This is a genomic window from Pseudomonas sp. AB6 (assembly GCF_034314105.1).
Classification (GTDB): Bacteria; Pseudomonadota; Gammaproteobacteria; order Pseudomonadales; family Pseudomonadaceae; genus Aquipseudomonas.
Map to the genome: position 1 here is coordinate 3018823 of NZ_JAVIWJ010000001.1, position 115343 is coordinate 3134165.

The 115343-nt window shown below is 55.3% G+C and carries 106 protein-coding genes, 1 tRNA gene, 3 pseudogenes and 1 riboswitch (2 of these 111 only partly in view); of the genes and pseudogenes, 56 read left to right on the plus strand and 54 right to left on the minus strand.

Features of this window, described 5'->3' with window-relative positions; all coding sequences use genetic code 11:
* The 3 genes from RGW60_RS14235 to cmoB form a co-directional block, all read left to right on the plus strand.
* Positions 1-266, plus strand: partial view of a protease inhibitor I42 family protein gene (locus RGW60_RS14235; protein ID WP_322205203.1) — the 3' portion only. 124 nt of this gene lie to the left of the window's left edge; the window shows 266 of its 390 coding nt (coding positions 125-390); the start codon falls outside the window, past its left edge; the stop codon is at positions 264-266.
* A 215-nt stretch (positions 267-481) separates the two neighbouring features.
* Positions 482-1225, plus strand: a complete 744-nt coding sequence (gene cmoA / locus RGW60_RS14240; RefSeq protein WP_322205204.1) for a carboxy-S-adenosyl-L-methionine synthase CmoA — start codon at positions 482-484, stop codon at positions 1223-1225.
* Positions 1222-2193 carry a tRNA 5-methoxyuridine(34)/uridine 5-oxyacetic acid(34) synthase CmoB gene (gene cmoB, locus RGW60_RS14245; protein WP_322205205.1) on the plus strand — a complete coding sequence of 324 codons (972 nt, stop codon included), beginning with the start codon at positions 1222-1224 and terminating at the stop codon, positions 2191-2193. The genes cmoA and cmoB overlap by 4 nt, the downstream gene beginning before the upstream one ends.
* Positions 2194-2296: 103 nt before the next feature.
* Here cmoB and pdxJ read toward each other — a convergent pair whose 3' ends face one another.
* From pdxJ to rpoE, 11 genes are all read right to left on the minus strand, one after another.
* On the minus strand, positions 2297-3043 hold the full coding sequence (gene pdxJ / locus RGW60_RS14250) for a pyridoxine 5'-phosphate synthase (protein ID WP_322205206.1): 747 nt from the start codon (positions 3041-3043) through the stop codon (positions 2297-2299).
* A gap of 50 nt (positions 3044-3093) precedes the next feature.
* Positions 3094-3777, minus strand: a complete 684-nt coding sequence (recO, locus tag RGW60_RS14255; protein WP_322205207.1) for a DNA repair protein RecO — start codon at positions 3775-3777, stop codon at positions 3094-3096.
* Between the two features lie 106 nt (positions 3778-3883).
* A complete protein-coding gene (gene era, locus RGW60_RS14260) occupies positions 3884-4786 on the minus strand; it encodes a GTPase Era (protein ID WP_322165866.1) in 903 nt (300 codons plus the stop codon).
* Entirely contained in the window at positions 4779-5468 is a 690-nt protein-coding gene (gene rnc / locus RGW60_RS14265) for a ribonuclease III (protein ID WP_322205208.1), read from the minus strand. Before rnc ends, era begins: the two co-directional genes overlap by 8 nt.
* Positions 5465-5842, minus strand: coding sequence for a DUF4845 domain-containing protein (locus tag RGW60_RS14270; RefSeq protein ID WP_322205209.1), 378 nt, complete (start codon positions 5840-5842; stop codon positions 5465-5467). Before RGW60_RS14270 ends, rnc begins: the two co-directional genes overlap by 4 nt.
* A 114-nt stretch (positions 5843-5956) precedes the next feature.
* Positions 5957-6811: a signal peptidase I gene (lepB, locus tag RGW60_RS14275; RefSeq protein WP_322205210.1), complete on the minus strand. Its 855-nt coding sequence runs from the start codon at positions 6809-6811 to the stop codon at positions 5957-5959.
* A gap of 5 nt (positions 6812-6816) precedes the next feature.
* Positions 6817-8616, minus strand: coding sequence for a translation elongation factor 4 (gene lepA, locus RGW60_RS14280; RefSeq protein WP_322205211.1), 1800 nt, complete (start codon positions 8614-8616; stop codon positions 6817-6819).
* Positions 8617-8806: 190 nt separating this feature from the next.
* Positions 8807-10183, minus strand: coding sequence for a DegQ family serine endoprotease (locus tag RGW60_RS14285; RefSeq protein WP_322206920.1), 1377 nt, complete (start codon positions 10181-10183; stop codon positions 8807-8809).
* A gap of 356 nt (positions 10184-10539) precedes the next feature.
* On the minus strand, positions 10540-11508 hold the full coding sequence (locus RGW60_RS14290; RefSeq protein ID WP_322205212.1) for a MucB/RseB C-terminal domain-containing protein: 969 nt from the start codon (positions 11506-11508) through the stop codon (positions 10540-10542).
* 8 nt (positions 11509-11516) lie between these two features.
* Positions 11517-12110 (minus strand): RseA family anti-sigma factor, encoded by a 594-nt coding sequence (locus tag RGW60_RS14295; RefSeq protein ID WP_322205213.1) that lies wholly within the window; start codon positions 12108-12110, stop codon positions 11517-11519.
* Between the two features lie 31 nt (positions 12111-12141).
* A complete protein-coding gene (rpoE, locus tag RGW60_RS14300) occupies positions 12142-12723 on the minus strand; it encodes an RNA polymerase sigma factor RpoE (RefSeq protein ID WP_020288878.1) in 582 nt (193 codons plus the stop codon).
* 500 nt (positions 12724-13223) lie between these two features.
* Between rpoE and nadB the strand changes: the two genes are divergently transcribed.
* A complete protein-coding gene (gene nadB, locus RGW60_RS14305) occupies positions 13224-14840 on the plus strand; it encodes an L-aspartate oxidase (protein ID WP_322205214.1) in 1617 nt (538 codons plus the stop codon).
* Here nadB and RGW60_RS14310 read toward each other — a convergent pair.
* Together RGW60_RS14310 and RGW60_RS14315 are read right to left on the minus strand one after the other, a co-directional pair.
* Positions 14809-15276 (minus strand): protein YgfX, encoded by a 468-nt coding sequence (locus RGW60_RS14310; RefSeq protein ID WP_322205215.1) that lies wholly within the window; start codon positions 15274-15276, stop codon positions 14809-14811. The genes nadB and RGW60_RS14310 overlap by 32 nt on opposite strands.
* Positions 15260-15514, minus strand: a complete 255-nt coding sequence (locus RGW60_RS14315; RefSeq protein ID WP_297845813.1) for a succinate dehydrogenase assembly factor 2 — start codon at positions 15512-15514, stop codon at positions 15260-15262. The genes RGW60_RS14310 and RGW60_RS14315 overlap by 17 nt, the downstream gene beginning before the upstream one ends.
* Positions 15515-15675: 161 nt before the next feature.
* Here RGW60_RS14315 and RGW60_RS14320 point away from each other — a divergent pair, with 161 nt between their 5' ends.
* Both RGW60_RS14320 and RGW60_RS14325 read left to right on the plus strand, forming a co-directional pair.
* On the plus strand, positions 15676-16617 hold the full coding sequence (locus tag RGW60_RS14320) for a folate-binding protein YgfZ (RefSeq protein WP_322205216.1): 942 nt from the start codon (positions 15676-15678) through the stop codon (positions 16615-16617).
* A gap of 103 nt (positions 16618-16720) precedes the next feature.
* Entirely contained in the window at positions 16721-17542 is an 822-nt protein-coding gene (locus RGW60_RS14325) for an HDOD domain-containing protein (protein ID WP_322205217.1), read from the plus strand.
* On the opposite strand, the gene RGW60_RS14330 is transcribed toward RGW60_RS14325, so the two are convergent.
* Positions 17539-18945, minus strand: coding sequence for a sensor histidine kinase (locus tag RGW60_RS14330; protein WP_322205218.1), 1407 nt, complete (start codon positions 18943-18945; stop codon positions 17539-17541). The two genes, RGW60_RS14325 and RGW60_RS14330, sit on opposite strands and share 4 nt — an antisense overlap.
* Positions 18938-19609 (minus strand): response regulator, encoded by a 672-nt coding sequence (locus RGW60_RS14335; RefSeq protein WP_322205219.1) that lies wholly within the window; start codon positions 19607-19609, stop codon positions 18938-18940. The genes RGW60_RS14330 and RGW60_RS14335 overlap by 8 nt, the downstream gene beginning before the upstream one ends.
* Before the next feature lie 228 nt (positions 19610-19837).
* Here RGW60_RS14335 and RGW60_RS14340 point away from each other — a divergent pair, with 228 nt between their 5' ends.
* Positions 19838-20818 (plus strand): tripartite tricarboxylate transporter substrate binding protein, encoded by a 981-nt coding sequence (locus RGW60_RS14340; RefSeq protein WP_322206921.1) that lies wholly within the window; start codon positions 19838-19840, stop codon positions 20816-20818.
* A 69-nt stretch (positions 20819-20887) separates the two neighbouring features.
* Here the strand turns inward: RGW60_RS14340 and ung are convergent, their stop codons facing one another.
* The gene (gene ung, locus RGW60_RS14345) at positions 20888-21577 is read right to left on the minus strand and encodes a uracil-DNA glycosylase (protein ID WP_322205220.1); all 690 of its coding nucleotides are present in this window, start codon (positions 21575-21577) and stop codon (positions 20888-20890) included.
* Between the two features lie 174 nt (positions 21578-21751).
* On the opposite strand from ung, the gene RGW60_RS14350 reads away from it, so the two are divergent.
* Positions 21752-22864 (plus strand): enoyl-CoA hydratase/isomerase family protein, encoded by a 1113-nt coding sequence (locus RGW60_RS14350; RefSeq protein WP_322205221.1) that lies wholly within the window; start codon positions 21752-21754, stop codon positions 22862-22864.
* A 132-nt stretch (positions 22865-22996) separates the two neighbouring features.
* Here RGW60_RS14350 and RGW60_RS14355 read toward each other — a convergent pair whose 3' ends face one another.
* The gene (locus tag RGW60_RS14355) at positions 22997-23278 is read right to left on the minus strand and encodes a hypothetical protein (protein WP_322205222.1); all 282 of its coding nucleotides are present in this window, start codon (positions 23276-23278) and stop codon (positions 22997-22999) included.
* A gap of 11 nt (positions 23279-23289) precedes the next feature.
* Positions 23290-23706: a hypothetical protein gene (locus RGW60_RS14360; protein WP_322205223.1), complete on the minus strand. Its 417-nt coding sequence runs from the start codon at positions 23704-23706 to the stop codon at positions 23290-23292.
* 298 nt (positions 23707-24004) lie between these two features.
* A riboswitch (guanidine-I (ykkC/yxkD leader) is annotated at positions 24005-24106 on the plus strand.
* Between the two features lie 61 nt (positions 24107-24167).
* Here RGW60_RS14360 and RGW60_RS14365 point away from each other — a divergent pair.
* The 13 genes from RGW60_RS14365 (at position 24168) to RGW60_RS14425 (ending at position 40046) form a co-directional block, all read left to right on the plus strand.
* Positions 24168-25247 (plus strand): putative urea ABC transporter substrate-binding protein, encoded by a 1080-nt coding sequence (locus RGW60_RS14365; RefSeq protein ID WP_407074061.1) that lies wholly within the window; start codon positions 24168-24170, stop codon positions 25245-25247.
* Positions 25248-25273: 26 nt separating this feature from the next.
* Positions 25274-26089: an ABC transporter permease gene (locus RGW60_RS14370; protein ID WP_322205224.1), complete on the plus strand. Its 816-nt coding sequence runs from the start codon at positions 25274-25276 to the stop codon at positions 26087-26089.
* Positions 26086-26850 (plus strand): ABC transporter ATP-binding protein, encoded by a 765-nt coding sequence (locus RGW60_RS14375; protein ID WP_322205225.1) that lies wholly within the window; start codon positions 26086-26088, stop codon positions 26848-26850. Before RGW60_RS14370 ends, RGW60_RS14375 begins: the two co-directional genes overlap by 4 nt.
* Before the next feature lie 13 nt (positions 26851-26863).
* Positions 26864-27589, plus strand: a complete 726-nt coding sequence (locus tag RGW60_RS14380; protein ID WP_322205226.1) for an urea amidolyase associated protein UAAP1 — start codon at positions 26864-26866, stop codon at positions 27587-27589.
* Between the two features lie 11 nt (positions 27590-27600).
* Positions 27601-28227, plus strand: coding sequence for an urea amidolyase associated protein UAAP2 (locus RGW60_RS14385; RefSeq protein WP_322205227.1), 627 nt, complete (start codon positions 27601-27603; stop codon positions 28225-28227).
* 206 nt (positions 28228-28433) lie between these two features.
* Positions 28434-32075 carry an urea carboxylase gene (gene uca / locus RGW60_RS14390; RefSeq protein ID WP_322205228.1) on the plus strand — a complete coding sequence of 1214 codons (3642 nt, stop codon included), beginning with the start codon at positions 28434-28436 and terminating at the stop codon, positions 32073-32075.
* Between the two features lie 27 nt (positions 32076-32102).
* Complete coding sequence (gene atzF / locus RGW60_RS14395) at positions 32103-33926, plus strand: allophanate hydrolase (protein ID WP_322205229.1); 1824 nt, start codon at positions 32103-32105, stop codon at positions 33924-33926.
* Positions 33927-34038: 112 nt separating this feature from the next.
* Entirely contained in the window at positions 34039-37407 is a 3369-nt protein-coding gene (locus RGW60_RS14400) for a dermonecrotic toxin domain-containing protein (protein ID WP_322205230.1), read from the plus strand.
* Between the two features lie 75 nt (positions 37408-37482).
* Positions 37483-37665, plus strand: coding sequence for a hypothetical protein (locus RGW60_RS14405; protein ID WP_322205231.1), 183 nt, complete (start codon positions 37483-37485; stop codon positions 37663-37665).
* On the plus strand, positions 37655-37885 hold the full coding sequence (locus RGW60_RS14410) for a cysteine-rich CWC family protein (RefSeq protein ID WP_322205232.1): 231 nt from the start codon (positions 37655-37657) through the stop codon (positions 37883-37885). Before RGW60_RS14405 ends, RGW60_RS14410 begins: the two co-directional genes overlap by 11 nt.
* 6 nt (positions 37886-37891) lie before the next feature.
* On the plus strand, positions 37892-38584 hold the full coding sequence (locus RGW60_RS14415; protein WP_322205233.1) for a pseudouridine synthase: 693 nt from the start codon (positions 37892-37894) through the stop codon (positions 38582-38584).
* Positions 38585-38895: 311 nt separating this feature from the next.
* The gene (locus tag RGW60_RS14420; protein ID WP_322205234.1) at positions 38896-39780 is read left to right on the plus strand and encodes an alpha/beta hydrolase; all 885 of its coding nucleotides are present in this window, start codon (positions 38896-38898) and stop codon (positions 39778-39780) included.
* Positions 39781-39972: 192 nt separating this feature from the next.
* Positions 39973-40046: transfer RNA gene (locus RGW60_RS14425), tRNA-Gly, on the plus strand.
* Positions 40047-40167: 121 nt separating this feature from the next.
* Here the strand turns inward: RGW60_RS14425 and RGW60_RS14430 are convergent.
* Together RGW60_RS14430 and RGW60_RS14435 are read right to left on the minus strand one after the other, a co-directional pair.
* Complete coding sequence (locus RGW60_RS14430; RefSeq protein WP_322205235.1) at positions 40168-40494, minus strand: DUF2025 family protein; 327 nt, start codon at positions 40492-40494, stop codon at positions 40168-40170.
* Positions 40495-40657: 163 nt separating this feature from the next.
* A pseudogene (locus RGW60_RS14435) lies at positions 40658-40906 on the minus strand (iron-containing alcohol dehydrogenase); the annotation flags it as partial.
* 177 nt (positions 40907-41083) lie between these two features.
* Between RGW60_RS14435 and RGW60_RS14440 the strand changes: the two are divergent.
* Both RGW60_RS14440 and RGW60_RS14445 read left to right on the plus strand, forming a co-directional pair.
* Positions 41084-42130: a DUF4917 family protein gene (locus RGW60_RS14440; protein ID WP_322205237.1), complete on the plus strand. Its 1047-nt coding sequence runs from the start codon at positions 41084-41086 to the stop codon at positions 42128-42130.
* 125 nt (positions 42131-42255) lie between these two features.
* Positions 42256-43146, plus strand: a complete 891-nt coding sequence (locus RGW60_RS14445) for a DMT family transporter (protein ID WP_322205238.1) — start codon at positions 42256-42258, stop codon at positions 43144-43146.
* On the opposite strand, the gene RGW60_RS14450 is transcribed toward RGW60_RS14445, so the two are convergent.
* The 4 genes from RGW60_RS14450 to RGW60_RS14465 form a co-directional block, all read right to left on the minus strand.
* The gene (locus tag RGW60_RS14450) at positions 43147-44364 is read right to left on the minus strand and encodes an SAM-dependent methyltransferase (RefSeq protein WP_322205239.1); all 1218 of its coding nucleotides are present in this window, start codon (positions 44362-44364) and stop codon (positions 43147-43149) included.
* Between the two features lie 193 nt (positions 44365-44557).
* Entirely contained in the window at positions 44558-45172 is a 615-nt protein-coding gene (locus RGW60_RS14455) for a TPM domain-containing protein (protein ID WP_322205240.1), read from the minus strand.
* Positions 45173-45220: 48 nt separating this feature from the next.
* Complete coding sequence (locus RGW60_RS14460) at positions 45221-45961, minus strand: TPM domain-containing protein (protein ID WP_322205242.1); 741 nt, start codon at positions 45959-45961, stop codon at positions 45221-45223.
* Positions 45961-46569: a LemA family protein gene (locus RGW60_RS14465; RefSeq protein WP_322205243.1), complete on the minus strand. Its 609-nt coding sequence runs from the start codon at positions 46567-46569 to the stop codon at positions 45961-45963. Before RGW60_RS14465 ends, RGW60_RS14460 begins: the two co-directional genes overlap by 1 nt.
* 267 nt (positions 46570-46836) lie before the next feature.
* Between RGW60_RS14465 and bglX the strand changes: the two genes are divergently transcribed.
* From bglX to RGW60_RS14495, 6 genes are all read left to right on the plus strand, one after another.
* Complete coding sequence (gene bglX / locus RGW60_RS14470; protein WP_322205244.1) at positions 46837-49122, plus strand: beta-glucosidase BglX; 2286 nt, start codon at positions 46837-46839, stop codon at positions 49120-49122.
* Positions 49123-49172: 50 nt separating this feature from the next.
* On the plus strand, positions 49173-50975 hold the full coding sequence (locus tag RGW60_RS14475) for an ATP-binding protein (protein WP_407074062.1): 1803 nt from the start codon (positions 49173-49175) through the stop codon (positions 50973-50975).
* A gap of 5 nt (positions 50976-50980) precedes the next feature.
* The gene (locus tag RGW60_RS14480) at positions 50981-52318 is read left to right on the plus strand and encodes a sigma-54 dependent transcriptional regulator (RefSeq protein WP_322205246.1); all 1338 of its coding nucleotides are present in this window, start codon (positions 50981-50983) and stop codon (positions 52316-52318) included.
* 179 nt (positions 52319-52497) lie between these two features.
* The gene (locus tag RGW60_RS14485; protein WP_322205247.1) at positions 52498-53817 is read left to right on the plus strand and encodes an MFS transporter; all 1320 of its coding nucleotides are present in this window, start codon (positions 52498-52500) and stop codon (positions 53815-53817) included.
* A 703-nt stretch (positions 53818-54520) separates the two neighbouring features.
* Entirely contained in the window at positions 54521-54880 is a 360-nt protein-coding gene (locus RGW60_RS14490) for a hypothetical protein (RefSeq protein WP_322205248.1), read from the plus strand.
* 135 nt (positions 54881-55015) lie between these two features.
* Positions 55016-55639: a flavin reductase family protein gene (locus tag RGW60_RS14495; protein WP_322205249.1), complete on the plus strand. Its 624-nt coding sequence runs from the start codon at positions 55016-55018 to the stop codon at positions 55637-55639.
* Positions 55640-55645: 6 nt separating this feature from the next.
* Here the strand turns inward: RGW60_RS14495 and RGW60_RS14500 are convergent, their stop codons facing one another.
* From RGW60_RS14500 to RGW60_RS14530, 7 genes are all read right to left on the minus strand, one after another.
* A complete protein-coding gene (locus RGW60_RS14500; RefSeq protein WP_322205250.1) occupies positions 55646-55876 on the minus strand; it encodes a hypothetical protein in 231 nt (76 codons plus the stop codon).
* Positions 55877-56195: 319 nt separating this feature from the next.
* On the minus strand, positions 56196-57251 hold the full coding sequence (locus RGW60_RS14505) for an ABC transporter ATP-binding protein (RefSeq protein WP_322205251.1): 1056 nt from the start codon (positions 57249-57251) through the stop codon (positions 56196-56198).
* Positions 57252-57271: 20 nt separating this feature from the next.
* Positions 57272-58129, minus strand: coding sequence for an ABC transporter permease (locus RGW60_RS14510; RefSeq protein WP_322205252.1), 858 nt, complete (start codon positions 58127-58129; stop codon positions 57272-57274).
* The gene (locus RGW60_RS14515) at positions 58126-58932 is read right to left on the minus strand and encodes an ABC transporter permease (RefSeq protein ID WP_407074064.1); all 807 of its coding nucleotides are present in this window, start codon (positions 58930-58932) and stop codon (positions 58126-58128) included. Before RGW60_RS14515 ends, RGW60_RS14510 begins: the two co-directional genes overlap by 4 nt.
* A gap of 182 nt (positions 58933-59114) precedes the next feature.
* Positions 59115-60218: an ABC transporter substrate-binding protein gene (locus tag RGW60_RS14520; protein ID WP_322205254.1), complete on the minus strand. Its 1104-nt coding sequence runs from the start codon at positions 60216-60218 to the stop codon at positions 59115-59117.
* A 220-nt stretch (positions 60219-60438) separates the two neighbouring features.
* Positions 60439-61881 carry an aldehyde dehydrogenase family protein gene (locus RGW60_RS14525; RefSeq protein WP_322205255.1) on the minus strand — a complete coding sequence of 481 codons (1443 nt, stop codon included), beginning with the start codon at positions 61879-61881 and terminating at the stop codon, positions 60439-60441.
* Complete coding sequence (locus RGW60_RS14530; RefSeq protein WP_322205256.1) at positions 61875-63515, minus strand: 5-guanidino-2-oxopentanoate decarboxylase; 1641 nt, start codon at positions 63513-63515, stop codon at positions 61875-61877. Before RGW60_RS14530 ends, RGW60_RS14525 begins: the two co-directional genes overlap by 7 nt.
* Positions 63516-63676: 161 nt before the next feature.
* Here RGW60_RS14530 and RGW60_RS14535 point away from each other — a divergent pair, with 161 nt between their 5' ends.
* A complete protein-coding gene (locus RGW60_RS14535) occupies positions 63677-64564 on the plus strand; it encodes a LysR substrate-binding domain-containing protein (protein ID WP_322205257.1) in 888 nt (295 codons plus the stop codon).
* A gap of 39 nt (positions 64565-64603) precedes the next feature.
* Here the strand turns inward: RGW60_RS14535 and RGW60_RS14540 are convergent, their stop codons facing one another.
* Positions 64604-65218 carry an NAD(P)-dependent oxidoreductase gene (locus RGW60_RS14540; RefSeq protein ID WP_322205258.1) on the minus strand — a complete coding sequence of 205 codons (615 nt, stop codon included), beginning with the start codon at positions 65216-65218 and terminating at the stop codon, positions 64604-64606.
* Positions 65219-65331: 113 nt separating this feature from the next.
* Between RGW60_RS14540 and RGW60_RS14545 the strand changes: the two genes are divergently transcribed.
* The 3 genes from RGW60_RS14545 (at position 65332) to RGW60_RS14555 (ending at position 68195) form a co-directional block, all read left to right on the plus strand.
* Positions 65332-66231 (plus strand): LysR family transcriptional regulator, encoded by a 900-nt coding sequence (locus RGW60_RS14545; RefSeq protein ID WP_322205259.1) that lies wholly within the window; start codon positions 65332-65334, stop codon positions 66229-66231.
* 174 nt (positions 66232-66405) lie between these two features.
* Complete coding sequence (locus tag RGW60_RS14550; protein WP_322205260.1) at positions 66406-66558, plus strand: hypothetical protein; 153 nt, start codon at positions 66406-66408, stop codon at positions 66556-66558.
* A 122-nt stretch (positions 66559-66680) separates the two neighbouring features.
* On the plus strand, positions 66681-68195 hold the full coding sequence (locus RGW60_RS14555) for an MDR family MFS transporter (protein ID WP_322205261.1): 1515 nt from the start codon (positions 66681-66683) through the stop codon (positions 68193-68195).
* A 54-nt stretch (positions 68196-68249) separates the two neighbouring features.
* Here RGW60_RS14555 and RGW60_RS14560 read toward each other — a convergent pair whose 3' ends face one another.
* Positions 68250-69095 carry a cache domain-containing protein gene (locus tag RGW60_RS14560; protein WP_322205262.1) on the minus strand — a complete coding sequence of 282 codons (846 nt, stop codon included), beginning with the start codon at positions 69093-69095 and terminating at the stop codon, positions 68250-68252.
* A 219-nt stretch (positions 69096-69314) separates the two neighbouring features.
* Between RGW60_RS14560 and RGW60_RS14565 the strand changes: the two genes are divergently transcribed.
* From RGW60_RS14565 to RGW60_RS14575, 3 genes are all read left to right on the plus strand, one after another.
* Complete coding sequence (locus tag RGW60_RS14565; protein WP_322205263.1) at positions 69315-69755, plus strand: hypothetical protein; 441 nt, start codon at positions 69315-69317, stop codon at positions 69753-69755.
* A 58-nt stretch (positions 69756-69813) separates the two neighbouring features.
* Positions 69814-70635, plus strand: coding sequence for a hypothetical protein (locus RGW60_RS14570; protein ID WP_322205264.1), 822 nt, complete (start codon positions 69814-69816; stop codon positions 70633-70635).
* A gap of 359 nt (positions 70636-70994) precedes the next feature.
* On the plus strand, positions 70995-71519 hold the full coding sequence (locus tag RGW60_RS14575; RefSeq protein ID WP_322205265.1) for a hypothetical protein: 525 nt from the start codon (positions 70995-70997) through the stop codon (positions 71517-71519).
* Here the strand turns inward: RGW60_RS14575 and RGW60_RS14580 are convergent.
* Together RGW60_RS14580 and RGW60_RS14585 are read right to left on the minus strand one after the other, a co-directional pair.
* Positions 71455-72585 carry a DUF3396 domain-containing protein gene (locus tag RGW60_RS14580; RefSeq protein ID WP_322205266.1) on the minus strand — a complete coding sequence of 377 codons (1131 nt, stop codon included), beginning with the start codon at positions 72583-72585 and terminating at the stop codon, positions 71455-71457. The two genes, RGW60_RS14575 and RGW60_RS14580, sit on opposite strands and share 65 nt — an antisense overlap.
* A 387-nt stretch (positions 72586-72972) precedes the next feature.
* Complete coding sequence (locus RGW60_RS14585) at positions 72973-73605, minus strand: TetR family transcriptional regulator (RefSeq protein ID WP_322205267.1); 633 nt, start codon at positions 73603-73605, stop codon at positions 72973-72975.
* Positions 73606-73844: 239 nt separating this feature from the next.
* On the opposite strand from RGW60_RS14585, the gene RGW60_RS14590 reads away from it, so the two are divergent.
* Genes RGW60_RS14590 through adeC form a run of 3 tightly spaced genes read left to right on the plus strand, consistent with a single transcriptional unit; the run spans position 73845 to position 79605 of the window.
* On the plus strand, positions 73845-75005 hold the full coding sequence (locus RGW60_RS14590) for an efflux RND transporter periplasmic adaptor subunit (protein ID WP_322205268.1): 1161 nt from the start codon (positions 73845-73847) through the stop codon (positions 75003-75005).
* Positions 75006-75007: 2 nt separating this feature from the next.
* Positions 75008-78145, plus strand: coding sequence for an efflux RND transporter permease subunit (locus RGW60_RS14595; protein WP_322205269.1), 3138 nt, complete (start codon positions 75008-75010; stop codon positions 78143-78145).
* Positions 78142-79605, plus strand: a complete 1464-nt coding sequence (gene adeC, locus RGW60_RS14600; RefSeq protein ID WP_322205270.1) for an AdeC/AdeK/OprM family multidrug efflux complex outer membrane factor — start codon at positions 78142-78144, stop codon at positions 79603-79605. Before RGW60_RS14595 ends, adeC begins: the two co-directional genes overlap by 4 nt.
* 176 nt (positions 79606-79781) lie before the next feature.
* Here adeC and pcaD read toward each other — a convergent pair whose 3' ends face one another.
* From pcaD to pcaR, 6 genes are all read right to left on the minus strand, one after another.
* Complete coding sequence (pcaD, locus tag RGW60_RS14605; RefSeq protein ID WP_322205271.1) at positions 79782-80570, minus strand: 3-oxoadipate enol-lactonase; 789 nt, start codon at positions 80568-80570, stop codon at positions 79782-79784.
* 75 nt (positions 80571-80645) lie between these two features.
* The gene (locus RGW60_RS14610) at positions 80646-81959 is read right to left on the minus strand and encodes an MFS family transporter (protein ID WP_322205273.1); all 1314 of its coding nucleotides are present in this window, start codon (positions 81957-81959) and stop codon (positions 80646-80648) included.
* A gap of 138 nt (positions 81960-82097) precedes the next feature.
* Positions 82098-83300, minus strand: a complete 1203-nt coding sequence (pcaF, locus tag RGW60_RS14615; protein WP_322205274.1) for a 3-oxoadipyl-CoA thiolase — start codon at positions 83298-83300, stop codon at positions 82098-82100.
* On the minus strand, positions 83300-84079 hold the full coding sequence (locus RGW60_RS14620) for a CoA-transferase subunit beta (RefSeq protein WP_322205275.1): 780 nt from the start codon (positions 84077-84079) through the stop codon (positions 83300-83302). The genes pcaF and RGW60_RS14620 overlap by 1 nt, the downstream gene beginning before the upstream one ends.
* Positions 84076-84936, minus strand: coding sequence for a CoA transferase subunit A (locus tag RGW60_RS14625; protein WP_322205276.1), 861 nt, complete (start codon positions 84934-84936; stop codon positions 84076-84078). The genes RGW60_RS14620 and RGW60_RS14625 overlap by 4 nt, the downstream gene beginning before the upstream one ends.
* Positions 84937-85101: 165 nt before the next feature.
* A complete protein-coding gene (gene pcaR, locus RGW60_RS14630) occupies positions 85102-85944 on the minus strand; it encodes a pca regulon transcriptional regulator PcaR (RefSeq protein WP_322205277.1) in 843 nt (280 codons plus the stop codon).
* Between the two features lie 825 nt (positions 85945-86769).
* Here pcaR and RGW60_RS14635 point away from each other — a divergent pair.
* The 5 genes from RGW60_RS14635 (at position 86770) to RGW60_RS14655 (ending at position 91797) form a co-directional block, all read left to right on the plus strand.
* Entirely contained in the window at positions 86770-86967 is a 198-nt protein-coding gene (locus tag RGW60_RS14635; RefSeq protein ID WP_322205278.1) for a hypothetical protein, read from the plus strand.
* 237 nt (positions 86968-87204) lie between these two features.
* Entirely contained in the window at positions 87205-88677 is a 1473-nt protein-coding gene (locus RGW60_RS14640) for an inorganic phosphate transporter (RefSeq protein ID WP_322205279.1), read from the plus strand.
* A 252-nt stretch (positions 88678-88929) separates the two neighbouring features.
* A complete protein-coding gene (locus RGW60_RS14645) occupies positions 88930-90042 on the plus strand; it encodes a glycosyltransferase family 1 protein (RefSeq protein ID WP_322206923.1) in 1113 nt (370 codons plus the stop codon).
* Positions 90035-90805 (plus strand): polysaccharide deacetylase family protein, encoded by a 771-nt coding sequence (locus tag RGW60_RS14650; protein WP_322205280.1) that lies wholly within the window; start codon positions 90035-90037, stop codon positions 90803-90805. The genes RGW60_RS14645 and RGW60_RS14650 overlap by 8 nt, the downstream gene beginning before the upstream one ends.
* Positions 90802-91797 carry a lysylphosphatidylglycerol synthase transmembrane domain-containing protein gene (locus tag RGW60_RS14655; protein ID WP_322205281.1) on the plus strand — a complete coding sequence of 332 codons (996 nt, stop codon included), beginning with the start codon at positions 90802-90804 and terminating at the stop codon, positions 91795-91797. The genes RGW60_RS14650 and RGW60_RS14655 overlap by 4 nt, the downstream gene beginning before the upstream one ends.
* A gap of 3 nt (positions 91798-91800) precedes the next feature.
* Here the strand turns inward: RGW60_RS14655 and RGW60_RS14660 are convergent, their stop codons facing one another.
* Both RGW60_RS14660 and purU read right to left on the minus strand, forming a co-directional pair.
* Entirely contained in the window at positions 91801-91980 is a 180-nt protein-coding gene (locus tag RGW60_RS14660; protein ID WP_322205282.1) for a hypothetical protein, read from the minus strand.
* 84 nt (positions 91981-92064) lie between these two features.
* A complete protein-coding gene (gene purU, locus RGW60_RS14665) occupies positions 92065-92916 on the minus strand; it encodes a formyltetrahydrofolate deformylase (protein WP_322205283.1) in 852 nt (283 codons plus the stop codon).
* A gap of 360 nt (positions 92917-93276) precedes the next feature.
* Here purU and mvaT point away from each other — a divergent pair, with 360 nt between their 5' ends.
* Entirely contained in the window at positions 93277-93657 is a 381-nt protein-coding gene (gene mvaT, locus RGW60_RS14670; protein WP_322205285.1) for a histone-like nucleoid-structuring protein MvaT, read from the plus strand.
* 107 nt (positions 93658-93764) lie between these two features.
* On the opposite strand, the gene sbcB is transcribed toward mvaT, so the two are convergent.
* The gene (gene sbcB, locus RGW60_RS14675) at positions 93765-95195 is read right to left on the minus strand and encodes an exodeoxyribonuclease I (protein ID WP_322205286.1); all 1431 of its coding nucleotides are present in this window, start codon (positions 95193-95195) and stop codon (positions 93765-93767) included.
* Between the two features lie 199 nt (positions 95196-95394).
* Here sbcB and RGW60_RS14680 point away from each other — a divergent pair, with 199 nt between their 5' ends.
* From RGW60_RS14680 to RGW60_RS14705, 6 genes are read left to right on the plus strand one after another with little or no spacing between them, the layout of a single operon-like run.
* Complete coding sequence (locus tag RGW60_RS14680) at positions 95395-96120, plus strand: RDD family protein (protein WP_322205287.1); 726 nt, start codon at positions 95395-95397, stop codon at positions 96118-96120.
* On the plus strand, positions 96117-97097 hold the full coding sequence (locus RGW60_RS14685) for a stage II sporulation protein M (RefSeq protein WP_322205288.1): 981 nt from the start codon (positions 96117-96119) through the stop codon (positions 97095-97097). Before RGW60_RS14680 ends, RGW60_RS14685 begins: the two co-directional genes overlap by 4 nt.
* Positions 97084-98676: a DUF4129 domain-containing protein gene (locus tag RGW60_RS14690; protein WP_322205289.1), complete on the plus strand. Its 1593-nt coding sequence runs from the start codon at positions 97084-97086 to the stop codon at positions 98674-98676. Before RGW60_RS14685 ends, RGW60_RS14690 begins: the two co-directional genes overlap by 14 nt.
* Positions 98673-99881 (plus strand): DUF4350 domain-containing protein, encoded by a 1209-nt coding sequence (locus RGW60_RS14695; protein WP_322205290.1) that lies wholly within the window; start codon positions 98673-98675, stop codon positions 99879-99881. Before RGW60_RS14690 ends, RGW60_RS14695 begins: the two co-directional genes overlap by 4 nt.
* A complete protein-coding gene (locus tag RGW60_RS14700) occupies positions 99878-100903 on the plus strand; it encodes a MoxR family ATPase (protein ID WP_322205291.1) in 1026 nt (341 codons plus the stop codon). Before RGW60_RS14695 ends, RGW60_RS14700 begins: the two co-directional genes overlap by 4 nt.
* Positions 100900-102378, plus strand: coding sequence for a DUF58 domain-containing protein (locus tag RGW60_RS14705; RefSeq protein ID WP_322205292.1), 1479 nt, complete (start codon positions 100900-100902; stop codon positions 102376-102378). Before RGW60_RS14700 ends, RGW60_RS14705 begins: the two co-directional genes overlap by 4 nt.
* Here the strand turns inward: RGW60_RS14705 and RGW60_RS14710 are convergent.
* Together RGW60_RS14710 and RGW60_RS14715 are read right to left on the minus strand one after the other, a co-directional pair.
* Positions 102273-102632 carry a PilZ domain-containing protein gene (locus RGW60_RS14710; protein ID WP_322205293.1) on the minus strand — a complete coding sequence of 120 codons (360 nt, stop codon included), beginning with the start codon at positions 102630-102632 and terminating at the stop codon, positions 102273-102275. The two genes, RGW60_RS14705 and RGW60_RS14710, sit on opposite strands and share 106 nt — an antisense overlap.
* Before the next feature lie 304 nt (positions 102633-102936).
* Complete coding sequence (locus RGW60_RS14715; RefSeq protein ID WP_322205294.1) at positions 102937-103311, minus strand: tetratricopeptide repeat protein; 375 nt, start codon at positions 103309-103311, stop codon at positions 102937-102939.
* A gap of 157 nt (positions 103312-103468) precedes the next feature.
* Between RGW60_RS14715 and pyk the strand changes: the two genes are divergently transcribed.
* Positions 103469-104920: a pyruvate kinase gene (pyk, locus tag RGW60_RS14720; RefSeq protein WP_322205295.1), complete on the plus strand. Its 1452-nt coding sequence runs from the start codon at positions 103469-103471 to the stop codon at positions 104918-104920.
* A gap of 154 nt (positions 104921-105074) precedes the next feature.
* On the opposite strand, the gene RGW60_RS14725 is transcribed toward pyk, so the two are convergent.
* Together RGW60_RS14725 and RGW60_RS14730 are read right to left on the minus strand one after the other, a co-directional pair.
* Positions 105075-106013, minus strand: coding sequence for an iron-sulfur-binding ferredoxin reductase (locus RGW60_RS14725; RefSeq protein ID WP_322205296.1), 939 nt, complete (start codon positions 106011-106013; stop codon positions 105075-105077).
* Positions 106006-107112, minus strand: a complete 1107-nt coding sequence (locus tag RGW60_RS14730) for a GGDEF domain-containing protein (protein WP_322206924.1) — start codon at positions 107110-107112, stop codon at positions 106006-106008. Before RGW60_RS14730 ends, RGW60_RS14725 begins: the two co-directional genes overlap by 8 nt.
* A gap of 474 nt (positions 107113-107586) precedes the next feature.
* On the opposite strand from RGW60_RS14730, the gene RGW60_RS14735 reads away from it, so the two are divergent.
* A complete protein-coding gene (locus tag RGW60_RS14735; protein ID WP_322205297.1) occupies positions 107587-109107 on the plus strand; it encodes a fumarate hydratase in 1521 nt (506 codons plus the stop codon).
* Between the two features lie 71 nt (positions 109108-109178).
* Here the strand turns inward: RGW60_RS14735 and RGW60_RS14740 are convergent.
* The 5 genes and pseudogenes from RGW60_RS14740 to RGW60_RS14760 all read right to left on the minus strand — a co-directional run.
* A pseudogene (locus RGW60_RS14740) lies at positions 109179-109412 on the minus strand (ribbon-helix-helix domain-containing protein); the annotation flags it as partial.
* A gap of 2 nt (positions 109413-109414) precedes the next feature.
* A pseudogene (locus RGW60_RS14745) lies at positions 109415-109840 on the minus strand (DJ-1/PfpI family protein); the annotation flags it as partial.
* Between the two features lie 11 nt (positions 109841-109851).
* A complete protein-coding gene (locus tag RGW60_RS14750; protein ID WP_322205298.1) occupies positions 109852-111009 on the minus strand; it encodes a phosphatidylserine/phosphatidylglycerophosphate/cardiolipin synthase family protein in 1158 nt (385 codons plus the stop codon).
* Between the two features lie 109 nt (positions 111010-111118).
* Entirely contained in the window at positions 111119-111448 is a 330-nt protein-coding gene (locus tag RGW60_RS14755; protein ID WP_322205299.1) for an amidase, read from the minus strand.
* Complete coding sequence (locus RGW60_RS14760; RefSeq protein ID WP_322205300.1) at positions 111445-112539, minus strand: serine hydrolase; 1095 nt, start codon at positions 112537-112539, stop codon at positions 111445-111447. The genes RGW60_RS14755 and RGW60_RS14760 overlap by 4 nt, the downstream gene beginning before the upstream one ends.
* A gap of 357 nt (positions 112540-112896) precedes the next feature.
* Here RGW60_RS14760 and olsB point away from each other — a divergent pair, with 357 nt between their 5' ends.
* Both olsB and RGW60_RS14770 read left to right on the plus strand, forming a co-directional pair.
* Positions 112897-113652 (plus strand): L-ornithine N(alpha)-acyltransferase, encoded by a 756-nt coding sequence (olsB, locus tag RGW60_RS14765; RefSeq protein ID WP_322205301.1) that lies wholly within the window; start codon positions 112897-112899, stop codon positions 113650-113652.
* A complete protein-coding gene (locus RGW60_RS14770) occupies positions 113652-114446 on the plus strand; it encodes a lysophospholipid acyltransferase family protein (RefSeq protein ID WP_322205302.1) in 795 nt (264 codons plus the stop codon). Before olsB ends, RGW60_RS14770 begins: the two co-directional genes overlap by 1 nt.
* Here RGW60_RS14770 and RGW60_RS14775 read toward each other — a convergent pair.
* Positions 114410-115003: an ACP phosphodiesterase gene (locus RGW60_RS14775; RefSeq protein ID WP_322205303.1), complete on the minus strand. Its 594-nt coding sequence runs from the start codon at positions 115001-115003 to the stop codon at positions 114410-114412. The genes RGW60_RS14770 and RGW60_RS14775 overlap by 37 nt on opposite strands.
* A 161-nt stretch (positions 115004-115164) precedes the next feature.
* On the opposite strand from RGW60_RS14775, the gene RGW60_RS14780 reads away from it, so the two are divergent.
* A protein-coding gene (locus RGW60_RS14780; protein WP_322205304.1) for a helix-turn-helix transcriptional regulator crosses the window boundary here: on the plus strand, positions 115165-115343 show its 5' portion. It continues 124 nt past the right edge of the window; the window shows 179 of its 303 coding nt (coding positions 1-179); its start codon is at positions 115165-115167; its stop codon lies off the right edge, out of view.

Here is a 115343-nt window from a genome sequence, read left to right on the forward strand (position 1 = left end):
CCTTACTCCTAACCCTGCCTAGCACACCCGAAACCGGCTATCGCTGGGCGGTGCAAAACCCCGCACCCGGTGTATTGCGTAGCTTGGGTCCAGAGGTTTACAGCAACCCGGAAAATGCCGGAGTGGTGGGTACTGCGGGCCAGTCGGCATGGCGTTATCAAGCAGCCAATGCCGGAGCCGGGCGCTTGATGATGGTTTATCAACAGCCTTGGGCACCTGAAGTCGCACCCGTAAAGACATTTGAGTGCGCTATTACAGTTAATTAACTTCCAATAAGCCTGATTTCTTTGAAAGTTGCCGAGGCCTGCGACTCGGTTGAGTACCGGTTGCGCTCTTAAACCACTGAAGTCATGCAGAGCATGGCAGCCTTCGGCAGCTTGCTCCTAAAAGCCACAAGTTTGCTTGGCGACAGTGCGACGTCGCATCCTGTGACTAACTTCGCTAAAATGCCGGCCTTTTTAACCTCCTCGCTGGAATCGCCGTGAGTAAAGAACCCGACCGCATTTTCGCCCAGCCACTGGCCCAGGTGCAGGACTTCGCCTTTAACGAAGACGTGGTGCGTGTTTTTCCTGACATGATCAAGCGTTCGGTGCCCGGTTATCCCACGATTGTCGAAAATCTCGGTGTGCTCGCAGCGCAGTTCGCCCAGCCAAACAGCGTGTTGTACGACTTGGGCAGCTCCCTTGGCGCGGTTACTCAGTCGTTGCGCCGCCATGTACGCAGCGAAGGTTGTCGGGTGATCGCTGTGGACAATTCGGCGGCCATGATCAACCGATGCCGTGAATACCTCAAAGCACAGGATTCGATGTTTCAAGAGCTGTTGCCGGTTGAGGTCATCGAAGGCGATATTCTTGCTTTGGAATTTCAACCAGCTTCGGTGGTGGCATTGAATTTTACGTTGCAATTCGTCGCCCCCGCGCAACGCCAAGCCTTGCTCAGCCGGGTCCGCCAATCACTGGTTCCAGGCGGCGCGCTGATCCTTTCGGAAAAACTGCGGTTTAACGATGATCAAGAACACGCTCTACTCACCGATCTGCACATCGCGTTCAAACGCGCCAACGGCTACAGCGAACTGGAAATTGCGCAGAAGCGCAGCGCCATCGAAAACGTGATGAAGCCCGACAGTCTTGAAGAGCACCGGGATCGCCTGCTGGCGGCCGGGTTTTCCAAAGTGGTGCCGTGGTTCCAATGCCTTAACTTTGCCTCTTTGATTGCCCTGCCATGATTGATCTCGCTCCACTAGTCCGCCGTTTGGCAGGCACTCCCTTGGCTGAGTGGGCAAATGGCCTGCAAACGCAACTCGATACCAAGATGACTAAAAGTCATGGCGATCTTGAGCGCTGGCAAGGCGCGCTGGATGCCTTGCCGTCGCTGAAGCCGACACGCGTCGACCTGACTGAAAGTTTCACGCTTGCTCTTGATAAGACTGACGACTGCGATGCTGACACCCGCGCACAACTGCGCACCGCGCTAATGGGCTTGTCACCGTGGCGCAAAGGGCCGTTCGATGTATTCGGCGTGCACATCGACACCGAATGGCGCTCCGACTGGAAGTGGTCGAGGGTGTCGCCGCACCTGGACTTGAAAGGCAAGCGGGTTTTGGACGTTGGGTGCGGTAACGGCTATTACCAGTGGCGCATGCTGGGTGCCGGGGCTGACAGCGTGATCGGGATTGATCCAAATTGGCTGTTTTTCTGCCAGTTCCAGGCCATGCAGCGTTTTTTACCCGACCTGCCTGCCTGGCACCTGCCGTTTACCCTAGAAGACCTGCCGGCCAACCTGGAAGGCTTCGACACTGTATTTTCCATGGGCGTGCTCTACCACCGGCGATCGCCGATTGATCATCTGCTGGCGCTGAAAGACTGTTTGGTCAAAGGCGGCGAGTTGGTAATGGAGACCTTGGTGGTGGAAGGCGACGTTCAGAAAGTACTGGTGCCTGAAGACCGCTACGCACAAATGCGCAATGTCTGGTTTTTGCCATCGGTGCCCGCGCTGGAATTATGGTTGCGGCGCGCAGGGTTTGTTGACGTGCATTGTGTCGATGTCAGTACAACCACTGTCGAGGAGCAGCGCGGGACTGAGTGGATGCGTTTTCAGTCGTTAAGCGACTATCTGGACCCGGGTGACCACAGCCGCACGGTAGAAGGCTTGCCTGCGCCGATGCGGGCCGTAATTGTGGCGCGTAAGCCGTAAGGCCTGGGTTCGGAATAAACCTTCGCCAATGAATTCGCTCCCGGACAGAAAGTGGCGTGGGAGCGAATTTTTTTCGCGAATAAGACCCATGTGGTCTAGCTGATCAGCCCTTGGCAGCCGCTGCCACTATCAGCGCTTTCATCTGCGCCACCGCCGATTTGAAACCCACAAATAATGCGTGAGCCACCAGCGCATGGCCGATGTTCAGCTCGTTGATGCCTCTGATCGCCGCAACTGCTTCAACGTTGTGGTAATGCAAACCGTGACCGGCATTGACGATCAGGCCTTGAGCCAGCCCGAACGCTACGCTATCTGCTATGCGCTGCAGTTCGTCTACAACGTCGCTAGGGGTCTGCGCATCAGCGTAACGGCCTGTATGCAATTCAATAGTCGGTGCGCCAATGCGTTTGGACGCCGCTATCTGCCGCTCGTCAGGGTCAATGAATAAAGACACTTCGCAACCGACTTTCGTCAGGCGATCGACAGCAGACTTGATTCGCGCTTCTTGCCCCGCGACATCTAAACCGCCTTCCGTGGTCAGCTCCTGGCGCGTCTCTGGAACTAGACAAATATTTGCCGGGCGAAGGCGCTCGGCAAACGCGAGCATCTCTTCGGTGATGCCCATCTCGAAGTTCATGCGTGTTTGCAGCACATCTTTGAGCAACAGCACGTCGCGCTCCTGGATGTGACGGCGATCTTCGCGCAAATGTACAGTTATGCCATCAGCTCCTGCCTCTTCGGCATCCAGCGCGGCCTTTACCGGATCGGGGTAACGCGTGCCACGGGCCTGTCGCAGGGTGGCTACGTGGTCGATGTTCACGCCAAGAAGAATGCGAGTGCTTTGGGTCACGGATCTCTCCTGTCAGGTTGATCAAAAAAACAAGGCAGCATAAAGCCTGCTCACGGCTTACGAAACAATTCACGGCTAACCAGTGGCCGCCCACCCAAATGTACAGCGAGTGCCTGGCGCATCAGGCGTTTGGCTGCGGCCAGCGCGCCCGGTGCGTTCCAGTCCGCCTCAGCCATCGCCAACAACTCTACTCCCTGAAACACGCCGGGCTGCAACAACCAAACGCGCTCCAGCCCGGCATCCACTTGTAAGCGGTACATGCCATCTGCTGCCACAGGCTCACCGTTGATGTCAGCGTGTAGATCAAAGCCGTAACCGAGATCATCGAGCAAGCGCCATTCGAAAGAGCGCAACAAGGGTTCCAGCGGCCGACCTTCAGCCAATGCCAATAAAGTAGCGCCATAGTGGTTGAAAACAGCCGGATGTGGGACTTCAGGGGGTAATAGCCGAATTAGCAGTTCGTTCAGGTAAAGGCCACTGAAAAGTGCCTCGCCAATAAGCCAGGTCGAAAGGCCAGAGCTCTCCATGCGCCCGACATTCTTGAGCTCACCACGACCACGGAACTCGACTTCGAGCGGTACGAACGGCCGGGCCAAGGTGCCCGCCTTACCGCGTGCACTGCGCAAGACGGCGCGCAACAAGCCTTGAGGCGTGAGGAAGTCAACCAATGCGCTGCTTTCGCGGTACGCCCGGCTGTGCAGCACATAAGCAAGTTGGCCGGTTGGCGTGCTCATCGTTCAGGCAGGCTCGCAGATCGCAGCAATGGGAAGCGTAACGGATAACCGGTTGAGCCAAGCCCGGTGCCGGATCGACAAGGCGACCCCGCACCCGCCGTTCGGCTTAAAGGTCGGCGTAACCCAACGAACGCAAGGCGCGTTCGTCGTCGGACCAGCCGCCTTTGACCTTGACCCACAGATTGAGCATGACTTTGGAGTCGAACAGCAGCTCCATGTCACGGCGGGCGTCGGTACCGATACGCTTGATCCGCTCGCCCTTATCACCAATGATGATTTTTTTCTGCCCATCACGCTCTACCAGAATCAAAGCGTGGATATGCAAGGTTTTGCCTTGCTGCTTGAATTGCTCGATTTCCACCGTGATTTGATACGGCAGTTCGGCACCCAGCTGACGCATGATCTTTTCACGGACCAGTTCAGCCGCCAGGAAACGGCTGCTGCGGTCGGTAATTTGATCTTCCGGGAAAAAGTGATCGTTTTCCGGCAAGTGAGAAGCGATCAACCCTTCCAGTGCTTCAAGGTTGTGGCCCTGTTGCGCGGAAATCGGCACGATCTGCGCGTTAGGCAATTGGCCTTGTAGCCATTCCAGATGCGGCATCAACGCAGCTTTGTCTTCGAGACGATCCGTTTTGTTAATCGCCAGGATGACCGGACCTTGTACGTACTGAATGCGTTCCAGGACCATCTGGTCTTCGTCGGTCCAACGGGTACGGTCGACCACGAAAATCACCACGTCGACGTCTTTCAAGGCGGCCGAAGCGGTTTTGTTCATGTAGCGGTTTAGCGCTTTCTCGCCATTTTTGTGCATGCCGGGTGTATCGACGTAGACCGCTTGAATCGGGCCTTCGGTCTTGATGCCGAGCATGTTGTGACGGGTGGTCTGCGGCTTGCGTGAAGTAATCGCCAGCTTTTGGCCGAGAATGTGGTTCAGCAGCGTGGACTTGCCCACGTTGGGGCGGCCAACAATGGCAACATAGCCACAGCGAGTTGCGGTTGAATCAGTCATGGCCGTTCTCCACACCAAGGGCAATGAGTGCTGCGGCCGCGGCTACCTGCTCGGCAATGCGACGACTAACACCCTGACCCCGGCTTTTTTCATTCAATAAGTTGATCTCACACTCGACAAAAAACAGTCGGCAGTGCGGTTCGCCCTGAATATCCACCACTTCGTAACGTGGGAGGTCACAGGCGCGCGATTGCAAAAACTCTTGTAGGCGGGTTTTTGGATCTTTGTTGGTATCAACCAGGGTCAGGCTGTCGAACTCGGTGGTTAGCCAGGCCAGTACACGCTCACGCGCCATGTCCATGCCCGCGTCCAGATAGATTGCACCGATCAACGCTTCTAAGGCGTCGGCCAAAATTGATTCGCGACGGAACCCCCCGCTTTTCAATTCGCCGGAACCCAAGCGCAGATACTCGCCCAAGTCGAAACCACGGGCCAGCAATGCCAGGGTTTCACCCTTTACCAAGCGCGCCCGAAGCCGCGATAACTGGCCCTCTCGCGCCAGAGGGAAGCGGTCGAACAAAGCTTCCCCGGCGACAAAGTTCAAAATAGCGTCACCGAGGAACTCCAGACGCTCGTTGTTACGGCCGGCAAAACTCCGGTGTGTCAGGGCAAGGATCATCAGTTCCTGATCCTTGAAGGTGTAGCCGAGCTGACGCTCCAAGCGACTCAAGGATACGCTCACGGTTTTGCCACACTGAATTCGTGATCGAACTTTATCACCAGATCAATATTCTCGATCAGGGGTTCGCGATTCTCATATTTTAAATGGGCGAGGAACTGATTGTTCTGCACCGTCACACTTAACGCCTTGTTCAAATCCAAATCCCGAATGCTGTTGACCTCCATGCCCTTTCTGACATGGCTGTAAAAATCGCTGATCGTCGTAATTTCCAGCGTTTTGTCGGTATCGACCGAGCTAATAATATTCTTCAATGACATATAGTCGAGGTAATGCGGAATCACCTTGAACGCCGTGCTCGCCACAAAAGCGACCAGCGCCAATGTCAGCAACCAACCAAAGAACGACAAACCCTTTTGCGAAACGGCGGATGTCATATTCGACCTCAAGCGTAGCTGCTCTAATTGCAAGCAAGGTTGTTATGCCGCTGCCGGCGTTTCAGGCCAGCCCAAATGACATACGGCGCTGTTGTGAAACAGCGCCGTATTTACTTACTTGATCAAGCCGACCCGAGAGATATTCGGGAAATGACTAAGTTTCGGCTCAGGCCAGCTCATCCAGACAGCAAAGGCTTTACCCACAATATTCTTGTCGGGAACCATGCCCAACTCATCCTTGGGAATATTGGGATCGTCCCAAAAACGGCTGTCATTGGAGTTGTCACGGTTGTCACCCATCATGAAATAGTGCGCCGCAGGCACGGTCCACTCATGATCAGGTGGCGCACGGTAACGACTCATTTCCTGGCGAATCTGATGCTCGACTTCACCCAGTTTCTCTTGATAAAGCTCTGCGCTACCTAACGTGCCCGGTTCAGAGCCGATCAACTGTTTAGCGACCAACTCACCATTGATGAACAGGCGCTTGTCGTTGGTATAGCGAATTCGATCACCAGGCAAACCCACTACCCGCTTGATGTAATTAACGCTCGGGTCGCTAGGGTAACGAAACACCATGACATCGCCGCGCTGCGGGTTACCTATCTGGATCACTTTCTGATCCAGTACAGGCAAGCGAATGCCGTAGGAAAACTTATTCACCAGGATGAAATCACCCACGTCCAGTGTTGGCTTCATCGACCCCGAAGGAATCTGAAAAGGCTCTACCAGAAAGGAGCGCAAAATCAGCACGATGAATAGAACTGGAAAGAATGATTTGCCGTATTCAACCAACAACGGTTCTTTGTTTAGCCGCTCTACGATGGCGAGATCCGGCTGGCTGACGCTGCCCTGATAAGTCGTTATCGCGATACGCCGACGTGGCGCCAAAATGGCCAGATCGAGCAAAGCGAGCAAACCGCATACGAAAACGGCGATGACCAACAACAGCGGGAAATTTAGTGACATAGGACCTAACTATCCAACCTGAGCACTGCAAGGAAGGCTTCCTGTGGAATTTCCACATTACCGACCTGCTTCATGCGTTTTTTACCGGCCTTCTGCTTCTCGAGCAGTTTACGCTTACGGCTGACGTCGCCACCGTAACATTTGGCCAGTACGTTCTTTCTGAGCGCCTTGACCGTTGTACGCGCCACAACCTGCCCGCCAATGGCGGCCTGGATTGCAACATCGAACATCTGCCGCGGAATCAGTTCTTTCATCTTTTCGGTTAGCGCGCGACCTTTGAAGTTCGCGTTATCGCGGTGCACGATCAATGCCAACGCGTCGACTTTCTCACCATTAATCAACACATCAAGCTTGACCAGGTTTGCAGATTGGTAACGGTTGAAATGGTAGTCCAAAGACGCATAACCGCGGCTTACAGACTTGAGACGGTCGAAGAAGTCCAGAACCACTTCGTTCATTGGCAGGTCGTAGGTCACTTGTACTTGAGTGCCCAGGAATAACATGTCGTGTTGCACGCCACGTTTTTCGATGCACAGCGTAATGACGTTGCCTAGGTGCTCTTGGGGCACAAGAATGTTGGCACGCACAATGGGTTCGCGCATGTCTTCAATTGTGGACTGATCCGGAAGCTTTGACGGGTTATCGACAAGAATCGTTTCCCCCGTTTTCAACAGCAATTCGAAAATTACTGTTGGCGCGGTCGTGATCAGGTCCAAATCGTATTCGCGTTCAAGACGCTCCTGGATGATCTCCATGTGGAGCATGCCAAGGAAGCCGCAACGAAATCCGAAACCAAGCGCGTCGGAGGCTTCCGGCGCGTACTGCAGGGAAGAGTCGTTCAGCGTGAGCTTTTGCAGCGCTTCGCGGAAGTCTTCGAAATCGTCAGAGCTGACCGGAAACAGACCCGCATACACCTGCGGTTGGACACGCTTGAAGCCGGGCAACACATCAACATCAGGCGTGGTGCTCAGGGTCAGCGTGTCACCAACGGGAGCCCCGTGAATGTCTTTGATGCCGGCGATGATGAAACCTACTTCGCCAGCTTTCAGATCAACGGTCTGTGTATGCTTGGGCGAAAACACGCCCACGCTGTCCACCAAGTGCATTTTTCCGGTGGACTTGACCAGAATCTTGTCACCCTTGCGTACACGTCCGTTGCGCACGCGCACCAGCGACACAACGCCAAGGTAGTTGTCGAACCATGAATCGATGATCAACGCTTGCAGCGGCGCATCGATATCGCCGGTCGGAGCAGGGATGGTGTGAACCAGACGCTCCAGTACTTCATCGACGCCGAGACCGGTTTTGGCCGAGCAGGCAACTGCGTCAGTGGCATCAATGCCGATAATTTTCTCGATTTCTTCCTTGACGCGATCAGGGTCAGCCTGCGGTAAATCGATCTTGTTCAACACCGGCATGACCTCAAGGCCCTGCTCGATGGCGGTGTAGCAGTTGGCGACAGACTGGGCTTCAACCCCTTGACCCGCATCGACAACCAGCAGCGCGCCTTCGCAGGCAGCCAGCGAACGGCTGACTTCATAGGTGAAGTCAACGTGGCCTGGGGTATCGATGAAGTTCAACTGATAGGTTTTGCCGTCCAGCGCCTTGTAGTAAAGGGTAACGCTGTGAGCCTTGATGGTGATGCCGCGCTCGCGCTCCAAATCCATGGAATCGAGGACCTGAGCTTCCATTTCGCGCTCGGACAAGCCGCCACACATTTGAATGAAGCGGTCTGCCAGCGTCGACTTGCCATGGTCAATGTGGGCGATGATGGAGAAATTGCGGATATGACTCAAATCACTCACGGGTCAACACTCAAAAAGGTTGCAGGCAGACTGCCCGCCGAAAAATAGCCGGGAATTGTACCTGATGGAAGGCTGGGGCGTCACGTTCGTAAGGCAAGCAACGATCGGTATCAGCCCTGACAATCGCATTCCCTGAATGACGGAAACAAAAAAGGGCGGTGATTACCGCCCTTTACTAAGCATGTGTCAGTTATTCAGCCAGTTTGAATGTAATAAAGCTCGCACGGCCCTGGCGCAAGACACGCATGGACACAGAACGATTCTTCGGCAGGTCTTTAGCAACCTCAGTGAAATTTTTGGCTGACGTGATCGCCTGATTGTTCAAGTGGGTAATCACATCGCCCGGCTGCAGACCAATTAAAGACGCAGGACCTTCCTGCACTTCTTTGATCACCACACCGCCCTTCAGATCGAAATTCTTTTTCTGTTCAGCGGTCAATTCAACCACCGAAACACCGAGACGATTACTGCTGCGCTCGACACCGTCCCCAGGAACTCCCATTTCCTGGCCTTCGTCCGGAAGTGCACCAATGGTAACACTCAGGGTTTGACGCTTGCCGTCGCGAATCACTTCAAGATCGGCTTTACTGCCATCCTTCATGTTGCCGACCAGATGTGGAAGGTCGGCGGACATGACAATGGGCTGACCATTGGCACTGAGAATCACGTCACCAACCTGAACACCACCTTTGGCCGCAGGACCGTTGTCCAGCACCTGCGCCACCAGTGCACCGGCAGGCTTGTCCAGACCGAAGGACTCAGCGAGGTCTTTGTTGACTTCCTGAATCACCACGCCTAACCAGCCGCGATTGACCTTACCACCCGATTTCAGTTGATTGGCAACGTCCATGGCGACATCGATTGGAATTGCGAAGGATAGGCCCATGAATCCACCGGAGCGGGTGAAAATCTGCGAGTTGATTCCGACCACTTCGCCGGCCATGTTGAACAGCGGGCCACCGGAGTTACCCGGATTGATGGCGACGTCGGTCTGAATGAATGGCACATAGGTGTCATTAGGCAGACTGCGGCCCTTGGCGCTAACAATGCCTTTGGTTACAGAGTGATCGAAGCCGAACGGCGAACCTATCGCCAACACCCACTCACCGACTTTAAGTTTGTCTGAATCACCAATTTTGACGATGGGCAGATCCTTGCCATCAATTTTCAGCACCGCAACGTCGGTGCGTGGGTCGGTACCGACTAATTTTGCTTTGAGCTCGCTGCGATCAGACAAACGCACGATAATTTCGTCCGCGCCTTCAATTACGTGGTTATTGGTCAGCACGTATCCGTCGGATGAGATGATGAAGCCAGAGCCCAGAGATTGAGCCTCGCGCTGACGATCACCTTTAGGGGTGCGTTGACCTTTGGGAATACTGCGTTCGAAGAACTCTCGAAGTTGTGGCGGGAGGCCATCCAGGTCGGGCATTTGACCACTTGCAACGGACCGTTCAGGCATTTTTTGCCGCGTACTGATGTTTACGACAGCAGGCGAAGCTTGCTCGACCAAACCGGTAAAGTCAGGTAAAGCCTCTGCCTGGGCAATGGCCACTTGACTGAACATCAATACAGCGGCAACGAGTGACAAATAGGACTTTAAGCGAGGTATCAACATACGTCTCCCGTTCACAACGAGCATGGTTAAGCTGTCGGACCGACCGGCCCGAAAAAGCTGGTGCACATCGCATGCGACTGCGAATGCATTCTGTCAGCCAATTTTCTTGACCCAGAAACGACTAAGGCCAGAGCTGGTGAGCTATGACCTATAGAAACAATCGATTTTTTTTGCAACTTTGAACTTTCACAAAACATTTCAGCATCTCAACTACGAAACACGCTCGAACTCGTTTTGCCAATCATACTGTCGAGGATGAGAAAATCTCGTTGACCACGTTGACGCTTTCCGTCGTTGCCCAATACCTATTTGGCAACCTGTTTGGGCTGCGAATCTGTACTGCGCATTGAAAGCGCAATGCGCTCAGCAGTCCCTATAGGAATCTCTCCCACAACCGTTACCATGGAATCGCCCGAGACGGTGGCTACCCGACGCGAAACCGCAACGGTGGGACCTAACTGAGTGCGAATGTCAGCAACATCCGCAGTGTTTACCGGCTCAATAAATACTGAGAACCGAGCCAGTCCATCGTCATACATCAAACTGGTGAGCGTTGCTTTGGACGCAGCATCCTGCCGTACAGAACTGCTACTCAACTGAAATCCATCAGGAACCCAGTCCGACCGCCAAGTTGACGGAATTTTGGGTACACCTTCTCGAATGTTAACTACTTGAACAGGTTTGCAATCGGCAGTCGTTTCCAGCATCTGATCGGTTGGGATGTCGCGGGTATCCAGTTCGGTGAACTGAAATCGCTCGAGCAGTTGCCCTTTGTCATTGAGTAATAATGACTTCAGGGGCAATGCTGTTTCGCTATCGATGTGTAATTCAATTCCGTAGCGATGTTGATCACGCGGCATTAGTGCAACGATAATTGCATTGCGACCGGCCACACGAGACTTCCCGACTATGTTCATTTCATAGAAGGCAGATAGTTTTTTGGGATCAAACGCACGTGCCGGAGAGCTCGGCTGATTGGTCATACCGGTCACAAAAGCGCCACTTACGCACTGGGTAAGCCCATCAACGCGCAGCACCTCTTGTGCAGAACCATCAAGTTGAAGCATGCGCTCACGAACATTGCCACCAGCTACACGGTGCCAGATTCGATGGGTAGAGAAACTGCCATTACGCTCATAGACAAAAGTGCCTTGAAAGCTCTGCTGTTGCTCGGCCTGCGCAAGACGTCTAAGAATGTCTTGCGCGTCCTCGGCATGCGCTGGAAGAACCAGCCACCCACTGAGCATAAAGGGCAATAGAGGGATGGCGCGCATGGTCCTCCTTAACGGTTTTCCAGGCTAGCTGCACGGGCATAGGGCAATGCGCTTTCAGTACCTTTCAAAGCAGCTTGCTGAGCGTGCTGGCGCAGATAACCTGGCAGACGCTGATCATGCCAGCCTGCCTGGCCTTGCAACACGCCAGTAGCCATTGGGCCCGGGGCTAGATCAGAGCTTTCTTTGTAACCAGCCAGAACTGCAGGACCTTTCACTTGCAGGACTGCCAGATTTGCGGGCTGAGGAGCTTGCTGGGCAAGCTTCAACCCTGCGATGTCGTCCTGATTGTACAAACGCACACCGGCCAGCACTGCAACCGTTACTGAAGCAGCGACCGCCAAGCGACCTAAGCTACGCCAAGGCTTGCGCGGCGCCTTGAGCGGGCTCAATTCATCGGCAATCGCGGCAGAAACAGCAGCAGATATATCCAGATGAGGCAATAGCAAATCTTTGTGCATTGCGGCACGAGCAACTTGGTAACGCGACCAGGTGGCACGTGTATCAGCATCGTCAAAGGCATTCAGCACCCGACGTATTTCCAGCTCATCCGCTTCGTTGTCCATCACTGCGGACAGCGATTCCTGCAGGGCTTCACGACTCATGGCGGTTCCTCTCTTGGCTATCGCCGCTGTCTCAGGACTCCTGCAACAACGGCTGCAGGGCTTTATCGATGGCTTCCCGAGCGCGGAAAATCCGAGATCGCACGGTACCCACCGGACACTGCATGACACTGGCAATGTCCTCGTAACTCAGACCGTCGAATTCGCGTAAAGTTAGAGCCGTACGTAAATCTTCCGGAAGTAACTGGATAGTTCGATGGACAGTGCCCTCGATCTCATCCCTCAACAATGCACGCTCTGGTGACTCGATATCCTTGAGGCCATGATCACCGTCATAGAACTCCGCGTCTTCAGACCTTACATCGCTATCTGGTGGTCGCCGACCTCTCGACACCAAATAGTTTTTCGCCGTATTAATGGCGATGCGGTACAGCCAAGTATAAAAGGCGCTGTCGCCGCGAAAATTACCAAGTGCGCGATAGGCTTTAATAAACGCTTCTTGCGCAACGTCCTGGGCTTCATGGGTGTCGTGCACAAATCGCACGATCAACCCGAGAATTTTGTGCTGGTATTTCAGCACGAGCAGATCAAACGCTCGTTTATCGCCGCGCTGTACGCGCTCGACAAGCTGCTGATCCTCTTCCTGGGTTAGCATGAACACTCCTCGGTAGACCTGAAAGAGTGCTGCATCGGCCGCTGAGCTGGCCTGCAATCATAGACTCGGGCTTTTCGCAAAAGTTCTCCCCCTTCAAGCAAGTTTCCTACGGACAGTCATTAGCCCGCACGAAAAACGCAGCTCGGACATGGCCGGGCTGCGCAAATAATCTTGTCGCCGTTCACTATCGGCGCGGTCAATTAGACCCGCACACAAACGACGCGTCCCTTTATAGGCAACCTGCTATTGAGCTCGGGCGGTACGTAAAGTTCCCGGCATTTCGCTATCAGGTGTAAGACATCGCCACTATCCGAGCAGGAAACATACTTCACGACTGAAACAGTCATGGCTCCATCTACCCAGAGGGAAAACGGTATGCAGATCTGTTCAGACTAGAGCACACTCCTGCCCCGCTGTGGTTTCACAATGCCATAAAAGCTCGGCTATTGTGCCGACCCACCCCTTTATATACTAGTGGCCGCTGTGAGCGGAGTTCTGACATGAGCCAACATTTTCAACACGACGTCTTGATCGTTGGTAGCGGCGCCGCAGGCCTGAGCCTTGCGCTGACCCTACCCAATCATTTGCGCATTGCCATTCTGAGTAAAGGCGATCTGGCCAATGGCTCGACATTCTGGGCGCAAGGCGGCGTCGCCGCAGTGCTGGACAACACGGATACCGTACAGTCCCATGTCGAGGACACCCTCAATGCTGGCGGTGGTTTATGCCATGAAGACGCCGTGCGCTTCACCGTCGAACACAGCCGAGAAGCCATTCAGTGGCTCATTGACCAAGGCGTGCCGTTCACCCGTGATGATCAATCGACAACGGAAGACGGCGGATTTGAATTCCATTTGACGCGTGAGGGCGGCCACAGCCATCGCCGCATCATTCATGCCGCCGACGCTACCGGCGCCGCGATCTTCAAGACGCTGCTGTCTCAAGCGAGACTACGGCCTAATATCGAACTGCTTGAGCAGCGCGTTGCAGTGGATTTAATCACCGAACGCCGCTTAGGCCTAGAAGGTCAGCGCTGCCTTGGCGCCTATGTGCTCAACCGCGCCAGTGGCGAAGTCGATACCTACGGTGCTCGTTTTACTATTCTCGCATCGGGCGGCGCAGCGAAAGTTTACCTGTACACCAGCAATCCCGATGGCGCTTGTGGTGATGGGATAGCCATGGCTTGGCGCTCCGGTTGCCGGGTTGCGAATCTGGAATTCAATCAGTTTCACCCTACCTGCCTGTATCACCCGCAAGCCAAAAGCTTCCTGGTAACCGAAGCGCTCCGAGGCGAAGGCGCATTGCTCAAATTGCCCAATGGCGAACGCTTCATGCAGCGCTTCGATCCCCGGGCCGAATTGGCGCCACGTGATATCGTCGCCCGTGCCATCGACCATGAAATGAAGCGCCTGGGCATCGACTGCGTCTATCTGGACATCAGCCACAAGCCCGAGGCATTCATCAAGACCCACTTCCCAACTGTTTATGAACGCTGCCTCGAATTCTCCATCGACATAACTAAACAGCCAATACCGGTAGTGCCCGCAGCGCACTACACCTGCGGTGGAGTGATGGTCAACGAGCAAGGTCGCACCGACGTTCCAGGCCTATATGCCATTGGCGAAACCAGCTTTACCGGCCTTCACGGCGCCAACCGAATGGCAAGCAATTCGTTGCTGGAGTGCTTCGTCTACGCCCGATCTGCTGCCGCGGACATCCTCGAACAATTACCGAACGCCGCCATGCCCGAAGAACTACCGACCTGGGACGCCAGCCAAGTAACCGATTCCGATGAAGACGTGATCATCGCCCACAACTGGGACGAATTGCGTCGATTCATGTGGGACTACGTAGGCATTGTGCGCACTAACAAGCGCCTGCAGCGTGCACAGCACCGAGTGCGTCTGCTGCTCGACGAGATTGATGAGTTTTACAGCAACTATAAAGTCAGCCGTGACTTGATAGAGCTAAGGAATCTGGCTCAAGTCGCCGAATTGATGATCAGTTCGGCCATGGAGCGAAAGGAATCTCGGGGATTGCACTACACCCTGGATTACCCAGACATGCTGCCTGTGGCACTCGATACTATTCTGGTGCCGCCCACCTACGTCGGCTGAATTTTAAACGCACGCGCAAACGCCGGTGTACCTCCGGCGTCAGTGCGTCGCGCGCAATACAAAGGCCCCGCACCCTGCGCCCGATTAATCGCGGCTCGTTGACAAGGCGAAAGCGCAGCACTACCAGTAGTGGCAATGCCAGACTGTCACGACGTAATTGCACCGCCTGCCAGCCGTTGGCATCGCTCCATAGCTGCCATCCGTCAGCGTCGCGGCGCAAACCGGTGAACGCTGCCGGGGAGCTCAGCAAAATAAACTGCGGCAGCGCCCAGGCCCCATGAGCCAAACACGCGAAAGCGCCGAGTGCACGGCCCCACCAAAACACGTCTAGAAAAAACAACGAAATCAGCGCCAGCACCTGCGCTATTAAATATGCCGCCAGCAATAGCCGCGACGGCCGCCAACGACATTCGAAGCGCTCACTTCGGCTGGACACGATCCAGAATCATTCTGACCATACGCTGCAGCTCTGGGTCTTCTGACTCTGCGCGCTGCATGAACCAACCAAACATGTCTTGGTCTTCGGAGGTTAGTAATCGACGATACAAATCGCGATCTTCCGCGTTTAGCGTGGCGTATACCTCTTTTACAAACGGTACCAACAGTACATCCAGCTCCAGCATGCCACGGCGGCTGTGCCAGTAGAGCCGGTTGAGTTCAACGTCATCGACCATGGAGCGCTCCTCAAATTAGGCGGCAAGTATACAGGCGCAGGTCAGCGAGACGCACTGCGCTTTGGTCGCAGGGGTTTTCAACAGATCAGTGATCACGCCTGTACCCATTCGGCGAACTCAGCACTATTATGGTGCCCATACTTTTTACCCTGCGATGACCCATGGCCGACTCAACTTTCTTCTGCATGCTGTCCCACGAGGGCATACTCGCCGTCCGCGGCCCTGACGCCAGTAAGTTTCTCCAGGGCCAGTTGACCTGCAACCTCAATTACCTGAACGACACGACGGCAACCCTCGGCGCACGCTGCACTCAAAAAGGCCGAATGCAATCGAGCTTCCGCATCCTGCCTGAAGGTGATGGCTACCTTTTGGCGATGGCATCCGAATTGATCGAACCGCAGTTAGCTGATTTAAAAAAATACGCGGTTTTCTCTAAATCCAAATTGACCGACGAAACCGCTGGATGGGTTCGTTTCGGCCTCAATGAAGGCGATGGCGCGTTAGTTTCGCTGGGGTTGGACTTGCCCCACGCTTCGGATTCGGTGGTGCGCACCGGTGCATTGATCGCTATTCGAGTATCGCCCGCTCGGGCCGAGCTCTGGGTCGCCGCAGACCAGGCAGAAGACGTGCAACGTCGCCTGGCCGCACAACTGGCTCAAGGCTCACTAAACGATTGGATGCTGGGGCAGATTCTTGCTGGCATTGGCCAAGTAACTGGCAATACCCGCGAAACGTTCATCCCGCAAATGTTGAACCTGCAAGCCATAGGTGGCGTCAGTTTCAAAAAAGGCTGCTACACCGGACAGGAAATAGTGGCGCGCATGCAATATCTGGGCAAGCTCAAGCGACGGCTCTACCGCCTTACTCTTGCGGGCACTGACCTCCCTGAGCCAGGTACAGCGTTATATTCGCCGGTCCACGCCAGTGCCGTGGGTGAAGTTGTCATAGCCGCGCGGGCGCCCGACTGCATTGAATTATTGGCTGTAGTGCAGGCCGATGTTGCACAGGATGGCAGCATTCATATTGGTGCTCCAGACGGTTTGGTACTTCAATTGAAATACCTTCCGTACACGCTAGACTCCAAACTGGAAACTCAGCGTTAAATGATTGGCACTTCTTTACCATTTCCAGGTCGAACGACGTCAACCCCGAGCCGCTCGTCGAGTGCTCGGTAGCAGGAACCACGCTACGCCTAAGAGATGTGACATGAACACGATGTCGGACACAGTGCAAAGGGACCTGATTCGGGCGATAAACAGCGACGAGCTATTTCTACCTACTCTGCCGAAAGTAGCGCTTAAAATTCGTACGGCCGCCGAAAATCAAGACATCAGCGTCAGTCAATTGAGTAAAGTAATCGCCGGAGATACGGCACTTTCCGCGCGATTGATAAAAGTGGTCAATAGTCCGTTGATGCGCGGCAGTATCGAAGTGAGTGACCTGCACACCGCCATTACCCGGCTGGGCATCAATTACAGCTGCAACCTTGCAATCGGTCTAGTCGTGGAGCAGATGTTCCAGGCAAAATCGGATGTTGTAGCGCGAAAAATGCACGACATATGGGTAAAAAGTCTTCAGGTAGCCGGTATCAGCTACACGTTGTGCCGCAATCATTCCAAGCTCAAGCCGGACAAAGCCACGCTGGCTGGGATGATGCACCTGATTGGCGTATTGCCAATCCTGACGTACGCCGAAGACCATTTCGAGCTGCTTTCGGATGCAGTCAGCCTCAACCATGTGATTGACCGCATTCACCCAATCATCGGTCAAAAATTGCTCACCGCATGGGAGTTTCCAGAAATGCTGGCCAAAGTGCCGGGTGAGTTCCAGAACTTTGAACGCCAAGTGGATCAGGCCGATTATGTCGATCTGGTGCAAGTTGCGACGGTGCACAGTTATCACGGTACCCACCATCCCTTCGCTACGTTGGAACTGGGCAATCTGCCTGCCTTCATCCGCCTCGGTCTAGACCTTAAAGATGGCGCTCTCGTCGCCGAAATGAATGAATCAATGAACATGCTTGTTTAGCGTGTCTGATTTTCGGATTCTATGCCGAGCGCAAATCTCACCCTTACCTTCAAGCCCCGCTCAGCCCCATCATGGAGGCTGATTTTGGCAAGGTGTGCATGGCAGATTTCGCCAACAATCGCCAAGCCCAATCCTGATCCAAGCTGATCACGCCGATAAAAGCGTTCGAACACCCGCCCGCGCTCCGCTTCTGGGATGCCAAGGCCGTCGTCTTCGACCTCAAGCACTCCCGGCGCGATGACTCGCAAAATCACATTGCCGCCCGAGGGAGTGTGCGCCAACGCGTTGTCCACCAAATTACTCAACAGCTCATTAAGCAACACAGGATCGCCTCGCAACCACACTGCCTCATCAGCTTCCAGCGCCAAGGCAACACCCTGCGCATGGGCCAACGGCGCCATCGCCATACCCAACTCACGCGCCAGTTGGCTCAGATCAAGTCTCTGAGCCCGCCCTTCGGAAATGGATCTTGCACCGTTTTCGATGCGCGCCAGCGACAGCAACTGATTGGCCAGATGAGTCAACCTGTCAGTACCCTGTGCGGCAGCTTCCAGGGTAATTCGCCAGTTCGCCGGATTAGTGTCACGCAACCCAAGTTCAACCCGGGCTTTGAGCGCCGCCAGTGGCGTGCGCAACTCATGCGCAGCGTCGGCAATGAACTGCGCCTGACGTTCGAATTGCATACGCAGGCGCTCAGTGAAATGGTTGAAAGCGCCTACCAACGGCTGAAGTTCGCGCTGAACGTCCACCGGCGGCAGCGCCCGTAAATCATCCGGCTGACGCGCCTCGACCGCCTTGCGCAGACGCTCCAGCGGACGGAGTGCCGCGCTGACGGTGATCCATACCAACACCAGCGCGCCCGCACCCAACAGGCCCAAACGCACCAATGTGTCGGCCATCAGACTGCGCGCCATGCGCTCGCGAGCTTCTTCGGTTTCGGCTACCCGAATTTCCGCCATGCCATTCATGTTTGGATCACTGACGGGCTTAAGCAAGCTAACGACACGCACGCTTTGTCCCTTATAACGGCCATTATAAAAGCTCGCCAACGCAGGATAGTCATCAGTACGCAACGTTCCCGGCGGTGGTGCAGGCAAGTTTTCGTAGCCCGAAATAAGCTGCTTATTAATGTCGTTGACCTGGTAATAAATCCGCCCGGCGCTGTCGTAGGCGAAGGTGTCCAGGGCCACGTAAGGCACGTCAGCGCTAAGGCTGCCATCGCGCTGAGAAACTCCAGCGGCAATGGTGCGAGCAGAGGCAAGTAACGTGCGGTCATAAGCCGTATCGGCAGCTTCACGACCATTCCAATAAGCGCTTAAGCCACTGGCCAGCATTAATGCTGTGAGCAACAGGCCAAGGTTCCACAGCAACCGCCCGCGCAAGCTGCCTGACGCATCATGCATCGCGGCTTTCCAATAAATAACCGAGTCCACGAAAGGTCACGATAGCAATCGGATGCCCGCCGATTTTTTTGCGCAGGCGGTGGACATAGATTTCGATGGCGTCGGGGCTGGCCTCTTCATCCAAGCCAAATACTTGCGCCGCCAATTGCTCCTTGCTCATCACGCGTCCGGGCCGCGCAATCAGTGCCTCAAGCACCGCTTGCTCACGGGAGGTCAAGATTAGTAACGCTTCTCCCAACGCGAAGCGTCGCGTATCGAGGTCGTAAACCAACGCACCGCAACGCTGCTGACGCTCACCGCCTAACACGCTACGACGCAGCAACGCCTTGACCCGCGCCTCCAGCTCGGAGAGTTCGAAAGGTTTAGCCAGGTAATCGTCGGCGCCGAGATTGAGGCCATGAACCCGATCTTTGACATCGCTACGGGCGGTCAACATCAGCACCGGAAGGTTCTTGCCCCTTGCTCGCAAACGAGCCAGCACTTCAAAGCCGTCCATTCGCGGCAACCCCACATCTAAAATCACAACAGCGTAGTGCTCGCTGCTCAATGCCAGATCAGCAGCCACGCCGTCGTGCAGAACATCGACCGTCAAGCCTTGGCTTTTTAGGGCCAACGTGACACTTTCGGCCAATTGCAGATGGTCTTCGACGAGAAGTACACGCATCGACTTCACTCATTTCTTAGGCTTATAAGCCGCGAAGTTTACAGCCGTGTCGTCTGCTGTGAAGCACCAAAAGCAAATCAAGCGCAACTCTGAGCCCTATGAAAGGTTGGTGAAAGCTTCACCTTTTAGCCTCCCGTTACACTGGCCCACCGCTGCGGTAAAACTGAAAAACGCCTCGACGCGTTTTCTAATAAGAACAAGAAAATGGAGTACTTCGTGGCATTATTTTTGCGACGTTTCACCTTTATTGTCGGCTGCATACTAGTTGCCAGCCAGTTATTCGCCGCTGAACCCAAACGCCCGGAATGCATAGCTCCAGCCTCGCCTGGAGGCGCTTTCGACCTCACCTGCAAACTGGCGCAAAGCGCGCTGATGGGTGAGAAATTTCTGAGCACACCCATGCGCATCACCTACATGCCGGGGGGCGTTGGCGCGGTGGCCTATAACGCAGTCGTTGCTCAGCACCCGGCCGATGGAGGCACCTTGGTTACCTGGTCCAGCGGCTCGCTGTTGAACCTGGCGCAAGGTAAATTCGGCCGCTTCGACGAGAACGCAGTGCGTTGGCTGGCTGCGATCGGTATCACCTATGGCGCTATTGCGGTGAAAAGCGATTCGCCTTACCGGAACCTTGACGATCTGGTTAAAGCGCTAAAAAAAGACCCGAGCAAAGTGGCTATCGGTTCTAGCGGAACCATCGGCGACCAAGACTGGATGCAGACTGCGTTGATCGCTAAAGCTGCCGGTATCAACCCGCGTGACCTGCGTTATGTCGCGCTCGAGGGCGGGGGTGAAATTTCCACTGCATTGCTCGCCGGCAATATTCAGGTAGGCAGTACCGACATTTCAGACTCAATGCCGCACGTCCTTAGCGGCGAAATGCGACTGCTCGCGGTATTTTCCGAAGCGCGCCTTGACGAGCCAGAAATGAAAGACATTCCCACTGCCAAGGAACAGGGCTACGACATCGTTTGGCCAGTAGTTCGCGGTTTTTACCTAGGGCCAAAAGTCAGCGAAGAGGACTACGCATGGTGGAAAGCCGCCTTCGACACACTGCTGGCTTCAGATGACTTCGCCACATTGCGTGATCAACGCGAACTGTTTCCCTTTGCCATGACCGGTGAAGCATTGGACGTCTATGTGAAGAAGCAAGTGGCAGACTACAAAGTCCTGGCCAAGGAGTTTGGTTTGATCAGTGATCCCGGAAAGTAACGGAGTTGAACAACCGATTTCTAAACAGGTTCCGGGCTAATTGAGCGATTATCGTAAAGCCTGCGCCTTCTAGACCGGCAACTTCCAGTCAATCGGGGTCAAGCCATTTTGCTGCAGATACTTATTGGTCCGGCCAAAGTGCCCATTCCCCAAAAAGCCTTTATAAGCCGACAGCGGCGACGGGTGTACCGAGATCAATACCAAGTGTTTGCTCGCGTCGATCAGCTTCTGCTTGCTTTGCGCATGGGCGCCCCACAGCAGGAACACCAGATGGGGCTGATGCGCACTGGCCGTCTCGATGACCTTGTCGGTAAAGTGCTGCCAACCCTTTTTTGCGTGTGAAGCGGCGTTGGCGCGTTCGACCGTCAGCGTGGTGTTGAGCAACAATACGCCTTGGTCGGCCCACGATTGCAGGTAGCCATGGTTAGCGATGTCAATGTTCAGATCACGTTTGAGCTCTTTATAGATATTGACCAGCGACGGCGGGGTCGGAACGCCGGGCTGCACTGAAAAGCACAAACCGTGGGCCTGACCGGGGCCGTGATACGGGTCTTGGCCAAGGATCACCACCTTGACCTTATCCAGGGGCGTGGAATTCAGCGCATTGAAAATCATCGGCCCTGGCGGATAGATTTCCTTGCCTGACGCATGCTCATGGCGCAAAAATTCGCGCAGTTCATTCATGTACGGCTGCTCGAATTCATCACGCAATGCGTGCTTCCAGCTAGGCTCAAGTTTGATCCGATCGTCGTTTGTCATGTCACACCTGCAGAAGACAATGTGCGGACACTAGGAAAGCTGGCCCTTTATGTCAATGCGCTAAGCATAAAGCCTCACTTCCTCCACTTCTTTTCAAATCGCCGTTTGCAACTAGAGGCGCGCCGGGGTATCACAGACTTAACGCAAAGTTGCCCCGTCCCCCGAGAGGTCACGATGAATCTGCAATTTGAAGAACTTCCTGCCCAAGACGGCGCGCGCATTGGTATTGCCAGCCTGGACGCGGAAAAATCTCTAAATGCCTTGTCCTTGCCAATGATAAAGGCGCTGGCTGAGCGTTTGGAAGCGTGGGCCGATGACCCGCAAATCGTCTGCGTGATGCTTCGCGGTAACGGCGGCAAAGCCTTTTGTGCCGGAGGAGATGTGCGCAGTCTGGTAGAGGCGTGTTTAGCCGATCCAGGTGGAGTGCCTCCTTTGGCCGCGCAGTTTTTCGCGGCAGAATACCGTCTCGACTATCAGTTACATACGTACCCCAAACCGCTGATCTGCTGGGGCCACGGCTATGTGCTGGGCGGCGGCATGGGCCTGTTGCAGGGCGCAAATATCCGCGTCGTGACCTCTAGCAGCCGTTTGGCCATGCCGGAAATCAGCATCGGCCTATTTCCTGACGTCGGCGCAAGTTGGTTTTTGTCCCGATTACCCGGCAAATTAGGCCTATTCCTCGGGCTGACGGGCTCGCACATCAACGCGCGTGATGCGCTGGACCTGGATTTAGCTGACCGGTTTTTGTTGGATGAGCAGCAAGAGGAGTTAGTTGAAGGTTTGTTGCAACTGAACTGGCAGGAACAAACATCGGTGCAACTCAATAGCTTACTTAAAGCCCTGCAACAGGAAGCTGTGCGAGAGATGCCTGAGGCGCAATGGTTACCGCGTCGTCAGCAGATAGACGAACTGCTGGATGTCGGCGACTTGCCTTCTGCTTGGCGCGCTTTAACTCAGTTGCAACCTCATGATGACGCACTGCTCAATCGCGCAGCGAAAAATTTGAGTGAAGGCTGTCCCTTGACTGCACATCTGGTATGGGAGCAGATCAAACGCGCACGGAATATGTCGTTGGCTGAAGTCTTTCAGATGGAATACAGCCTAAGCCTCAACTGCTGTCGTCATCCTGAATTCAGCGAAGGCGTCCGAGCGCGCTTGATCGACAAGGACCAAAAACCCCATTGGCATTGGCAGGACGTGGCAACGATTCCAGTGACAGTGATTGATGCGCACTTCGCCAAGGCATGGGAGGGCCGGCACCCGTTAGCGGATCTTTCGCAATACTAGGCTCACAGACAACGCGGGCTGCGATAGCGTGAGAAAAATCGCACCGCCGACAGCCTTAATAGAGATTGTGTCCGCCCCATGCCTACGGTCTATCCCAAGGGCCCGCCCACCGCCCGCACCGTTACGACAGTCTTACTGTCGGTCGTAATGCTGTGGCGGGCCGGGCTTATAGCCGGGGTTACCATGGTAGCGAGGATCCCAAGCCTGGCCGGCAGGGTGCGGATCAACAGTTGGCGGGGACGATTCCATACGTGGAGGGGCGGTTTCGTAACTGGGCCGTGGGGCGGCGTAAATGGGCTTCGTCACAGAGCCCGGCTGACCGTAATTGTGCTCGGCGCCATAGCCTTCCGCGTCGACTTCACCACTGGCAAGCGCCACACTTATATAAACAATCAGTAATACGAGTCGGTACATGGTGATATCACCTATCGACGGCCCCCCTGGCCATGACCATCGTGTCCGCCATGCCAACCGCCATGGAAGTCTCCCGAATCTGGCCGACGACCGCCCCAACCCGGGTGTTGGCGATAACCAAAGCCACCGTGATAATCCGGTGCACCCGGTGCGTAACCACGTCCGGGCCAAGGACCATTCCCGTAGCCTGGACGGCCATAACCATGGCCTCCTTGATAATAAACACCGGAACGAGGACCGTAATAACGAGGTTGGCCGATAACATAGCCCGAGCCATAGTAACGATCGTAACCCCCGGCACCGTAGTAATAGCCTCCGTAAACCGGCACGGGCGCGGTGTACACATCTGATTCGTAATAACCCGGTCCCGCGTAACAACCTGCCAGCGTCAAACCCAGCAAAGCAATAAGCAAAGTTTGTCGATACATGGCGGCCTCCTGGACCGCTATAAGCCAAACAGCGACGCTGGTCGGCATCAGTCAACCTCTGACGGACATAAAATCAGACTGTAAAAAGACATTTCAGTGCGTCCTCGCGGCAATTATATATGTAACAAGATGCGCCCCCGCTCGGTGCAACCCCGCACCATTCTAAGGCAAACCCGGCAGTGCTTCGCCGTCGACCCATGCGCCAAGCGTCGAGCCAGAAGGCTCGGCGCAACTTGGCACGGCTCTCGCTTAACAAATTGTGTGCAGGAGTCAAAACAGGTTCGCGGCACCACAATTTGCAATAGCCCACTAGGGTTCCGGCTCGCTTCTGGCGAGTGGCTGGTCCGAGAGTTGGCGACCTCCAGTAGAGGTTACACGGCGGGATAAAAGCCCGGGAGACAGGGACACCAGTGGTGTCACGTGACTCTTGCTCGCCTTTTTTCCTACTGGAGATCTCTACTATGCAGCTCACCATCCGAAAGCCCCGTCTGTTTTCCTTGCTTGCCGCCAGCCTGATCGCGGTATTGAGTTTCTCGGCTCAGGCCGTCCCGAAACAGCACTTCAACGTCTGCTGGACAATTTATGCCGGCTGGATGCCATGGGAATATGCTGGCGCTCAGGGCATCGTCGACAAGTGGGCGAAAAAGTACGGCATCAAAATCGATGTCACTCAGATCAACGATTACGTCGAATCCATTAATCAATACACTGCTGGCCAGTTCGATGGCTGCACCATGACCAACATGGACGCCCTGACGATTCCCGCCGCAGGCGGTGTCGCCAGTACGGCGCTGATCGTCAGCGACTTCTCCAACGGCAACGACGGCATTGTGATCAAGGGCACCGGCAAGAAAGTCACCGACCTCAAGGGCATGAGGGTAAACCTGGTGGAGTTGTCGGTTTCCCACTACCTGCTGGCCCGGGCGCTGGACACGGTTGATCTCTCGGAAAAAGACCTGACTGTGGTCAACACCTCTGACGCGGACATTTCTGCCGCGTTCAACACCGACGACGTCAAGGCCGTGACCACCTGGAACCCCATGTTAGCGGACATAAAGGCCAAGCCCGGTGTAACCGAAGTGTTCGACTCCAGCAAGATTCCGGGCGAGATCATGGACATGATGGTGGTCAACTCCCAAACCCTCAAAGACAACCCTGCACTGGGCAGAGCACTGACCGGCGCCTGGTTTGAAGTGGTGGCGTTGATGAACGCAAAATCTGCCGCCAGCACCGCTGCGTTGGAACACATGGCCAAAGCATCGGGTACTGATTTGGCCGGTTTCCAGTCGCAACTGGACACCACCAAATTGTTCGCAACGCCCAAGGAAGCCCTCGCGTTCGCCAACAGCACTCAGTTGCCGATGACCATGCGCAAAGTGGCGGAGTTCTCTTTCCAACACGGGCTGCTCGGCCAAGGCGCCAAAGATACTGGCGCAGTAGGCATGTCGTTTGCCAACAATGTCACTCTCGGCGACAAAACCAACCTCAAGCTGCATTTTGACCCCAGCTACGTGCAGATGGCTGCCGACGGCAAGCTTTAACGCATCCCGCCTAAAGGGTATTGCCCATGCGCTTGATAAACCTGCGCCCAGATCGTGCCAGTCGCCTGATTTTGGTAATCCTGCCGTTTGCTTTGGTGCTGATTGCCTATTTCATGGGTTCGGCGACTCGGTTGGCGGAAAACCCCAACGACAAATTGCTGCCCAGCGCGGTGCAAATGACCGAATCGGTCAAGCGCATGGCCTTCATTGAAGACCCGCGCACCGGAGGTTATTTGCTATGGCAAGACACGGGTTCCAGCTTGCAACGGTTGGCCATCGGCTTGGGCATCAGTGCGTTGCTCGGTCTATGCCTGGGGATCGCGTCGGGCATCGTGCCGCTGTTCGGCGCGTCTTTATCACCAGTGCTAACCGTGTTGTCCATGGTGCCGCCGCTGGCGATTTTACCGATCCTGTTCATCGTGTTCGGCCTAGGAGAGCTATCGAAAGTCATGCTGATCGTGATCGGTATCACGCCGATTCTGGCTCGCGATCTGGAGCAGCGCGCGCAGGAGATTCCGGTGGAATTGCTGATCAAGGCACAGACCCTCGGCGCCTCTACCTGGACCTTGATCCTGCGGGTGATCCTGCCGCAACTGCTCCCGCGTTTGTTGATCTCACTGCGGTTGGTATTAGGCTCAGCGTGGTTGTTCCTGATCGCAGCCGAAGCCATTGCGTCGATTGACGGCCTTGGTTACCGGATTTTTCTGGTGCGGCGTTATTTGGCCATGGATGTGATTCTGCCTTATGTGGTCTGGATCACATTGCTGGCATGGCTCATGGATTGGGCCCTCAAGGCCCTGACCCGACGGGCTTTTCCTTGGTACGAGGGAGCCCGCGTATGAGCTTCATTTCGGTGAAAAACGTTTGGCAGGAATACGACAAGCAACCCGTACTGGAGCGCCTGAACCTAAGCGTTGATGAAGGTGAGTTCTGCACCTTGGTCGGCGCGTCAGGCTGCGGCAAATCGACCTTTCTGCGCCTGTTGTTGGGCCAGGAAGTGCCAAGTCGCGGGCACATCCTTTTAGACGGTAAACCCTTGGTCGGCGAGCCAAATGCTAGCCGGGGCGTGGTGTTCCAACGCTATTCAGTCTTCCCTCACCTGTCGGTGCTCAACAATGTCGCGCTGGGCCTTGAACTGCCGCGCTCGGCGTTGCTGGGTCGGCTTTTCGGCAAGGCCAAACGCCAAGCCAGAGATCAGGCGGCCCAATTGCTGAACAAGGTAGGTCTTGGGCATTCATTGGACAAATACCCGACACAGCTTTCGGGCGGTATGCAACAACGACTGGCCATTGCGCAAGCGCTCATCATGCAACCTCGGGTTTTACTGCTGGACGAGCCATTCGGCGCTCTTGATCCGGGCATTCGCAAAGACATGCACGGTTTGTTGCTGGAGTTGTGGCGGGAAACTCAATTGACCGTGTTCATGGTCACCCACGATTTATCCGAAGGCTTCAGCCTCGGCACGCGCTTGCTGGTGTTTGACAAGGTTCGCCACGACCCTCAAGCGCCCGGTGCTTATGGCGCCAGAATCACCTATGACATTCCCTTGAACAGCGACCGCCGCGTTGCACGCGCTGCGATTGAATCGCTGCAAACGGTTTAGAGGACTTTTCCCTATGACTGACTCCACCACGCTGTTTCCGGTGTTCTCTGAAGAGCTGATCCCAGGAGGCGGCCACCGTTCGTTCGTCCTCAAGCGCGGCCAATTGCTGCGTTTCACCGACATTCAGGGTGGCGCCAACGTCAGCCTGACGCTGCTCAACGCCAACGAAAAAACCGAGCGTCTGAATTTGCCGGACAGCCTGAAATGCCAACACACGGCCAAGCTTACCAGCGGCCATTGTCTGTACTCGGACATGGGCCGAGTGCTGGCGGCCATCGTGGCCGACACCTGCGGTGGGAGCGACAGCATCGGCGGGATTTTATGCGCCGAAGAAGTTGCAGAAAAATACGGCCAAGGCCGCTATCAAGAATTGCGCAATGGCTTTTTCCGTAACGGCACCGACAACTTATTGGTCGAACTGGGCAAATGGGGGTTGGGGTTGTCTGACTTGCTGATGACCCTGAATCTGTTCAGCCGGGTGAACGTCGATGACAGCGGTGCGTTGCACTACGTCACCGCCCATTCCAAAGCTGGTGACACCATCGAGCTGTACGCGCCAATGGACACCTTGGTGGTAATGACCGCGCTGCAACATCCCATGGACCCAAATCCGCAGTACGCCCCCAAGCCGATAAAACTCAGCTGGATGAAAGCTGACGCCCGCGTTGCTGAGCACTGCCGCTTCTCGCGCCCGGAAAACGAGCGCGGTTTTATCAACACTGATCGCCTGTTCGCCTGAGGATCGCCACCATGACCTACTCTAAACAGCCTGAAACCGCGATCTACAGCGCGACCGTTCCCGCAGGCGAGCCGTGGCTGACCGAAGTCAACGCTGGGCAAACTGTGCGCATCCTCGACCTGGAAGGTAATCAGGCTGTGGACACCTTGTTTTACAGCCTGGCCAATCCCCGTGAACGTTACGACGTGCAGCGTACTTTGCGCCGTCAAAACAACGTGTACCTGAGCGTCGGCAGCGTGCTGTATTCCAACCTCGGCAGGCCAATGTTGACCATCGTCCAAGACACATGCGGTCGTCACGACACCCTCGGCGGAGCCTGCGCCCAAGAGAGCAACACCGTGCGTTACGCCATGGAAAAGCGTCACATGCACAGCTGCCGCGACAACTACCTGCGCGCGTGTGCCCATGACGGCCGCCTGAGCAAAAGCGACATCGGGCCAAACATCAACTTCTTCATGAACGTGCCGGTGACCGCTGACGGCGGGTTGACCTTTGAAGACGGCATTTCTGCACCTGGAAAATATGTCGAACTGCGCGCGGAAATGGATGTCATCGTGCTGATTTCTAATTGCCCGCAACTGAACAACCCGTGCAACGCCTACAACCCAACGCCGGCGCAGGTGCTGATATGGAACTGACCTTTTCTTCGCTACGCCGCTGGTTGTTCAGCTTGTGCCAAAGCCGTTCGGGGCAATGCTTGAAATCGAAACAGCCTCTGTAGATACCGTCAGCGTCAAGTACCAGGTTTAGCCATCGGGGACGACTCCGAGGCACACCGTTCAATAGCGGGACGGCCCGCTTCCCATTAAGAAACCGAGCTGCCCTCGGTTTCCAGGGTTATGCCATGTTCGACACACTGCTGATTGCCAACCGTGGCGCGATTGCCTGTCGCATCCTGCGCACTCTGCGCGAGCTTAAGGTCAACGGCGTGGCGATCTATGCCGAAGTCGACGCCGCCAGCCTGCATACTCTTCAAGCCGACCAAGCCCATAGCCTCGGCGACGGCGGCGCGGCCAACACCTACCTGGCGGTGGATAAAATCCTCGCCATCGCCACAGCCAGCGGTGCCAAGGCAATCCATCCCGGTTACGGTTTTTTGTCTGAAAACGCCGCCTTCGCGCAAGCTTGCGAAGACCACGGCATTGCCTTCGTCGGGCCGACTCCAGAGCAGCTGCGCGTGTTCGGCCTCAAGCACACTGCCCGCGCGCTGGCCAAGCAACACGGCGTACCGATGCTCGAAGGCACTGAGCTGCTCGACAGCCTTGAAAACGCCTTAAGCGCCGTCGAACCCATCGGCTATCCCGTGATGCTGAAAAGCACGGCGGGCGGCGGCGGAATCGGCATGCGTGTGTGCCGCAGCGCCGACGAACTGACTGAATCGTTCGAAGCTGTGAAGCGCTTGGGACAGAACAATTTCAGCGACGCTGGCGTATTCATCGAGAAGTACATCCAGCGCGCCCGACATTTGGAAGTGCAGGTATTTGGGGACGGCAATGGGGACGTCATCGCTCTGGGCGTGCGCGATTGCTCAGTGCAACGCCGCAATCAAAAAGTTCTTGAAGAAACTCCCGCACCGAACCTGCCAGAGGGCATGGCCGACGAACTGTGTGCGGCAGCGATCAAGCTAGCGAAAGCGGTCAACTACCGCAGCGCAGGGACGGTTGAATTTATTTTCGACAGCGAAGATCAGCGCTTTTACTTCCTTGAAGTGAACACGCGGCTGCAGGTTGAACATGGCGTGACCGAGCAAGTCTGGGGCGTCGATCTGGTCAGCTGGATGGTGCAACTGGCCGCCGGTGATTTACCGCCGTTGCTTGAATTAAAGGCTGGGTTGCAGGCCAGCGGTCATGCAATACAAGCGCGGTTATATGCCGAAGATCCGGGCCGGGATTTCCAACCTTGCCCTGGCTTGCTGACGGTAGTGAACTTCCCGGCAACTGACGGTAAAGCCTTGCGCATTGATACTTGGGTTGAGGCTGGTTGCGAGATTGCGCCGTACTTTGATCCGATGATTGCCAAGTTGATCAGTTGGGCGCCGACTCGCGCGCAGGCCATTGCAGGACTCGGGCAAGCGCTGCGTGACAGCCATTTATATGGGGTGGAAACCAATCGCGATTATCTGCGGCAGATTTTAGTGGACGCGCCTTTTGCCAGCGGCCAGCCATGGACTCGCTGCCTGGAAGGGTTGGTATACCGCGCCAACACCTTTGAAGTGCTCAGCGGCGGCACTCAGACCAGCGTCCAGGATTATCCGGGACGTCTGGGCTATTGGGCGGTGGGTGTTCCACCGTCGGGGCCGATGGACAGTCGATCCTTACGGTTGGGCAACCGGTTGTTGGGCAACGACGAAGGGGCCGCCGCGCTGGAAATTACCATGAGCGGCCCGCTGCTGCGTTTCAACACTGATGCGGTGGTAGCCATTACTGGAGCGGAAATTCCGGTGACACTCGACGGGCAGACGCAAGCAATGAACACCGCGACTTTGGTGACGTCGGGTTCAACCTTGGCGCTAGGGACGATTGGCGGTGCCGGGGCGCGCAGTTACCTCTGCGTGCGCGCAGGCCTGGAGCTGCCGGATTATCTGGGGAGTAAAAGCACCTTCACCCTCGGTCAATTTGGCGGCCATGGCGGACGAGCATTGCGCGCTGGTGATGTACTGCACATTCCACCGTTGAGTGATCGCCGCGTGGGGCTGAGCGTGCTGCCTGAACAGCTCGCCAACTTGCTGGATGTGCGGCAAATTCGCGTCATTTATGGCCCGCATGCGGCGCCGGAGTATTTCACCGAGTGCTACATGCAGACGTTTTTTTCGACCCATTGGGAAGTGCATTTCAACTCCAGCCGAACCGGCGTGCGCTTGATCGGGCCCAAGCCAGAATGGGTCCGTGCCGACGGTGGCGAGGCGGGACTGCATCCATCGAATATTCATGACAATCCGTATGCCATTGGCGCCGTGGACTTCACCGGCGACATGCCCGTGATCCTCGGCCCCGACGGGCCAAGCCTGGGTGGATTCGTTTGCCCGGTGACCGTTATCGAGGCCGACCTTTGGCAATTGGGGCAGCTTAAGGCCGGGGATAAAGTGCAGTTTTATCCCATCAGCCTGCAAACCGCCCGCAGCTTGGCCCAAACAGATCTCTGTGTGGGCCCACTTTTAGACGAAGCAGGCGACGCGGCGTCTGACTTGGCGCTATCGCGGACAAGCCCGCTCCTGCAGGAGGCCGGGGCGGAGTTGATTTCGCCGATTGTGCTAGATATCGGTCAGGACGACACACGTCTGGTAGCTCGCCTTTGCGGGGACACCCATCTGCTGCTGGAGATCGGCGCCGCCGAGCTGGACCTGGTGCTGCGGTTTCGCGCCCATGCGTTGATGCAAGCGCTGGAGGGCAAAGCTCTGCGAGGGGTGATCGACCTGACCCCAGGGATTCGTTCGCTGCAAGTTCACTATCACCCCGAGCAACTTCCTTTGGCCAACCTGCTTAACATCCTCGCCCACCAATGGGAAACCGTCTGCGCCAGCAAAGACCTGCACGTGCCCTCGCGGATCGTTCATTTGCCGCTGTCCTGGGATGACCCGGCGTGCCAACTGGCCATTGAAAAATACATGACCACCGTGCGCAAAGACGCGCCATGGTGCCCGAGCAATCTGGAATTCATCCGCCGCATCAATGACCTGCCCAACCTCGACGAAGTGCAGCGCACCGTGTTCGACGCCAGCTATTTGGTCATGGGTTTGGGCGACGTTTACCTCGGCGCCCCCGTCGCAACACCACTCGATCCGCGTCATCGCTTGGTTACCACCAAATACAACCCGGCTCGCACTTGGACCGCTGAAAACTCTGTCGGCATCGGCGGCGCGTATATGTGCGTCTATGGTATGGAAGGCCCCGGCGGATATCAATTCGTGGGGCGCACCTTGCAGATGTGGAACCGCTATCGGGAAGTGGCCGCGTTTAATGGTAAACCTTGGCTGTTGCGCTTCTTCGATCAGATCCGCTTTTACCCGGTCAGTGCTGAAGAGCTATTGCATATTCGCCGCGACTTTCCACTTGGCCGTTACTCGCTAGACATCGAACACTGCACCCTGAACCTGGCGGACTATCAAGATTTTCTCAATCGTGAAGCTGAAGGCATCGCCGCATTTCGAGCGCAACAACAGGGCGCATTCAACGCCGAACGCGAACGATGGATTGCCAGCGGCCAAGCGAATATTGAGAGCCATGAAGCCGTTGCAACGGCCACTGACGATGAGCCCCTCGATGCAGGCCTATACAGCATCGATAGCCACATCGCGGGCAATCTCTGGCAGGTGCAAGTCAAGGTCGGCCAGCGGGTCGAAGTCGGCGATGTATTGGTAATCCTGGAATCGATGAAGATGGAAATTCCACTCCTGGCAACCTTGGCAGGCACCGTTAGCGAAGTGCGCGTGCAACCCGGATCGGCCCTGCGTGCAGGGCAAAGGGTCGTGGTTCTGAAAGCGGATTGAATTTTTTAATTTTAAGAGGGATGTCCCATGGGTAATGCTGAGCAACTCATAGATTTACGTCTTGATAAAGTCCGTGCGGCGTATCAAACCGGAGCCCTGACACCTCGGCAACTGGTTTTCGCCCTTCGGGAAAAAGCTACGGCGCTGAACCCGACCTATCACCTGTTCATTCATCTGCTAAGCATCGCGGAACTGGAACCGTATCTGGCAGCGCTGGAAAGTCGCAACCTTAAAGACCTGCCGCTGTACGGGGTGCCATTCGCGATCAAAGACAACATCGATTTAGCCGGTATCCCCACCACCGCTGCGTGCCCGGCGTTCACCTATACGCCGGATACGTCGGCGACTATTGTCGAGCAACTGATCGCACTCGGTGCGATTCCCATGGGCAAGACTAACCTCGACCAGTTCGCCACCGGATTGAACGGCAGCCGCTCACCTTACGGAGCTTGCCCCAACAGTGTTTCGATGGATTATCCATCAGGCGGCTCCAGCGCAGGTTCGTCGCTGGCGGTGGCGTTAGGCGTTGCCAGCTTTGCCCTCGGCACCGATACCGCAGGCTCGGGCCGGGTGCCCGCGGCGCTGAATAACCTGCTGGGCTTGAAACCCAGCAAAGGCTTGATCTCTACAGCAGGCGTGACTCCAGCCTGCCGCACACTGGACTGTGTCAGCACCTTCACCGCCACCGCCCGCGAAGCCAGCCAATTGCTCGGCCTCCTCGCACGTCATGACCCGCGCGACGCCTACAGTCGCCGCAATCCAATGTGGAACGATGCGTCAGCGTTCGGCGTACCAAGACCGTTCAAATTCGGCGTGCCGCGTCAGCAGGATCTGGAGTTTTTCGGCTGCACAGAAGGTCCGCAACTGTTCGATGACGCCGTCATGCATCTGATCGCACTGGGCGGGGAAGCCGTGACCCTTGACCTATCGCCATTTCTGGAAGCGGGCGCTTTACTCTACAACGGCCCGTGGGTAGCCGAACGCTACAGCGTGGCGGGCCAATTGATAGAGAGCCACCCCGAAGCTGTATTGCCGATCATCCGGGCAGTATTGGCCAAAGCACCCACCGTCGACGGCGTGCAAACGTTCCGTGCGCACTACCAGCTACAAGCACTCAAAGCGCTGTGCGACAACGCGCTAGAACATCTCGACTGCGTGCTGACCCCTTCTATCCCTCGTCCGGTGACGCTGGCCGAACTGGCTGAGGAGCCGGTGCTGCGAAACTCGGAGCTGGGCTACTACGCCAATTTCGTCAACCTGCTGGACTACGCGGCCGTCGCTGTACCCAGCGGCTTCATGAAGAGCGGCCTGCCGTGGGGCGTGACGTTGGTTGGCCGAGTCTTCACCGATCAATACTTGCTAAGCCTCGCCGATGCCCTGCAACGGCAGACAGATGTACGCGTGATCGGCCATAACTCACTCAACCTTTCTGCTCCCGCGACAACCGCACGCAACGACAAGTCGCGGCTGGTGGTCTGTGGCGCACACATGGAGGGTTTGGTGCTGAACGGGCAACTCAGGCAACGCGGCGCGCGCTTGCTGGAAGTCACTTACAGTTCAGCTGACTATAAGCTTTACGCGTTAGCGGGTGGTCCTCCGTTTCGCCCAGGCATGCTTCGGGTCGAGGAAGGCGGCGTAGCCATTGCAGTGGAGGTCTGGGAGTTACCAAGTCTCGAATTGGGCTCGTTCCTTACCGGCATTTCGGCGCCGCTAGGGCTAGGAAAAGTTCAGCTGGAAGATGGCCGCTGGGAGAGTGGATTCATCTGCGAACCCTATGGTCTGGAAGGCGCCACAGACATCAGCCATTTAGGCGGATGGAGGGCTTACCTGCGTGCTAACGCCAGAGTTTAATTAGAAAAAACCGGTGAGGGGGTCGCTCCTTTGCCGGTCGTTACATAGATACCGATCAGGACGAAATTTCTCCGGCACAGTGAGGCCCTTTCCGTCCGGATCAACAACCGTCATGAATGAACAGTGGAACGCGACCGATGCACTACCGAACCGTCTTCATGAGCGCAAAGACACGCTTCCTTCGTCTGGCGCCTTCTCTGTGTCGCCGTTCGATGAGCCCGATGAGCCGGTTCGTACCGACGACTTTCAGACTCAATCCTCTGAGCAGGCTCCTGATGCGGCCCCCGCTGAAGCGCTGAACATCCAACGACTCATCTTGCGCAGGAAAACACCGGCCGCCAAACTGCTTTCGGGTTCAGTACTGAGCCTGAAAACCTGGCAAATGGACTTGGACTCGCCCCCCTCCCCCAAAGCTTACATCCGACAACAATTGGTGCGGTTTCTAGCGGACAACGGGCCAATCGACAACGCTGAAAAACTCCCCTCACCCGATGAGTTGTACGTCCGCTTTAGCACCGAGACCGATCCTGAAATTCAGGTTGATGGCCATGAACACTATGCATTGCAGCTCTCCCTTACCGAGATCGTCTTAGCGTCGCTCGAACCCGCCGGTTTTCTCGCGCTGATCAAATGTGTCGAAGCGGATCGCCCACTCTTCGGATCAACCCCCCTGCTCACCATTGGTTCACTGATCGAATTCATCTATACGGCGCGGTGGGAGCACAACTATTGCCAGCTCGTCGAACAGTTCTGGGCCCACCATGAAGCGACGTATTGCGCCCTTGCCAAGCTCTCGTTCGTCGATGGCCTATCCCGGCAATACATAAAAAAGAAAATAACGCTGGAGGGCTACACTCTGGCGCTCGGCGCCTTGGGCCTGGATCGGTTTCCCACAACGCTTGCAGAACTTGAACAGCCGACGAGCGGCGAACGCGCAGCCATCAGTCTACTTTCACTGAACGGACGGACCATCCCGGGCATTTTTCAGCTGAAGTCCAAGGTCACCTCACACTGTTTTATCCACACCCTGGGAAACGCTCCTACGACCATTGAATATATCGACGATGAGCAGAATCACAGCACCGCCAAGCAGCTCGAAGCACTAAACGGCTGCGCCTGGCTTGCGCCATTGGTGGATGGCGTTCCGCTGCAGGACAACCCTAACCTCAGCGCGAACCTAGTGGACGGCGATTTGTTTGCAGCGCTCACGGCAGCCCAAAAGGCGTTCTCGCTGGAAGCACTTACCGATCTGCGCTCCGGGACATTTTCGGAATTAGACGACGCGGATGATGAACCACTTTTCAAGGATGTCGAGCGCGGCCTGGCCTTGGTCAGCGTCATTGATCTGTGGCAACAGCCTGACGTTTCAAAGCGAATACCCCACCCGGAAAAAGTTGCCCACCGCCTGGTGCGCAACGCCCTGATCAAGCGTCATCAGCTAGACCTTTCCCCCGATACCGTGTTCATTCGCTACGTCCGTGGCAGCTCGACCTCACCACTAGGCAGCGCCCATGCGCCAGTTACATTTGTGCATGTACCTAACGAAACCCCAATCAGTTTGACCCGTGCGTTGCTCTGCAACTATAGGGTTGACCGTCCCGTGGGTTATCTCGATAACGGTGCACGCAGCGTGGTCTATTCAGACCCCTCAGGGAAAGGTATACAGGCTGAAGATACTGAACTACCACTCTCACCTGACGCCGTTGAAAGCCTTATAAAAGACATCGACTTTCTGCCCTTGATGACCAACCGGTTGAACGGATTTTGGAAAAAACACGCGGCAACTATCGAGCGCTCGCTCGCTACCACGTTAATTACGCAACTTGTGATCGCTCTCAAGATGGGCCATGTATCGCGGGTCGGGTTTGACATGTTAGTGGAGGCCTTGGAGTATCCGCCAAGCCAAACGGCCCCTTCGAATATCCGCTGCAAAAGCTTGGGCTTTTATCTACAACCAGCGCTGGCTGAAAGTAAGCACTGCCAACGCTGCGCAGGTTTGTTGGTGTTCTTTAAGGCCAATAATCCGCGCAGAGTGCTGTATCAAGCCGGACAGGCCCAGACATTCGTCGAACTCGACAGCCGTGATGAACTCATTCAACACATTGTAAAAGCTGCGGGGAATGAACTGTGGCGAACCACTTTATTGAACTACGTCCCGGTGAACCAGCATCAAAAGCTCATCTATGTCCTGGAGATCTGGGCTGGCCAACGTTTCCCTGAACCGCCAGTTACGTTGTTGCGCCCATGGACCGACGTGATCTATGCCGATCATCTGCATAAAGCAAAAGCCAAAACGTTGTGTGAGCAGACACTCACTTCTTCACCGTTTGTTTTTATGCGGGAAACACTCGCGCGCAATCATCAGGCAGACGCAAACGACTGCATTGTAACGTCGGAAGAAATCACGCTTCGTTACTGGATGCAGCAAATCAACCATTTGCGGCTACTGCTGGAACCCCTATCGCTACTGTTGGTTCCGGCGAGGGTGGCTTCAGTATTGGCGCATGCCGGCGCAGCTTATCTGAGCATTAAGACAGCGAATTTACCCGGACACCGAGACACCGAAAAACGCCTGGCGGTGCTTACTACGCTGTCGCTTGGGCTGTTTCAACTAGCACCGCTCGCTCACGGCTTACTTCGTGCGCTGAGCGCAGTCGTGCGACCGAGAACGTTATTGAGAGCCGGGGCAGTTCTGACCTCGTCGTATTTACCACGGTTTAGTTTATTACTCAGGGGGTGCGTCAATCCGCGAAAAACCACGCTTCAAGCATTTTTCAATACCACCCGCCTGATGAAAACCTGGGCAATTCCAGGGAATAAAATCTTCGGCACCTCAGCGGTCCAGGTCTGGAAACTTGATCGCAAGTTTCTGCTATGGACATCTGACCAAAGACAAGCCAGAACCTTAGTCGTCAGCACTCATGGCTACTATTTACCCTGGACAAAGACTACACCGATCCCCAACGGCACCGAACTCAGAACCTTTGCGCCCCACGGCTCAGAGCTTGTTGATCCGGCGCTTCATCGGGTCGTCGGCCAGCAGGTCAGACCTTTTTCAGTGCTAAACGCCGCCGGCAACCACCCAGCGGCTGGCACGATGCCGCCCTTTGCTGTTACCGACAGGCTCATGGCGGGGACCTCATTACCCGGCAGAATCAAGAATTACAGCCTGGCAAAATTTCAGGGCACCCACGGCGAGACTTATCAAGACATCAGCCACGTGGTGCGCAACTCAAATCAGTCCCCTTGGCGTGGCGCGCAGTTGCCTGCTGTGCCGATGGATGTACTGACAGTCAGAAATCGCTTCGCCATGGCTCACCCAACCCTACAAGACTTGTTCAAATCACTGTCCGAACACGGCATACATTACGACCGAATTTTACTGCTGCACTGTCGCTGTTCCGCCATCAGCGCCGCGTTGCGCCTGTCACCGACTTATACGGCCCCTATTAACACGGCTCCGCCTAGCCCTGGCCCTTGAACTCGATAGCGTTATAGGGCGGCGACACGCTAGCATGCCGCTTCCTATTGGATTTAGCTCAACAACGGATTTGTCATGTTTCGTCACATCACCTTCAATTCACAACGCTCATCGGTCATGACGCTGGTGGTTCTGGAAAGCCGCCTGCGTCGGTCCGATATCATTTGTCGCTGGGGCGGCGAAGAGTTCCCGCTCAAGGCAACCGACAGCGACCGAAGTCAGGCGTGCATAGAAACGGCGCTTCCTCATGTTGAATAGTCCTGACAGGATCGACGGATCGACCTGCCCCATGTGCGGTCTGAGTAACAGTTGCACCCTGGCCGACCCACGCACGGCGGCGCAACCATGCTGGTGTTTTTCCGTAACCATTGAACCGGGAATACTTGAAGCGTTGCCGCCACAGCTGCGCAACCAAGCGTGCTTATGCCCGCGCTGCGCGCTGGCCAATGTCGACGAAACGTCGAAATCAGACCACTAAGTCACCATGCGACTGGATCGATTTCTCAGCAATCTGCCGCGCTTCAGTCGCAAAGACGTGCGCTTTGCATTGGTTGGCAAGCGAATCAAAGTCGACGGGCAAACCGTTAGCAATCCTCTTCACGAAGTTCGCGAATTCAACCGTGTTGAGTGCGATGACGAGGTTCTACAGATCGGCAAGCCCGCTCGTTACTTCATGCTGCACAAACCACCGGGGTGCGTCAGCGCGACGGCTGATCCGCAACATTCAACCGTGCTGGACCTACTCAATGAGTCTGACAAACACGACCTGCACATTGCCGGGCGGCTGGACTTCAACACCACCGGGCTGATGGTGATCACCAACGACGGCGTGTGGTCCAGGCGCCTGACACAACCGCAGACCAAAATCGCAAAAATCTACTACGTCGAAACTGAGCACCTCATCAGCCCGGACTACGTACAGAAGTTTGCCGAAGGCTTTTATTTCGCTTTCGAAAACCTCACCACGCAGCCCGCCGAACTGACGCTAATCAGCCCGTGCAGCGCACGCTTGAGCATCGTCGAAGGGCGCTATCATCAGGTCAAACGTATGTTCGGCCACTTCGACAACAAAGTGGTGCGGCTGCATCGCGAGTCCATGGGACCGTTGCGCCTGGACCCTGAGTTGGCGCCCGGTGAGTACCGCCCTCTGAGCATTGCAGAAATACAGGCGATATGAACTTGGCCTACCGTTCAGCAGAAGGTGTCGAACAATTTACCAACATCACTTGCGAGGTATCGTCGAGCCTGCTTGAATCCAAACGTCAGTCCGCATGTGACTGAGCAGTCACAAATCCATTCCAAGAAACTTTTGACGAGACGAGAACCTCTGGTTCCGCCCCGGCAAACAGCCCTCCAATAAAAATACCTGTCGACCAGATCTTGTCGGATTGACATGGGCCCCGGTTTTCCAGGCGTATGCCTACCTGTCATGAAGCTCGTGCAAGCTCGTTTGCGCGCATACCTGTTCTACGCCAGGAGTGAGTCGTCATGAGGCCAGAAATCGCTGTGCTTGATCTACAAGGTCAGTTCCGGGTCTACACGGAGTTCTACCGCGCAGATGCCGCAGAAAAGACCATTATTCTGGTCAACGGCTCGATGGCCACCACTGCGTCCTTTGCCCAAACCACCCGAAACCTATACCCGCATTTCAACGTGGTTCTGTACGACCAACCCTATGCAGGCAAATCTAAAGCCCACAACATGCACCGCAAACCGCTGACCAAAGAGCTGGAAGGCCAGATCCTTCTTGAGCTGATCGACCATTTTGCCGCCGAACACGTGCTGTCATTTTCGTGGGGCGGTGCAGCCACTCTGATTGCCCTCGCCCATCGTCCACGGCAGATCGAAAAAGCCGTCATCAGTTCGTTCTCCCCCGTGGTCAACGTACACATGCGCGACTACCTAGAACGCTGCATCAGGCACTTGGGCGCGTTTGACCGGCATGAGGTCGGCCATTTGGTGAATAACACCATTGGCAAGCACCTGCCGTCATTGTTCAAACGCTTCAATTACCGCCACGTCAGCACGCTCGATATCCACGAGTACGTGCAAATGCATTTTCACATCAGCCAAGTGCTGTGCATCGATCAACTGTGCTACCTCAAAGCGGCGCAAAACATCGACGTGCCGGTGCTATTTCTCAATGGCGAGTGGGATGAATACACCGCTGCGGCCGACTCCAGGCTCTTCGGCCAACACGTTTCGGATTGCCAGTTCACAACCCTGCAAAGCACCGGGCACTTTCTGGACATGGAACACAAAACCGCCTGCAGCGATTCGCAAAAAGCCCTGTTGAGTTTTCTGAAACCAGAAGCTGCGCCTAAGCGTTTCAGGTACCACCAGGAACAGAACCACCATGCGTTCGCACTGTAAAACAAAGTGCCATTCCCCTTGAGAATCGCCTCATCTAGGTTGCAGGGGATCTCTGCAGGGAATGTTTTGGATGGGCGTGGACTGTGCGCTTGTGAAGCGAATATGGAGATGTAGATTTGCTTGAAATGCACCCATCAAGAAATTAGCACTTTTGTTCAGAAGCGACTTCTGGTACAAAGTCAGCCGCGAAAAGCGGGTGTCGTATAATGGCATTACTCCAGCTTCCCAAGCTGATAACGAGGGTTCGATTCCCTTCACCCGCTCCATCTCAGTACCTTTAGCGAGTCCGCCGTCACCTAACGTCCGACTGCTTTAGTACCGCTTACTCGCTCACTTGCGGCATCTTGTCGGTAAGTTCCGTCGTTATAGACCGCCAACGCGGCCTACTCAGCCCGCTTTTAATTGCCGCATTGCCGTTATCTCTGGCAGATCCATCCGCCGCACGTAAACCCGTAAAGGCTCCGTGACGTTCAAACGGTCGTCGATGTTCTGCTCCAGCAGCAACCTCACCGACTCACGCTTAAGTGTCATTAGCTGTCCATCGCCGCTGCACCAAACAAACTCGTTGGTAGGAGTAATGCTGTCATCCGTGACGTCCATACCAAACGAGTCTTCACTGAAACGGACGATGTAGCGGTTCGCTTTGTGGTGATAGCCGACGAAGCCTTTAAGCTGGTCGGCGGCGTCGCAAATGGTGCTGGAAGTGATGCTCATGGTTGGCCTCTGAAAGAATTAAAGGGCGTGGCGAAAGATGGCTTCGATCTGCAATTGGTCCGCCGGGCGCGGGTTGGTAAAGCCGCAAGCATCTTTGAGGGCATTGGCGGCGAGGGTCGGAATATCATTTTCCTTGACCCCCAACTCCTTGAGGCCCGCCGTTTAACAGCTCCAAGCCTTTTTCAACGTTAGCAACCGTAGGGTTCGGTTGTGCGCCATCGAAAACCAGCGCGTCAATGTCTTGCGCGGCCAACAACCCGACGATGGTGTCTGCCACGCCAGCCTTCGCCAGCCCGGCGTCGGTGACGATCAATGCTTTGCGCAAACCGAAGTTGTGAATGGCGGTCATCGCTTCCGTCATGCAGCCAATACCCATGATGTTCACGGCGGGGATGAAGAACGTGCTGCTCATGGAAAATCCTTTGCACAGAAACCCTGCTGGCGCATCCGGCCGGGCGAATGCTTGCAGCATCTTCCGATTGCCAGGCGTCGATATTGATCTGGCGCAATAGCCGTCCGGTCTTGAGCGGTTGGCGTGATAAAGTCCCGCCCCTGAACTTTCCCGACTTGATGGCGACGAACAGAAACTATGGAATTCACGGATTTTGACGCTGAGCTTGCAGAGTGGAATGAGCTGCAAGCGACCACCCCGTTTTCCGATTTGCTGGTCGGCAACGGCGCGAGCGTGGCGGTCTGGAAGAATTTTTCTTACTACTCGCTCTTCGAAGAGTCCGAGACCACCCGCAACAAACCCCTGAGCCATACCGAACTTGCGGTGTTCAACGCTTTGGACACTCGTAACTTCGAGCCAGTCTTGAGTGCACTCAAAAGCGCCATGCGCGTCAATGCGGCGCTAACCATCAGTTCGTCTTCGCCCCGCAATCGCTACTTCGCCATCAAAGAAGCGTTGATCCACGCCGTGCGTTCGGTCCACATTCCGTGGCGTTTGGTGAATGAAAAATCGCTGCTGCGGATTAATCAGGAACTCAGCCAATACCGGACCGTGTTTTCCACCAACTATGATTTGTTGTGCTTTTGGGCGGTGATGCAGTCTCCGGAAAAATTCAACGACCTGTTCGACGATGACGCCATCTTCGACCCCACCCGATCCATCGCCGACACCACGCGCATGCTGTACCTGCACGGAGGGCTGCATTTAGTAAAAAACCTGGATGGCAGCGTGCGCAAGTTGCTGTCATCGGAAAGCACCCTGCTCGGCAGTTTTGCCATCAACGCGCTGGACGATGTACCGATTTTCATCAGCGAAGACAGCAGCGCACAAAAAATGAAAATGATCCGGCATACCGATTACTTGGGTTTCTGCCATGCGCAACTGGCCAACCCTAAAGATGCGTTGTGCGTTTTTGGCCACGCACTGGGCAAGCAAGACGCGCACATTGTTGATGCGATCAAGCTGGCGAATCCCAAGACCATTGCTTTCTCCATAGCCCCGCGCAGCCAGGGCTTTATTCAGCAACAGAAGCGCCACTACAGCAGCCTCTTTGCTGGGCAAGGGGTAACGTTGAAGTTCTATGACGCCAAGACCCACCCACTGGGTGACCCGGCCTTGTCCGTGTCGATTAAGGGATTGAACACCCCCCTGCCTTCGCCGAAACCAACACACTCCAGGCACTGATCGTCGCTTTCCACTGATCAAAACTGTACGGACAAATCTCTCGATAGCTGTGAGGGCGTTCGCCTTGGGTTTGTGGCTAGATGATCGCCTCTGTCTATAAATCCAATAACAAGGCGCGTTTTATCATGTCCTCTCGCGAAAACACCGGCATGGCCCTGGGCCTGATCGGGGTGATTATTTTTAGCCTGACACTGCCCATGACCCGCATCGTGGTCCAGGAAGTGAATCCCCTTCTCAACGGTTTGGGCCGAGCGCTGTTGGCGGCGATACCGGCCGCACTTCTGCTGCTGATCCGTCGCGAACATTGGCCGACCTGGGCGCAAGTCAAAGGTCTGTGCCTGGTGAGTCTGGGGGTCATCATCGGCTTCCCGGTGTTGTCCGCTTGGGCAATGAAAACCCTGCCGGCTTCCCACGGCGCACTGGTAAACGGCCTACAACCTCTGATCGTGGCGATTTACGCGGCATGGTTATCACACGAACGACCTTCAAAAGCCTTCTGGGCCTGCGCAGCGCTGGGCAGTGCCTTGGTGTTGAGTTATGCGTTGATCAGTGGCGCCGGTTCCATCCAGGCGGGCGATCTGTGGATGCTGGCGGCGATTGCCGTAGGTGGGTTGGGTTATGCCGAAGGTGGCCGACTGGCCAAGGAAATGGGTGGCTGGCAGGTCATTTGTTGGGCGCTAGTGTTGTCCGCCCCACTGCTGGCAGGACCAGTGATCTACCTCGCGCTGCAACATCAGGGGCCAATATCGACTGGCACGTGGTGGGCGTTTGCGTACGTAACAATTTTCTCGCAATTCATCGGTTTCTTTGCGTGGTACGCCGGTCTGGCCAAGGGCGGTATTTCGCGAGTGAGTCAGGTTCAGTTGTTGCAGATATTCTTCACCATCGCCTTCTCGGCGCTGTTTTTCGGTGAACATATTGAGCCCATTACTTGGCTGTTCGCGGCCGGTGTCATCGGCACCGTGATGCTCGGGCGCAAGACTACCGTCATTGCGCCCAAAGCGATCCGCATCTGATCAGTTGATGTAGCCGTCTGCCTGGAGCAAGGTTTCCAGGCAGTGCTCCTGAATGCCGTAGAACGTTTTCAATTCCTGAATCTTCGCCAACAACTCGGGCTGCTTAAGCGGCTCGACGCGCTTGACCGCGAGGATCATTTTGTTCTTGTTGGTGTGCTCTAGCGAAATGAACTCGAACACTTTGGTCTCGTAGCCACAGGCCTCAAGGAGCAAAGCGCGCAAGCTGTCAGTGACCATTTCCGCCTGCTGCCCCATGTGCAAACCGTATTGCAGCATCGGCCGCAGCAGGGTCGGGCTCTGGATCTGCAAACGAATCTGCTTATGACAGCACGGCGAACACATGATGATCGACGCCCCGGAGCGAATGCCCATGTGGATCGCGTAGTCAGTGGCAATGTCACACGCGTGCAAGGCAATCATCACATCCAGCGCGCTAGGCGCCACGCTGCGCACATCACCGTGCTGGAACACCAGGCCGGGATGCTCCAGGCGTTCGGCTGCGGTGTTGCACAACATCACCATGTCTTCGCGCAACTCGACGCCAGTCACCTGACCCTCGGCTTGCAAGGTGTTGCGCAGGTAATCGTGGATAGCGAAGGTTAAATAGCCTTTGCCCGAGCCGAAATCCGCGACTGTGATCGGCTGATCAAGCGCCAGCGGTGATGAACTCAAGGCGTGGGAAAACACCTCGATAAATTTGTTGATCTGCTTCCATTTACGCGACATGGCCGGGATCAGCTCATGCTGTTTATTCGTCACGCCCAAGTCCGTCAGAAACGGTCGGCTTAATTCCAGGTAGCGCTTTTTCTCCCGATCATGCTCAGCCGACGGCGCTTCGCGTTCTTGCTGCGCCTTGCTTTTGAACAGGGTGCTTTTACCTTTTTTGCCGTATTCCAACTGCACTTCATCGGTGAGCGATAACAAGTGCGCGTTCTTGAACGCGTCAGGCAGCAACCCAGCGACCAGGTCGACGCCCTCGGCCAGCAAGAAATTCTTGGTGATGTCGCGGGTTTTATAGCGATAGACGAACGACAAGTGCGGCAGCTCTCTAATCGTCGTCAGTTTGATGATAATCCGCTGCAACTCCGCCTCAGCGCCGACGTACTTAGCTAGCACCAGCTTGATAAACGAGTTCTGCGACAGACTCGTGTCTAGCAGGCTCAAAAACTGTGCTCGGTGATCCGGCGCAGGCTGGGTGGAGGTTGCAGTAACTGACATCGGTAAGCGCCTCGGGCGGGCTGAAAATAATAAGGCCAGTATTTTAGGCGGGTTGGGGAAGATGGGTTGGTTTAATTAGCGGACGGCGATTGGCGGTGTCTGTAGAAGTCAACTGGCTGGCGAGGCGGTGTGCCTGACAAATCGCGGGGGATCTTCGCCAACAAGTTGGCTCCAGGCCATGAGGCGGCACCTGTCACAGCACCACCAACCGATTAGGCAGCTCGTTACGTGTTTGAGTCACGGGCACATGATCGGCCAATAACTCGCCACACGCTTCAATGCAGCCCAGAAAACCTTTTAACGTCTCACCGTCTTTTACCTGCTGGGTAAACACATCAATCAGCGCTTTCCAGACATCGTCATCCAGCCGACTGCTGATGCCCCGGTCAACCAGAATCTCCACATAGCGCTCGGCTTCTGAAACGAAAATCAACACCCCAGTTGCGCCAACCGTACGGTGAAGATTCTGCTCAAGAAACTGACGACGGGCCAGGTTACTTGCGCGCCAATGGCGAACCGACTCAGGAATTAATTGAGTAGTGATCACCGGCAAGCGCATCACCAACGCCGCAACGATAAACGTTGCGAATTGGCCCAGTAACAATTGATTCGCACTGAGCCAACCCGAGACGTAACTCAACAAACCTGGCACCAACAGCGCCACTAACCCAGCCCAGATCAACGGCACGTAAGCATAGTCGTCCGACCTCGCCGCCAGCACCGTAACCAGTTCAGCATCGGTCTTCAATTCCACCCGGCTGACCGCTTCGGCCACTTGTCGTTGTTCGTCGTTACTCAGTAAAGACATGGTGAATCACTCGCTGATACATGGATGACAAATTGTCCTTTACCTTAACTACCAACTGCCAGAGGCCCCTCCGCCGCCAAAGCTGCCGCCGCCACCGCCGAAACCTGCGCCGCCACCTGATCGGGAACCACCTGCTCCGAAACCGCCAGCACCGCCGATAAAACCACCTCCGCCACCAAAACGCCCACCACCGCCCCAACGCATATTGATAAAGATGAAAGCCAAAAACAGTCCCACATACAAAAAGTCACGGGGCACGTCGCTGGAGTCGTTCTCCCCGGCCAGATCTGCAGCAGGCTCCGCCAACGGGTTGCCGCCCAACACCTGAATCATCGCCTCAGTCCCTTGGCTGATCCCGCCAGAGAAGTTACCGGCCTTGAACGCCGGGGTGATGATCTGATTGACGATCACAGAAGACTGAGCATCGGTCAGACGGTCCTCAAGTCCATAGCCAACCTCGATCCGAACCTTATGATCATCGCGGGCCACAATCAGCAGCGCACCATTGTCTTTGTCTTTTTGCCCCACGCCCCATGCCCGCCCCAGCTGATAGCCGTAATCCTCAATGCTGGTGCCTTGCAGATTAGGCAATGTAACCACCACCACCTGCTCACCGGTGGTTTGTTCATGGGCTTGGAGCATTTGCGTCAGCTGTGCTTTGGTTTGCCCGTCGATCAGTTGAGCGCTGTCGACCACTCGTCCAGTCAAAGACGGAAACACCAGTGCGGCGGACGCAACCGTGGTGCATGCCAATAGCAGCCCAAGCGCAATAAGCCGCAAGGCGCGCATCAGAATTTCACTTCCGGGGATTTGTCAGCGCCTTCGGTAGTGGCGTCGAAGTTGGGGCGAATCGGCAAATCACTGTAAATCACGCTGTGCCAAAGACGGCCAGGGAACGTGCGAATTTCAGTGTTATAGCGCTCGACCGAGGCAATAAAATCTTTGCGCGCTACGCTTATTCTGTTTTCAGTACCTTCCAGTTGCGACTGTAGCGCCAGGAAGTTCTGGTTGGATTTAAGGTCCGGGTAACGCTCCGACACCACCATCAATCGACTAAGCGCACTGGTCAGTTGACCTTGAGCCTGCTGGAATTGCTTTAGCTTTTCCGGGTCGTTCAAGCTGCTGGCGTTAATCTGAATAGACGTGGCCTTGGCCCGCGCTTCAATCACGGCGGTTAACGTCGTCTGCTCCTGTTTGGCGTAGCCCTTAACGGTTTCCACCAGATTGGGAATCAGGTCGGCACGCCGCTGATATTGATTCTGCACCTGAGCCCACGCGGCCTTAACCTGCTCGTCATAGGTTGGGATGTTGTTGATACCGCAACCCGCGAGCAACGTGCTCAGCAGCATCAGCGCCGTCATGGACCAACTGAAGCCGTAGCCCCGTGGTGTTTGCATGTTCTTTGCTCCCTTGAAATACTTTTAATTGCGGCCTGCAGAGTGACTTTAGCTAAAACCATCGATCCCCGGCATAATCCGCGAGCAACACTGGATTGCTGACGCGCAATACGCTAAAACTTGCTGCGCTAAAGATGCTCTGCGCGACAAAGAGTTCAGCGGCGGCCCATCGCCCTGATCGACAATATGCGCAACAGACTCAATTACCAAATTTTTGGCTGACCAGTACTTACGTGAGTTGCTGAAGAACGCCTTGAGAAATCATTCATGAATAAGCTGTGTTTGCTGGGCCTTATTGTCGGCCTGGCCAGTCACTCGGTTATGGCCGAGACCAGTACTGCTGTGCTGGCTAACAAAAACGCGTTCATTTCTAATCTGATGAAGCAAATGACCCTCGAAGAAAAAATCGGGCAATTGCGATTGATCAGCATCGGGCCTGAAATGCCTCAGCCACAAATCCTCAAAGAAATTGCTGCTGGCAGAATTGGCGGCACGTTCAACTCCATCACTCGCTCAGAAAACCGCCCGTTGCAACAGGCCGCAGTGGTTAACAGCCGCCTGAAGATCCCGATGTTTTTCGCCTACGACGTTGTCCACGGTCATCGCACGGCATTCCCTATCAGTCTCGCCCTGGCCGCCAGCTGGGACATGGATGCTATCGCCTTGAGCGGTCGAGTATCGGCCACCGAAGCGGCCGCTGATGGCGTGGACATGACCTTCGCACCCATGGTTGATATTTCCCGCGACCCGCGTTGGGGCCGTAGCTCCGAAGGCTTCGGTGAAGACACTTATCTGGTGTCGCGCATCGCCAAGGTCATGGTCAACGCTTACCGCGGAGAGCATCCGGGCGGGGCCGACAGCTTAATGGCCAGCGTTAAGCACTTTGCGCTGTATGGTGCGGTAGAGGGTGGCAAAGACTACAACACCGTCGATATGAGCCTGACGCGTATGTACCAGGATTACTTGCCGCCTTATCGCGCCGCTATCGACGCGGGAGCTGGCGGCGTCATGATCGCGCTGAACTCGATCAACGGTATTCCGGCTACCTCAAACACCTGGTTGCTCAAAGACCTGTTGCGCAAGGATTGGGGCTTCAAAGGCGTAACCATCAGCGACCACGGCGCGATTAAAGAGTTGATCCGCCATGGCGTAGCCCGCGATGACCGTGAAGCCGCCAAACTGGCAATCAAAGCCGGTGTTGATATGAGCATGAACGACTCGGTGTACGGCGAGCAACTCCCCGGACTGTTGAAAGACGGCGAGATTTCCCAGAACGACATCGACAGCGCCGTTCGTGAAGTCCTGGGCGCCAAGTACGATATGGGGCTGTTTGCTGACCCGTTTCGCCGCATTGGCGATGCGGCTCACGACCCGGCCGACACCAACGCTGAAAGCCGTCTGCATCGTACCGAAGCCCGTGACGTTGCGCGCAAAACTCTGGTATTGCTGAAAAATGACCACGAAACGCTGCCGCTAAAAAAACAAGGCACCATTGCGGTCATTGGTGCATTGGCGAAAAGCCAACTCGACATGCTGGGCAGTTGGTCAGCTGCCGGCGTACCGCAACAATCGGTGACGGTCTATGACGGTCTGGCCAATGCCGTCGGCGATAAAGCCAAGCTGCTGTACGCCCGAGGCGCTGACGTTGCCGATGATCCGTCGATCATTAAATACCTGAACTTCATGGTCACTGAAGTTGAAGTTGACCCACGTCCTGCCGAAGAAATGATCGCCGAAGCGGTCAAGGTCGCGCAGCAATCGGACGTCATTGTTGCCGTGGTCGGCGAGTCGCGTGGCATGTCCCACGAATCGGCGAGCCGCACCAGCCTTAACATTCCTGGCAGACAGCGGGACTTGATCGCCGCCCTTAAAGCCACCGGTAAACCGTTGGTGCTGGTATTGATGAACGGCCGACCGCTGACCCTGGTCACTGAGGAGCAACAGGCTGACGCGATGCTGGAAACCTGGTTCCCCGGCACGGAAGGCGGTAACGCCGTGGCCGACGTACTGTTCGGCGACTACAACCCGTCCGGCAAGCTGGCCATGTCTTTCCCGCGCTCGATTGGCCAACTGCCGGTCTACTACGCGCACCTTGGCACCGGTCGGCCCTATCAGGTCGGCAAACCAGGCAACTACACCTCGCAATACTTTGAGGAAGTTAACGGCCCGTTATTCCCGTTCGGTTATGGTCTGAGCTACACCCAATTCAGCCTGTCTGACGTGACACTGTCCGCCAAGGACATGAAACGCGGCGGCACGTTGACCGCCAGCGTCACGCTGAAAAATACCGGCAAACTCGATGGGGCGACCGTGGTGCAACTGTACCTGCATGACGTCACTGCCTCTATTGCCCGCCCGGTCAAAGAGTTGAAAAACTTCCAGAAAGTCATGCTTAAAGCCGGTGAGGAAAAAGTCATCAGCTTCACCCTCAGTGAAGACGACCTGAAGTTCTACAACGCGGCGCTGAAATATGTCGACGAGCCCGGCGCGTTCGACGTGATGATCGGTCTCGATTCTTCAGACGTGAAACAGCAGAGATTTAATTTGCTGTAACCATTCGGCTGAATGCGCAGTTCCGCCCCGGAACTGCGCTGTACCTGCGCATGTTAAGGTGCGAACCGGTTCATCCTGTCTTTGTCGCCATGCCCTCAATTTCCCGTCTTGCTCACCTGTCTATTTATGCGTTGCTGATTCTTATAGGAGCATTGCTGGCGGCCGGTATAGCGGTTCGTCAGGCCGAGCGGCATGCCTTGGTCGATGACGCCGCCCGCGCCGGGGGGCAACTGATGCTGTATGGCAACACCCTGCACACGCTGATCGAACGTTATCGTGCCTTGCCAGCGGTTTTAGCACTGGACCCCCAATTGCGCTCGGCGCTAAGTGGCCCTGTCAGCTTAAGTACCCAAGACGCATTGAATTTCAAGCTGGAAAAAATCAACAGCGCGGCACAGTCCTCGACTCTGGAGTTGTTGGACCGAAGCGGCTTGGCCGTCGGCGCCAGTAATTGGCGACTGCCCAGCAGCTACGTCGGCCATAACTACGGCTTTCGACCGTATTTCCTACAAACCAAAGCCGAGGGCGTCGGACGCTTCTACGCAGTGGGCGTTACCAGTGGCATCCCCGGTTACTTTCTGTCCAACGCAGTAACCAACGACGCCGGGGATTTTTTGGGCGCGATAGTGGTGAAACTTGAGTTCCCCGACCTAGAGCGCGAATGGGGTCAAGGCGATGATCTGCTGCTGCTCAGCGATGCCAAAGGCATCGTCTTCATTGCCAATCAGCCGGGCTGGCGCTACCGGGAATTGCTGCCGATATCCGCCGCTGACCGCGCCGAACTGGCCGCCACCCGGCAATACGATAAACAACCGTTGTCCCCACTGAAGAGCCAAACAATCCGTGAATTCAGCAAGACCAGCCATTTATCCCGCATCGAAGGTCCGCAAGGCGCGGCCGATTATCTGTGGGAATCGCTACCATTAGCCGCTGAAGGGTGGACGCTGCATTTGCTTCGCAAGCCTCAGGCCCTCGCCGAGGACACACGCAATGCCGCATTGGCAGGAGCGGGCACTTGGCTAACACTGGTATTTCTAGGGCTGTTTCTTTACCAACGCTGGCGTCTGGCGCGGGTGCATCGACGTAGTCGTGAAGAGCTGGAACAGTTGGTCCAAGAGCGCACCCGTGATCTGCGCACCGCACAAGACGGGCTCGTGCAATCGGCCAAATTGGCGGCGCTGGGGCAAATGTCGGCGGCGCTGGCCCATGAAATCAATCAACCGTTAACCACCCAACGCATGCAGTTGGCCAGCTTGCGCCTGCTGCTGGATCACGGGCGAATCGATGATGCGTACAGAGCCTTGGGGCCATTGGATCAGCAACTGACACGCATGGCCGCATTAACGGGGCACCTGAAGACTTTCGCACGTAAAAGCCCCAGCGGATTGCGCGAACGCTTGGATTTAGCTGCTGTAGTCGATCAAGCCCTCCTGTTGCTTGACCCTCGCTTACGTCACGAGAAGGTCAGCTGCGTATTGCACCTTATCCGCCCCGCCTTCGTACGCGGTGATGCCATCCGCCTGGAACAGGTGCTGATCAACTTGTTGCGCAATGCGCTGGACGCCATGCGTGACGCACCGCTCAAACGACTTGAAGTAAGCCTTGAACCAGAACCCAACTCGCCACCCCTTTGGCGCTTATCGGTCGGCGACACCGGCGGAGGTATTGCCCAAGAGCATATGACAAACATCTTCGACCCGTTTTTCACCACCAAACCGGTAGGCGACGGCCTGGGGCTGGGTTTGGCCGTGTCGTATGCCATCGTTCATGAATCCGGCGGCACGCTGACGGCGGAAAATTACAGTGATGGCGCACGCTTTAGCCTTGTTTTACCTGCAGAACCAGAGGTCTGACCCTTATGTTGAATTGCGTCATAGTGGTCGACGACGAGGCCAGCATCCGTGAAGCCGTCCAGCAATGGCTGATGCTTAGCGGTTTTAGCGTACAGCTGTATAGCCGAGCAGAAGAGTGTCTCGCCGCGCTGCCGGAGCATTTTCCCGGAGTAATCGTCAGCGACGTGCGCATGCCGGGCATGGGCGGTCTGGCGTTTCTGGATCGGCTACAGATTCTGGACTCTGATTTGCCGGTGATCTTGCTGACGGGCCACGGCGACGTGCCGATGGCGGTGGATGCCATGCGTGACGGCGCCTACGATTTTTTGGAAAAACCGTTCAGCCCCGAGATCCTGCTGAGAATCTTGCGTCGGGCACTGGAGAAACGTCAGTTGGTGTTAGAAAATCGCCGACTGTACGAACAGGCTGACGCAAGGGCCAAGATCGACAAAACCCTGCTCGGTGTTACACCAAGTTTGCAGGTCTTGCGTCGTCAGGTGCTGGAACTGGCGCTACTGCCGGTTAACGTAGTAATTCGCGGCGAAACCGGCAGCGGCAAAGAGCTGGTTGCGCGCTGCTTGCATGACTTCGGGCCTCGCGCCAACAAGGTTTTTGTCGCCCTGAACTGCGCGGCGATCCCCGAACATTTGTTCGAAGCCGAGCTATTCGGTCACGAAAGCGGAGCGTTCACCGGCGCTCAAGGCAAGCGCATCGGCAAACTGGAATACGCCGACGGCGGCACGTTGTTTCTCGACGAGATTGAGAGTATGCCGCTGGGGCAACAGGTCAAGCTATTGCGCGTTCTACAAGAGCAGCGGCTAGAACGCCTGGGTTCAAATCAAAGCATCAGCATTAATGTTCGGATCATTGCCGCGACCAAGCCGGATTTACTTGAAGAGGCACGGGCCGGGCGCTTTCGCGAGGATCTTGCTTACCGACTAAACGTCGCTGAACTGCGCCTGCCACCCCTGCGTGAACGCAGGGAAGACATTCCCCTGCTATTCAACCATTTTGCCCAAGCCGCCGCTGAGCGCTTAGGGCGCAAGGCCCCGGTGCTAAGCGGCGCCGAGTTGAGTCACCTGCTCAGCCACGACTGGCCAGGCAATGTCCGCGAGCTGGGTAACGCAGCCGAACGTCAGGTGCTGGGGTTGAGCCATTGGCAACCAAACGCTGTCGAGTCGGGGCAATCGCTGGCGGCGCAGCAAGAGGCTTTCGAAGCCCATTGCCTGCGGGCGGCTCTGGTTCGGCACAAAGGCGACATTAGGGCTGTGCTCGGTGAACTGCAGTTGCCGCGCAGAACCCTTAACGAAAAAATGCAGCGCCACGGTCTGCAACGGGAAATGTTTCTACCAAGCATCGACTAGCCGTCCTGATCGGCAACTTTCCGCTTACCAACATCCTTCCAGCAAGCGGATTCTTGCCGAAAAATAATTAATAACCCCTCTAGACCGGCCCTCAACGGCCTGGCACAGCTCCTGCTAAGAGACTGTCAGGCTGCACTCGCATGCGCCCCACTAAAAACAATGACTTACAAGGATTCTTAATGGACACCTCCAACACTCTGTCTGAAGGGTCGGCTGCTGCGCCGGTCAAAGAACGAACCACCGGCAGTCGTCTGAAATCAATTTTCAGTGGCTCGGTTGGCAACATGGTCGAGTGGTACGACTGGTACGTTTACGCCGCGTTCTCACTGTACTTCGCCAAATCATTCTTCCCGCAAGGCGACACCACTGCACAGCTACTCAACACCGCCGCGATCTTCGCCGTGGGATTTTTAATGCGCCCGATCGGCGGCTGGCTGATGGGTATGTACGCCGACCGCAAGGGACGCAAAGCGGCGCTCATGGCGTCGGTGCTGTTGATGTGCTTTGGTTCATTGATCATCGCGTTGACCCCCAGCTATGCCGTTATCGGTGTCGGCGCCCCGGTGCTGTTGGTGTTTGCCCGCCTGCTGCAAGGTTTGTCGGTGGGTGGCGAGTACGGCACCTCTGCCACTTACCTCAGCGAGATGGCCACTAAAGAGCGTCGCGGTTTCTTCTCCAGCTTCCAGTACGTCACCTTGATTTCCGGGCAGCTCATCGCGCTGGGCGTATTGATCGTATTGCAACAAACCTTAACGACTGAACAGCTGTATTCGTGGGGCTGGCGTATTCCGTTCGTCATCGGCGCGCTGTGTGCCGTGGTCGCGCTGTACCTGCGTCGTGGCATGGAAGAAACCGAATCATTCACCAAGAAGAAAAAGCCAAAAGAAAGCGCGATGCGAACCTTGATGCGTCATCCGAAGGAATTGATGACGGTGGTCGGCCTGACCATGGGTGGCACCTTGGCGTTTTATACCTACACCACCTATATGCAGAAGTATCTGGTAAACACGGTTGGCATGAGCATCACCGACTCCACCACCATCTCGGCAGCCACGCTCTTTTTGTTCATGTGCCTGCAGCCACTGGTTGGAGCGCTGTCGGATAAAATCGGCCGACGTCCGATCCTGATCGCATTTGGTCTGCTGGGTACGCTGTTTACCGTGCCAATCCTGACCACGTTGCACACCGTACAAAGTTGGTGGGGTGCGTTCTTCCTGATCATGGCCGCGCTGATCATCGTCAGCGGTTACACCTCGATCAACGCCGTAGTGAAAGCCGAGCTGTTCCCGACTGAAATCCGCGCACTGGGTGTAGGCCTGCCGTATGCGCTGACCGTTTCGATCTTCGGCGGCACCGCTGAATACATCGCCCTGTGGTTCAAAAGCATTGGCATGGAGACCGGTTACTACTGGTACGTCACGGCCTGCATCGCCGTTTCGTTGCTGGTGTATGTTTTCATGAAAGACACCCGCACACATTCGCGAATTGAAACCGACTAACGCTTGGTCGGTATCGAGCTAAGAAGCGGCGACTACCGTTAAGGGGTCGTCTCTTTTACGTTTTGCCTCCCCAGACGCCTTTGGTGTAAGGCGAGTCCATGACTATTAATATTGGCAATAATTGGTAACACCCGGAATGAGTTTTTAAAAGTAACCGGCGGCGTAGCATCCACACCTACCCATTCACCCGTTAACAGCAGCCTGGAACACCCAATTCGATGGGTGCTGACTAGATTCCTGTTGAGGGCTCTGACTCGATAGGTGCATATCATGTTGCTGCTAATGGCATTAATTACATCAGTGCAAACCACGTTGCTTTTGATGGTTCTTACCACTTTTCTGCTGACCGGACTGTTGCTGACTGCGCTGCTTACGTGGGCATTGAAGGCTTAGAACCGACGATAAATTACGACTTAGCCCGCGTAACTGTGGCGTTGTATCTATTCTGCGCTCCCTACCTGGCCCGACGATCAATCGGGCTTTATTTTGCCTGCTGAAAAGTTCACTACAAAACTCACGATAACGGCTGAAACGTTTCTTCAGGCCCTTAAATGGCCGTTAACCAGCTGATTTATAAGAATAATTACCTACTATTAATTCTAACGATAATCGATAGCATGCTTATTAGCTTCTTAACCAAACCCAGCGGCGTAACATTCACTCCATCGCAACGCAGACCACCCACTGATTCGGAGTACCCATAATGAAAACTTCAAAACTGATTTTCGGCATCGCTTTCTCGGTACTGGCAAGCACCACCTTCGCTCTGCCGGCGTTAGCAGAAGGCGGCTCGGCTCATACCAATGCAAGCGCGGCCCGCGTTACTTCTGACGGTGCAGACCACGTTGGCGCCAGTCGCCTCGCTTCTGACGGCGCTGACCATGTAGGTGCGAACCGTGTAAGTTCTGATGGTGCCGACCACGTTGGTGCAAACCGTCTTGCTTCAGACGGCGCTGATCATGTTGGCGCAAACCGTGTAAGTTCTGACGGCGCTGACCACGTTGGTGCGAACCGTCTTGCTTCAGACGGCGCTGACCATGTTGGCGCAAACCGCACAAGCTAATCGACTCAATTACTTCTCCCAGCCCGGCTTCTGCCGGGCTTAATTTTGGGCGGTATGAAAGTCTGGAAAACAGGGCTATTGCCTTGCAATATGAGCGACTTAATCTTAGCAACTGCTGTCACTAGGGAGCCCTTTATGTCAGACGATATTCACTTCTACGAACCTGCCAACGGCCATGGTCTACCCCATGATCCGTTCAATGCGATCATCGGACCCAGACCCATTGGCTGGATTTCTTCGCAGGATGCCCAAGGCCGCTTGAATCTCGCCCCTTATAGTTTTTTTAACGGTTTCAATTACACACCTCCGATCATTGGCTTCAGCAGCATCGGTCGTAAAGACAGCCTGAATAATATTGAGCAGACCGGTGAGTTCGTCTGGAATTTGGCGACGTGGTCGTTGGCTGAAGCGATGAACCAAAGCTGCGCCTCCGTACCGCCGGAGGTTGATGAGTTTAAGTTGGCGAACCTCACTCCGGTCGCATCGCGCATCGTCAAAGCGCCGCGTGTGCTGGAGACACCGGTTTCGTTCGAGTGCAAGGTCACGCAGATCATCCAGCTGCAACGCGCCGACAAGGAATTGATACCCACGTGGCTGGTGCTTGGTGAAGTAGTCGCGGTTCACATTGCTAAGTCGATGCTAAAAGACGGCATTTACGATACGGCGTCTGCAGAACATATTTTGCGCGGAGGCGGACCGGCGGATTACTTCAAGATTGATCCCGCATCGCTGTTCAAGATGTACCGCCCCAAAAGCTGATTCGATTTAAAACACCAGCTCGCCGTCCGCATCGACATCGACCAATCGCGCCAACTCTTCAGCAGCGGCATGGTCGGCGTCATGCGCGGTTTTGAACTTCTGATCACCAAGTACACGATGAAAACGTGGCGCACCCCCGGCATGGCGAGCTTTCACCGCAATCGCTGCGCTGTAACCACCGTCGCCCGGCATAACGGCAGACACCGCCTCGACGTCTTTAAATTCTTTACGTGCCATGCAAATCACCCTGCCCAATTTATCGAATGCGGCGATTCTAAACAATTTTGCGAACAATGAATGAAACGCTAATCAACTGGCCAACTGCCGCAGGGGTGCCTGATATTCAGTTTTTTTTGACTAGAAGAGACGTGCTTGAAGGTCTGAAAGTCCAGGATGCCGACAATTAATTGCTGAACCACTTCGGCAAAAACGTTCAGCGCCGCAGTTGCGAACCAAGCGGCCATCGCAATTCAGTCGAGAATACAGCCGCCAATTCCGTGCACCGACCTCCCGCGACCTGGCGCGGTAGCGCCAAAGCGTTTGATCGCACTTGCCTTCAAGCCGCCAGAACGCGACACGCTTCAGCGGGAATGGTGACTGAGACTGGGTGACCGATGGCGAGCCCGAAGCATTGGCTTGGGGTGCTCAAGGCCGTCAGCGAAACACCCGCGCACTCGACAGTGGTTTCGATAGTCGCGCCGATGTCGCGCACAAAAGTCACAGTGCCTAGTAATCGGTTACCCGCTGTTGGCAATGGCGGTGACAATTGCAGGTCTTCAGGACGCACCAACATTTTGATCTGGGCGCCGACGGCGATGCTGCTGCTGATCGGTACGTCCAGCGCCTCACCAGTAGGAAGGCCGACCCGACCTTCACCCAACGCAGTGGCCAGAAAAATATTTCCAGAACCTATAAAGTCGGCGACAAATTCATTGGCCGGGTTGCGATAGATCTCAATCGGCGTACCTACCTGCTGCACCCGGTTTTGCCCCAACACGACCACGATATCGGCCATGGTCATGGCTTCGCGTTGGTCGTGGGTTACCAGAATCGTGGTGATATTGAGCCGTTGTTGCAGTTGCCGAATTTCTACTTGCATCGACTCGCGCAGCTTGGCGTCGAGCGCCGACAGAGGCTCATCGAGCAACAGCAGCTTTGGGTGCGACGCAATCGCCCGAGCAATGGCTACCCGCTGGCGCTGTCCGCCGGAGAGCTTCGCGACTGGGCGGTCGATCATCGCCTGCAATTGAATCAGCTCCAGCAGTTCCTTTACCCGGCCCTGTTGGTCCGCTTTGTTCACACCGCGCAGTTTCAGCGGATAGGCGATGTTTTCACCGACCGTCATGTGCGGAAACAGCGCCAGTGATTGGAAGACCATGCCGAAATTGCGTTGGTGCGCTGGGGTGTGGCTGACGTCTTCGCCGTCGAGACGAATCTCGCCGCTGGTTAAGGTTTCCAGACCGGCGATCATCCGCAGCAAAGTGGTTTTGCCACAGCCAGACGGGCCGAGAAAACATACCAACTTGCCCTCTGGCAAGTGCAGATTGACGTCGGTCACCGCGCAAGCCGAGCCGTAATATTTCTCGACGTTTTCCAGAATCAATCCGGTCATTTATGTAAGCCTCAAAAAAACTAAAACGAAACGCCACCTTCACCAACCAGCTTCTCCAGCGCCCAAATCAGGACGAAGTCGATCAGCACGATCAGTACGGCAAACGAGAATACGGTGGGGTCCAGCGATGAGACCGTACGGCTGTACATCCAGATCGGTACGGTCATGACGTCGATGTTGTAGAGAAAGTAGGTCACAGTGAATTCGTTGAAGGAGACGATAAACGCCAGCAACATTCCGGCAAGAATCCCGGATTTCATCAATGGAACCACTACATCGAAGATAGCTCGCAACGGTGAAGCACCGAGCATTTGCGCTGCCTCTTCCACCTCGCTGCCAATCGACATCATCGCCGCGGTGCAGTTTTTCACCACGAATGGCAGCGCCAGGATCACGTGAGCAATCACCAGGCGCGAAGTGTTTATCTGGAACGGCAAGCTGTCGAAAATCAGCAGCAGTGCCAAGCCCAGCACCACCATCGGGAACACCAATGGCAACGACATCAGTTGTAGCGCTATGCCTTTGCCACGAAATTCGCAGCGGGTCAGTGCATAGGAAGCCGGCACCGCCACGGCGGTAGCCAGAATCATGGTCAAGCAAGCGACCCATAGGCTCGTGGCCATGGCTTTGCCGAGGCTCAGGACATCACTGGCATCGGGAGATACGAACGTCTGCCAAGCCGCTTTGTACCATTGCAGGCTGTAGCTGCTGGGCGGAAAATCGAGGTTGGATGCGCCACTGAACGACATGACAATCATGGTCAGGATCGGCAGTACCGCCAGCAAAAGAATCAAGCCAGAGAGCAAGCCCGCAAAGCGCCCGGTATCACCGGGCAATACCGGCTGGAAGCGAAAACGAGCTTTTGAAGAACGGCTCATTGCGAGGCCTCCAACAGACGACGGCGACGACCCGCAAAATATTCGGAAAGGGTCATGATCGCCAGCGTGGTGACGATCAAAACCACACCTGCTGCCGAGGCGGCGGGCCAGTTCATCAGCGGTGCGATTTGGTCGTGGACCATCACCGCCAACATCGGTACTCGCCTGCCGCCAAGCAACAACGGTACGACAAAGCTACTGGCGTTGTAGGCGAAAACCAAAGTGGCGCCAGTGATAATTCCCGGCAAACTCATCGGCAATATCACTTGGCGAAACACTTGAAAGCGGCTGGCGCCTAGGGTTGCGGCAGCCTCTTCATAGCTGCGAGAAACGCCACGCATGGCGCTGGCGATTGGCAGTACAGCGAGTGGAAAAGCCGTTTGCACCAAGCCCATCAGCACACCGTTTTGGTTATACAGCAGCATTACCGGACGGGTAATGACGCCGAGGCCGATCAAGGATTTGTTGAGCATTCCGCCCGGCCCGAGAATCACCAACCAGCCATAACTTTGCAGCAGTAGGTTGACCAGTAACGGCAGCAGGACAGCCGCCAGAAATACTCGGCGCAAGAACGGCGATTGCAGGCGCGACATGGTGTAGCCCACCGGAATCGCCAGCACCACCGCGATGGCGGCACTGAACAACGCCAGTCGCAAGGTCAGCAGCAGTGATTTCAAGTAATAGGGCTCAGCCAATTGCGCGTAGCTGGCAAGGCTGAAACCGGTCCATTCCGCGCCTTTGGTTCCCACGCTCATGCGCAACACTAACAAGCTCGCTGCGATCAGTACGGCGAGGAACAGCATCGACGGCGTGAGAAAAAGCCAAGCGCGTAGCGTGGTAGAAATCGGTTTGGCACCGTGCCGCGAAGGCGTAGTAACCGCGCGGATCGAAGGGTGGTTTTGCATAGCAATAATCTCGTGTGAGATGGATTACAGCAGCGATACCGCCATCGCGAGCAAGCCTGCGCCTGTTCGCGATGAGCACATCAGGAAGAGAAAATCTCGGTGTAACGACGAATCCACTGGTCATGCACCGTCGCCAGAAAGGCGTTGTCGTGCATGATCGCTTTGTCGGCGATTTGTTCCGGGGTGAGGATGTATGGGCTCTTGCGCGCTTCAGCCGAGATGACGGCCTTGGCGTTGACCGGGCCATTGTAGATGTCTTCAGTCATCTTGCCCTGCACCACTGGGTCCAGAGAATGGTTGATAAAGGCGTATGCCAAGTCAGTATCGCCTGGACGGTTTTTCGGCATAACGGTCTGCATCAAGTCAGTGTAAAAGCCTTCTTTCATGCCGAACGTAGCGCCCAAGCCGTAGGCAGGATCGCGAAGTTGTTTCGGAAAAAAAGCAGGGGCATACAAGCCACCCATGTCCAGCGAACCGGTGCGGAACAATTCGGCGATCTGGTTAGGGTTCTCGCCAAGGGTCACTACACGGTCTTTAAGTTCGGCGAGCTTTTTGAAACCCGGCTCAACGTTGTGCTCGTCACCACCGGCCAATTTGGCGGCGATGATGATCAGGTCCATGGCCTCGGTCCAGTTGGGCGGCGGCAGAAAAATACTTGGTGCCAGATCCTTGTCCCACAGCGCAGCGTAGCTATCGGGGGCTTCTTTCACGGTGCGGGTGCTGTAAATCAGGCTGTTGCACCAGAGCAAGTAGCCGATGCCATGACCATTGGCGCCGGTGCGGTATTTCTCCGGGACGTCGACGATGTTGGGAATACGGTTAAGGTCTGGTTTTTCCAGCAGACCGGCGGCGGCCAAGCCTTCTGCGCCCACGCCCGCCAAGGTGATGATGTCGTATTGCGGGCGATCCCCACCGGCTTTGAGTTTGGCAACCATCTCTGAGGTGCTGCCGGTTCGGTCAGCGATGACCTTGGCGCCGGTTTTAGCTTCGAAGGTCGCTGCTATGTTGCGCAACGCTGCCAACCCGGTGTCATCGGACCACGTCAGTAAGCGCAAGGTTTTGCCTTGAAACTGGTTTTCGCTGGCGCTCGCCCGGATAAACGGCATGGACATCGCTGCGGCGGCAACCGATGCAACACCCACCGTCTTGATGAATTGCCTTCTGTTCAGATCATGCTCGCCCATGACGGACTCCGTTGCTTTCTTAAGTGAGGTGATCGCGTCTTCGCCCCAGGCTGAGTGCGCGCGCCCGATCAGCTACAGCACCCGTAAATCGAGGGTTTAGCTGAGTTGACGGGGTCATCCTGAGGCGACGAGAAAGAGGCAACAATCGAAAGTTTGTCATCGAAGCCATGTGTCAAACGCATGCCTCGAAAGAAGGCATGCGTTTGCTGTTATCGAGCTTCTAGACGCTTCTGATGATGTGTTTTATTTCCTGGAAAGCGTGCAACCCCCATGGCCCCAGCTCACGTCCGATACTGCTGTGTTTGTAACCGCCCCACGCCGTTTGGGGGAAGATTACCTGGGGCGCGTTTATCCACACCAGCCCCGCCTGCAGGGCGTTTGCGACTCGATTGGCAGTCTCGATATTGCGGCTGACGACACTGGCCACCAAGCCAAATTCGCTGTCGTTGGCCAACGCAATAGCCTCGGTTTCGGTAGTGAAGCTACGCACGCACAGCACCGGGCCAAAAATCTCTTCGCGCCACAATGCACTGTCCAAGGGCACACCCGTGAACAGCGTCGGCCGCAAAAAATATCCGCGAGGCAATTTCGCAGGCCTTTCGCCGCCGCATACCAGCTGCGCACCGTCACTGATAGCCGCCGCGATATGGCTAAGCACTCGCTGGTATTGCACCTGATTAACCAACGCGCCCATTTCGACGTCAGGGTCAAAGGGGTCAGCAACATGAATAGCGTTGGCACGCGCTTTGAGTTTTTCCAGGAATACGTCAGCCAATTCCTCGGCGACCAATACCCGGCTGGTGGCCGAGCACATCTGCCCGGCGTTGAAAAATCCGCCGCCACTAGCGAGCTCGACGGCCAACTCAACATCGGCATCTGCCAGCACCAACAACGAGGATTTGCCACCCAATTCCAGACTGACGCCCTTCACTGTTTCAGCGGCGCGCTGCATCACCTGAACGCCCACCGCGTTGCTGCCGGTGAAGGAGATTTTCGCAACGCCAGGATGCGCCGCCAAGGGCGCCCCGACCCCAAGCCCGGTGCCACAGACCAAGTTGAAGACACCCGCAGGTAAGCCGCATTGAGCGATGATATCGGCCAGCTCCAGCTCTGGCAGCGGCGTGACTTCCGACGGTTTCAATACCACGCAACATCCGGCCGCCAAGGCCGGGGCTAGCTTCCATGCAGTGGTGACCATCGGAAAATTCCAGGGCACGATCAACGCCACAACGCCGCACGCTTCATGACGCAAGCGCGCTGAAAAGTCGTTGCTGGGCAACGGCACGGCGCTGTCTTGATCTGCGTCCAGCGCGTCGGCAAGAACGGCGTAATACTCGAAGGTCGCGATCACGTCATCGACATCAATGGCCGCCTCGAATAATGGTTTGCCGTTGTTGAGCGATTGCAGTTGGATCAAGCGCCCGCGGCGTTCTTGCACCCCGCTGACGATCTTGCGCAACACCGCGCCACGAACGGCCCCGGAGGTTTGCGACCAGACCGGAAACGCCGATTGCGCCGCCTGCACGGCGTGTTCAACCGACGTTTCATCACCGCCGGCTACGATAGCCAAAGGCACTTCCGTGGCCGGATTGATCACTGAGAGCATTTCGCTGCCAGACAACCAGTGTCCATTTATGTAAAGACCGTGTTGGGCGCTCAGCATGATTTCAACCCGTTCATCCACTGTGTCTGGTCGATTTCGATCAGGGTCGGACCTTGACGGTCATCCGCTGCACGCAAGGCCGCTTTCAGTTGTTCAACACCAGAAACGGCTTGGGCAGCACAGCCCAACGCTTTGGCGACGGCGACAAAATCAGGGGTATAAATATCGACGCCCACCGGCTCAATGGCGCGATTGATCATGTACTTTTTGATTTCTTCGTAGCCCTGGTTATTCCAAAGCAACACGATAATCGGCGTGCGCGCTTCGACGGCGCTGGCCAATTCGGCAAGGGTAAATTGCAAACCGCCGTCGCCGATCAGGCACACCACTGCGCCCCGGTTGCTCGCGTCAGACCCACGGCCAAGCCACGCACCAATGGCGGCGGGCAAGGCGTAGCCGAGGGTGCCGTAGCCGGTCGATGAGTTGAACCAGCGCCGTGGTTGCTCAAGATTGAGCGTCAGGTTGCCGGTGTACACCGGCTGGGTGGAGTCGCCGACAATTACCGCGTCCGGAAGAATATCGAGTAACGCTTGCAAAAAAAACGTCTGCCCGCGAGTGGCTTCGTCCCATGTCGCTTCAAGTGTTTCGCGCAACACGGCGCTGCGCTGCTGGCCCCAATCTGCACGGCGTGTGGCCAGTTCTGTGGCCGTCAGTCCGCTAAGCAACGCCTGCGTAGCGGTATCGGCATCAGCGACCAGCGCAACGTGCGGCCGATAATTGCGCACGGTTTGGTCGGGATCGATATCGATCCGCAACAACGTACCAGGAATTTCAAAACCTCCAGCGAAGGTGATGTCGTAGTCGGTTTCGGCCAGCTCAGTACCGATGGCCAGCACGACGTCGGCCTCGGCCACCAACGCCCGCGTGGCTACCAATGATTGGGTCGAGCCGATCAATAACGGGTGACGCGAGGGCAGCATACCTTTGGCGTTGATAGTCAATGCGACTGGAGCATCCAGCAGCTCGGCGAGCTGTGTCAGTGCGCAGGCGGCGTCGATAGCGCCACCGCCGGCCAGAATCAGCGGTCGTTTCGCGGCAGCCAGAAGGCCGACCATCTGTGCAACGGCAGCCGGGGCGGCACCGGCGCGGCTAATACTGACTGGTGGACTATTGAGCAGGTCGTCAGCGTTTTCCACCAATACATCAAGCGGAATCTCGATGTGCACCGGCCGCGGACGTCCGGCCTGAAACAACGCAAACGCCCGGGCCAATACCCCAGGCAATTCCGACGCCGACATTAACGTGTGGGAAAACGCGGCGACGCCAGCGACCAGGTTGCTCTGAGATGTCAGCTCATGGAGCTTTCCGCGTCCTCCGCCCAACTGATTGCGCGATTGCACGCTTGAGATAACCAGCATCGGAATTGAGTCAGCATAGGCTTGGCCCATGGCCGTGGTGATGTTGGTCATGCCAGGGCCGGTGATGATGAAACACACACCGGGCTTACCGCTGGTGCGCGCATAACCATCGGCCATGAAGCCAGCGCCCTGTTCATGACGCGGCGTGACATGGTTGATTGATGAGCCCGCGAGCCCACGGTACAACTCGACGGTATGCACACCGGGGATGCCGAAGACCTGCTCGACACCGTAGCCTTCGAGCAATTTGACCAATACTTCGCCGCACGTTGCCATGTTTGTCCGCCTTCCTTCTGTTTGGAGCTGCAAAAACATCCCGACGCTTACGGCTGCGGGACAGGCTACAGATGAGCCGCAATTGGACCCGTGCGGCCATATCTGTGACAAGGCAAAAAATGTCATGCTAGGCATGTCCTCACTTCATGCCTGAGCGCCAAATGAAACGCCTTCCTCCCCTGCCTGCCCTGCATACCTTCCTGGTTACGGCCCAGTGTTGCAATTTCACGCGGGCCGCCGAACTGCTGCACATCACCCAAGGCGCGGTGAGTCGGCAGATTTCCGGGCTGGAAAGTCATTTGGGCTATGCACTGTTTCAGCGTCAAGCGAGAGGGTTGAGCCTGACGACTCAAGGAAGCGACTTGTTCCCACGAATTCAGAAGGTGTTTTCGTTGATCGACGAAGCCGTAGAACAAGTCGGTGCGAAACGCGAAACCTTAAGACTGAAGGCACCGACCTGCATGATGCGCTGGTTGTTGCCACGCTTATTGCAGTGGCAAAAAGAGCGCCCAGAGGTGCCGGTGGAATTGACCACGACTATTCAGCATGCGGTGGATTTTCGCCGAGAGGAGTTTGATGCCGCCGTGGTGTACGGCGCCCCCCCGGCCAATTCGGTGGTGGCGCATCACCTGTTCGACGAGCAACTGACGCCGGTATGTTCGCAACAATTATTGAGCGGGCTGATCCCGCTCAATACATTGGCCGATCTGGAGCAGCACATGTTGCTGCATCCGACCCGTGATCAGCGCGATTGGGAAACCTGGCTCAAGGCCGCCGGCACCACGGTGAATAACATCGCAAAGGGCCAGCACTTTGACACGCTTGACCTGGCTATGTCGGTGGCGTCCCAAGGCACTGGCGTGGCCATTGGCGACTGGGCATTGATCGGCGAAGACCTCAGCGCTGGTCGGCTGGTAATGCCTTTCGACCTTAAGGTGCGAACCGGCGCTGCGTATTACTTGGTCTATCCGGATCGCTCTGCCCCTTCACCACAGCTGCGCGAACTGATCGACTGGTTGCTGACTCAAGCGGCTGAGCGGAGCGATTAATACGCCTCGCTAACACGTTGGGTCCGACCGCAAACCGCGTTAATAACCGACGGTAATACGCTGGCGCGAATGATTGTGCCGTTCGATTTCGTCGAGCATCGCGATGGCAAAATCCGCGAAACTGATCGAACTATTGCCGTTGGCATCCACCAGCAAATCGTCTCCACCTAGCCGAAAGACGCCAGTACGTGGGCCTTCTATGAACAGTGCCGATGGCGACAAGAAGGTCCAGTCCAGATCTTTTTCCTGACGCAGCACCTCCAGAAATGCGACTCCGGCAGCGGCCTCGGCTTTGTATTCTTCAGGGAAATCAGGTGTGTCGATCACCCGCACGCCTGGCGCTACGAACAGGCTACCCGCGCCGCCCACCACCAACAACCGAGGAACGCCTGCGCGTTTTACCGGCTCTATGGTTGTGCCAGCCGACACCGAAGAAAAGTGCGTGGAACTGATAACCACATCATGTCCAGCAACGGCTTCGGCATAGGCCTTGCCATCATTAACGTCCAGATTTTTTGTAACGACGCCTGAACGTCCAGCCAACGATGAAGCGTCACGAGCAATAGCTGTAACACTATGACCACGGCGCAGAGCCTCTTCCAGTAGCTGGCTGCCAGCGCGACCGGTAGCGCCGATAATTGCGATCTTGCTCATGGTGACTCTCCGTAATAAGCGTGGGATTAATGGAATGAACAAAGCTTAGCGGCGCGATTAGTTTAAAAAAATGCCATGCTTGAACATAGTTTGTTTCATGGATCGGGCAAATTATGGATCGTTTGATTGCAATGCAGGTGTTTGTCACGGTGGCGGATTTGGGCAGCCAGTCTGCGGCAGCGGATTTTCTGGACCTCTCGCGCCCAGCCATTTCTCGCTATCTGGCCGAGCTGGAAGAATGGGTTGGTGCACGGCTGATGCACCGCACTACACGTAAACTTAGCCTGACCGCTGCGGGCAACGACACCCTGCCACGCTGCCGGCAGATACTGGACCTGTCAGCCGACATGCAAGCGAGCGTGAGCGCTGCGGAGCAGCCATTGCGCGGCAAGTTGCGCATTAGCGTCAGCACTTCATTTGGTCACGCGCATCTGGCCGATGCGATCAGTGAATTCCTCCGGCTGCACCCCGACGTCAGCATCGATATGCAGTCAATGGACAGAACCGTGAATTTGGTTGATGAACGTATCGATCTGGCCATTCGCGCCAGCAACGACTTGGACCCGAATCTGATCGCCCGCCGCTTGACTGTTCTTCGATCGGTGATCTGTGCTTCGCCAGGCTACCTGCGCGAACATAACACCCCAGCACGGGTAGAGGATCTCAGCGCCCACAACTGCCTGACACATACTTATTTCGGCACCAGGCTTTGGCATTTTGAGCAGGATGGTGAGCAGATTGCCGTGCCCATTCAAGGGTCATTCAGCACCAACGACTCATCGGCGCTGGTGCGGGCTACGTTAGCTGGTGCAGGGGTGGCTATGCTGCCGACTTATCTGACAGGTACCTTCTTACGCAACGGTACGTTGATTCAACTAGTGCCCGATGCACCCCCACGCAATCTCACACTTTATGCGGTCTATGCATCGCGCAAGCACATGCCGGCGGCCTTGCGCAGTCTTGTGGATTTTTTTTCAGAACGTTTCAAAGACGAGAACGAATGGCTACGCTAAGCATGCACGCTACCTATATGACTATTGGTCGCGCAGGCTCTCAGTAAATTAGCGATAACTAGACGCAAACTGCATGCAGACGAGAACTGTCCTACACTTGACTTAATCCTTTTAAAAACACGTTTTTAAAGTCGGATAGAGGTGGGCAACATGATAATTACAAAAAGAAGAACCATGGCCGTACTTTCAGTCGCTGTCGTCTTGGCCATTTACGCCGCTGGTGCTTATAGAATCGAGGAAGCCCGGCAAGCGCCGCGTTTCTCCATTTGCACCGCCAACCACTGCGCGCCTCAAGACGCGACCTTTGCTGGACTGAGCCTCAAGTAGGCCGCCTTCTCGTTCTACCTCATTGCATACGGCCCTATCGAATAGCGTGCTATCGGATTAGACTGACCAGCCTCTTCCTGCCGACCTTTGCGGCAGGTTTTCACTGCTAGTTGGGCGCTATCTTGACCAGTCTGAACCAACCCAAACCTGCTATCCGCAGCGTGCTATTCGCGCTCATGATGGCGGTCTTTCTTAGCGCGCTTGATCAGACCATTGTTGCGGTCTCGATGCCGGCAATCTCCGCCCAGTTCCACGATTTTGATCTCCTCGCCTGGGTGATTTCCGCCTATATGGTCGCGATGACCGTTGCCGTGCCCATCTACGGCAAGCTCGGCGATCTTTACGGTCGACGCAACCTGATGCTGTTTGGCCTCGGGCTATTTACCTTGGCGTCGCTGTTCTGCGGCATGGCTCAGAGCATGGAGCAATTGGTGCTGGCACGGATCATCCAGGGGATTGGCGCCGGGGGAATGGTCTCGGTCAGCCAAGCGATCATTGGCGACATCGTGCCGCCGCGTGAACGCGGGCGTTATCAAGGGTACTTCAGCGGTATGTACGCCGTAGCCAGTGTCGCCGGTCCGGTACTGGGCGGCGTCATGACGCAATACTTGTCTTGGCGCTGGGTATTTTTGATCAACTTACCGCTGGGGCTGAGCGCCTGGTGGATCGCCCGACGGACATTGATCGGTTTGCCCGTTCCGCAGCGCACGCCAATCATCGACTACTTAGGCACGGTCTTGATGATCATTGGTTTAAGCGCCCTGCTGCTGGGCGTCACCGAGATCGGTCAAGGCCATGGCTGGCACGACCCCGAAGTATTGGTGCTGCTCGGCGTAGCGCTGCTCGCACTGGCAACCTTCGTCTGGTACGAGCGCCGAGCACGGGAGCCTTTGTTACCGATGCATCTGTTTGCCAACCGCACGGCGGTGCTGTGTTGGTGCACCATGTTTTTTACCAGTTTTCAATCGATCTCATTAATCGTCCTGACGCCATTGCGGTTCCAGACCGTAACCGGTGGCGGCGCAGACGCAGCCGCGTTGCACCTGTTGCCGCTGGCGATTGGCATGCCGATGGGCGCTTTTTTTGGCGGACGTAGAACATCGCTGACAGGGCGTTATAAACCGTTGATTCTCGCCGGCGCACTGATGATGCCCTTCGTGGTGCTGGGCATGGCGTTCACACCGCCGCAGTCGGTTCTGATCACCAGCGTATTAATGGTGTTGACCGGTTTCGCCTGCGGCTTACAATTCCCGACGTCACTGGTGGGCACGCAAAACTCAGTTGATCCCACCGACATGGGCGTTGCGACCAGTACTACCAACTTGTTCCGCTCACTGGGCGGCGCGGTGGGCATTGCGCTGATGTCAGCACTGTTGCTGGCGATGTTGCAGAATTCCGGGATTGGTCAGCTCAATGGCGGACCGGTGGGAGCAGCCAGTTCGGGCAATCTGCTGATGGACAGCTTGAATGCGGCCAGTGGCCCGGCCTTGGAGATTTTACGAGGGGAGCTATCGCTAACGTTTCGCCATCTGTTGATGATCAGCGCAGGGATTTCACTGCTGGGCTTGGTCGCCGCTATCGCGATGCCGAACAAACTACTGCGTGGTCGGGCCCACGGTGACAAGAGCACTGCGTGAAGCCCGCCCCCATCAGATCGCCAAGCGAGGGCGATCTGATGATTTTCTACTAGATCAGCGGCTGTAATAACCCACCGCCACCAGGAAGTGGCCGACCTTGCGCACGTAAGCGTGCTTGTTCTCGATTTTGCTGGTCACCGGGTTACGCCAGCGATAATCATACTCGCCATCGTTTTGCTTGTTGATGAGCGCCAGTATCGACTCGCCGACAGGTTTGCCTTCCGGATCCTTGACCTTGCTGAAGTCAGTTTTAACCAACCGCACGTTAGTGCCGTGGGCGACATAGCGGTGGTCATTCAAATCGACGACGAATACGTACAGATCATCCTGGAGGAAACCGCCTTTCAGGCTGTTGATATTGTTGATGGTACCGGTTTCGTCTTTGACCAGCGCGGCAGAGGCTTTTTCCAATAGCGCTTTGGCTTGTTCGGCCGAGGCCCGTGGCAGGTAATAACCCACCGCCAGTACCCGATCACCCACACGCTTGTAATAAACGCGCTTGCGTTCGACCTTGCCGTCGTTCTGGTTTTGCCAGCGGTATTCGGCTTCCTGGATGCCGTTGGCTTGCGTGCTGAGAATGTCTTTAAAGGCGTTCTGTAGATCCGGGCTCAGCGTGGGCATCACGTCCCGCCCGATCAATACGGCCGACGGTCCGCCGCTCGCCAGCATCACACCGTTCACATCAACCACGAAAACATAAAGTTCGCCATTGACGAACTCCCCCTGCCGACTGAACTCGGCAAACGCGTTGTCACCTTGCTTCTGGTATTCGGCCAGCGCCTTGATCAACAAATCCTTGGCTGCCTGCCCGTCATCGGCGGCTTCAGCTGCCCATGCCTGGCTGCTTAAGCACAGACACAACAACCAGCCGAGCATCGCACTCATCCGTAGTCGCTTCATACCGCATCCCCATTCTTATTATTGAAGTTGCCAGAGCTTAGACGTAAGCCGCACTTATGCCCATCAGCCCTATCAAGAAACGTCCCACACCCGAAGCGGAAACGTCCGTATTAAGGGTTTTTCGTCGCTGCCGATTGATGAGGGGAAGGATTTACAGAGTGATGAAACGACCGATTGTGGTCGCTATGGATCAATTTGATAGATAGGAATTTGACCGTTATGAAGTGTGCAAAGAAAGCAGTATTGGCTGGTTTTTTGGGGTTGGTGGCGAGCGTTAGCAGTGTGGCGGCCAGTGCTAATACGGAAACGAAGATTTTCGTTAATAACCGGACGTCTGCGTCGGCAGTGTTTGGCCCTGGGCAATTTTCCGGAAGTGTCACGCCGCCCCCCGGCCAAATTGATGGAGGCAGGAGCACAAATTTCACATTGACCAGCTTCGGCTATCAGGCATCGGGCATACGCTTCACCTACACCGCCGGGACTAAGAAATGCCGATTCACGGCGTCCCATTTAGCAATGCCATCAATGCGCGGACATATTCCGACCTGGAAAAAAGCCGGCGAATCCATCGGCTCATCGCGCGCGACGTGTACTGCCTCGATCTCACTTCCGACACTGGGCATTCCGTTTAACTACACCGTGAACTTCACCATTCAATAACACACCTGCAGGGCACTTGCCTGCAGGTGCCCTGCCTTAAAAAGCAGGGAGCTATCTCATGACGATTTCCGCCAACGCGACTGCCGCAACGTCTTACCCTCCGCAGTTTCTTGTCCGTTTTGACCAAACGGGAAATACACGAGAAACATCAACGGCACTGGCGCATGACGCCCAGAGTGAAACCACGTCGTCAGTAACCATTTCCAAAGAAGCGCAGGGGTTATACCAAGAAGAACAATCCGTAAAAACAACGCCCCGGTCAAAAGCCGAACTTCAAGCTATCTGGCACCGCACTCAGGGAGCTTCGAGCTGGAAAATTGGTTTTATGGAGCAAGTAAACAGTCAAGGCAAAGCATCGCCGCTGATGATGCAAAAGCCGTTGGACACATCCCCCGCCAGGTTGGCTCAAGCGGAACAAGCCGCCTCATTTATGCTTTTCTCACATACCACTGGCAGTGAAACCGGCAACCCGTACGAATCTCTTTCGAGAGACGAATTATGCGACATCCTTTATGACGAGACCGGCAACCATACCCCCGCCGAACGTTACCTGGCGTCACGCACCCAGCAGCTAAAAGACTTCGAATACATGACCAGGAACACCAACCGCGACGGTACTCCTTATCGCGCGCTAATCGCTTTCTGCGATGCGCAATCAGACGTCGAGCGCTCGATGTACCCCGAAGGTCATAGGGAGCAGCTACTCAGGTTCTTGAAAGAAGCAGAAGACAATGGGTATCCCAATACCGAAGAAGCAACCTGGGACCCGTGGATGAGCAAATATTTCCGCAAGTCTGATGCTAACTCGCTCGTTGCGCAGTGCACGCTCATTGAACCCCTGCCAGCCAAAACCACTGAGTCCGCCCCTGCTGCGGCATGAATGCAGTTGAGCGTATTCACGGGCGAGCGTTATCCAGCAGGGAGCTTTTTCATGTCGATGCCAGTTAGTTCAAATATTCCAACATTCATCATTCCAACCACCGTTACTCGGGGGGATCAGCCAAGTTACGAATCAGCCACGCAAACATCCTCAGGGCAAAATTCCAGCAGTGATAACACTGCGTCAGTAACCCTTTCACCTGAAGCCCACGGGTTGTACCGCCACGAACAATCAGCAGTAAACACACCGCGATCGAAGTCCGAACTTCAAGCTATCTGGCATCGCACCCACGGAGCGTCGAGCTGGAAAGTCGGGTTATCAATCAAGTAAACAGTCAAGGACAAACATCACCGCTGCTGATGCAAAAACCGTTGGACACCTCCCACGATAGGCTGGCACAAGCGGAGCAAGTCGCTTCTTTTCTTTTTATTTCACATACCACCCGTACCGAAATCGGCAACCCTTATGACTCACTTTCGAGAGAGGAATTATGCGACATCCTCTACGATGAGACCGGCAACCATACCCCTGCCGAACGCTACTTGGCGTCACGCACGCAGCAGAGAAAAGACTTCGAATACATGACCAGAAACAGCAACCGCGACGGTATTCCTTATAAAGCGATCATCGCTTTCTGCGATGCGCAATCTGACGTTGAACGCTCGATGTACCCCGACGGTGATAGAGAGCAGTTACTCAGGTTCTTGAAAGAAGCAGAAGACAATGGGTATCCCAATACCGAAGAAGCAACTTGGGATCCTTGGATGACGAAATACTTCGGCAATGCCACCCCTAACTCGCCAATCGCGGAGCGAACGCTCATTCAGCCGCTCCCACCCAAAACCATTGAGTCCGCCCTTTCAAGTGTGGAAAAGTTGGCATGATGTCGCCCGTATGAAATAAACCCCGCGAACGTGCCTTAGCATTACTTGACCAATAGCCCGTGTGCGTACAGGTTTCGCCAGCATCCAGTGGTGCCGGCGGCTGCTCATCGAACCGAGCGTGCCAAGCGATGGAAGCCGCTTCTCCGAAGGTTTCGCCCAAAATTGAATAAGGATGAAGACACCCTGTAGCTCGCACACGAATCGGTTTGACGGCTTTATTAATTTCGACATAAGCAGCTGGCGTTTCTCCATCCGATCCGCCCAAGCTCGGTAATTGCCCCGCACGAATAATCAGACCGTCATCGTATGACTGGAAAACAATGTCGCTGCGACCACTCAGCCGACGTCTTAACGCGTCGTTCCCACCCAGCTGACTGACAAATCGACTTCCCAGCACCGTGTACCAACTCACGCCCTTGATATGGTCCAGCAGTCTTAAACTTTCTATGTGGGGCGAAGGATCAACTATTAAGCCGATGTACTGTTTTGCCAATAAGAACTCCTGCGAAAAATATTGCTGACCGTCATAGGGAAGCGTACAGGCTAAGCCACCGTAGCCATGCTCAGCACGCACTTGATTGCACAAATACTTGAGCCATTCTTGGTAACGTCGAGCGCCATCGGGCTCAAGCAGGATTGACCATGGCAATACCATCTTCAAACACGAGCGGTCTATTGAAGATTGGCTGCGAGGGGTATTCATTACAAATAGTCGATATTGAGCTACCTGCTGCAAGGTGGCACTGCCGATAGACCACACAAATTGATCATCTGGCGAACTTTCAAGTATTTTGTTACGGCAGTACGCAAAGCTACTGGCAGTCAGCTTGCGCTGTTTTTTGTAGAGCTGGCAGCTTAAATAACACCTGAATTCTTTACGAAATCTGCTAAAACAGTCAGTTACACGTGACTTGATTTCCGCCGTGTCCCCGCGCTTGAAGTACAGCGTGGCAATCAACCCAAGCCGAACGATCGGTAGACCCTGAATTGAGTTTAACGCGAAATTTTCTGCCTGATCAGCCAGCCTATTCAAAGCCTTCACGTCATCCAAGGTCTTTTCCGACATACCCGGTCCCCACAATCATTTATTTTCTGACTGCGGAGACTGAACGGTCTTTAAAAAGGGGGCAATACACCGAAATTAGTTTGGGAAATCAGCTACATCGATAAAGAATCGTCCTACTCGCAGGGCACAAATTTACGCAGACTTTCGAAGCATTCATTGGTCCCGCCTCAACAACCTTGCGAGGGGCGGCCTTCGATATCCGTAGGGCAAAGTTAGAAAAACATCAAGAACCAAACCAAAGCATTAACAACAGCGACGGACCGACGCCTCAAAAACGAGACGTTAGTACTTTGCAAATCAACTATTAAAATGAGGAGTACAACGCTATAAGTACAGGCGAGGTGCTATCCAATTATATTCATTCCGATAGCGCCCTAACCCATATGGTCAGCCGCGCAGGGCAGGACTCAGCCGCAGCAAGTCCAAGCCGGTGTCGACCAGCACCTCGGCATCTTTACTCAGGTTATAGCTGTCCGGGATTAGTAACCACTGACCAAGAATGCCATCAACATAGGCATGCAGACAGATCGATGCACGGACCGTATTCAATGCAGCTGGCATTTGGCCCTTACGCACGGCGTTAGTTAAAGCGAGGCCCATACGGTCGTTACATTCAAGCGCGGCAATTTGCCGCTGACGACGCAAATCACACATTTCATCGGTAAATTCACATTTATGAAACAAAATTTCATTGATGCGACGAGTTTTCGGATCAAGCGCAACTTGCTGAAACAAATTTATCAGAAGCTTGCGCATGCAGCCCAGCGGGTCTACTTCATCTTCACTTTCGCTGGCGCGGGCCATTTCTTCGAGGGGCTCATGCAAGCTGTCAAGCATTGCTTGAACCAGATCGGCTTTGTTACTGAAGTGCCAGTAGATAGCGCCTCGCGTCACACCTGCAAGGGCTGCTACATCGGCCAACGTGGTGCGGGCTACGCCTCGCTCATAAAAGGCTTTCTCGGCAGCTTCCAGAATTTGGCTCCGCGTTTCCTGAGCTTCTTCTTTCGTGCGTCGGACCATGGCAGTAAAACCTCAATTAATTTATCTTTGGCCTATAGCTCTGAGCGAAAGACCTTACCGGGCAGCCTTTGTATTGCCTTGTCCCGGGCCTACAATTTCCAGCTCGCCCTATCAGACAACTCAGGACGGGTATTTACAAACAACCATGAACGTAAGTATATTCATTAGCAACCTAATTATCTAGCCGAAACCTTTTTTCACTTTCTCGAGCTACTTAAGCTCCTGACCCGAGGATCTTCATGCATTTCAAGCCAGCTGTTTCCGTTCTGGTGGCTGCAATCGCGTTGGCATCACTGCTGAGCGGATGTAATCAAAAGCAAGAGGCGGCGCCTGCCCCACCCCCTCCTCAGGTCGGCGTAGTTACCGTGAAAACTCAGACTTACACCCAGACAACCGATCTTCCGGGGCGAACGACTGCGTTTCGCATCGCCGAAGTTCGTCCCCAAGTCAATGGCATCATTCTCAAGCGATTGTTCACTGAAGGCGGCGACGTCAAAGCGGGTGATCAGCTCTACCAGATCGATCCAGCTATCTACGAAGCTACAGCTACCAGCGCCAAGGCGACTTTACAGTCGGCCAAGTCGTTGTCTGATCGCTACAAGCAGTTGGTCAACGAGCAAGCTGTAAGCCGTCAAGAATTCGACACGGCGCGGGCCAGCAGCCTTGAAGCCCAGGCAGCCTTGCAAACCGCCGAAATTAACCTGCGCTACACCAAGGTACTTGCACCTATTTCGGGTCGCATTGGTCGCTCTGCCGTGACTGAAGGTGCGTTGGTTAACAATGCCCAGACCAATGCCATGGCGGTGATTCAACAACTTGACCCGATCTACGTCGATGTTACCCAGTCGTCCGCAGACCTGCTGGCACTGCGTCGTCAACTGGATAGCGGCAAATTGCAAAAAGCCGGTGATAACGCTGCCAAGGTCAAATTGACTCTGGAAGACAACAGCGCCTACCCACTTGAAGGCAAACTGGAATTCTCAGAAGTATCGGTCGACCAGACCACTGGTTCCGTAACCCTGCGCGCCAAGTTCCCTAACCCCAAACACACATTGCTGCCGGGTATGTTCGTCCATGCACAATTGCAGGCGGGCATAAACTCGGCAGCCATTCTGGTACCACAACAGGGCATAACCCGTGATTTAAAAGGCTCCCCAACAGCGCTGATCGTTAACGCGGACAACAAAGTTGAACTGCGTCAGCTCACGGCCTCGACGACTGCGGGCAGCCAGTGGTTGATTGACAGTGGCCTTAAAGTGGGTGATCGAGTAATTACCGAAGGCCTTCAGTACGTCAAGCCTGGCGTGGAAGTCAAAGCAACTGAGGCAACTAACGTCGCCCCTGCTAACCCGGCACCTGCACCGGCCACTGATAAAGCCGCGAGCAGTAAAGGGGAGTAATCATGTCGAAATTTTTTATCGACCGACCAATTTTCGCATGGGTGATCGCCCTGATGATCATGTTGATCGGGGCATTGGCCATTGCCAAACTGCCGATCAACCAATACCCAGCCATTGCACCACCCGCGATCGCGATTTCGGTAACTTACCCAGGCGCCTCTGCGCAAACCGTGCAAGACACCGTGGTTCAGGTAATCGAACAGCAGCTCAACGGTATTGATAATCTACGTTATGTCGGCTCAGAGAGTAACTCTGACGGCAGCATGACCATCACCGCGACATTCAACCAGGGCACCAACCCGGACATCGCTCAAGTTCAAGTGCAGAACAAGTTGAACCTGGCGACGCCCTTGCTTCCACAAGAAGTGCAGCAACAGGGTATTCGTGTAACCAAGGCCGTGAGAAACTTTCTGCTTGTTATAGGCTTGGTCTCTGACGACGGCAGTATGACCAGGGACGACCTGGCCAATTACATTGTTTCCAATATGCAGGACCCTATTTCGCGGACCTCCGGGGTCGGTGACTTCCAGGTTTTCGGTGCCCAGTACGCGATGCGTATCTGGCTTGACCCGGCTAAACTAAACAACTTCAAACTTACGCCGGTGGATGTATCAGCGGCAGTTGCGGCGCAGAACGTGCAGATTTCGTCGGGTCAAATCGGCGGCCTTCCAGCACTCCCCGGTCAGCAACTAAACGCTACGATCATCGGCAAAACCCGTCTGCAAACCGCTGAGCAGTTCAAGAACATCCTGCTCAAAGTCAACCTCGATGGTTCGCAGGTTCGGTTGAGCGATGTTGCCGATGTCGCCCTTGGCGGAGAAAACTACAGCGTCAGCGCGCAATTCAACGGAAAACCTGCCTCTGGTCTGGCCATCAAACTGGCAACGGGCGCCAACGCACTGGATACTTCTAAAGCGATCCGGGCAACGGTTGCTCAGCTCGAACCGTTCTTCCCGCCAGGCATGCGCGCGGTTTATCCGTATGACACCACACCAGTGATCACCGAATCGATTAACGGGGTTGTTCACACCTTGATTGAGGCGATCGTCCTGGTATTCCTGGTGATGTTCCTGTTCCTGCAGAACTTGCGCGCCACGCTCATTACCACCATGACCATCCCGGTCGTGCTGCTGGGAACCTTCGGTATCCTTGCAGCCGTCGGTTTCACTATCAACACCCTGACCATGTTTGGTGTGGTGTTGGCCATCGGCTTGCTGGTGGACGATGCGATTGTGGTGGTCGAAAACGTCGAGCGGGTCATAGCCGAGGAGCATCTCTCGCCCAGAGACGCCACCGTAAAATCCATGGGCCAAATCCAGGGTGCATTGGTGGGTATCGCGATGGTGTTGTCGGCGGTTCTGCTGCCGATGGCATTCTTTGGCGGCTCTACCGGTGTGATCTATCGGCAGTTCTCGATCACTATTGTGTCAGCCATGGCACTCTCCGTGTTGGTCGCATTGATTTTCACCCCAGCTCTTTGCGCAACCATGCTGAAGCCGATTGACCCAGAGAAACATGGCCAGCCTAAACGCGGTTTTTTCGGATGGTTCAATCGCACCTTCGACCGCGGCGTGCTCAGTTACGAGCGCGGTGTCGGCAATATGATCAAGCACAAGATTCCGGCGTTTTTGGTCTATGCGCTAATTTTGGCTGGCATGATCTGGATGTTCACCCGCATCCCGAGCGCATTCCTCCCTGAAGAAGACCAAGGGGTCATTTTCGCCCAGGTCCAAACCCCGGCAGGCTCAACGGCAGAACGTACTCAGGTCGTTCTCGACAAAATGCGCTCCTACTTGCTCGACTCCGAATCGTCATCGGTGCAATCGGTGTTCACCGTCAACGGCTTCAACTTTGCCGGCCGCGGTCAAAGCTCCGGCTTGGCATTTATCCTGTTGAAGCCTTGGAATGAGCGTCCAGGGTCCGCAAACACTGTGTTCGAACTGGCCAAGCGTGCTCAGGCACACTTCTTCAGCTTCCGGGACTCGATGACCTTCGCCGTCGTTCCTCCATCGGTTCTTGAACTGGGGAACGCGACCGGCTTCGACTTCTATCTCCAGGACCAGGGCGGCGTGGGCCATACCAAATTAATGGAAGCACGCGGACAGTTCCTCGGTCTGGCGGCCAAGAGCAAAATCCTGGCAGGTGTCCGGCCCAACGGTTTGAACGATGAGCCGCAATACCAATTGGTGATTGACGACGAACGCGCTAACGCCTTGGGCGTGACGATGACGAACATAAACACTACGTTGTCGGTTGCACTCGGTGGCAGCTACATCAATGACTTCATCGACCGCGGCCGAGTCAAGAAAGTGTTCATTATGGGCGAGGCCAGCGCGCGGATGACGCCTGAAGATTTGAAGAAGTGGTACGTACGCAGCGCGACCGGCACCATGGTTCCTTTTGCCTCCTTCGCCTCGGGAAGCTGGGTTTACGGCTCACCCAAACTGTCGCGCTATAACGGTGTAACGGCTGAAGAAATACTCGGTACTCCGGCACCGGGTTACAGCACCGGCCAAGCCATGGATGAGGTTGAACGTCTGGCCAAGCAACTTCCGGCAGGTATCGGCTATTCCTGGACCGGTCTGTCGTATGAAGAACGCTTGTCTGGTTCCCAGGCGCCGGCGCTGTACGCACTTTCGCTGTTGATTGTGTTTCTGTGCCTAGCGGCCCTGTATGAAAGCTGGTCGATTCCGATCGCGGTCATGCTCGTGGTGCCATTGGGGGTCATCGGTGCGTTGATGGCCACCAGTTTGCGAGGGTTGTCCAACGACGTATTCTTCAAGGTGGGCTTGTTGGTAACGGTAGGTCTATCGGCGAAAAACGCCATTTTGATCGTCGAGTTCGCAAAGGAATTGCATGAACAAGGTAAGAGCTATACCGAGGCCGCGATCGAAGCCTGCCGGATGCGTCTACGACCGATTGTGATGACCTCTGCAGCGTTCATCCTCGGCGTGGTCCCGTTGGCGATCTCCACAGGCGCAGGCTCCGGCAGTCAGCACTCGATCGGTACAGGGGTTATCGGAGGGATGATCACGGCGACTGTTCTGGCGATTTTTTGGGTGCCCCTGTTCTTCGTTTCGGTATCGTCGCTGTTCAAGAGCAAACCGAAAAAAATTCCACACGATGAGGCGAGCCAATGAGCAAGTCCTTGATCTCGCTGGCAGTCACTGCGTTCATTCTTAGCGGCTGCTCGTTGATTCCTAATTACATGCAGCCTGCAGTACCTGTCGCGGCGCAATACCCGCAGGGTGCTGCCTATTCGCCAAATGAATCAGCAAATGTCGCAGCGGCCGAACAAGGCTGGCGGCAGTTCTTTAAGGATCAGGCTCTGCAACAACTGATCCAGACTGCACTGGTCAATAACCGTGATCTGCGTGTCGCGGCGCTGAACATAGACGGTTATCGCGCGCAATATCGCATTCAGCGCGCAGACCTATATCCGGCAATTTCGGCCGACGGAAGCGCCTCTCGTACGCGAACTCCTGCAGATTTATCAAGGACCGGAACAGCTGCTGTAGGCGGTCAGTATTCAGCAACGTTGGGCCTCAGCGCTTACGAACTGGATCTGTTTGGTCGCATTCGCAGCCTTAGTCAGCAAGCACTTGAGACGTATTTTTCCAGTGAGGAAGCCCGCCGTAGCACGCAGATCAGCTTGGTGGCCAACGTAGCCAACGCCTACCTGACCTGGGTTGCTGACCAGGAACAACTCAAGCTGACTCAAGACACACTTAAGGCGTTCGAGCAGAGCTATAAGCTTACCTTGCGCACTAGCGAAGTCGGAGTATCGTCGGCGCTCGACTTGGCGCAATCGCGCACTTCAGTCGAAGGCGCTCGTGTCAAGCTTGCGCAATATCAACGTCTGGTTGCGCAAGATGTGAACAGCCTGACGCTGCTATTGGGTACCGGGTTGCCCGCCAATCTGCCAGCGAACCAACCCCTCGCTAGCGATATTCTTGCGCAAATGCCAGCAGGCTTACCGTCGGACTTGTTGCAGCGTCGCCCCGACATCCTTGAGGCGGAACATCAGCTCAAAGCGGCCAACGCTAATATCGGCGCGGCAAGAGCAGCGTTCTTCCCAAGCATCAGCCTGACGGCCAGCGCCGGTACTGGCAGCGCGGACTTGTCGGGTCTGTTCAAGGGTGGGTCGGGTACTTGGTTGTTCCAGCCGCAAATCAGCCTGCCTATATTCAACGCAGGCAGTCTACGTGCAAGCTTGGACTACTCGAAGATTCAAAAAGACATTGGCGTCGCCAACTACGAGAAAACGATTCAGACAGCGTTCCAAGAAGTCTCTGACGGCTTGGCATCACGCCAAACCTACAACGAGCAACTTCAAGCACAACGCGATCTGGTCACCGCTAACCGGGACTACTACCGTTTGGCTGAACGTCGTTATCGCATCGGTATCGACAGCAACCTGACGTTCCTTGATGCCCAGCGCCAGTTGTTTTCTGCGCAGCAATCGTTGATCAGTGACCGTCTCTCGCAGCTGACCAGCGAAGTTAATCTGTACAAAGCCTTAGGTGGCGGTTGGTACGAACAAACCGCTAACCAAAACAAACCCACTACAGGCGACGTTCCAGAAACCAGACTCTTCTAGTTTCGACTGCGCATAAAAAACCCACCGTTTGGTGGGTTTTTTTTCATCCTGAACCCGTTATGCCGATTCGGTAACCGGCGGGCGCGGAATTACCGAATGGGGCATTGAGTCAGGAACCCTCAGCGCTGTTGCCGCAAAAACCGCGGTACTAATTGCACCCGGATCAATCTTGAAACTCAACCTAACAAAAACTCCCGTACATGACTGGTGAACACATCCCCCGCTTCGATGTTGGAAAGATGCGCTGCGTGAACTTCTTCGAGCAAAGAGTACGGAATGTGCTCGTTGAGAAATCGCCCGCCTGCAGGTGGCGTTACCGGGTCCAGGATGCCTGAGATCACCAATGTCGGCGCGCTGATCGAACCTAACTGATCACTGAAATCCGCGTCACGCACAGCAGCGCAGCAAGCGACATAACCTTCCGGCGAGGAGGCAGCGAGCATGTCGGTGATGGGCGTTACCTTTTCCGGGTAGGCATCCTCAAATCCCGGGGTAAACCAGCGTGCGACGGACTCGTCACGCAAGGCGGCCATGGCCGATCCGCCATCACGCTGTATGGTTGCAATGCGCGATTCCCACATCTGCGGGCCGCCAATTTTCGCGGCGGTATTGCACAGCACAAGTTTGCGCAAGCGTTCGTTGGCATGAATCCCCAGCCACTGCCCGATCAGCCCGCCCATGGATATGCCGCAAAAATGCGCTTGGGGGATCGACAGTCCGTCGAGCAACGTCAACACATCAATAGCTAATTGCCTGATGCTATAGGGCCCGGGGGTGACCAGCGAGCGTCCGTGCCCACGGGTGTCGTAGCGCAGCACCCGAAAGTACTTGATGAAGGTTGGCATCTGGGTGTCCCACATCTGCAGATTTGTGCCCAAGGAATTGGATAACACCAGTACCGGTGCGCCTTCTGGACCTTCGAGTTGGTAATGCAAATCACCGTCGGCGAGTTGTAAAAATCCCATAGCGGCCTCCCTCGGACACTTCGTTAGAACCCAGTGTCTTAATGACGCGCGCCCGGACGAGCGCGCGCAGATAGATCAATGGTCGTGATGCAGATACACCGGCTGTTTAGGCAGTCGCAAGCTGAACAGAAATGCGACCGCCATCATGACCGTCACGTACCAATAAAAGTTGCTCTCCATGCCCTGATTTTTCAGTGAAAGCGCGACAAATTCCGCTGAGCCGCCGAAAATAGCATTAGCGACTGCATAAGCAAGCCCAACACCTAACGCACGAATTTTTGGCGGAAACATCTCCGCTTTCACCAGGCCACTGATCGAGGTATAGAAGCTGACAATCGCCAGCGCAAAGGTAATCAGCAAGAAGGCTATGAATGGATTGGTGGTGGTTTTCAGGGTCATCAGGATCGGTACAGTGCATAGGGTGCCGAGCGCACCGAACCATAACATCGAATTACGACGGCCGATTTTGTCCGCTAACATGCCGAACAATGGTTGCATGCACATATAGAGGAACAACACACAGGTCATGATGTAGCTGGCGGTTTTCGGGGTCATGCCGCCCGTGTTCACCAGGTATTTCTGCATGTACGTGGTAAAGGTGTAGAAAATCAGCGAGCCACCGGCCGTGTAGCCCAGTACGGTAATGAATGCTGCTTTATGATCGCGAAACAAGGCCGAGATACTGCCGGCATCTTTATCATTACGCATTTCTGCGCTGCTGGTTTCTTTAAGCGAGCGGCGCAAGAACAATGAAATCAATGCAGCAATGGCACCAATCACAAACGGAATTCGCCAGCCGTAAGCCTTCAGCTCACTAGAGTCGAGGAACTGTTGCAGGATCACCACCGTCAACACCGCCAACAATTGGCCGCCAATCAGAGTTACATACTGGAATGATCCGAAAAAGCCACGCTGCCCTCTAAGGGCAATTTCGCTCATGTAGGTCGCCGTAGTGCCGTACTCACCGCCGACGGACAAGCCTTGAAACAGCCGAGCCACCAACAACAGCGCGGGTGCCCAAGCGCCAATCGAGGCATAGGTTGGCAGGCAGGCAATGACCAACGAACCACCACACATCATCAGTACTGAAATCATCATCGAGTTTTTGCGGCCATGCTTGTCGGCCACTCGACCAAACAACCAGCCACCAATCGGACGCATCAAGAAGCCCGCAGCAAACACACCTGCTGTGTTGAGCAGTTGAACAGTCGGATCGTCAGAAGGGAAAAACGCAGGCGCAAAATAGATCGCGCAAAAGGCATACACGTAGAAATCGAACCACTCAACCAGGTTGCCCGAAGAGGCACCGACGATGGCGAAGATCCGCTTTTTGCGTTCTTCCGGGGTGTAATGTGCAGGCTCGGGTATAGCTGTAGTTGTTATTGTCATTAGTAGCTCACTCTGAGGGGTCACGGCCCCATTCTAGACATATTCTGTTACCGACCCACGCCCCAAAACACATTCATCCAGAACTAGTTGCTCCTTAATTGAAGCAGGCCAGATTTTGGATGTTCGCCGAGGCAGTAGTCAGACGCGCTCGATGGCTAGCGCCAGCCCTTGGCCGACCCCCACACACATCGTTGCAAGGGCTTTATGGCCGCCGGTTTTTTCCAGCTGATGTAGCGCTGTCAGCACTAGGCGCGCGCCGCTCATGCCCAGTGGATGACCCAACGCAATAGCTCCGCCGTTTGGATTAACGTGCGGTGCGTCGTCGGCAATGCCCAATTCACGTAACACCGCCAGCCCTTGGCTGGCGAACGCCTCGTTGAGTTCTATGACATCGAAATCGGTAACTGACAGCCCTAGACGCTCGACCAATTTGCGAACAGCGGGCACCGGGCCAATGCCCATAACCCGAGGGGCGACTGCCGCGCTGGCCATGCCCAAGACACGGGCACGTGCGGTTAATCCGTGTTTTTTTACTGCGTCGGCAGAGGCCAGAATCATTGCTGCCGCGCCATCGTTAACGCCAGATGCATTACCCGCCGTAACGGTTTTGTCAGCGCCATTGATGGGGTTGAGTTTGCCCAACCTTTCAAGGCTGGTATCGGCACGAGGATGCTCATCCTGCGACACAACCGTTTCACCTTTTTTATGGACGATACGCACCGGCACTATTTCTTCGTCGAAAAACCCCGCCGCCTGAGCGATAGCTGCTTTTTGCTGGCTGCGTAACGCGAAGGCGTCTTGATCGGCGCGGGAGATTGCGAAATCCTCGGCCACGTTATCGCCGGTCTGTGGCATTGAGTCGACACCGTATCGAGCCTTCATTAGCGGATTGATAAAGCGCCAGCCAATCGTGGTGTCTTCCAATTTCATGTCACGAGAGAACGCCGCATCCGCTTTGCCCATGACGAAGGGCGCCCTGGACATCGACTCGACACCGCCCGCAATCGCAAGCTCCATCTCACCGCTGGCGATGGCTCGGAACGCACTGCCAACAGCGTCCATCCCAGACGCGCAAAGTCGGTTAAGCGTGACGCCAGGAACACTCTCCGGCAAGCCCGCCAGCAAAGCAGCCATTCGCGCCACGTTGCGGTTATCTTCGCCGGCTTGGTTAGCACAACCGAAAAACACTTCATCAACCTGTCGCCAGTCCACAGATGGGTTGCGCTCCATCAGCGCCTTGATCGGTACAGCGGCTAAATTGTCAGCACGCACCGTTGCAAGGCCCCCGCCGAATCGGCCGATGGGCGTACGAATCGCATCACAAATATAAACGTCACGCATTATGCTTCTCCCGGCGTCTGGCCGTGAGCGGCAGCGGTTCGCGCCTCCAGATCACGCAGGGCGGTTAATTCGACGTTGGAAGGAACATCAGAAATTACGACGCTCTGGGCAAAGCGCACGTCCCAACCGGTGGCTGCAATCACCTGCTCCCGGGTGACGCCTGGGTGCAGCGTGGTGACCACGAATTCATGGGTAACAAGTTCGGGCTCCATGATGCACAGGTCAGTAATGATGCCGACGGGGCCGGCGCCCGGCAGCCCCAGTTTTTTGCGCGAATCACCACCTTCGCCGTGACCGACAGAGGTGATGAAGTCGAGCTTGTTAACGAACGCTCGTGCCGACTGTTTGAGAATGATCAACACCGATTTCGCCGAACCGGCAATCTCCGGTGCCCCGCCCGCTCCCGGCAAGCGTACTTTCGGATGGTAATAGTCGCCGACCACCGTGGTGTTGATGTTGCCGAAGCGGTCGACTTGAGCCGCGCCTAGAAAACCGACGTCGACTCGGCCGCCTTGCAGCCAATAACGAAAAATCTCGCTTGTGGAGACGACGGTATCAGCGGTTTCCGCCAATTCCCCGTCACCGATCGACAACGGCAGAACGCTGGGCTTGGCGCCAATCGGGCCGGACTCATAAATCAGTACAACGTCTGGCGCAGAAGTAAGCCGGGCCAGGTTTGCCGCCTTGGACGGCAGACCAATACCCACGAAGCATACTGAACCATTTCTCAATCGACGGGCCGCAGCGACAGTCATCATTTCATTGGTCGTGTAAGTCATGACTTTGTCCCTGGTGCACCGGCCAACCGGGCTTTGAATTCATCGAAGTCAGCGGTGCCATGAATGTAATCAGCGATCCACGCACTAAAGCTTTCACGGTCTCGAGCAATGGCGTCCCACGCTTGGTAGAAACGATTATCCCGCTCGTAGTAACCATGCGCGTAGGACGGATGCGCACCTCCCGGTACCAGACACACCGCGCTCAAGGCCCAAGTGGGTAATACGCAAGCGTTCATTGGCGCATTCAGGTTGTCGACGATCTCTTCGACGGTGACGATGCAGCGCTTGGCCGCCAACGCCGCTTCTTTTTGCACGCCGAGAATGCCCCACAGCAGCACGTTTCCTTTGCGGTCGGCCTTCTGCGCGTGAATCACAGTGACGTCAGGACGCACCGCCGGAACTGCCGCCAATACCTCACCGGTAAAGGGGCAGGTCACGGTTTTGATATAACGATTCACCTTCGGCAAATCCGATCCAGCATAAGCTCGGAGCACTGCAAACGGCAGACCGGAGGCGCCCGCAACATAGGCGTTAGCAAGGTCGGCGTGGCTGTGCTCCTCAATCTCAAGCTCATGTGGCCATTGTTTCTCGACCGCGTCTCGTAGTCGATGCAGAGAACCGACACCTGGATTACCGCCCCACGAGAAGATCAGTTTTTTCGCACAACCGGCGCCGATCAACTGGTCGTATATCAGGTCGGGTGTCATGCGAACCAACGTTAGAGCTTTCTTGCCCTGACGAATAATTTCATGACCGGCCGCGCTGGGAATCAGATGAGTGAATCCTTCCAGCGCTACAATGTCGCCATCGTTGATGAATTGCTTCACGGCATCGTGCAAAGACAGAATTTCTGCCATGGAAGTACTCCTTAACTCAACATCACACCACTTACATAGCGCAAAACAACGGCGCTGGATTTCGCATCAGGTTATGCTGACGCAAGGGTGCTAACAATCCGATAATCGACTAAGTGTTCGCTGATCGCCCAGCTTGTGGGGAGAGATCGACGTTGAAACATGCGGTCAAGTAAACAGCTGAGTACTCAGGTCTCGGCTCGCATCAAGCATAATTGGCAAAAAACGCTGTTCCAGATCGCGACGCACTACTCGTCCAGCGCTGGTGCTGACGTTAAGCGCAGCCAATACCTGCCCCGAAGCGTCATACACCGGGACTGCTATCGAACGCAGCCCCTGCTCCAATTCCTGATCAACGATGCACCAACCTTGTTGGCGAACCTGCTGCAGACATTCCAACAGCGCTTCAGGAGTGGACACTGTACGACTGGTTTTGGGTTGTAAATCGACATGATCGAGATACTCCTGCAACGACGCGTCGTCCATCGCAGCTAGCAAAATCCGGCCCATAGACGTGCAATAAGCCGGCAAACGCCCGCCTACCGATAAATCCACCGAGATCAATCGTTGGGTCGTCGCCGAGCGAGCGATATAAAGAATGTCGTCGCCTTCGAGGGTGGCCATGTTGCAGGCTTCGTGGAGCTGATCACTCATGCAGTCCAGATAAGGTTGCGCCGAAATAGCCAGCGGTGTGGACGATAAATAGGCATGCCCCAGGGTCAACACTTTAGGCAGCAACGAATAGACACGACCATCGCAGGTTGCATACCCGAGCTTAATCAAGGTGTGCAGGCAACGGCGCACAGCGGCGCGAGGAATTTCCGTGCGGTGGCTGATTTGGGCGATAGTCAATTGGCGCTTTCGCTCTTGAAAGGCATGAACCACCGCCAGTCCTCGGGCCAAAGACGTCATAAAGTCAGGATCGCCCGTGAGCGCCTGAATTCGTTTGGCAGGAGATGCAACGATGGGCGGTGCCAGCGAAGCAAAAGAATTTCGTAATTGGTCATTCATGCTAAACACCGCTTTTATGGCCGTTGGAGGCAGGTTTGATAGCCTTTGGGGCCTTTTTTTGCGTCTACTCTTTTACCGTTGTGCGATTATCGAACCAACGGCCGATAATCGCAATTGACCCGCTCACAATATCCTTATACCTTTCACGGGCCACCAAAGTGACTTCTTGGAAATACTGGTCAGGTACCCACGAGAAGTCCCTAGGCACGGCCTCGCCCACGAAGCGAGGCCGTTTTACTTTTTGCGTCATATCCCATCACACCCCGTTCGATGTTCGGTTTCTTTATGGCCCTTTGTGGTGAGCGAAGTCATAAATCATCAACGCCTGACGGCCACCATCTGAACAAAAGTCGACGTTCAATTATAAAGTTCCATCGATACTGCAAATAGAGGAGCCGGGAACTGCCATACAAAGAAATGCCGCACAAATAAATGACGTCTCGTACCCAACGTGCACATAGAGTTGACGTCGCCCCTTATCTTGGAGATAGTATCCGTCATTCGACTGGCTATTATGCCCTGCAGCGATTGTGCATTTTCCGCGCTAAGCGTGAATCCATCTGAACCCTGCCCATGTTTGCGCAAGATTCGGTTCGCAAGCAGATGTCGAATTTTGTTAGCCAACGCGCTTGCAACTCGTAACTGTCGCTACGACAGCTGTTCTTTCTGGTGCCCGTAGCCGCGTGCAGCTACAGAAAGTGCTTACACAATTACCGGGCAAGGACTACGCCGTTTAATAGCCCTGTGGACCGGATATATCTTGTGTAACAACTTTCCAAGCTCTGCGTTTTCACCAGAATAAATTCTACTTTATTAGGTAAAACTGTGACGAAAGACGAACTGCGCGCGGAACTTGAGCGCCAGGAACAACGTTACAAGGATGTATACGGCGGGGCAGTCACCACCTACGCCGCACAACCAGAGCCGGAACGTAAGCCTTGGCGCAAAAGAGCCAGCCTTCTCGATCAAGCTTTCCAGCAAGAACTGCATAAAATGGAAAAAGACCTTAAAGAAGAACCCTAGCTATTTAGACCCAAGTCAGTCTTGGTGGGTTACGGTGCTGCCCTATTATGTCGGCGCAGTGCCCGGCTTATTGTCCAGTGCATGTAAAAACGTTCAGCTATCTTTCCGATAGCCTGTCAGGCGGTAGCTGTACTTATCGATTTTATTTAAGAATGTAAGCGATGAGCATCAGGTGCATCGATTTTTAGGGTTTTCTGGCATAATCGCGCCCCCTTACGGCACAGTCATAAAACCTTCATGATCGATTTTTTCAGCGGACTGGACGCTTGGGTAGTTGTGAGCTTGCTGCTCGCTCTGGCCTTCGTTCTCACCTTCGAGTTCATTAACGGCTTTCATGACACTGCTAACGCAGTCGCGACAGTCATTTATACCAAAGCCATGGCGCCGCACCTGGCGGTTTTCCTGTCCGGCGCGTTCAACTTTCTTGGTGTATTGCTGGGCGGTGTTGGCGTGGCGTATGCCATTGTCCACTTACTGCCTGTCGAATTACTGATCAACGTAAATGCCGGGCACGGTCTGGCCATGGTGTTCTCATTGCTCGCAGCGGCCATCACCTGGAACCTCGGTACTTGGTATTTTGGAATACCGGCCTCCAGCTCACACACCTTGATCGGTTCAATTCTCGGTGTAGGCCTAGCAAATGCGATCATCAATAACATTCCGCTAGCTGACGGTATTAACTGGCAAAAAGTAATCGATATTGGTTCCTCGCTGGTCTTCTCGCCAGTGGCTGGCTTCTTCGTTTCAGCCTTATTGCTGGTAAGTTTGAAGTGGTGGCGTCCGCTGTCGAAGATGCACAAAACGCCCGATCAACGTCGCAAACTTGACGACAAAAAGCATCCTCCGTTCTGGAATCGCCTTGTATTGGTAGTTTCCGCCATGGCCGTCAGTTTTGTGCATGGTTCCAATGACGGACAGAAAGGGATTGGTCTGATCATGCTCGTATTGATCGGTATCGTACCGGCTCAATTCGTGCTCGACCTAAGCAGCACGACCTACCAGATAGAACGCACCCGCGATGCCACGTTGCATCTGAGCCAGTTCTATCAGCGTAACAACGCGACGTTAGGTGAATTTCTAGCACTGGGCAAATCGAAGGACGGCGATCTGCCGGTTAGCTCCAGCTGCAACCCAGAGCAAAGTGAGCCGACAATTAACGCGTTGTTGGACACCCTTAAAGGTGTCACTGACTACCACGCCCTCTCGGCTGAGAACCGCATTGAAGTTCGTCGTTATCTGCTGTGCATGGATGACACCGCCAGAAAAGTTAGCAAGATGCCGGAACTGCCGGCGCGTGAAAAAGCAGATCTTGAGAAGCTTCGCAAAGACCTGACCGTTACGACTGAATACGCGCCGTTTTGGGTGATTCTTGCGGTCGCTCTGGCGCTAGGCCTCGGCACGATGATCGGCTGGAAACGTGTGGTGCTGACTATCGGCGAGAAAATAGGCAAACAGGGGATGACCTATGCTCAAGGCATGTCCGCGCAAATCACTACAACCCTAGCCATCGGCCTGGCAAACATTTGGGCGCTTCCGGTTTCGACCACTCATATTCTGTCGTCGGGCGTCGCCGGAACTATGGTCGCCAACAAAAGCGGCCTGCAAGGCGGCACCGTACGGAACATTCTATTGGCATGGGTTCTGACCCTTCCAGCAACTGTCGCCCTTTCCGCAGGTTTGTTCTGGCTTGCGTCTAAAGCGTTGACCTGACTCACTTCCATTGGATCTCTGCCCCCGCGACCCGGGGGCAGATGACCCTAAAAGCATCGCCTTCAGCTTAGTTCTTTCCACCCCCCGCAAAAAATCTGCGCCAGCTCTCCCGGCCAGCAATCTACTCCCCTAATCCTTATGGCGGATTAAAAGCCTCAAGACCGAGCCTCAGCATCTTTCTTTATGAACCGAACATCTATTCCTGACAGTGGTCAACCTAATGGACGACGACAAAACGGAGGGATAATCACCGTGCATATCGCTGACATGACTATGTTCTACGCCCCTGCCAGCGGTGGCGTGCGCACTTATCTAGATGCTAAACATCGGCGCTTGGGACGCTATCCGGGAGTTCGTCATAGCCTCCTTATTCCAGGTCCCAGCCTAAGCCATAAAGACGGGATTTATAAAGTGCCCGCGCCCGCAGTACCGTTCGGCAATGGATACCGATTTCCGCTTCGCCTAGCACCATGGCGAAACGTCCTGCAAGATTTACAACCAGATCTGATTGAAGTTGGAGACCCCTATCTAACGGCATGGGCTGCACTTGACGCACGCCGCCAATTAGATGTGCCTGTCATCGGCTTTTACCATTCCGATTTGCCACTGCTCGTCAGCAACCGCATTGGCAGTTGGATCGGGACCAATGTCGAAGCGTACGTTAGTAAGCTGTACAGCAACTTTGATCGGGTACTTGCCCCTAGCAGAGTTATGGCCAATAAATTAATAAGTTTGGGCGTACAAAATGTCCACGTTCAACCATTGGGCGTGGATCTCTTGACCTTCTCGCCAACATTGCGTGATCCCAGCCTGAAGGTTGAATTGGGACTTTCCGAGGACACGCGCCTATTGATCTTTGCGGGCAGAGGCTCACGTGAAAAAAATGTGCCTGTACTACTGGATTGCATGAGGCAACTGGGGAGCAAGTACCATTTGCTACTGGTCGGCTCACACATGCCAGCGGTGGTTCCACAGAACGTATCGGTGATTGATCATTTCCGTCCAGCCAGTGAAGTCGCTCGCCTTCTGGCCAGTTCCGACGCGCTGTTGCACGCTGGGGATCAGGAAACCTTTGGATTGGTTATCCTTGAAGCGATGGCAAGCGGTATTCCGGTGGTGGCGGTGGCTGCCGGCGCGTTCACTGAAATTGTTCCCGAAACGTGCGGCATACTCTGTCAACCTAACCACGCTGCTGCGATGGCTAGCGCTGTACAAGAGTTGTTTAGCCACGACAGCGCACAAATAGGCGCTAAAGCGCGCAGCTACGTTGAACAGCAATATGCCTGGGACACAGTGGTCTCGGGACTGCTCCAACATTATCAAGCGGTGCTCGGCACTCGATCACCGGCACTTGTCCATGTCTGACACCCATCCCGCAGTGCTTGTGGTGTTGCACGACGTGGCACCCGAGACTTGGTCCGACTATCAACCGTTCGTTGAAGCCATCGATGCTCTGGGTAGCATACCTATGACGTGGCTAGTGGTTCCGGACTTCCACAAGCGCAACCCTCTGGGTATTGACCTTCATTTTCAGCGGGTGTTGGAAAGTCGCGTGGCTCGTGGCGACGAACTGGCGCTGCACGGTTACTACCACTGTGACGATAGTCCACCCCCAAAGACGCCGCGTGAGTATTTCATGCGCCGTATTCTTACATGGGAAGGCGAGTTTTATGCGCTTGATCACGATCACGCTCTCGCTCGATTACAAGCCGGCGTTGAGCTTTTTGAGCGTCTTGGTTGGCCACTTCACGGATTCGTTGCACCGGCTTGGTTAATGAGTGACGGGACACGGGAAGCCTTGCGTGCAATGCATTTTTCCTACACCAGCGACTCACAAAATCTTTTTCAACTGCCTGACTTTTCCAAGATTGCAGCGCCAGGGATGGTCTGGAGCGCTCGCAGCGCGTGGCGGCGAGGTGTATCGAAACTGGTTAGTGATCGGCTAGAAATTATGTTCCAGAAGGCTCAAGTGATCCGGCTTGGACTGCACCCAGTCGACATGCGCCACCCCTTTTCCCGGAATTACTGGCTAAAACTGCTGCAACGGTTGATTGACGGGGGCCGCACGCCAATGACTAAAGCTGACTGGATAGCCACGCACCACAATGCCCCAAGGTCCATAGCGTGAAACGCGCCGTCTTGCTGCTCGCCGCATTGCTGGCGGCTATCTTAGTACCGCTGGTGCTGGGAGGCAGTGAAACTATCCAGCGTCTGAGGGATTTTCCACTGGGTTTGTTACTTGCCATGTTCGGCATGATTTTGCTGTGCTGGGTGCTAAACGCGCTGCGCTTGCGTCTTCTTCTAGGCAATCAGGCTAGAGAAATAACCCCAATGAAAAGCATAGGCGTCGTCATGTCTACCGAATTTGCGATTTGCGCTACCCCAGGAGGTAGCGGTGGACCGCTGACCTTGATGGCACTCCTTTCGCGAAACGGCATAGGTTCTGCGAAAAGCAGTGCAGTATTTGCCACCGATCAACTCAGCGATTTGCTGTTTTTTCTGTGCGCGCTGGTGGGCATGCTTTTTTATGCGTTGTTTCATACGCTAAGCCAGAAGCTGGAATGGATGCTCGGCCTCAGTGCCGCACTGATGCTGGTCGGGCTTTGCGCGTGTATTGGCTTGGCCCATTATTATCGCCACATCATCAAGTTCAACGGTCTTTTACTCAAGCGCCTAAGCACCAAATCGCTGACCCGACGTCGCTGGGCGCGAAAGCTGCTGCATTTTCGTGACGCGTTGGCCGAGACCCTGAAAATGCCAAAAAAAAGACTGGCGCTGGTATTCCTCCTGACTTGCCTGCATTGGGGATTACGCTACAGCGTACTGTATCTGGCGTTGCGCGGACTGGGGACAGATGTTCAATGGGCCTGGAGCTTTCTGATCCAAATGCTCTCACTGAGTGCCGGGCAGTTGAGCTTACTGCCAGGCGGTGCGGGCGCAGCTGAATTAACCTCCGCCGCACTTCTAACTCCAATGGTCGGTAATTCCACTGCGGCTGCGGCGATCGTCGTCTGGCGCATCGTAACTTATTACTTTTATCTCATCGCTGGTGGCCCAGTATTTTTTCTGCTCATCAGCCGGCCACTGATCAATAAATTGCTGCGTGTTAGAGATGCTTGACGACTATTCACTTTCCGGTTTTTCGGGCAAGCGTGCGTCCTGCAACTGCTGCCACAACTGCGCTGCGCCCTCAAATTCAGTGCCGTCATTCGGCCCTAGCCCCTCGGGATCGTAACGACTTAGACAGCCTTCGCCTAACGTCGGTGGAGCGCTTGAAGTGGCCTTATCGAAAGGGTCGGTCACATGAAATCCTGTAGAAGCCGATGGCTGCGATGCCAACCTTATAGCAGCCTTCGGCAGCTCCTGCGAAGACGGGATAATCACGCCTTAATCAAACACCACAGTTTTGTTGTTGTGCACCAGCACGCGGTCCTCCAAGTGAGCACGAAGACCGCGAGCCAAGACCATTTTTTCAACGTCGCGGCCGAAACGGACCATGTTTTCGATGCTATCGCGGTGACTCACGCGCACCACGTCCTGTTCGATAATTGGGCCGGCATCAAGCTCTTCTGTAACGTAATGGCAGGTCGCTCCGATCAGTTTTACTCCGCGCAATGAAGCTTGATGATAGGGTTTAGCGCCCACGAACGACGGCAAGAAGCTGTGGTGGATATTGATTACTTTGTGCGCGAAGTCTTGGCACAGTTGCGGCGGTAAAATCTGCATATACCGCGCTAGCACCACCACGTCCGCTTGATGATGCTTGACCAAACGCGATACTTCGGCGAATGCCGACTCCTTATTAGCAGCGCTTACTGGCACATGATAGTAAGGAATCTTATGCCACTCGACCATGCTGCGCAGATCTTCATGATTGGAAATCACGCAGGCGATTTCACAATCCAGTTCGTCCGTGTGCCAACGATGTAAAAGATCTGCCAGGCAATGGGATTCACGGCTGGCCATCAGTACTACGCGCTTTTTCTGAGCAGAGTCAGTGATGCGCCAGTACATGGAAAACTCTTCAGCAATCGGCCCAAATGCTTCGCGAAAAGCCTCAAGTTCAAGAGGCAATGTATCCGCCCGAATCTCGTGACGCATAAAGAACCAGCCACTGAGATTATCTGAGTGATGGCTAGCCTCGATTATCCAGCCGTTGTAGGAGGCCAGAAAGTTACTGACTTTAGCAACGATGCCGACGCGATCAGGGCAAGCAATCACCAGGCGAAAAGTGCGCATGAGGGGGAAACTCCAGAACTTCGCAAAGGCGACCATTCTAGCGATTACGAGGAAAAACTACAGTCTTCCTCTTGGCTTGTATGACGCAGCCCAACAATTATCTTCTGCGTAGGTAACGATTGCTGACATTCTCCGATGGGCCACGCTGATAGCGACAGCAACACAACACGATAGAAAATGGCAATAACCGCCTGTTCTTTAGGGGCTGGGGGAGAATTATTTAGTGTTATCGCACCCATTGCATAAGCTCAATTCTTAAATAAATGCACTAAAACTTTTCTTTAATGTTTACTTGATCAAAGTGTCTGACTATTATTGCATCACTGTCTCCCTGTCACGCCACAACATTAGGTAACCCTCATGTCCTTGATCATCGAATACCGCGCCACAGAAGAAGCCATCAAAGAATTGCAAGCCCGTTTGAAGAATCTGTCCCAAGACGACAAACTGCAAACTGAACTGGAATTCGAAGGCAAACTGCGTACCTTGATGGGCGAATATCAAAAATCGCTGCGTGACATCAGTGCATTGCTAGATCCAGAAGCAAAAAGCGGCAAGCTTCAACGTGGCGGCGCTGTTAAGCCTACCGGCACCAAGCGCGCCCGTAAGGTTAAGCAGTACAAAAACCCGCATAACGGCGAAGTCATTGAAACAAAAGGCGGCAACCACAAAACTCTGAAAGAGTGGAAAGCCAAATGGGGCGGCGATGTTGTTGAAGGCTGGGCCACACTTCTGGGCTAAGCAATAACGTCACTAGTATTGACGCGTCGCAAGAAACGCCAGCTCTCTGGCGTTTTTTTATTACCCGCATTTGTAACAAAACACCTCAAACTCGCACCAGCAAGCGGTCAGAGATTGAACCGAATCCTAAGTTGCTGAGCATAGTCCTGCCATTTGCCTAAAATTCTAAGCTGCTCCTCTGAAGCACTAACGGAGGCGGCGATCAGAGCATCGGTGAAACCTTGTAACGTATTTGGCGCGCCACTTTTAGGATCTGACAAACGTTGCCGACAAAAGGCGTGCCAGCGATCTTGCTCCTTGGCAGTCAAGGTGCCTGCAAAGTTTCTCGCGCGGTATCTAAATAATAATTCAGGAAGACGCTCATCATCGAAAGGCCATTCATCACGGGCAAGATGTTCCGGTTGCGCAATACGCACTTGCTCACAAAGCCGACGATCACGATCACCTAAAAACCCATCATATAACTGCTGCTCTGGATCTTCACTTGGCGTGAAGTCTTCTCGGCCATAAACCACCTTCAGCTTATCCTGCCAAAGTTCACGACCCTCGATTAAGCGCTGCATACGCTGGTGATAGTTCGTCATGTCCAATTGCAGACGCTGTTGATCTTCTGCTCGCAGCACGCTGAGCGGCGCAATTACCGGACAGCGATTTATATGCAGTATTTTGAGCGGTACCGGCAACTCTCCCTCTAGTAAATCGTCACGGCGGGTATATAAGCGCTCGCGCAATGTATCGGCGTCATGCTCTAGCAGCGGCGTAGGGTCCAAATGCAAATCACAAACAATGAGCGCGTTACGATTTTTCGGGTGCCATGCTAAGGGCAGTACAACCCCTAAATAGTGACGCGCCGCAGAAAAACGCCCGGAGATATGTACCAAGGGCTGCATCAGCCGGACCTGATCCTGTATCCGCTGCTTACTGCGCAGCTCAAATAGATAATCGTACAGTTTTGGCTGTTTTTCGCGGACCAGACGCGCCAACGCAATGGTAGCGCGCACATCGGAGAGTGCGTCGTGCGCTTGACCATGATCAATGCCGTTTGCTGCGGTCAGTCGTTCCAACTTCAGCGTAATGCGCCCATCTTCTTCGGGCCAGACAATTCCTTCAGGGCGCAACGCATAGGCAGTTCGCATCACATCGATCAAATCCCAGCGGCTATTTCCACCTTGCCATTCTCGGGCATAAGGATCGAAAAAGTTGCGGTATAAGCTGTATCGGGTAACTTCATCGTCAAAACGCAGCGTGTTGTAACCGGCACCGCATGTACCTGGCACAGCCAACTGAGCGTGGACCCGGGTCATGAAATCGGCCTCAGTCAGCCCTTTTTCCGCTAGCTTGTCCGGGCTGATGCCCGTAATCATGCAAGCAGCAGGGTGCGGCAAAATATCCTCGCTGGGCTGGCAATACAGATTAATAGGCGCCGCAATCTCATTGAGTTCAGCGTCAGTGCGGATACCGGCAACCTGCAACGCGCGATCATTGCGGGGGTTGATACCGGTGGTTTCATAGTCGTACCAAAAGATGCTGGAGGTCACAGTCTATTCCTGAGCAAAAGACCGACAAAGTGTAGGCCGAGCAAGGCGTAAAAGGTTAATCGTCAAATTCAGATACATAACCTATGACCGGAACGAGTGCTTATTCCGGAATTGCTTCGCTCGAATTAAAGAGTCTGGTTGCTTCACCGGCCCGCGCTGGCTAGCATCGGGCTTTGTTATAAGAAAGCACGCTCTGAAAATGCCCTACCTGCCCGCCTCGCCAAGGATTGCAGCGTCAACAAAGCCGTTGGATACGCGCGCGCAAATTGAAACCCCGGAAGGCTTTGATTTGCTCTTGCGCCCTGCGGGGCTGGTGCCACGTTCGCTTGCATTCGGCATTGATCTGCTGATTCGTATATTTGTAATCGGCGGGCTGTTCCTGTTTTTCAGTCTATTCAGTACGTTCGGCAAGGGCTTGAGCATGCTTGTACTGTTTGTTGGAAACTGGTGGTATATGGTGCTATTCGAGGTTTTAAATCAAGGACGAACCCCCGGAAAGCAGCTCATGGGCCTTCGCGTCGTCCACGACGACGGTACACCCATCGGTTGGGCGTCCTCCTTAACTCGCAACCTGCTGCGTTTCGTCGACATGCTGCCATTCGGCTACGGCCTCGGCGCCGTCTGTAGCCTGCAACACTCTCAGTTCAAACGCTTGGGCGATCTGGCCGCGGGGTCATTTGTGATTTATCGCGACGCACCCATCCGGGACCCGGTTTTACCCAATGCGGTTGCGCAGACGGCACCTTTATTCCTGAAATTGGAGGAGCAGCGAGCTTTATTGGAGTTCGCTGAGCGTCAAGCCCAACTGTCTTGCGAACGCATCCAGGAACTGGCGGAGATTGTTGCGTCACCCTTGCAGATTCCTGCGGATCAAGCGGTTGCCCAGCTAAATGGCATCGCTCGCGGTTTGCTGGGGTCACCATGAAGCAGAATCAATTTGAAACTCGCTACCGACCGGACTGGCAACGCTTTGCTGATCTGCTGGCGACACTTGAACGCGGCAAACCCGACAGCAGCGCCTGTGCCAGATTCGCCAGCGACTATCGACGCCTCTGTCAACAACTGGCCTTGGCCCACGAGCGTAATTACAGCAGCTACCTGATTGATTTTTTGCAACAACTGGCGACGCGCGGCCATCAACAGTTTTATCGTCACCGCAGTCAACTTGGTCCGCAAATTCTGAGTTTCATCCTCGCGGGATTCCCTCGATTAGTGCGAGAACAATGGCGCTTCGTGCTGGCCGCGAGTGCGTTGTTTTTTGGCAGCCTGATTGCCATGGGCCTATTGGTGTATTTTTTTCCCGATCTGGTGTACAGCGTCGTCAGTCCTGAACAACTGACAGATATGGAAAGCATGTACGACCCCACAGCCCGCCGCCTCGGTGAAGCAGCAATACGCGGTTCCAGTGAAGACTGGATGATGTTCACTTACTACATCATGAACAACATCGGCATCGCATTTCAGACCTTTGCCTCGGGATTGTTGTTTTGTCTGGGCAGCGTGTTCTTTTTGCTATTCAACGGGCTGATGATAGGTGCGGTGGCCGGCCATCTCACCGGCATCGGTTTTGGGCAAACATTTTGGTCGTTCGCTATTGGCCATGGTGCGTTTGAGTTAAGCGCAATCGCGTTGGCCGGGGCTGCCGGGCTGAAACTGGGCTGGGCGCTTCTGGCGCCGGGCGCTTTGACCCGCAGCGAGGCGTTGCGTATGGCGGCAAAAACCAGCGTGCGGCTGATGTGCGGTGCGATGCTTTTTTTTCTGATCGCCGCCTTTGTCGAAGCCTATTGGTCATCCTTGAGCAGCTTTCAGCCCCTGACTAAATACCTGATCGGCGCCGTGCTATGGACAGTGGTCGCGACCTATCTGGTATTCGCCGGTCGGAGTCGTCATGCGCCTAACTGATGCCAGCGTTGCGATCCGCCCACGTAACTCATGGGAAGCCATTGATCTAGGGGTGCTCTTGGCGCGCAAACACCGCCTGTTGCTGATGAGTAGCTGGGCCATCGTTACGCTGCCTATATTTGCCCTGCTCAGTCTAGTGTTTTGGGATTATCCAGCATTGGCGATCTTGTCGTTTTGGTGGCTCAAACCGATCTTCGAGCGCTTGCCTTTATTTATTGTGTCTCAAGCGCTATTTGGCTCGACGCCTAGTCTTGAACAAGCATTGAAAGGTTGGCTACGACTTTTAAAACCGCAATGGTTTGCCAGCTTGACCTGGCGGCGGCTAAGCATGAGTCGCAGTTTCAAATTGCCCGTGCTGCAACTGGAGGGCTTATCCGGCCTGGCACGCCAGCAGCGCATAAGCGTTCTCAGCCGTCGCAGTCTTCGCGCCGCACGCTGGTTGACATCCATCGGAAGCACGCTGGAAACGACGTTGTGGTTAGGTTTGATGGTTGTCTTTTATTTATTGATCCCACAACAGATTCGCCTGGATTGGAGCTGGGGCAGTTTGATCGGCGTTGAAGAAAATTGGGTATGGCTTGAACATCCGAGCAATGCGCTTTATGCATTGGTGCTGGTTTTTTGGGAGCCTATTTATGTGGTCTGTGGTTTTACGCTGTACCTGAACCGCCGCACCGAATTGGAAGCCTGGGACATTGAATTGGTCCTGCGGCGTTTACGCCAACGCCTGATCGGCAGCGCTTACGTCTTGTTGATCGGCGTGGGTCTGGTGTTCTCAGCGGGCGCGCCTTCTGCCTGGGCGGACGAACAGAGTTACAGTTGCCCACTGCCACCGTCGGACGATAGGGCCCCGAACCAAACGGTCGCCGGACCCGACAGCCCGCGACTGACTCATCAAATGCTAACCAGCAGCGCCGCACGCGACAGCATCAAGGCGCAATTGGCCCAGCCCCCGTTCAAGAATCCGGTAACCATCAACGGCTGGCGCTTGATCAAAGCCCCGTCGTCGGCTGAGAAGCCAGTGTTGCCCAGCCAGTGGTTGTTACGTCTGATAAATTGGGCCGAGCAAGCATCAAGACTGTTTGCCCATGCGGTTCAAGTGCTGCTCTGGACAGCGGCTATGGTCGTGGTCAGCGTGTTGCTTTGGCGTTATCGGACCTGGTTCCGCACTCTTGTGCCCCGCCAAGCCGTCCGACCGATTCAACGCGTTAAAGCGCAACAGCTTTTTGGTTTGCAAGTTAACGCTGATAGCCTGCCAGATGATGTGGCGGCCGCCGCGGAACGCTTGTGGCCAGACCAACCCCGCGAAGCACTGGGGCTGCTGTATCGAGCGCTGCTCAGCCGTTTATTGATCGACTATCACCTCCCCCTGAAAAACGCCGACACCGAAGGCGAAGTTTTACAACAGGTCGCGCATCTCAACTTGAGCCGACTCAACGAATTCAGCCTGACCCTGACCGCTCACTGGCAAAATCTCGCTTACGGGCACCAGGTGCCTGATGTGCTTTTACAACACGAGTTATGCGAAGGGTGGCGCCAACTGTTCGGGCGCCGATCCGGGAGTGAGAAGCGTCGATGACCAAGCGCAAAATGTGGGTTATCGGGCTACTGGCGCTTGCCATAATTGCGCTAGCCGGGCGCTATTTTTTCTCGCATTTTGAGCGCTATAGCGAGGTCATCGATCACGGTCCATCTCCGGCAGCCCGCGCTAACCCTTATCTGGCTGCCGAACAGTTTTTGCGACAACGCTTGGTGCCTGTCAACGTGACCCACGTCATTTCAAATTTGCCTGACGCTCGTTCGGATCAGCGCACACTGCTGTTGCTTGCCAGCCGGGAAAACATGACGCCTCGACAGGTTGACCAGCTGCTGAACTGGACCAAATCAGGCGGTCATCTGCTATTCATCGCCGAACAATTGTGGGATGAGCACAAAGGCCGTAGCGGCGACTTGCTGTTGGACCGTGTGCAGGTTCATCAGGTCCTCAGCGCCAATCTCCAAGCGCCGGACCACAGAAACAGCAATCCATTGAAACCTTCCAGCGACTTATTGCTTGCCTCGCCCCCGCCTTCCGAATCACCTCAATTGACCAAGCTTTATTTAGAAAACGAGAGCGATCCGGCATATTTCAGTTTCGACACTCGCTTTCACCTGGAAGACCCGAAGGACCACGCACAGACTTGGGCCAACAGCGATGGGTCGACGCACATGATGCAACTGGTTTACGGCGACGGTTTGATCACTGTATTGACCGACAGCGACCTCTGGAAAAATAACGCTATCGACCATTTTGACAACGCTTGGCTGCTCTGGTACCTGACACAGCACAGCGCGGTGACGATGCTTTTGCAGGTAGAACACGGTGATCTATTCAGCCTGCTGTTGCGCTACTTCCCGCAGGCGATCATAACATTGGCGCTGATGACCGGGCTGCTGCTGTGGCATATAGGTATGCGCCACGGCCCACTACAAGCACCTGAGTCAAGGGCGCGTCGGCAGTTGGTTGAGCATCTGCGGGCCAGTGCCGACTTCCTCCTTCGGAGCGGGGGCCAATACGTCCTGCTGAGTGGATTGCAACAGGACATATTGCGTCGTGCCCGACAACGGCATCCTGGGTTCGAACGCCTGAGTGTCGCCGATCAATGGCAGGTGCTTGCACGATTGACACAACAACCGACCAGCGCTATCGGTCAAGCCTTGCGCCCACGGCCCAATAAACGGCTGTCCGCTACCGAATTCACCCGCCAGGTTGCCCACCTGCAGACACTCAGGAATGCCTTATGAGCGAACAATCAACGGACCCGAAAAGCAGCGCCGAACCCCCGGTTGCCGCGAGTAATCAGGCTCAACAACGCCAACGTGCCAGCCACTTGGCCCAGGCACTTCGTTACGAATTACAACAGGTCGTGATCGGCCAGGTTGCGGTGATAGACGACGTATTGACTGCATTGATCGCGGGCGGTCATGTTTTGATCGAGGGCGTCCCGGGGCTAGGCAAAACCTTACTAGTGCGCGCCCTCGCCCGTTGCTTCGGCGGCGACTTCGCGCGCATTCAGTTCACTCCAGACCTGATGCCCAGCGACGTCACCGGCCACGCCGTATACGACATCCAAACTGAACAATTTAAACTGCGCAAAGGCCCCCTATTTACCAACTTGCTGCTGGCCGACGAGATCAACCGCGCGCCGGCGAAAACCCAGGCCGCCTTGCTCGAAGCCATGCAGGAACGTCAGGTCACCCTCGAAGGTCGTGCGTTACCCATAGCTCAACCGTTTATGGTGCTCGCTACCCAAAACCCCATCGAACAAGAAGGGACCTATCCGCTGCCTGAGGCTGAACTCGACCGCTTCATGCTCAAATTGCGCATGGATTACCCGGAGGCGGCCGAAGAACTGAACATGGTTCGCCAAGTAACTCGCTCAACCAAAGCTGACATGCTGGAGGTGCACCCTGCGCGCACTCTGTTGCAAGCCAAAGATGTCTTGATACTGCAACGCATTGCGAGTGAGTTGCCAATCGATGAACAGGTGCTGGACTACGCCGTGCGCCTGGTGCGTACCACCCGCAGTTGGCCAGGATTGGCCCTCGGTGCCGGACCACGTGCGTCCATTGCGTTAGTTCGTGGCGGGCGAGCCCGAGCATTGTTGCGTGGTGGCGAATTCGTAATCCCGGATGACATCAAAAGCTGCGCATTGGCGGTGTTACGCCACCGCGTATGGCTACTGCCGGAACTGGATATCGAGGGCCTGTCCGTGGACCAAGTACTCAAGCAAATGCTTGATCAGGTTCCGGCTCCGCGCCTGTGAAACAGACACTAAAACCTTCTCGCCTGCAGCTGTTTTGGCTGGGCGGATTGACCGGGCTAGCAGTGCTCATTGGTACGCTGACCGCTGTGGGGGTCGACCTGCCAGCCAGCATTTCGTCGATTTTTGGGGGATTGCTTTGCGCCATGATGGTAATCAGCTTGATTGATGCCCTTAAACTTTTGCGAGTACCCTCGCCGCGCTTACAGCGCCGATTGCCAGGCAGTTTAGCGTTAGGACGTTGGAGCGATGTGCGGATCAATATCGAACATGATTATTCGCAACCGATGACCCTGCATGTGTTTGATCATGTACCCGAAGGCTTGAACTTCGAAAATCTGCCACAGCAGATTGCGCTGCGACCCAGAGAATACAGCGAATTAAACTACCGGCTGCGGCTCCTGAATCGAGGGCGTTTTGACTTCAAACGCTGCGAAATACAGCTGCCCAGTGCGCTGCGCTTATGGATGACACGCCGCTACGTACCACTCACCGACACAAGCCGCGTCTACCCCGACTTTGCACGCATTTACGGGGGCCAGTTATTGGCATTAGATAACTGGCTGAGCCAACGGGGGGTGCATCAACGCCAACGCCGCGGTTTGGGTCTGGAGTTTCATCAACTGCGTGAGTTTCGCGAAGGCGACAGCTTGCGTCAGATTGACTGGAAAGCTACGGCTCGCCAACGCACACCCATCGCCCGCGAATATCAGGACGACCGTGACCAAAACATTATTTTCATGCTCGACTGCGGCCGACGCATGCGCAGTCAGGATGGTGATCTGGCGCATTTTGACCATGCGCTGAATGCTTGCTTGCTGCTTAGTTACATCGCCTTACGCCAAGGCGACGCTGTAGGTCTTTCAACCTTTGCTGCCGCGCAACAGCGCTACCTGGCACCAGCCAAAGGCACCAACCAACTGAATCGTTTACTTAACAGTGTTTACGATTTGAAAAGCACTCAACGGGCCGCTGACTACAGCGTCGCTGTTCGTCAACTAGTCGGCCGGCAAAAACGTCGTGCGCTGGTGATTCTGGTTACTAACCTGCTTGACGAAGACGATGAACAGTTGCTTGGCGCCGTCAAACAGCTAAGCCAGCACCACAGGGTGTTGGTCGCCAGCCTGCGCGAAGAGTTGCTCGACAGTGTGCGCCAAACCCCTATCCACACGCTGCAAGACGCTTTGGCTTACTGCGGCACCGTTGATGTTCTCAACGCCCGCGTCACTTTGCACGAACGATTGATCGCCCATGGCATACCAGTAGTGGATGCGCGCCCCGCAGAACTCGGGGCGCAATTGATTAGCAAGTACCTGGGCTGGAAAAAGCTGGCACGCTCTAGCTCAATGCCAGCGCGCAAACCATTATGCAATCAAGCCGAAGCGTTTTCAGAATGGAAACTAAAGTACTGCTGCAAGGCCAAGACCAAATACATGTACTCGACGGGTAAGGCCCGTAATGAAAACCCGGAGTCGTAATTACCTGGTGTTTCATCTTCCTGACACCAAAGACAACCTGCAGTCAGATCAATAAGTCTGAGCGCGCCTTCGCTGCCCGGGATCTTCAACTGCAGCTCGAAATCAGCGCCGACCAAAATTGGCAAATTGCTGATTAACATCAAGCCGTGCTCAGAAACGTTGCCTAAATAGCCCATCGGCCTGTCCGTGTACCGATTGAAAATCTGCAGATAGCACGGCAACTGGTGACGCTCGATGCGTCGTTCGATTAGCATGTCTGACGGTCGCCATGAATAACCATTAAGCATGGTTGCGCTAGTGCGATGTGATTTCGCGTGGGGCGTGTAGCATCGTCGCTACCCATGCAAAACCTCCCTCTTCATTCCCCAGCGCCTTCCAACTCCGCCATCGCTCCACCTGTGCGGAATGTATATTGAAAAGCTTGTTCGCGTGGGAACTGCGCCGCTCCATGGCCAACTGTGCGCTTGACGGCAGTGTCTTAACTCCCTGACCTTAATCCTAGCTCAAGGCCGACACCCAGCCACTCAAAAGGGTGACCGTCCATCCAATTGGGTGCAATTAAAGTGCGGAAGGGGTCGTTTGACCAGATTCCCCCTGATGAAAATGCCCAAGCTGCTGCAAAGTATCCAGTCGTGCATGTGCTCGGAATGCATATTCGCTGCTCGGGTATTCGGAAATGATGAACTGATAAGTCTGCGCGGCATCGACATACAGCTTCTGACGCTCCAAGCATTGGCCGCGTAACATCGAAACTTCAGGCTGAATGTAACGACGGGTGCGGCTTTCGCGCTCAACCTGAGACAACTCAATCATCACGCTATCGCAATTCCCGCTAGCATACGAGCGGTAAGCACTATTGAGGTGCTCGTCCATGGACCAGCGGGTACAGCCGACGACACTCGCCATCAACGCAAAAACGATTAAAGTTCGCATGGGTCTCTCCTGTGCTCTGCAGTGTATCGACCCTACCGGGATTTTCTTCAGGTTGTTTTTTGCCCTGTATTCCGGTTTGCAGGTAGTGCAAAGGAACAATGACTACAGACCAAGACAGTAGTAGCCTCACGCTGCGCTTCAACTAAGGAGACTGTGCATGACCGTTCGTCGCACCAAAATCGTCGCCACCCTTGGCCCGGCCAGTAATTCGCCGGAAGTCCTCGAACAATTGATCCTGTCAGGTCTGGACGTTGCCCGCCTGAACTTCTCCCACGGCACGCCCGACGAGCACAAAGCTCGCGCCCTTCTGGTTCGGTCGATTGCCGCCAAGCATGGTCGTTTCGTCGCACTGCTGGGTGACTTGCAAGGCCCCAAGATCCGTATCGCCAAATTCGCCAACAAGAAGATCGAGCTGAAAGTCGGTGATTTGTTCACCTTCTCCACCACTCACCCTCTCAATGAAGGCACCCAAGAAATCGTTGGCATCGACTACCCGGATCTGGTCAAAGACTGCGGCGTTGGCGATGAGTTGCTGCTGGACGATGGCCGCGTGGTCATGCGTGTCGACAGCACTACCGTCGATGCCTTGCATTGCACCGTGCTGATCGGTGGACCGCTCTCCGACCATAAGGGTATCAACCGTCGCGGCGGTGGTCTGACCGCGCCCGCTTTGACTGAAAAAGACAAAGTCGACATCAAGCTCGCTGCGGAAATGGAGCTGGATTACCTGGCCGTTTCATTCCCACGCGACGCTGCCGATATGGAATACGCGCGAAAGCTGCGTGACGAATCAGGCGGAACTGCTTGGTTGGTCGCGAAGATTGAACGCGCTGAAGCCGTGGCCGACGATAAAACCCTTGATGCCCTGATTAAAGCCAGTGACGCGGTGATGGTTGCTCGCGGCGACCTCGGCGTCGAGATCGGAGACGCAGAACTGGTGGGCGTTCAGAAACGCATCATCTTGCACGCACGTCGCCACAACAAAGCGGTGATAGTGGCAACGCAGATGATGGAGTCAATGATCAATAACCCGATGCCGACTCGCGCCGAAGTATCTGACGTAGCAAACGCCGTGTTGGACTACACCGATGCAGTAATGCTTTCAGCCGAAAGCGCTGCCGGTTCTTACCCAATCGAGGCGGTCCAGGCGATGGCGCGGATTTGCGTCGGCGCTGAAAAGCACCCGACCGGCAAATCCTCCAGCCATCGCATTGGTACCACCTTCGAGCGTTGCGACGAGAGCATCGCGCTGGCCGCCATGTACACGGCGAACCACTTCCCCGGTGTAAAAGCGATCATCGCCCTAACCGAAAGCGGTTACACCCCGCTGATCATGTCGCGAATTCGTTCCTCGGTGCCGATCTACGCGTTTTCCCCCCACCGAGAAACCCAAGCTCGGGCGGCTATGTTCCGTGGCGTCTATACCGTACCGTTTGACCCGGGGGCGCTTGAGCCCGGCAAAGTCAGCCAATCGGCAGTGGACGAGCTGCTTAAACGCGGATTGGTCGAAAAAGGCGACTGGGTCATTTTGACCAAAGGTGACAGCTATCACACCATCGGCGGCACCAACGGCATGAAGATTCTGCACGTGGGCGATCCCATGGTCTAAGACTGTCTCGGCGGAGTAAGAAAACCCCTACTCTCGCGAGTTGGGGTTTTTTTGTGGGAACTTAAGGGGTAAGTCAGGTAGACCGATACGGGGAGTTTGGCAACTCCCCTGCCACAGATTTATCAGACGCAGCCCATTACCTTGAAACCGAACTTCACACGCGACTGAGAAACACATCCGCCAACAGCTGACTGCGGGGTAATCCCACCATATACAGACGCTTGGCGAAGTGCTCGACGCTGATAGCCGAACCACACAGCAACGCCATGGTTTGCCGCGATACGACTTGCAATGCGGCCAACGCGGCGGGCAGTTCATCTGCCGTAATCAGCTGAACCTGCACCTGCGGATGGCCCGCAGCGAGCTCCATCAACGGACCGGCCAGATAATGTCCGCTGGCATCATGGGCTAAATGAATGACCCGAATTGCGCCCTGATGCTCCTGACGCAGAGCCTCGCGCAGCACGCCCCAAATCGGCCCCAGTCCGGTGCCTGCTGCCAGCAACCATAACGGACGGCTTTGCCAGTCAGGGTCGTATTGCAGCGCGCCTGCGCGCAACTCACCCAAGCGCATCGGATCGCCTGCTTGCAACTGACGCGCCGCGTCACTAAAAGCCCCAGGTTGACGGCAGTCCAGGTGGAACTCCAGATATCGGTCCTCTTCCGGAAGACTCGCCAACGAATAGGGACGTGCGACACCGTTGGGCGCCCACAACACCAGGTGCTGTCCGGCGCGATAACGCAAGGGACGCTCGGGAATCAGGCGTAAACGCAAAACGGCCGGGCTGAGCCAGACACTGCTGTCGACCTTGGCAGGCAGACCATCACGCAGTGGATCAAAGACTTCCACGGTCAGGTTTTCAACAACCGTGCATTGACACGCCAATCGCCACCCCTGTTGTCGCTTACCCACCTCCAGCGCATCGGGCATAGCGTCAGCGGGCTCACCCCTTAAACATCGCACCAGACATGCGTGGCAACGGCCCGCACGGCAACTGTAGGGGACCGCAACGCCGGCGCTGTTGAGTGCATCCAACAGATTGCTGGCCACCGCCACCGGCCATTTACGATCGCCGACACATAATTCAGGCATCCTGACTTTCCCAAGCTGCGGCACAGCGATTTCGCCCACTGCGTTTGGCGCGGTACAGCGCCTGATCAGCACGCTGCAAGGCTTCATCAAGATTATCGCCCATGTCCAATAACGTCATCCCCACCGAAAGGCTCAAATCCGGGATTACCATCCCGACCAACTCTACTCGGGAGAAGGCTTCGCGTAGTCGTTCGCAACAATGCGTGAGGTGTTCGGATGTGCATTGCGGGATCAGGAGCACGAACTCTTCTCCGCCGTAGCGAGCCAGGACGTCCCCCTCACGCAGACACGCATTGGCTACGGTCGCGAACGCCTGCAGCACCTGATCGCCAGCGGCATGTCCGTGGGCGTCATTGATACGCTTGAAGTGATCCAGATCGATCAAAGCCAGCCCATGGGAAAATGACGTGTCCATAGAGTCGAGTTCACGCGAAGCCATGCGTAAAAAGTGGCGACGGTTAAACAGGCCGGTCAGTTCGTCAGTCGCCACCAAGCCTTCAAGCTGGCGCATCATCCCGCGCAACGTATCTTGATGCGCCTGAAGCGCGAAACGGCGTTGACGCATACGATGCTGGGAAGATTGGACGTAGCGGGCATACAAACTCAGCCAAAACAGTACGACGAACAGCGTTAGAACCTGTAACGCAGCCAGCCCGGGATCGGGCAATAGCTGGTGGAATGCTTCCCATAGATTGAGCCCAGCGAAGCTCAAAAAAACGAATGCCACACAACGCACGAATGCTCTTGGCTGTAGATGAAACAAGCCAAACAGCATGATGAGCACGTACATAACGAGAAAGGTTCCCCGCGCACTGTGCAAGTGGGCCTGCAAATAGGTTTGCCATCCCAGCGCCAACATCACCTGAAGTTCGGTCAAACTAGGGTCGCGAAAACGCAAATTGTAGCCGCGCTGGAATACCAGCCACAACACCGCCTGACTGAGGATAACCAAACCCGTACTCACTGAGGCCTCGCTCAGTGGCGCTTGGTAATAGTCGGTAAGAATGGCCACCCACGCGAGTATCAACACCAACATGTACGTGCCGGCGGCTAAGGAAAATCGCTTTATTAACAAATTTTGTAGGGCTTTCTCGGTCACTCGTTGACTCACCGTGCTCAAAGGAATTCCTTTCCGTTCCGGCATAAACCACCTGGGCGGCTATTTCCGTAAGCCGCTTGCGGCCCATTGCGATGACATTCGAAGACTGCAGGTTTGCGGACCATTGCTTGCTGCGATTCCTTGCAGCGCGAATCTGGACGACATGCAGAGATGACCAACCGCGCTAGCGGCCACTTGCCACTTTAGTATTCTCACTCAAAAATGACTATTCAATTTTCCACTTGGGAAATACAAAGTATCTCTTGCCACGCAAAAAGGGTGCCGGTACGCAGGCAGACTTTGGTTTGTGTCCAATCGGATGTGTGCGCAGCGGAGCCGCGTTATACTGCCGCGCCTTTTTTGCGTCGGCGTTGTGGGCCGGCGCGCTTATTAAAAGATGTTTTTCAGCAGCGCTCGGCAGTACTGTTGAACGCAGCTTATTAATGTTCCCGTCCTATCAGAGGAGCGTGCCACATGACCGTGATCAAGCAAGACGATCTGATTCAGAGCGTCGCCGACGCCCTACAGTTCATTTCCTACTACCATCCGGTAGATTTCATTCAAGCCATGCATCAAGCCTGGCTGCGCGAGGAGTCCCCTGCTGCACGCGACGCCATGGCCCAGATCTTGATCAACTCGCGCATGTGCGCGACGGGGCATCGTCCGATCTGCCAAGACACCGGGATCGTTACCGTCTTCGTTCGCGTAGGCATGGATGTGCAATGGACTGGCGCTACCATGAGCCTGGACGACATGATCAACGAAGGCGTACGTCGCGCTTACAACCTTCCGGAAAATGTTCTGCGTGCATCGATTCTGGCCGACCCGGCTGGCGCTCGTAAAAATACCAAGGACAACACTCCGGCGGTCATTCACTACTCCATCGTTCCCGGCAACACCGTGGAAGTGGACGTAGCGGCTAAAGGTGGTGGTTCGGAAAACAAATCGAAGATGGCGATGCTCAACCCGTCCGACTCGATTGTCGATTGGGTGCTCAAGACCGTTCCCACCATGGGCGCTGGCTGGTGCCCGCCGGGCATGCTTGGCATCGGCATTGGCGGTACAGCGGAAAAAGCCGCAGTCATGGCCAAGCAAGTGCTGATGGACCCTATAGATATTCACGAGCTGAAGTTGCGGGGGCCCTCGAGCCGCATCGAAGAGCTGCGACTGGAACTGTTTGAAAAGGTCAACCAACTCGGCATAGGCGCTCAGGGCCTTGGCGGCCTGACCACCGTACTCGACGTGAAGATCATGGATTATCCGACCCACGCCGCTTCCCTGCCGGTGTGCATCATCCCGAACTGCGCCGCCACCCGCCATACCCACTTCGTGCTAGACGGCAGTGGTCCGGCATCGCAAGAAGCGCCACCGCTGGACGCTTATCCGGAGATTGTCTGGGAAGCAGGCCCGTCGGCGCGCCGGGTCAACCTTGATACGCTGACGCCTGAAGATGTGCAAAGCTGGAAGCCGGGCGAAACCCTGCTGCTCAACGGCAAGATGCTCACCGGACGCGACGCGGCACATAAACGCATGGTCGAAATGCTAGACCGTGGCGAAACTCTGCCGGTAGACCTCAAGGGTCGTTTCATCTATTACGTCGGTCCGGTCGATCCGGTGCGCGATGAAGTGGTTGGACCCGCCGGCCCGACCACTGCCACGCGGATGGACAAGTTCACTCGGCAAATCCTCGAACAAACCGGTTTGCTGGGCATGATCGGCAAATCCGAGCGCGGCCCTACCGCGATCGAAGCGATCAAGGATCATAAAGCGGTGTATTTGATGGTCGTCGGCGGCGCGGCGTATTTGGTCGCTCAGGCAATCAAGAAATCCCGCGTACTGGCCTTCCCTGAGATGGGCATGGAAGCAATCTACGAGTTCGACGTAACGGACATGCCAGCCACCGTCGCCGTGGACACCAAAGGCGAGTCGGTACACAACACCGGTCCTGCGATTTGGCAGAAGAAGATCAGTGAGAGTTTAGCGGTCGAGATTTAATACCGCTGTGCAGCCAAAAAAACCCGATCTTGGAGGATCGGGTTTTTTATGACTTGATGATCATCCGTCGCTCATTTCGTCGCCGACCGCACCACACTCAACTCCGGCGCCGCCACCCGCCGCTGACTCAAATACCGCGTGCAGCTAACCCGCAGAAATGAAGCAAAATTGACCACTTCGCCGTTGAAGCCCATGACCTCTTCGTACAGTTTGGTGATCAATTGGTTAGTGGTCATGCTGTCGTTGCGGGCGATTTCGGCGAGGATGTCCCAGAACTGATTCTCCAGGCGCAACGTCGTCACTACTGCGCTTGGGTCACGGCGATGTCGATAAATGTGCCGCCGGCCAAGCGCATTTCTGGCGCACACGCAGGATAAGCACTGCACTCACGGCCTTCCAATACACCGGCAGCTGCCAATAATTGCGCACCGTGGCAGACCGATGCGATGGGCTTATCGGCTTTGTCGAATTCGCGTACCCATCCCAGTATGGTTTCGTTCAAGCGAAGGTATTCTGGCGCGCGGCCACCGGGTACCAAGAGCGCGTCATAGTCTTCAACCTTGACCTGAGCAAAGTCGAAGTTAAGGCTAAAGTTATGACCCGGCTTTTCGCTGTACGTCTGATCGCCTTCAAAATCGTGAATCGCAGTGCGCACCGTCTGCCCGCTGGCCTTGCCCGGACAAACTGCATGGACGATGTGCCCGACCATTTGCAGCGCCTGAAACGGCACCATTACTTCAAGGATCAGTTTCGTCGGTCCAGAACATTGACCACCAAGCGGTCGATCCAGCCCCAAATCCGCTGCTGCACTCGCCGCAGTAAGGGCCGTGATTGCCAGTCTTTGAGACTGACTTCGGTACTGAGGGCAAAGTCATTCTGGAAGCTGGAGGCCACTGCCACGACGAGCGTTTGATCGATGGCCTCAAGGTTAGCTTCAAGATTAAAGCGTAAGTTCCAGTGATCAAAGTTGCATGAACCAATGCTCACCCAATCATCGATCAGCACCATTTTCAGGTGCAAAAAGCACGGTTGGTATTCGAAGATTTTCACTCCGGACTTGAGCAGGCGCGGGTAATAACGATGACCGGCATATCGCACGGAGGGATGATCGGTACGCGGTCCAGTCAGCAGCAGGCGCACGTCAACGCCGCGCGCAGCAGCTCTGCGCAATGCCCGGCGTACTTTCCAAGTGGGCAGAAAGTATGGGGTCGCCAACCAGATGCGGCGTTTGCCACTACTCAAAGCACGCACCAATGATTGCAGGATGTCGCGGTGCTGCCGGGCGTCGGCATAAGCGACGCGGCCCATGCCTTCGCCCGTCAACGGCACACTGGGTAATCGAGGCAGACCGAAAATATGCGCCGGTCGCCATGCAGTGGGGCGTTCGTTGGCATGGAACTGCCGGTCGAACATCGCCTGCCAGTCGACGACCATCGGCCCGGTAATTTCAACCATGACTTCGTGCCAGTCGCTGGTGTCACGCTCAGGATGCCAAAACTCATCGGTAACGCCAGTACCGCCAACCATAGCCAGTTGTCTATCCACCAACAGCATCTTTCGATGGTCCCGGTAAAGATTGCGCAAACCCCGACGCCAATGCATGCGGTTATAAAACCGCAGAATCACGCCCGCATTAGTGAGACGTTTACGCAAGTTTAAAGTGAAGGCCTGCGCTCCAAAGCTATCGAACAGACAGCGCACGATCACCCCCCGCTGCGAGGCAAGCACCAATACCTGAACCACCGCATCAGCACAACTTCCAGCCTCCACCAGGTACAGTTCCAGTTCGACCTGCTCCTGCGCCTGCTCAATGGCGGCGATCATGCGCGGAAAAAATGCGGGACCGTCGATCAACAGATTGAAGTGGTTACCGGCGCGCCATGGAAAAATCGCTCCCCTCATGCAGGCACACAGAACGGGGTCAGCAACAGGCGAATTATGTTGAGCATGCAGGCTACCTAGGCGCGGTTGGCGCCAACCTTAACTGGCTGTAATAGGAGGTTGCAAACTTCTACGGTAATAACTGACAACCCTGACGTAAGCCTTTCCAAACTGCGCTACTGCTGCGACCCATACCAGCGGAGGTCACACGTTTTTGTACAGGGTCATCGGACAGAGTGCTGGGCACCCACTGCTTTACGTAATTTGCGCAAAAGTCGGCTGGGTTGCCCTCTACATAGCGGCACGAACAGTATTCCTTAGCTGTGTAGGCGCTGATGATGCTCGGGAATGCCTGCAACGCAGTTCGGTATTGCCATACGAAAACGACCATCAGCAGCGCCGCCAAGAGCAGCGCACTGCTAAACGGTCTACGTCGGACGAACGGCTTGCGATTGCTCATCGGGCACCCTCCCCCGAGAACGCCGCCAGCACTCGCTTTAGCAACTGATCATGACGGTAACTGCCGTCGCGATCATCGGCGTAACGCACGATGACCAGATTGGCACTGGGGACGACATACATCGCCTGACCCCAGTGGCCAAGCGCGGCAAACGCGTCCTGCGGCGCGTCAGGCCAAGGACGGTTGGCGGCATCAGACTCCCTGGCGGGCAAACGATTCAACCACCACTGCGCGCCAGGCACTTCATTGACTGCGGCTGTTTGCAGATGAGCAAATGGCGCCAAGCTGAATTCAACCCACGCCTTAGGCAATAACTGTTTATCGCCCCAGCGACCGCCGCGCTGCATCAGTAGACCGATGCGCGCCAAGTCCCGCGCAGTCATGTAGGCGTAGGACGAACCAACGAACGTGCCGCTGCGGTCGGTTTCCCACACCGCGCTGTGAATGCCCAGCGGCTCAAACAACGCGGTCCAGGGATAATTTGGATAAGCCTGTTCACCGACCATCGTTTTCAATGCGGCAGACAATACGTTGCTGTCACCGCTGGAGTAGCGGTAAGTTGTCCCCGGCTTACTCGCAACGCCGTGTGCCGCTGTAAACGTCGCCATATCCGCGCGCCCTCGGGTGTAAAGCATGGCGACCACCGACGAGTTTAGGGGGGCGTACTCATAGTCTTCCTGCCAATCCAGTCCCGAGGCCCAGTGCAGCAGATCCTCCAACCGAACGGCGGAATGCGTTTTGAACGGCGGATAGAATTTTGCCACCAGGTCAGTCCACTGAAAACGCCCCTCGGCAAACGCCACGCCCAGTACACAGGCCATCACGCTCTTGCTGACCGACCACGTCAGGTGCGGCGTGTCGGCGGTGGTGACGCCCGCATAACGCTCGTAGACCAGTTGCCCATCTTGAATCACCAACAAGGCGTCGGTGCGGATACCTTTGCGGGTAACGTCATCACGCAGAGGAAAAGCGTAATCGTCGAGTGCTTGCAACGCCGGACTTGGCATAGCGGGGGCAACTGACCAGCGCTCACCCGGCCAGTTTTGCCCAGATGCCTGGGTAGCAACAAGCCACAGGATGAGAGTTAGCATGCACGGTGATTTCATCGAAAGTCCTCTAGCGGGTGGCCGCATAACCGTAGCAACGAATTGTTTCCATCAAGCGGGCGGCTATTGGGGTCAACCGTGTGACCCCTTTCGCAATGAATTCTCTTCTAACGAGTCAGCCCTCCTCTGTAGCTATCTCGTTGGCCAGTCGGTGTACCCAAGAGCAGCCCCGCCAACCTGCTAGTGCCTCCCTGAATTTGGCCTGCATGGCTTTGAGTCGCTGTCATACAAGCATCACCAAAGCTTAATGGTGATGACATCGTGCCTCCCTAGCCTTGACCTGTACCCCAATGCGATAGAACACCACCGGCCGCATTCCTGGCTGGCTTACGGAGACGCCGCATGACTCAGATTGCCCGTACTCGCGACACCCGCGTCGAACGCCGCCTTCAGGCAGAACGTTTGATCGGCGCGCAGGCGCTGCAGGAAGCCCAGGCTTTGCGCTACAGCGTCTTCAGTGGTGAGTTCAACGCCAAACTTAAAGGCGCTGAACTTGGCCTGGATATCGACGAATACGACGAGCATTGCTCGCACATTGGCGTTCGCGACCTGTCCAACGGGCGCCTCGTGGCGACCACCCGGTTATTGGATCACACCGCAGCTACCTCGCTGGGCAATTACTACAGCGAAGAAGAGTTCAGCCTGCATGGATTAAGTCATCTGCAAGGACCAATTCTAGAATTGGGCCGCACCTGCGTCGATCCGGCTTATCGCAACGGCGGCACCATCGCTGTGTTGTGGAGTGAGTTGGCGGAAATTTTGAACGAAGGCAGCTATAGCTACTTAATGGGTTGTGCCAGTATTCCGATGCAAGACGGGGGCATTCAAGCGCACGCGATCATGCAACGCTTGCGCGAGCGATACCTGTGCAATGAACACCTGCGTGCCGAACCAAAAAAGCCGCTGCCGACCTTGGACCTGCCTAATAATGTCATCTGTGAGATGCCACCCCTGCTCAAGGCCTATATGCGCCTGGGTGCAAAAATTTGCGGCGAGCCCTGCTGGGACGAAGACTTCCAAGTCGCCGACGTATTTATCCTGCTAAAGCGCGACGATCTTTGCCCACGTTATGCTCGCCACTTTAAGGCTGCCATGTGATGAGCCGGGTTCGCGGTTATGCCCGAGTGATTAGAGTGTTGTGGGTGCTCGCCTTAGGGCTGACGATTGCAAGCGTTTTTGGCATTCTCGAACGCTTGGGCATCGGCGACTCAATGGCACGGCGACAGCGCTGGTCACGCTGGTTTATGGCACGACTGAGCGCAGCGTTGCCATTTCGCGTGACAGTCAGCGGCGAGTTGCCAAAAGAGCCAATGCTATGGGTCAGCAACCATGTGTCGTGGACCGATATCCCTCTTCTTGGCATGCTCGCACCGCTGTCGTTCCTGTCAAAAGCTGAAGTTCGTAACTGGCCCGTCGCAGGTTGGTTGGCGCTCAAAGCCGGCACCCTGTTTATACGTCGAGGATCAGGCGATAGCCGTTTGGTTCTGGGAAAAATGACCGAGCATTTGCAAGGCAAGGATGCACTGATGATCTTTCCAGAAGGCACCACCACAGACGGTCGTAGCCTGCGCACCTTCCATGGGAGGATGCTGGCCAGCGCCATCGACGCAGGTGTTCCTTTGCAGCCGGTGGCAATTCGTTATCTGCGTGACGGAAAGACTTGCCCCATCGCACCATTTATTGGCGATGACGATTTGCTCTCACACTTACGCCGCTTATTCGCCAACGAGCAGGGTGAGGTCCACATCCAGTTGCTAGCACCTATCGCCAGCCAACAGCAAGAACGCGCCGCCTTGGCGTTCCAAGCGCAACAAGCCGTGCAGCGGGCGCTGTTTGGCGACATTACCAAGCCCGATCAGGTGAAAGAAACGCGCTCGGCCAAAGCCGCCTGAGCAAAATCCTGTAGCAGAGGATAAAATTCAGCGAAATCTGCGCTCAAGGGCCGGTACAGCGCCTGCAATTCTTGGAGAGCGCCGGCCAGCCCTTCAGGCCGCGACAGACGCCGGGAAATACCATTAAGCACTGGCCCCAATACCTCAAACTCCCGATATGACCCCAGCCAATCCTGCGCCTCCATGTGCGGCGCAATCAGTGCCAAACGTTCCGGCAATGCGGACTCGGCCGCTAACACGCGGTATACCCGCCGGGTGAACTTATCCAGCGGCTGCGCCGCGTAGAGCGCCCAATCCCGGGCCAGGCAATGATCGAAAAACACATCGAGCACGATGCCCGCGTAGCGGCGTCGCGCAACGGGAAAGCGTGATATCGCCTCTTTGACCAAAGGATGGCTGTCGGTGAAGGTATCAATGCTGCGGTGTAACTGAATGGCAGCTTCCAGTTCAGGGGTGAAGCGGCCCGGCAGCGGTCCTTTGACGAAATCGCCATACAGGCTGCCGAGCAATTGCGCCGGGCGTTCGCCGCCCAAATGAAGGTGTGCAAGGTAGTTCATAAGGTGGAGCTTACGCCTAATCAACCCAAGGTCTATATCGATATAACCCGATATACCGGTTTTGTAGATGCTTAGTCGATCTGTGTATTTGTATATCGCGAAATACAGATATATAGTTCGGTCCATCGCGATACAGCGTTATCCCACGATCTGAGAACGACATGCCTATCGACCTCGACGAAATAATAAAAGCCTTGGCCCACCCTGTGCGGCGCGAAATTCTCGTGTGGCTCAAAGATTCGGCGCACTTTTTTCCTGCCCAGGAACACTCGCTAGAACATGGTGTGTGTGCAGGGCAAATAGACCAACGTGCCGGACTTTCCCAATCAACGATTTCTGC

Bases quoted from the DNA above. Each gene is read 5' to 3' on its own strand.
- RGW60_RS14415 (WP_322205233.1), top strand. From the start codon at position 37,892: ATGCGACTGGATCGATTTCTCAGCAATCTGCCGCGCTTCAGTCGCAAA.
- RGW60_RS14405 (WP_322205231.1), top strand. From the start codon at position 37,483: ATGTTTCGTCACATCACCTTCAATTCACAACGCTCATCGGTCATGACG.
- RGW60_RS14320 (WP_322205216.1), top strand. From the start codon at position 15,676: ATGGCCGACTCAACTTTCTTCTGCATGCTGTCCCACGAGGGCATACTC.
- RGW60_RS14545 (WP_322205259.1), top strand. From the start codon at position 65,332: ATGGATCGTTTGATTGCAATGCAGGTGTTTGTCACGGTGGCGGATTTG.
- RGW60_RS14420 (WP_322205234.1), top strand. From the start codon at position 38,896: ATGAGGCCAGAAATCGCTGTGCTTGATCTACAAGGTCAGTTCCGGGTC.
- RGW60_RS14595 (WP_322205269.1), top strand. From the start codon at position 75,008: ATGTCGAAATTTTTTATCGACCGACCAATTTTCGCATGGGTGATCGCC.
- RGW60_RS14465 (WP_322205243.1), bottom strand. From the start codon at position 46,569: ATGCAAACACCACGGGGCTACGGCTTCAGTTGGTCCATGACGGCGCTG.
- RGW60_RS14570 (WP_322205264.1), top strand. From the start codon at position 69,814: ATGACGATTTCCGCCAACGCGACTGCCGCAACGTCTTACCCTCCGCAG.
- RGW60_RS14335 (WP_322205219.1), bottom strand. From the start codon at position 19,609: ATGCGTGTACTTCTCGTCGAAGACCATCTGCAATTGGCCGAAAGTGTC.
- RGW60_RS14760 (WP_322205300.1), bottom strand. From the start codon at position 112,539: ATGCTAACTCTCATCCTGTGGCTTGTTGCTACCCAGGCATCTGGGCAA.
- olsB (WP_322205301.1), top strand. From the start codon at position 112,897: ATGACTCAGATTGCCCGTACTCGCGACACCCGCGTCGAACGCCGCCTT.
- lepB (WP_322205210.1), bottom strand. From the start codon at position 6,811: ATGTCACTAAATTTCCCGCTGTTGTTGGTCATCGCCGTTTTCGTATGC.
- RGW60_RS14530 (WP_322205256.1), bottom strand. From the start codon at position 63,515: ATGGCAACGTGCGGCGAAGTATTGGTCAAATTGCTCGAAGGCTACGGT.
- RGW60_RS14485 (WP_322205247.1), top strand. From the start codon at position 52,498: ATGGACACCTCCAACACTCTGTCTGAAGGGTCGGCTGCTGCGCCGGTC.
- RGW60_RS14495 (WP_322205249.1), top strand. From the start codon at position 55,016: ATGTCAGACGATATTCACTTCTACGAACCTGCCAACGGCCATGGTCTA.
- RGW60_RS14690 (WP_322205289.1), top strand. From the start codon at position 97,084: ATGCGCCTAACTGATGCCAGCGTTGCGATCCGCCCACGTAACTCATGG.
- cmoB (WP_322205205.1), top strand. From the start codon at position 1,222: ATGATTGATCTCGCTCCACTAGTCCGCCGTTTGGCAGGCACTCCCTTG.
- RGW60_RS14650 (WP_322205280.1), top strand. From the start codon at position 90,035: ATGTCTGACACCCATCCCGCAGTGCTTGTGGTGTTGCACGACGTGGCA.
- RGW60_RS14590 (WP_322205268.1), top strand. From the start codon at position 73,845: ATGCATTTCAAGCCAGCTGTTTCCGTTCTGGTGGCTGCAATCGCGTTG.
- bglX (WP_322205244.1), top strand. From the start codon at position 46,837: ATGAATAAGCTGTGTTTGCTGGGCCTTATTGTCGGCCTGGCCAGTCAC.
- RGW60_RS14585 (WP_322205267.1), bottom strand. From the start codon at position 73,605: ATGGTCCGACGCACGAAAGAAGAAGCTCAGGAAACGCGGAGCCAAATT.
- RGW60_RS14710 (WP_322205293.1), bottom strand. From the start codon at position 102,632: ATGCTAATCGAACGACGCATCGAGCGTCACCAGTTGCCGTGCTATCTG.
- RGW60_RS14400 (WP_322205230.1), top strand. From the start codon at position 34,039: ATGAATGAACAGTGGAACGCGACCGATGCACTACCGAACCGTCTTCAT.
- recO (WP_322205207.1), bottom strand. From the start codon at position 3,777: ATGAGCACGCCAACCGGCCAACTTGCTTATGTGCTGCACAGCCGGGCG.
- RGW60_RS14680 (WP_322205287.1), top strand. From the start codon at position 95,395: ATGCCCTACCTGCCCGCCTCGCCAAGGATTGCAGCGTCAACAAAGCCG.
- RGW60_RS14380 (WP_322205226.1), top strand. From the start codon at position 26,864: ATGACTGACTCCACCACGCTGTTTCCGGTGTTCTCTGAAGAGCTGATC.
- RGW60_RS14540 (WP_322205258.1), bottom strand. From the start codon at position 65,218: ATGAGCAAGATCGCAATTATCGGCGCTACCGGTCGCGCTGGCAGCCAG.
- RGW60_RS14520 (WP_322205254.1), bottom strand. From the start codon at position 60,218: ATGGGCGAGCATGATCTGAACAGAAGGCAATTCATCAAGACGGTGGGT.
- purU (WP_322205283.1), bottom strand. From the start codon at position 92,916: ATGCGCACTTTTCGCCTGGTGATTGCTTGCCCTGATCGCGTCGGCATC.
- pcaF (WP_322205274.1), bottom strand. From the start codon at position 83,300: ATGCGTGACGTTTATATTTGTGATGCGATTCGTACGCCCATCGGCCGA.
- RGW60_RS14290 (WP_322205212.1), bottom strand. From the start codon at position 11,508: ATGCGCGCCATCCCTCTATTGCCCTTTATGCTCAGTGGGTGGCTGGTT.
- RGW60_RS14490 (WP_322205248.1), top strand. From the start codon at position 54,521: ATGAAAACTTCAAAACTGATTTTCGGCATCGCTTTCTCGGTACTGGCA.
- ung (WP_322205220.1), bottom strand. From the start codon at position 21,577: ATGACAAACGACGATCGGATCAAACTTGAGCCTAGCTGGAAGCACGCA.
- RGW60_RS14365 (WP_407074061.1), top strand. From the start codon at position 24,168: ATGCAGCTCACCATCCGAAAGCCCCGTCTGTTTTCCTTGCTTGCCGCC.
- RGW60_RS14755 (WP_322205299.1), bottom strand. From the start codon at position 111,448: ATGAGCAATCGCAAGCCGTTCGTCCGACGTAGACCGTTTAGCAGTGCG.
- RGW60_RS14285 (WP_322206920.1), bottom strand. From the start codon at position 10,183: ATGTTCAGTCAAGTGGCCATTGCCCAGGCAGAGGCTTTACCTGACTTT.
- RGW60_RS14325 (WP_322205217.1), top strand. From the start codon at position 16,721: ATGAACACGATGTCGGACACAGTGCAAAGGGACCTGATTCGGGCGATA.
- RGW60_RS14475 (WP_407074062.1), top strand. From the start codon at position 49,173: ATGTTAAGGTGCGAACCGGTTCATCCTGTCTTTGTCGCCATGCCCTCA.
- RGW60_RS14330 (WP_322205218.1), bottom strand. From the start codon at position 18,945: ATGCATGATGCGTCAGGCAGCTTGCGCGGGCGGTTGCTGTGGAACCTT.
- RGW60_RS14500 (WP_322205250.1), bottom strand. From the start codon at position 55,876: ATGGCACGTAAAGAATTTAAAGACGTCGAGGCGGTGTCTGCCGTTATG.
- RGW60_RS14295 (WP_322205213.1), bottom strand. From the start codon at position 12,110: ATGAGTCGTGAAGCCCTGCAGGAATCGCTGTCCGCAGTGATGGACAAC.
- rpoE (WP_020288878.1), bottom strand. From the start codon at position 12,723: ATGCTAACCCAGGAAGAGGATCAGCAGCTTGTCGAGCGCGTACAGCGC.
- uca (WP_322205228.1), top strand. From the start codon at position 28,434: ATGTTCGACACACTGCTGATTGCCAACCGTGGCGCGATTGCCTGTCGC.
- RGW60_RS14750 (WP_322205298.1), bottom strand. From the start codon at position 111,009: ATGAGGGGAGCGATTTTTCCATGGCGCGCCGGTAACCACTTCAATCTG.
- RGW60_RS14385 (WP_322205227.1), top strand. From the start codon at position 27,601: ATGACCTACTCTAAACAGCCTGAAACCGCGATCTACAGCGCGACCGTT.
- RGW60_RS14315 (WP_297845813.1), bottom strand. From the start codon at position 15,514: ATGGTCGATGACGTTGAACTCAACCGGCTCTACTGGCACAGCCGCCGT.
- RGW60_RS14535 (WP_322205257.1), top strand. From the start codon at position 63,677: ATGAAACGCCTTCCTCCCCTGCCTGCCCTGCATACCTTCCTGGTTACG.
- RGW60_RS14620 (WP_322205275.1), bottom strand. From the start codon at position 84,079: ATGACTTACACGACCAATGAAATGATGACTGTCGCTGCGGCCCGTCGA.
- RGW60_RS14510 (WP_322205252.1), bottom strand. From the start codon at position 58,129: ATGAGCCGTTCTTCAAAAGCTCGTTTTCGCTTCCAGCCGGTATTGCCC.
- RGW60_RS14505 (WP_322205251.1), bottom strand. From the start codon at position 57,251: ATGACCGGATTGATTCTGGAAAACGTCGAGAAATATTACGGCTCGGCT.
- era (WP_322165866.1), bottom strand. From the start codon at position 4,786: ATGACTGATTCAACCGCAACTCGCTGTGGCTATGTTGCCATTGTTGGC.
- RGW60_RS14695 (WP_322205290.1), top strand. From the start codon at position 98,673: ATGACCAAGCGCAAAATGTGGGTTATCGGGCTACTGGCGCTTGCCATA.
- RGW60_RS14460 (WP_322205242.1), bottom strand. From the start codon at position 45,961: ATGCGCGCCTTGCGGCTTATTGCGCTTGGGCTGCTATTGGCATGCACC.
- pcaD (WP_322205271.1), bottom strand. From the start codon at position 80,570: ATGGGATTTTTACAACTCGCCGACGGTGATTTGCATTACCAACTCGAA.
- RGW60_RS14725 (WP_322205296.1), bottom strand. From the start codon at position 106,013: ATGCCTGAATTATGTGTCGGCGATCGTAAATGGCCGGTGGCGGTGGCC.
- mvaT (WP_322205285.1), top strand. From the start codon at position 93,277: ATGTCCTTGATCATCGAATACCGCGCCACAGAAGAAGCCATCAAAGAA.
- RGW60_RS14770 (WP_322205302.1), top strand. From the start codon at position 113,652: ATGAGCCGGGTTCGCGGTTATGCCCGAGTGATTAGAGTGTTGTGGGTG.
- RGW60_RS14450 (WP_322205239.1), bottom strand. From the start codon at position 44,364: ATGTCAGTTACTGCAACCTCCACCCAGCCTGCGCCGGATCACCGAGCA.
- RGW60_RS14550 (WP_322205260.1), top strand. From the start codon at position 66,406: ATGGCCGTACTTTCAGTCGCTGTCGTCTTGGCCATTTACGCCGCTGGT.
- RGW60_RS14685 (WP_322205288.1), top strand. From the start codon at position 96,117: ATGAAGCAGAATCAATTTGAAACTCGCTACCGACCGGACTGGCAACGC.
- RGW60_RS14355 (WP_322205222.1), bottom strand. From the start codon at position 23,278: ATGTACCGACTCGTATTACTGATTGTTTATATAAGTGTGGCGCTTGCC.
- RGW60_RS14515 (WP_407074064.1), bottom strand. From the start codon at position 58,932: ATGCTGTTCCTCGCCGTACTGATCGCAGCGAGCTTGTTAGTGTTGCGC.
- RGW60_RS14565 (WP_322205263.1), top strand. From the start codon at position 69,315: ATGAAGTGTGCAAAGAAAGCAGTATTGGCTGGTTTTTTGGGGTTGGTG.
- RGW60_RS14575 (WP_322205265.1), top strand. From the start codon at position 70,995: ATGCAAAAACCGTTGGACACCTCCCACGATAGGCTGGCACAAGCGGAG.
- RGW60_RS14580 (WP_322205266.1), bottom strand. From the start codon at position 72,585: ATGTCGGAAAAGACCTTGGATGACGTGAAGGCTTTGAATAGGCTGGCT.
- RGW60_RS14445 (WP_322205238.1), top strand. From the start codon at position 42,256: ATGTCCTCTCGCGAAAACACCGGCATGGCCCTGGGCCTGATCGGGGTG.
- adeC (WP_322205270.1), top strand. From the start codon at position 78,142: ATGAGCAAGTCCTTGATCTCGCTGGCAGTCACTGCGTTCATTCTTAGC.
- pcaR (WP_322205277.1), bottom strand. From the start codon at position 85,944: ATGAATGACCAATTACGAAATTCTTTTGCTTCGCTGGCACCGCCCATC.
- RGW60_RS14360 (WP_322205223.1), bottom strand. From the start codon at position 23,706: ATGTATCGACAAACTTTGCTTATTGCTTTGCTGGGTTTGACGCTGGCA.
- pyk (WP_322205295.1), top strand. From the start codon at position 103,469: ATGACCGTTCGTCGCACCAAAATCGTCGCCACCCTTGGCCCGGCCAGT.
- RGW60_RS14735 (WP_322205297.1), top strand. From the start codon at position 107,587: ATGACCGTGATCAAGCAAGACGATCTGATTCAGAGCGTCGCCGACGCC.
- RGW60_RS14375 (WP_322205225.1), top strand. From the start codon at position 26,086: ATGAGCTTCATTTCGGTGAAAAACGTTTGGCAGGAATACGACAAGCAA.
- RGW60_RS14640 (WP_322205279.1), top strand. From the start codon at position 87,205: ATGATCGATTTTTTCAGCGGACTGGACGCTTGGGTAGTTGTGAGCTTG.
- RGW60_RS14525 (WP_322205255.1), bottom strand. From the start codon at position 61,881: ATGCTGAGCGCCCAACACGGTCTTTACATAAATGGACACTGGTTGTCT.
- RGW60_RS14700 (WP_322205291.1), top strand. From the start codon at position 99,878: ATGAGCGAACAATCAACGGACCCGAAAAGCAGCGCCGAACCCCCGGTT.
- RGW60_RS14270 (WP_322205209.1), bottom strand. From the start codon at position 5,842: ATGACATCCGCCGTTTCGCAAAAGGGTTTGTCGTTCTTTGGTTGGTTG.
- RGW60_RS14455 (WP_322205240.1), bottom strand. From the start codon at position 45,172: ATGTCTTTACTGAGTAACGACGAACAACGACAAGTGGCCGAAGCGGTC.
- RGW60_RS14440 (WP_322205237.1), top strand. From the start codon at position 41,084: ATGGAATTCACGGATTTTGACGCTGAGCTTGCAGAGTGGAATGAGCTG.
- RGW60_RS14775 (WP_322205303.1), bottom strand. From the start codon at position 115,003: ATGAACTACCTTGCACACCTTCATTTGGGCGGCGAACGCCCGGCGCAA.
- RGW60_RS14625 (WP_322205276.1), bottom strand. From the start codon at position 84,936: ATGGCAGAAATTCTGTCTTTGCACGATGCCGTGAAGCAATTCATCAAC.
- nadB (WP_322205214.1), top strand. From the start codon at position 13,224: ATGAGCCAACATTTTCAACACGACGTCTTGATCGTTGGTAGCGGCGCC.
- RGW60_RS14480 (WP_322205246.1), top strand. From the start codon at position 50,981: ATGTTGAATTGCGTCATAGTGGTCGACGACGAGGCCAGCATCCGTGAA.
- RGW60_RS14410 (WP_322205232.1), top strand. From the start codon at position 37,655: ATGTTGAATAGTCCTGACAGGATCGACGGATCGACCTGCCCCATGTGC.
- RGW60_RS14430 (WP_322205235.1), bottom strand. From the start codon at position 40,494: ATGAGCATCACTTCCAGCACCATTTGCGACGCCGCCGACCAGCTTAAA.
- RGW60_RS14560 (WP_322205262.1), bottom strand. From the start codon at position 69,095: ATGAAGCGACTACGGATGAGTGCGATGCTCGGCTGGTTGTTGTGTCTG.
- RGW60_RS14610 (WP_322205273.1), bottom strand. From the start codon at position 81,959: ATGACAATAACAACTACAGCTATACCCGAGCCTGCACATTACACCCCG.
- atzF (WP_322205229.1), top strand. From the start codon at position 32,103: ATGGGTAATGCTGAGCAACTCATAGATTTACGTCTTGATAAAGTCCGT.
- RGW60_RS14370 (WP_322205224.1), top strand. From the start codon at position 25,274: ATGCGCTTGATAAACCTGCGCCCAGATCGTGCCAGTCGCCTGATTTTG.
- RGW60_RS14350 (WP_322205221.1), top strand. From the start codon at position 21,752: ATGAATCTGCAATTTGAAGAACTTCCTGCCCAAGACGGCGCGCGCATT.
- RGW60_RS14715 (WP_322205294.1), bottom strand. From the start codon at position 103,311: ATGCGAACTTTAATCGTTTTTGCGTTGATGGCGAGTGTCGTCGGCTGT.